Consider the following 115,343-nt stretch of genomic DNA (forward strand, 5'->3'; position numbering starts at 1 on the left):
CAAGAATGGTCACTAAACTATGCACAATCGCCAACCCCAGACCACTACCGCCATATTCTCGTGTTGTCGTTGACTCTGCTTGAACAAATGGTTCAAAGATATCGTCTAAGCGATTTTGCTCGATACCGATCCCCGAATCTTTCACCTCAATGCTTAAGTCGCACTGCTGCTGAGAGGTTTCAGCACTGATCATGACTTCAATCTTCCCTTGATGGGTAAATTTCACTGCATTACTAACCAAATTAAAAATAATTTGGTTAAGTCGAACTTGGTCACTATGCACATAAAGATCGGAAAGATTTTTATGGGCAACGATGAATTCGACTCTTTTGTCATGACACAGCGGCTGAAATATTTTTTCAACGGCAACCGTTAACTCTAACAACTTAAAGGTTGAATGTTCTATATGAAACTTACCTTGCTCAATCTTAGAAAAATCTAGGATGTCGTTGAGTACAGCCAGAAGATGCTCGCCACTGTTGCACAATACGTCCATATGCTCTTTGTCTTGAGCGTTAGTCATGCGGTTTTTAAGTAACTGCGAAACCCCCAAGATTCCGTTGAGTGGTGTTCTTAATTCATGACTCATCTTCGCTAAGAAATCTGCACGAACACGAGCGGTTTCTTCAGCTTGTAGGCGCGCTGCTTTACTCTGTTTTTGAGCCTCAACAAAGCTTGTTATATCTTGGCCCTGAGCCATCACCTGCTCGACCTTGCCATCACGGAGAATAGGAGAAATATTCCAACGGTAGGTAGATCCATTGATGGTAGTGTTAACACCAGTCAGGGTCGCCCCCTGAGAACATTTGTGGATGTGAGATTTAAGTTTAACGATAAGTTGCTCAGTGGCACATTCTGTGTGAAAACTACTTTCGCTCGCACGATTGAAACGTAATAATTCACCATTAATACTCCAAAGCGTAATTGGCGTAAGAGAATAATTAAACAGATCAGAGAATTGCTGCTCTTGCTCATTAAGTCGTTTAAGTGCGTGATGGAATGAGTGACCAAGTTGATCAAACTCTTTGATTTTTGCCCCATTAAAACGGGTAAGCTCACGCTGCTCGATAATCGAATCCGTGTATTCAATCAGCTTATTCAATTCATTAGAAATGCGTTTTGCCAGCCAAACTCGTGTTATGAAGGCGATCGCAAACAACAATAAAATTGTCGCAACCACCCATAAATAGTGACTTCGCACAAAATCAACCACATTGGTATTATCTTGAATGGTATAGATCGACAAAAATGTCGGAACACCATCAATCACGATATCAGTGCGAGAGACCATGTAACGACTTGCATTCAGCGAATTTGAGTATTGCTCCAACCATTCGATATGCTGCATGTCTTTATTTTTTGTGCTGGTGGCAATCACCTGAGTTCCGACCGCAAGTAGAATCGCATCGGCATTCCCTCCTTGAAGCAAGGAGTTGATCAGCGCAAAGTTATTGTTGAGTACAACACCAATAAATAACATGCCAACCACTTCACCACTTTGTTGATCGATGACAGGAGCACGACGCAGCATCAAGTAGCGCATTCCTTGACTTGATGATACCTGCGAGATGTACCAATCGGATCCTATTGCCATTCCGGTTGACAATGTATCGAGTGCTTGGGGCGAGATACCATAAAAACCAACATTAGCATCATCCCAAACCAATTCTGAATCGCGTACGACGAAACGAAAGTCAGGAGAAAGACCAGATGAGACCTGATCGATCCCATTAAAAAACCGATTCAGTGCAACATTCTCATCGTTGGTTAACGCTTTAAGTAGGTAAGTGTTACGACCATGGCTTTCTTGCTGGATCGCTAATGACTTTAAACGATGATTAAAGATTTCTTGAACTAGGCTTTGTGTCTGCTGTTTACTGCGCGCGATTTCTTGAGAGACAACTTCGCGATTGACCTGATAATTTTGCACCGCGATGACCACAATCAATACGGCAATAATAAGAAACACCGAACGTGTCAGTAATTCTGCTAAGTGGCGTTTTCGCTGGTGTCTATTAATCATGGTATACCGTTATTGATCCGAATAACGAAACGCACGTTGTTTCAACTGTTCTATCTTGCTATCACTGTCTTCGCTGGTGACTAACTCAAAATCTCCTGAATAGACTTGTGGAACATCTTTACCTTCGAGATCCCATTTTATCGCTTCAGCCATCGCAATCCCCGTATCATCGTTCATACGCATTGCAGTCACTTGTATGGCACCTGTTTTGATTGCGTCTAGCTCTGCCGTACCGCCTCCCCAACCGTTGAGTAGCACCTCTTCCCTGCCGAGTTCTTTTATTGCATCAACAGCGCCAAGCGCGACGTCAGTTGAGCAAGCGTAAAGAAAACTCAGTTCATCATCTTTGTTTAATGCTGACTTTGCGGCTTCATAACCGGACTGACGTGTTGCTTTAGTGTAGAACGAAGAAGATAGCTGATAGCGGTCGTCATGACTCATCGCTTCGATAAACGTATCACCACGTGCATCACTGACATACCCTTCAGAAAAATAGAGTACCGAATATTTGCTTCCCTCTGGCGCTACACTCTTATAATAATCGTACAGAAGTTTTGTTCCTATGACATGGTCAAAGCCAACGTACATAAATGGTTGGCGTCCTTCCCATGCTCTGACTGGCGTGGTGATATTTTGTAAAATTAGTTTAGTCTCGGTAGCGCTGAGCACATGTTCAACAAACTTACGGTGCCGAGTCGTGTCCAAAGTAAAGATAAGGTAGTCAGTGTTATTTTGAACCGCATCAAGTAACGACAGGCTTTGCTGTCTAACATCCATATTTGGACGGGTAAACACTTGATTAATACTATAACGGATGCCGAGCTTATCGAGGCGAAGCTCAAACGCTTTGATATTGCGAACCCAATAGTCGGAGACTTGCTGACCGGGGTAGACCACAGAAATAGTGATTGGTTTTTCCTGTTTGCCAATTAATGGTGTTGGCAGCTCACGAACTTCCTCGCCAAGACGCTCGGTTAAGGTTTTTTGCTTAGGATGAGCATTAAGATAATCATCATATTGCCAGTAACCATTAAGAATTTGAGTCGTATGGGCAAAAGAAGCAGAAGAACAGAAAACAAGCAGCGACAAGAGATATTTTTTAGACATATTGAATTCTCATTAACTAACCAAACCAACGTGAAATTTAACTATTTAGTATCATTATATGTTTAGTATAAAATGGACCGAGTTAATAGAATTACTGCATTAACACACTCATTTAACTCGGCTTTTTCATTATGCCGTATAGCGTTTAGAACGTAAAAGATAAATTACCAGAAAGACCAAATTGATTATCTCCTGCGTAGCTACCCGCAAGATCGATACTCACGAGGTCTCCTGGGCTGATGCCAAGACCAAGGGTAACTTCATCATCTAAGGTGTCTTGAATATCGGCTTGATATCCAGCACGTAACTGAACCCAACCAAAGATATTGCCTTCAACACCGAGACGTAGGAACTGAGTTTCATCCTTAAGGTCAGTGAATCGCTCTTGCTGCGTAACATCCCAATCAACCGTTGCGACAAAGTAATCCATTGCATAACTGCCCGAGAGTGTCACTTGAGTGTTGAGCTTATAACGACTTACTCCACCAATATTCAGGGTATCTATCTCTTGTGAGAACAGATCTTTAACCACAACACCAAGACGGTAATTGTAAATCATCCAAACGGCGCCGAGATCAAGGTTAAAAGCATTCTTGTTCGTTTCGCTCTGGTCATAATCATCAAGATCAAAGTCTTGGACAGAAAGGCTCTGTTTATAAGTACGCAGTTCCTGATATTTAGGCGTGATACCAAACGATACGTCTTGACCAGCGATAGCAAAACGCTTGGCCAAGGCAACTCCATATTCGGAATAACCAAACGCAATCATATCGACATTCGAATTTTCATAACGCGATTGTACCGCTAGAGGGGCATCGCCACCGTTCGCTGCAATTTCAGGAGACGCAACAATCTCGGCGTATCCACGCAGGAAGAAGTTTGCTGATAAGGTATTGATAGGTAGTGCAACCGCAAGCGCTGCGCCACCGGTCACCGCAAGTGCTTTGTTGTCTGACAATTGAGTAAGATAGCTATTGAGCAACGCCGCTTGGGCTGGATCTGTACTGCCGCCATTTTCGAATTGTTTGATGCTATCTTGGAGCGAATCGATGGTATCGAGAGACTCATCCGTATCTCGTAACGTTGCGCCAATCGCTGGCACCAAAATACCAAAGTCATCGCTATCACGGTAGATTGCGGTTAACGCAGGATTATAGAAAGGAGCTAACACGTAATCGGCGCTCGTCACCCCCGTATTCCCCATCCCGTTGCCACGACCATCCGGAACCACGCTGGCCGAATAGGTAACGCTAGAAAAAGCCAAAGCTCCGAACACCGCTGCTATTTTTTTGTATTGATTCATATCCGTATCAACCTTATTTTTATTTATTCATTCTCAAGGTTAATACAAAAACCGTCATCCTGACGGGTTATTAATCAATCAATACCATATCTAATGTGACCGGAGTTTCACTTTGGCAGGAAACTAAGCGCTCTTTTTTTGCTTTGGGGAGTTTTTTGATTCGAGACTCTAATTTAGATGCCTCACTACGACTATGCCCTGCTGGATGAGACCACGCCAAAATGAGCGGCGATTTCCCTTTTAAGGCCTTAGCGCCTCGCCCACTGCAATGCTCGGCAAAGCGTCGCTCTACGTTAGTGGTAATACCGCAGTAGAGCGCGTTATTAGGCATGCGAATCAGGTACACATACCAATTAGTTGTTAAACAACTCGGACTTAGCGACATTATGCTGTCAATTGTTCAACAAGTTCTTTTAATTCAGTAAGGTCTTGTTTAAGTTGAGCAACCTCTTGCTCGAGTATCTCAATACGTTCACTGCCCACAACCGCAGTACTCTCAGGGATATTGGGTATGTCGTTAATATCAACTTCACCACTAAATAGATGCATATAGCGTGATTCACGCTTACCAGGTTCGCGTGGCAGTTTAACCACGAGCGCACCTTCACTACGCACTGCCATGTGCTCTAACGCGGCTTCAACCTCTTTAACATCCGTAAAATCAGCCAGTCTATTTGTGCGGGTTCTTAATTCTCCCGGAGTCTGAGCGCCACGCAATAACAAACAACAGGCGATCGCCTTTTCCTGTTTAGTTAATTTGAGGTCGCCAAATTCCGTATTGCAAAAACGGTGGCGAAATTTGCTAGTGCGGCTGTTGAAGCCACTTTCATCACTTATGAGTCTTCTTGCAATCAAGTTGTCTACGGCTTGTTGAACGTCAATTTCACTTAAAGACATGACAGGCTCACGATTGCTTTTTTGGTTGCAAGCTGCAGTTAAGCTATTCAGTGACAGTGGGTAATAATCTGGCGTTGTGACTTCTTTTTCAATCAGCGCACCAATAACACGTGTCTCAACTTGGGTTAGTTCAATATTCATACCGTTTCCTTGTTATTCTTTGGTTATTTAGTGCTCAGAGATAATGACAACTTTTTTAATATTGCCATTTTCATCAATCATGACAATTTTACTACGATTTAACTCTACCTCGGTCACTTCTTGATGAGTTCGCTCATGTTTATAGGCTTTGATCAATCGAGGGGCGCGCTCAGGTTCACTCTCACTCATTGTAGGGACGATAATTTCAGACGTTTGGTGCATACAGGTTTGAACTTGTTTTAACAATAGTCGAATCATATATGGTTACTGAAATTCGCTCAATGACTAGACTCGAGATTGGCGATAAATACATCAAGCTAAAGTAATGATTGATCTAAAGACTGTTATCGCGCCAGATGATGTGATTTAATCATTGTAGTTAATCAAAATATTAGGAATGGGAACTATGAGTGGTGTCTTTGAAATCGTAGCTCAAGCACGTCGTAAGAATAAGTTAAAACGTGAACTTTTAGACAACGAGAAGAAAGTTCGTGACAACCGTAAACGTGTTGACTTGCTTGAAAACCTTCTTGATTACATCAAGCCAGAAATGACCAACGAAGAAATTGTGTCGATCATTAAAAATATGAAAGGCGACTACGAAGATCGTGTTGATGATCACATCATCAAGAGCGCTGAAATTTCAAAAGAGCGTCGCGATATCAGTCGTCGAATTCGTGAACTGACTGAAGAAGACAAAATCATTCAGGGCAAAAAGAAATAATACCTGATACACAACCCAAAAAGCCTACCTTGCGGTAGGCTTTTTTATGCATCAATGAGTGAAATGATACGCCAACATAATTGGTTATTACAATCTTATAAATAACGTAAAACGTTTGCGTAATCGCTAACCTTCTCCGTTCATATTTTTGGGGCTTTCATCACACATTTAGCCCTGTTATATTTCAAAAAAGTTAATCATTTAGACCATTCGAGGCACGGAGCTTCCTCAATTATCTCACGATGAGAAGAATTGGTACCGACCTAAGTCGGCAAAATTAAGAGGGTCAAATTATGGATATGGTTGAAATTCTAGGCTACGCAGCTTCTATTATGGTTGCAATCTCATTAACAATGAAAGATATCGTTAAACTGCGCGTGCTTAACTTTATCGGTTGTGCGCTGTTTACGGCCTACGGTCTGATGATCGATGCTTGGCCAGTAGTTGTCACCAATGGCTTCATTGCCTGTGTCAATGTCTACTTTCTTGCAAAAATGCAAATTGAAAAAAAAAGCGAGCAAGTAAAAAACGTCGCATAAGCAGTACAACAGCGAAGACAAGCCCTTGAGCTTTAAACTCAAGGGCTTTTTTATTGAAGAGTTTGATTGTTGAGCCTAGTTGTTGTCTATAATAACTAGTTGTTGTCTATAATAATCAGCTGGTTGTGGTGAAAACTCACTATTTTATTTGTGGCAACTATTAGTTATTTGCGACAATGAACAGCACTTCCACTCGACGGTTGCACGCTTTTCCTGCCTTAGTCTTATTACTACAAGCTGGGACGTACTCGCCATATCCGCGGGTAAAGATCGAATCCATCGCAACATTATTGCTCAGCAACTTCTGTTTGACGGCGCTCGCGCGTTTCATCGATAGGCTGTCATTTAATGTCGGGGCACCGGTACTATCGGCATGACCGTCAATCACGATATCAATGCCCGGCTGAGTCGCGAGATAGCTCCCCATCATATCAAGCCAATATGCTGAGTCTGTTGAAACACGAGACGATCCGCTATTAAATTTAATCGTGTCTTTAAGCTTAACCATCACGTGATTACCTGGCAGTAATTCGTAATCCACACCATTGTTAACCAAGAAACTCTGTAGATCGTTATAACTTTGAGTTCTTTGTTGTCCGAATGGGCCTTTCACGCCCGAGCTCGCTATGGTCGGCGTTGTTCCCCAGTCAGGGTAGCGCACATCAAAGTCAGACTGCGGCGCGGTATCTAGCAGGTCATCACCGAACATAGCCATCTGGTCTTTTAAGCCGCTACATCCAGAAAGTAACAAGATCAGGGGTAATACAAAGCGCTTCATTAGTTCACCGTTGGTTCCTTTTCGATACCATTTCTATATCGGCCGTAACGCCAAGACTTTAGCGTTTTTTGTACTGGTTTGACTTAGTTTTGTTAAAACAATATGGCAACAGACCACACAAACTCATTGAAATACATACTTTGTAATGTCATTTTTTAATTCGAGTGTTTCGCTTCGTTGCCTGAACAAGTAGAATCAAACCATTGTTAATTCACTGATTTAAAATATCTATATCCCATTGTTATCAGTGATGCTAAGAGAGTAAATGATGAAAAAAATAGCGACTCTGCTCTTTATCGCTTTGTCTTCGATTTTGGTCGGTTGTAGCGAAAGTGATGCGCCTAAGCAAGGCGAGCACTATCAGACCCTACCCGCTAATTTGGCAACGTTCAGGCTCCCTGCCGTCACGGAAGTGTTCTCGCTAAACTGTGGCCATTGCCGCAAGATGGAAGACCAGCTTGCCAAAATCGAGAAATTAACGGGGCAAGACATTGGTAAAGTACACGTTACCTTTAACGAAAGTGCTCAAATTGCTGCGATGATCTACTATGCTGCTGAAATGCAATTTGGTAAAAAGCCCGACCATCAAATGATGACGGAACTGTTTGCCGCAACGCAACTTAGCGATGGTTCAACCTCTGCCGATAAAAAGGCCGCAATTGACCTTGTTTTCCATAGCCGCAATTTTGTCAGTCCTTACGACTTCGATGACACCGAGCAAAAACGTCTATTTGCCGCGATGCAAATCGCTGATGACATTACAACTACAGGTCAAATCAACTCGGTACCTACCTTTATTGTTAATGGTAAATATCAAGTCATGACGAGTGGACACCGCGATGTTGAAAGCATCGCCGAAACAATCAACTATTTACTACAGCAACCATAATTTAACGGAAAGGATTTATGTCTAAGATTATTTTTCCAATCATTATCTTCGTACTAGCTGGCTTTTTCATCTATCGTACTTGGACAAATCATAAGGCGAGCGAAGAAAACTTTGCCGTAGGACAAGCATTTTTAATCGAAAACGGTAACAAAGAAGACGTCATCACGACAGAAAGTGGCTTACAGTATCAAATTCTGCATAAAGGCGAAGGCAATACTCATCCAACAGTAAGCAACACGGTTAAGGTTCATTACCACGGTATGCTTCTTGATGGCACTGTTTTTGATAGTTCTGTCGAACGCGGCGAGCCAATCAGCTTCAAACTCAATCAAGTCATTAAAGGTTGGCAAGAAGGCCTAACCTACATGTCTGAAGGAGATAAATTTCGCTTGTTTATTCCTAGTACGCTTGGTTATGGAAAAAATGGTACCGGCCCTATTCCACCAGCCGCAACACTGATTTTTGAAGTTGAATTGTTAGAGATTCAATAGAAAGAGTAAAGGCCAATCCGTTGATTGGCCTTTTAACTGTTCGTTAGTCGATAGCAGCCGTTTCTTTTTTGCTATAGCGACTTAGATGTTTATTTATGAAGTCAGTATCTGCTGCATAAAAGTCGTCGAGTGGCAAATCTTTGAACTTAACCCATTCAAATTGATCCGCTTTATCGCTAAGCAATGGCTGGTCTTCCGCGTTAAAGATAGCGTAGTAAATACGTCCACCAAAATCATTAATCCCGCTAAACGTTGCCACATGGCTATCAGCATCAATGCCAGAGATCTCTTGCAACTCTCTTTTTGCTGCATCCGTACCAGTTTCATTATTCTTAACTGCACCACCGGGAAATTCGCGCATTTCTCCTTGTGCAGAGCATCCGCGCTTTTTAAGTAACACCTTGCCATCATTTATCACTATCGCCATAGCTAAGTGCTTCATATTTGACTCCTTTTCTATTTATACTTTATTTCTGGACAGCTTTAGTAGGGTTCTGGCAACACACGAACGTGAGGCACTTATTAGAGAGCTGTACAGCAGACCGACTTGAGCGGACAAATAGTAACCTAGCCGCTTGAAGTTCGCAGATGAGAAAAGCAAAAATATGATCTAGGAGATAAAAAAGCCAGTAGCTTGTAGTGCTACTGGCTTAGTTTTGTGCGCTAAAACACTATTATTTGTGTTTATCTTGGATGTATTTCTGGCTTACATCGACAACGGCCACATCTTTAAAAAAGCTACGCCCAAGTAGTAATGGATAAGTTAAATGGCTTCTGTCAGCCAAAGTAAAGTCCGTTTTTTCTTTTAGATCACCAACCTGCAGCCACGCTTCAACAACTGCACGATCTTGTGTTCCTTCTGAACTCGATTGACGTATCTTGACCCAACGTTTAACGGGCAATGCAATCTCTTTACTTTTGATGTTATCGTGTTCAATTTTGAACTTAACCCAATCTTTACCGTCTCTTTCAAACGGCACAATGTCTACCGCACTGATTGATGATGTAGTCGCACCGGTGTCAACACGTGCACGAAAGTTTTGTTCAAGGCCAGGAATATAAACCCACTCTTCTTCACCAAGAAGTAGCTTTCCATCAGCGGTCTTTTGAGCCGGTTTTTTTGCCACAGGTGCGGTAGGTTTTACTTCAGGTGTTGGCGTTTTGGGTGCCTCAACCACAGGCTCTTCAGGTTTGACCGTTGGAGGGGTGATTTCAGGAGTGTCCACTTGCGAGTCTTGAGGTTGTTCTATTTTTTCTGATTGCTCTACTTCATCAGTTTGTTGCTTTGGTTCTGTTACTTGCTGGCCAGTCGTTGAACAGGCGACTAAACCACCACTCAACATTAATGGAACGAGTACTTTCCACGTTTTGTTCATTTGCTCACCTAATCATAATCAATCGGATCTAGATGAAACGGGGCTGATAACAACCCCGTTAGTATTAAGCGACGTTCACAATTGCTTGGGCGACGTACGGAATATCTCTTTCCGTCAATCCAGCAACGTTGATTCGACCATCCCCAACACCATAGATCCCGTATTCTTCGCGCAATCGCGCCATCTGGTCTTGGCTAAATCCTAGCACAGTAAACATTCCCTTGTGACTCTCGATAAAGTCGAATTGTGAAGTATTGTAGTTATTTCTCAACTCGTTACACAAGATTTTACGCAGGTTTAACAATCGTTGCTGCATTTCACTTAACTCTTGCTTCCAAACCGCTGTGAGCTCTTGATTTTGCAAGATCGTTTTTACTAGTGCAGCGCCATGATCAGGTGGCATCGTGTAGGTTGCACGTGCAAGGGTCATCAGTTTGCCTTTGGCATTATTAACATCATGCTGAGATTTACCCACCACAATCGCTGCCCCTGTACGCTCGCGATATAACCCAAAATTCTTTGAACATGAGGTAGTAATCAACATCTCTTCGACGTTGTCTGCCATATAACGAAGCCCTTGGGCATCTTGTTCAAGCCCGTCACCGAAGCCTTGATAAGCAATATCGACAAAGGGGGTAAAACCATTTTTCTGTGCCAGTTGCGTAATCACCTTCCACGCATCAAAATCGATGTCTGCCCCTGTTGGGTTATGACAGCAACCGTGCAGTAAGACGACATCGTCAGGACCAGCCGTTGATAAATCATCCAGCATACGAGCGACATCAACTTGCTTAGTTTCTGGACTAAAGTAGTGATAATGTTTCACTTTGAGCCCTGCCGCTTCCATTACTGGGCGATGATTAACGTAACTTGGGTTTGAAATCCAAATCGTTGTATTTGGCTGGGCCACCTTCATTAGGTCGCCAAGCATGCGCAATGCACCACTCGCCCCTGGCGTTTGAATACCAGCAACACGATCCATTGCCGAAGTCCCATCAAGCAGTAAGTTAACCATCGACTGGTTGAACTCTTCACAGCCTGCAAGGCCAACGTAGGATTTGGTTTTTTGCGTCGCAACGACGATATCTTGTGCTTGTGAAATCGCCTTCATGACGGGCGTTTCACCTGCGCTGTTTTTATAAACGCCGATGCCAAGGTCAACTTTTTCGCTGCGAGGATCGCTGCGGTAAGCAACAGATAGAGAAAGAATAGGATCCAATATTGGAGTCGGTAATTGAGAGAACATGAAAGTCACAACCCTTTGAAATTCAAGTAATGGGCATCAACTTACCATCTAATTTACAAATCTAGAAATAAAATTTCAGTTCTAAAGAGCAAAACAGGATAAAAGCCCACAAAAATTAACAATACGTTAACCTGACGAGCCGCCATCAGGACCATATCCTGCTATTGCACTAATTCACACTGTAAATGTGTGAATTATTTGGTTGGAACTTCCACGCCACTCAAGGTTGAGATCGCGTTTATCTTGTTCGTACTTCCCATCAATTAATGTATCGATGAGATTGACGACGTCACGCTGCTCTTGATTGAGTTCACTCAAACAATACCCTGTCCAGACCCAAATGTCTTTGTCCGGGCACTCTGCGCGAACTCGCTTAACCAGTTGAAGCACACTCGCGACATTAGCAGGATGGAGCGGATCGCCTCCAGACAACGACAGTCCACGTCTTTTAATTCGAGTATCATTAAGATCAGCGATAATGCGGTCTTCAGCCTGTTGAGTAAACGCAATGCCTGAATCAAGCCTTTGCGTTGATTGGTTGTAGCATCCTTTGCATTGATGCACACACCCTGATACAAACAAGGTACAACGTGTTCCGGGCCCGTTGACAACGTCAATTGGATAATATTGATGGTAATTCATCGATGAAGTCTCGAAATAACTCTTTGATGTATCGAAAGAAACAGAGCCCTAAACACAGGGCTCTGACCACACCGCGATTTCATTACAGGTGCTTGACACGTCGTTTAACTTCTTCTTGTTTGCCAAAATTAAACGGTCTCGCATCGGGACTGCCTAAATAGCCACAAACACGTCGTGTTACCGACACCTTAGTTGAATCATGATTGCCACAGCTTGGGCAAGTAAAACCCTTACTGGTGCAATCAAATTCGCCATTGTATCCACATTCGTAACATTCATCGATTGGCGTGTTAGTACCATAGTAAGGCACGCGACTGTAGCTATAATCCCAAACGTTTTCTAACGCTTCAATATTGCGCTGCATATTTGGGAATTCACCGTAACAAATAAACCCGCCACTCGATACTGGTGGGTATGGCATCTCAAAATCAATCTTATCGTACGGATTGACTTTTTTCTCAACGTCTAAGTGAAAGCTGTTGGTGTAATAACCTTTATCAGTTACGCCTTTAATGACACCATATTCTTTGGTATCAATTCGGCAAAAACGACTGCACAAGTTTTCACTCGGTGTACCATACAAGCTATAGCCATAACCAGACTCTTTCGTCCATTGATCAACCTTGCTTTTTAGGTACTTAACGATGTCGATCGCTTTTTGGCGTAATTCAGCATCATCGTAAACGTGCGACTCATTGCCAAACAATGCATTTATGGTTTCATGGATACCAATATAACCGAGCGAAATCGATGCACGTCCATTTTTAAAGATATTGGCGATCGACTCATCTTCTTTAAGCCGAACACCACACGCGCCTTCCATATACAAAATTGGGGCGACGCGAGCTTTGACGTTTTCTAATCTAGAAATCCGCGTTTCAAGGGCTCGACGTGCTAAGTCTAACTTTTCATCAAGCAGTGTATAAAATGCCTGTTCATCACGGTTAGCAGCCAACGCGATACGTGGCAAGTTGAGACTCACCACCCCTAGGTTATTTCGCCCCTCATGTATTAGCTCACCATTTTCTTCATAAGTACCTAAGAAACTGCGACATCCCATTGGGGTTTTAAATGATCCGGTGATCTCAACCACTTTGTCATAATTAAGAATGTCTGGGTACATACGTTTAGAAGCACACTCAAGCGCCAGCTGTTTGATGTCGTAATTGGGATCTTTTGGTTTATGATTTAAACCCGCTTTAATGCCAAAAACTAACTTAGGAAACACCGCTGTTTTGCGATTTTTACCTAATCCCGCAATACGGTTTTTCAAGATCGACTGTTGAATTAGACGCGATGCCCAACTGGTACCTAGGCCAAAACCAAAAGTGACAAAAGGCGTTTGCCCGTTCGCGGTATGCAGCGTATTCACTTCATATTCTAAGGATTGGAAAGCATCAAAACACTCTTTCTCGGTGCGAGCCTTTGCAAATGCTTGTGCATTGGGAATATCCCACTCTTGAGCAATACTAAGATGTTTCTCAAAGCTTGACTCTACATAAGGTTCAAGAACTTCATCAATCCGGTTGATGGTCGTTCCGCCATAGATATGGCTAGCAACTTGTGCAATGATTTGCGCCGTTACGGCCGTGGCGGTCGAAATTGATTTAGGTGTGTCAATTTCAGCGTTACCCATCTTAAAACCATGCGTTAGCATTCCCTTCAAATCAATAAGCATGCAGTTAAACATTGGGAAGAACGGCGCGTAGTCTAAATCGTGGTAGTGAATATCACCCAACTCATGCGCTTGGACGATATCACGCGGTAAAATGTGTGTTTTCGCGTAGTGCTTCGCAACGATACCAGCTAACAAGTCACGTTGAGTTGGGATCACTTTGCCATCTTTATTGGCATTTTCATTGATGAGGTCAACATTGCTCTCTTCAATCAAGCCTTCGATTTCGCGCGTCAAAGTACTTTGTTTTTCACGTGCAATATCTCTGTCATGACGGTATTCGATATATGAGCGTGCTAGTGACTTATACGGCCCTTGCATAAGCTCGTTTTCAACCAGAGTTTGGATTTCGATGATGTGTACTTCATCGTGATCTTTTAGCTGCAACTCCACCGCAAGCGCAACATTAAGCGCATAGATTGCGATTTCATTGTCGACGTGCTCAGCTGCAGATTCGACAGCAGCTTGAATGCGATCCCTGCTAAATGGCGCCCTAGAGCCATCACGCTTGATTACGATTGGTTTCACCTTTTCTCCTTACCCCAGCATACTCACAGAGTTATCCACAAACACACTATATAGGGCGATTTATAATTCAACTGACACTATATATTGTGGCGTATTAAACGAAATGACACACAGATTGGTATTGATTTCGATCAATAAAAGGAGAGCCTCGCTCAAGAACAAATCGATCTTAGTGGTACTGATCTCAGATAAAAAGAAATTGATGTAAATTAGAAAAATGCTGGCTATTCCACTTGATTTTTGTAGACATCTTATAAGATAAAGGCTTCAACTCTATTCACGGATTTACCTTATGTTGTGCGTTAGAAAATGGTCGTTCTACTTGGTCTTTTGCTTATTACTGCCTTTTAAAGCGATAGGTTTTAGTTCATTCAATTATTCAACTTGGAACCTAGAGTGGCTCAGTAGTACTCCCTCATCAAAGTTCACGGCTTCACAACGCAGTGATGCCGACTATCAGGCCTTGCGCCATCACTTTCAACGCACTGAAAGTGACATCATTGCTTTTCAAGAAGTTAACGACGCCGAGGCGCTGCGCAGAGTGATCGGTAACGACTATCGTTTATTCTTCTCAGATCGCTCTCATCCTGACAATCGTCACCGTCAGTTTACCGATATCAATCAATTTACTGGAATTGCGGTTCGCCATGGAATCAGTGTGAGTGATAAACCAGACCTAAAGCTCGACAAAGAATCCAACAGCCGTTTGCGCTTCGCGGCGTACGTTGTCGTGGCGCCTGAAAGTAACCAGCCGTTACACGTGCTCTCCGTCCATTTAAAGGCGCGTTGTTCGGGGGCTTATAAAGCCAATGCCGCGTGTCGAAAACTAAAGCAACAAGGCCAAGCACTCAATCGGTGGATCCAACAACGTGAAGTCGCCAATCAGCGCTATCTTATACTCGGCGACTTCAATCACAATCTCAGCTATCCAAGTGACTGGTTGTGGCAAGAGATAACGCAAGGCAGCTCTGCGCTATTGGCTACCAAGTCGACCCAAGCAGTATGTAAAGTTCGCTCACGCAAACAACCCAATAAGACACATCAATTTCGTTCACTCATCGATCATGTGATTACCAGTCATCAACTAACCACCAAGAATGTTAGCCAAGTGGCGTATCAAACCCCAGATCTGTTTAAGTATCAACTCAGCGATCACTGCCCGATCCGCTTTACTTTGTAAGCGGTTGGTTTAATAGTTAGGTCATTAATTTAATAGATAAGCAATTGAAAGCATGATTAAAAAGCCCCGTCTCGATTACGGGGCTTTTTATGATTGGCTACAACTCGAAACGCTTACGCATTGCGACATAGTAAAGAATGGGTATCACTAGCAACGTCAGTACGGTTGAGACAAAAATACCGAAGATCAAACTTATGGCTAAGCCATTGAAAATAGGATCATCGAGAATAAACCCTGCGCCAATCATTGCCGCCAGCGCAGTCAACATAATAGGTTTTGCCCGCACTGCGGCCGATTGAATAACCGCTTCAGCAAACTCAACACCCTCGGCAACCTGCTGGTTAATAAAATCTACCAACAAAATCGAGTTGCGCACAATAATACCCGCCAGCGCAATCATGCCGATCATTGATGTGGCGGTAAACTGCGCGCCGAGCAACGCATGCCCTGGCATAACGCCTATAATGGTCAACGGTATTGGCGCCATTATAATCAGTGGCACTAAGTAAGATTTAAATTGTGCGACGACCAACAGATAAATAAGTACCATACCCACTGCATAGGCGATGCCCATATCTCTGAAGGTATCGTAGGTAATGGTCCACTCCCCATCCCACAAGACCGAAACCCCTTCTAATCCATCGGGCTGATTGATGTAGTACTGCTCAACATCCATCTGACTATCAAGCGCACTGCCGATATTAAACATGCCATACAGTGGGCTATCCACCGAGCCAGACATATCACCAACCACCATGATCATTGGAACCATGTTTTTATGCACGATATAGTCATCCATGCGCGTTTGCCGTACGGTGACCAAGTCAGACAAAGGATAAGCTTGACCACTTTGGCTGCCTACTTTCATGTTTAAAATTTGCTCCAAACGGACTTTGGCACTCTCACTTGCTTGCAGTTGAATCGGTACTGGGTATTTGCTGTGTTCGCTGTGCAGGTAGCTGACAGGTTTACCACCGACTGCCGTCGCCAACGCGTCCACAACCGATGCGTACGAAACTTGTAGGTGCGCAGCTTTACTGCGGTCAATCAACACCTGCCATTTCTGATGAACCTCGGGCAAGTACATATCAACATCAACAATGTCATCAGTTGCTCGAAATATTTGCCGAATCTCGCGTGCAGCTTGGCTGCGAATCTCTGGGGTTGGGCCATACACTTCAGCTAAAATTGGCGACCACACAGGTGGCCCAGGGGGCACTTCAACCACTTTAACTTTGCCGGCAAACTTTTGTGCTACTTGATTGAGCACAGGTCTGATGGCAGCGGCAATCTCATGACTGTCACGCTCACGTTCTTTGCGACTCACAAGATTAACTTGAATATCACCTTGGTGAGATTGGTCACGAGTAAAATAGTGACGAACCAAGCCGTTGAAATTGATCGGTGCAGCAGTACCAGCGTAGATTTGATAGTTGGTCACTTCTGGTACTTGGTTTAGCTTAGTACCCATTTCAAATAACACTCGCTGAGTGCGCTCTAACGAGGTCCCTTCGGGCATATCAAGCACCACTTGGAACTCAGATTTATTATCAAATGGCAGCATTTTCAACACCACCGCTTGCATCACAGGCAACATGATCGAGCCTGCAATCAAAGCCAGAACCGCTAGCAGTAACATAAAACGGTTTCGTCCTTGAGCTTTCGCCGTAACAAAGGGCGCCATCATGGTATGAAAAACTGAATTCGCCTGAGTTTGTGGTTTGTGCGGTGATGGCTTCAACACGTGGCTTGCCAACCAAGGAGAGACGACAAATGCCACGATTAAGGAGATAAGCATCCCCATCGAGGCGTTAATTGGAATAGGACTCATATAAGGCCCCATCAAGCCGCTCACGAAAGCCATTGGTAATAGCGCAGCAATCACAGTGAATGTGGCTAAAATGGTTGGCCCACCCACCTCATCGACCGCGCTAGGAATTAATTCTTTGAGTTTTGCCTTACCAAGCGACATATGTCGGTGGATATTTTCCACCACGACAATCGCATCATCGACCAATATTCCTATAGAGAAGATAAGCGCGAACAACGAAACGCGGTTTAAAGTAAATCCCCATGCCCATGACGCGAAAAGCGTGATCATTAAGGTAACAACAATCGCAAAACCGACCACGAACGCCTCACGCCAGCCCATAGTCAGTATCACCAAAATCACCACCGCGGCAGTGGCAAACGCGAGCTTACCAATCAGCGTATTACTTTTATCGGCCGCTGTTTTACCGTAGTCACGGGTAATTTCAATATCGATACCATCAGGGATTAATTGATTTTCCAAATCAAGCAGGCGCGCTTCAATCGCCTTAGCAACATCTACCGCATTTTCGCCCGCCTTTTTGGCAATCGCAATCGTCACGGCGGGGTAGATGTTCTGTTTATCACTGGTCCAAACGTTTTGAGTAGGAGTGTTGGCGCCGAGCTTAACCTCAGCAACATCTTGCAAATAAACCGGGGCGTTATTATGCAGACCAACGACCAGCTGGTTGACTTCTGCCACCTGAGTTATAAATTGACCGACTTGCACTGGAAAGGTCTGATTGTCATGAGTAAGGCGCAACATAGGTGAACGGGTATTCGCCGCAGGAAGGTGTTGATTGAGTTGGTCTATAGTAATGCCAAAGCTGTTCATTTTGACCGGATCAAGCCTAACATCAACAATGGAATTATGACTTCCTATGGTATAGATATCACGCGTACCTTGAATACGTTTAAGTTCGGTTTCTAGCCCGTGAGCCACTTGAGTCAATTGTTGCTGGTCAAGTGCGCCGTTTCTGTCGCTTAAAGTGAGACTGACAATCGGCACATCTTCGATGCCTTTCGGTTTTATGATCGGCTCTCCAACCCCAACACCTTTAGGCATCCAGTCTTTATTTGAATAGAGTTTGTTGTAGATACGCACCACGGCATCGTTACGGCTAACACCCACCTCAAAGATAGCGACAATCATCGCACCGTCAGGCTGGGAGAAAGAGTACAGTTTATCGATACCTTGAATTTCTGAAATGATCTGCTCTGCAGGTGTGGTCACTAAACTTGCTACTTCTTGAGGTGAAGCACCAGGAAAGGGAATATACACATCGGCAAAAGTCACATCGATTTGAGGCTCTTCTTCTTTGGGTGTCACCATCACGGCAAATAAACCCATCAAAAGACCCACTAAGGCCAGTAAAGGCGTCATGGCTGAGTTTTGAAAGGCCGCTGCAATGCGACCCGAGATACCGAGTCGATTGTCCATAATTACTCTCCCTCAACAGTTAGAGCTAGCGTTGCAATAACATCGCCCTCTTCAAGGCCTGAAAGAACTTCGACATATTCGCCATACACCTGACCTAAGCGCACTGGATTCAAAACTTGTGCTTGGTTATCGATTCGATAAACCGAACTTAATTCGCCACGGCGCACCACCGCCGACTCCGGAATCACCAACGTCTGCTTCACACCATAACGAAAAGCCGTTTTCACCCACATGCCCGGTGCCAGTGACTCAATACTCTCGGGTAAAGACAAACGAATTTTAAAGGTATGCGATTGAGGATCGGCGTAACTAAATAGATTGAAATGGGTTGGGGATATTTCAATACCATCTGCAGAGACAACATCAAATTGATCAATGCTTTGCACTTTGCCTTGATAACGTTGAGGTATCTCGGTTTCGACTCGAAGTAAGTTAAGTCCAAAACCGCTTAATAATGGTGTCCCTGGCGCAACGGTTTCACCCAATTCAACGTGGCGCTTAGTGACAATGCCATCGTAAGGCGCGCTAATATTGGTATAGCCTAAAGACTCCTTCGCTTGAGCAACATTGGCCCCAGCAGATGTCACCGCCGCAGCTGCGCTGCGAGCACGCGCTTGCGCACTGTCCATTTGATCTTGGGAAATGGCCCCTTTAGGAAACAGCTGTTTATAACGCTTTAATTGTGCCTGCGCTTCGTTGTTTTGTGCAACAGCACTTAACAACTGCGCCTCGGCCGCGTCAAGGGACGCTGATTGTTGAACGGCGCTGATTTCTAGTAGTACCGCGCCTTGTTTAACATAGTCATTAACATCGACATACAGACCGACAACTCGGCCTGACGTTTGCGCCGCTACCGTGCCTTGATTCACTGGCTGAACAACACCGTCGAGATGAATAATCTGCGAAAGTGGCTCCAAACTGACGGTGTATCGCTGATCGGTTTGCTGAGCATTGACACTCATTGCCGTCGCACACGCAACGGCAACACTCCAACTTATCATGTTCATTACCACCACTCCCTGTTTCGATTCATTTCATCCATGATAGACACTACGCGGTTTGCGTTTGTGACTTGCGACTATCTTTCATACTAATCAATAAGTTTGTCACTCCGAGACCTACCATCATGCTAGCAAAGAAGATCCAAACCCCAATATTGCCTAGCGCCAAGCTTGACATTGCAGGTCCAGGACAAATGCCTGCTAATCCCCAACCTAAGCCAAAAATTGCGGCACCGCTGACTAAACGTGCGTCTATACGTGTTTTTTTAGCTAAACAAAACTCATCCGCGACTACTGGTGCTTGTAACGGCTTGATGAGAAGAAAATAGGCTGGCATATAGATCACTAACGCCCCGCCCATCACAAAGGCCAAGCTTGGGTCCCAGGCGCCTGCGACGTCTAAAAAGCCCAAGACTTTATTAGGGTCAGCCATGCCTGAAATAATCATCCCTAGACCAAACAAGAAACCGGTAAATAAAGCGGTTAAGCGGAAAATTAACTTGTTCATTTGATTTCTCACTACGGGTTAAACTAGGTGAAAACGGACAAATACCGTCATGGCGGCGACTATCATAAAGATCATGGTTGCGATGATGGAGCGACGCGATAAACGCCCTATTCCACAAATACCGTGGCCGCTTGTGCAGCCATTACCTAAACGGGTGCCAATACCAACCAGTAAACCTGCCGCACCGAGTACCCAGACACTGCTATCAAAGCTTGTAGGTATTTCACTAGCAAACACAGACACACCGATAACCCCACCAAGCACCATGCCGAGCGAAAACAATAAACGCCACGCAAAGTCTGAAGTTCTAGGCGTCAATAACCCAGTCATAATGCCGCTAATACCTGCGATCTTACCGTTTAGCAACAACAATAGGGTCGCTGAGACTCCTAATAACATGCCTCCTGCTAATGATTCCCAAGGAATGGTGAAAGCCATAACTACCTCTAACTGAACAAAAATTTAACCACAAAATGTGGACTGTAAATTGTGAATAAGCTGAACGACACGCTCATCGTCCAACGAATAGAAAACTTGCTGCGATTCTTTGCGCGATTTGATTAACCCATGCTTGCGCAGTACGGTAAGATGCTGAGAAAACGCCGACTGACTTAACACCGAACTGGTCTGTAAAGCGCCTACCCCAACTTCTCCTTCAGTCAACTGACACAACACCATCAATCGCTCTGGATGAGCCATTACTTTCAACAAATCAGCTGCTTCGACGGCTTTATTTTGCATCTCCGCAATATTAACTGCCTGATCTTTCATGACTCACCTCAGCTTAAATAGATACATTAGATAATACTAAACAAGAAATTTTAGTCAACTCTAATTTAGCATCAATGAAATTAGACAAATTAACATTAGACTTTTCTAATTTATAACCCTATAGTGATCAGCAGCAGAGGAAATAGAGACATAAGGAGAACGTTATGACGCTTGAAAATGCAATTCGAGTATTGGCTGGAAGTATGGTACTTATCTCAGTCATTTTGACATTTACCGTGCATAGTAACTTTGTGTGGTTGACTGTTTTTGTTGGCGTTAATCTGATTCAGAGTGCATTCACAGGGATTTGCCCGGCAGTCTATTTTCTTAAAAAGTTAGGTTTCCAATAACGGAGTTATAAATGACTAAGATTGTTATCGTTGGCGGCGTCGCAGGTGGCGCCTCAGCAGCAGCTCGTGCTCGTCGTTTAAGTGAAGACGCGCAAATTATCATGTTCGAACGTGGCCCGTTTGTTTCTTTTGCAAATTGCGGATTGCCCTATCACATAGGTGGCGACATTCAAGATCGCAGTAAATTATTGCTGCAAACACCAGAGAGCTTTTTGGCACGCTTTAACGTCGATGTGCGTGTCATGAACGAAGTGGTTAGCATTGATCGTCACAACAAATCGGTAACCATTAAAAACCTCCTTGATGGCAGTGAATACACTGAAAGCTATGATTTTTTGCTTCTTAGTCCAGGTGCAGGCCCTATCGTGCCACCAATCCCTGGCTTAGATAATCCGCTGACACACTCACTGCGTAACATTCCTGATATGGATCGCATCATCCAAACAATTCAAATCAATAAACCTGAGCATGCGACGGTTGTCGGCGGTGGTTTTATCGGTTTGGAGATGATGGAAGCTTTTCACCAGCTTGGGATTAAAACCACGTTATTAGAAATGGCTGACCAAGTAATGACACCTGTCGACCGCGAAATGGCAGGCTTTGCACACGCCGAGATTAAAGCAAAAGGCATTGATTTACGTCTATCTACTGCACTTAAGTCGGTTGAATTCAAACCAACAACATCAATTGCAAGTATGGATTCAGGGCAAGAAGATCATCAACATATCAACGGTGAGTTAGAGTTGACACTAAGCAGTGGTGATACATTAACCACTGATATCCTTATTATGGCCATTGGTGTCCGTCCTGAAACTAAACTCGCTAAAGAGGCTGGGTTACAAATCGGCGAACTCGGCGGTATTTGGACTAACGACTCTATGCAAACCAGCGACGCTTCAATTTATGCCGTCGGAGATGCAATTGAAGAAAAAGACTTTGTAACCAATAAGCAAACCCTTGTCCCGCTGGCTGGTCCTGCCAACCGTCAGGGTCGAATGGCCGCAGATAATATGTTTGGTCGCAACGAAAGCTATCAAGGAACGCAAGGGACGGCAATTTGTAAGATCTTCGACATCGCTGTTGCCTCGACAGGTAAGAACGAGAAACAACTCAAGCGTGATGGTGTTGAATTCGAAAAAGTCTACGTCCACACAGCCAGTCATGCAAGCTACTACCCTGGCGCAGAGATCGTATCGTTGAAAATGCTGTTCGATCCAAAAACAGGTAAGATTTTAGGAGCACAAGCTGTCGGTAAAGATGGAATCGATAAACGCATCGACGTGATGGCAGTGGCCCAACGAGCGGGCATGACAGTCGAGCAGCTTCAACACTTAGAGCTCACTTACGCGCCGCCGTATGGCAGTGCTAAAGATGTGATCAACCAAGCGGCGTTTGTTGCGAATAACATCATCAAAGGTGACGCTACACCAATTCATTTTGATGAAATGGATTCACTCACTGAAGAGCAAGTGCTGCTCGATGTACGTAACCCAGGCGAGCTTGAAAGCGTTGGTTTCATTAAGGATGCGATTAACATTCCGGTCGACCAGTTACGTCAGCGAATGGACGAACTGCCAAAAGACAAAGAGATTATTATCTACTGCCAGGTAGGTTTACGCGGTAACGTTGCTTACCGTCAATTGGTAAACAACGGCTTTAAGGCTCGTAATTTGATAGGCGGTTATCGTACTTACAAGTTTGCTAAGATGTAGTGAGTATTCGGTAATTTGCAATAGCCAGCATAATTTGTGCTGGCTATTTTAATTGATATGACTTGTGACTGATTTACCCCAGAAAGCAATATTGCCACAACGAGGGATTTTTACTGAAGACCGCCCTTACCCACTCAATGATTCGTCTAAAAACCACTTCCGACATTGAAGTAGATAGCATCCTCATCGCTACTTCTCGCGTAATCCATACCTATATGTAGACCATATCGTCGGGCAATTTGATAACGAAAACCCACACCGCCAGCTTGTACAGAATCACTGGTTGCATCATCATGATCATTGATCGCTTCGCCGATACCGTAAAAGGCAGAAACCTTCCAACGATGATCAATGCTGTAGGTAATTTGGCTTTGCACGGTGCTAATTTCATCACCTTGATAGCGAAAAGAAGAGACGCCACGTAACTTAACATAAGGTTTTGATGTTGGGGTCACTTGCGTATCTTTTTCTTTAAAATATTGGTAGTTACCCGCCAAACCTAAAGTCCACTTGGGCGCTAATGGAACAAAGCCTTGTCCATCAAAATTGAAATGATCGTAATTATAATCACTGCCCAACGCTTCGTCATAAATCATATAGTCAGCGCTTAATTGGAAGCCTTTGGTTGGGTAGAACATGTTATCTCGCGTATCGTAATCAACCAGTAAGCCTAACCCTGACGAAACCGCTTCATCACCAAGCGCATACTGCATTATTTTTGACACGATCTCGTTATCTGACTCGACGCTAGAAACTGCGGCAACCTGTTTAACGCCCAACATCAGTGGCGTATTCGCAACACGGAACTGCACCTGTTGCATTAAAGCGGCGACTTTAGTTTTGGTACCAAATGATAGTGTGGTATCAAAAGAGGGTAAAAATGGAGGCAGACCATCAAAAGAGAGGTTTTTGTAAATATCGATATTGGCTACGCCAAGGCCACCACCACCGGTATAACGAATAGAATCACCGTTCCAAGAACGACGGTGTCCACCAAAAGCAAACCAAGTACCATTTTCAGTACCGATCGCCCCAACTAGGCTCATTGCAGCAGGAACAAGCTGTGCACCGCCATCAATCGCGGACAATGCCGCTTGCTTGCGTTGTTGCTTTTCTTCTTCCGTTTCATGAAGGAACAGCCCTACGATACCACCGCCATAACCGACCGCTGGTTCAGTGATAATAACTGGAACGGGTAAAAATCCGACTGCTTTTTCGGCCATGTACTCACCAAGGTCAAAACGCTGGTCTACAGGATCCGTAAATGAAACATCACTAGCATAGGACGCAAAAGAACTTAACACTGTAAGCATGGCGATCGATTTGATTTTCACAGTTATCTCTCTAAAAAAGAGCCGGATGATTAATCCGGCGAAATATTGCATCCCTGCGTAGGACATAAAAATGTAAAACACTTTTGCTTGAGGCAATCGCCTGCAACAGGGACATAATAGTTTCTATCTATGAAATTCTATAATCGCTTATGAAGGATCAAAACCTCCGTTTTCGCATTTGCTCAACGTAATGATAAAGTACTTTAAGAACCGATTTTTTTATATCCATTAACTGTTTCGAATGCAATGACCACAATGACACGCCAAATTTAAACCCTTCGATTAACTCTGACACTTTGAGGATTTCAATTTTATCGGTAGCATAGTCAGATTCGGTTAGCATTTTTGGTAATAGCGACCAGCCCAAGTCCTCACCGACCAACTTAATCACCAGTGCAAGTTGATCGACTTCCTCATACTCAGAGCTGAGCAACACCTTTTGCTTCATACCTTCTTCGACGAAAGAGCGCAGGATAAACTGACGTGAATTGGCCATTGCAGCGCGTGTTTTATCTGTTGGTATCTCTGAATATTTGCCATTACGTTTCACAAAGGGCACAAATTCGATATGGCCGAGAAAAGTCGAGTCAAAACTATGCATGGCTTTACTATCATGGCTATTGACGATGCCAAAATGAATATTCCCCTCTTCCATGCCCTTTATAATTTCGGCTTTACCACGAACTAAAAAATTGACACGCATAAGGGGAAAGTCTTGTGCAAGTTGGGTTCTTAAGTCGGAGAGTACCTTATGTGGAACAAAGCTAGGATATGCAATGGTAACACTCTCTAGACCGCCATAAGAGAGGCTCAAGGCAACTTTATCTAAAGTACGGGCTTGCTCGATGGTCTGCTTGGCGTAATGGTACAACAGCTCTCCATCTTCTGTCGGTACAACAGAGCGTCCAATACGTTCAAACAAGGTTACGGCGAGTTGGTCTTCGAGGTTAGTCACTACTTGACCAATGGTCGTTCTGTGCTTATTCAGCTTGACTGCTGCTTTACTAAAAGAAAGTTCATCATAGACGGCAACGAAAGCGAGGAGTTGTTCTAAGCTAAAATTCATAATATTCAATACCGAGCAAATTATGGGGCCTACAAGTAGTTTAGCGTAAATTCTTCACCGCTAATAATCAATACGTTAGCGCGGAATCGTTACCAATACTAGTAGCAGGTGACCGATAAAAACAAACCCGCTGTCAATAAGCGGGTTTGTTTACTAAATTTACTTGCGATCAATGTTACTTGTATTCAATGACTCTCGCAACGTAGCGGAATGAACCTGAATCACCAAAGTAATCCTTATAAAGGTCTACTGAAAAGAAGGCCGGTTTATCTTGATCAATACGATTTGCAATTTCATCACTGAGTTTATCTAAGTTATTGTTCAGTGAGTATATATGGAATTTGTCGATTTTCTCTAACCCCAATTCCTTAGCTTTATGTCGACTGATATAAGTTTCTGCGTATACATCGATAACATAACCACTGTAAGTCACTTCTTCATAACTCGCATCGAAATCGACTTGGATAAAACCTTGTTCAGCGATGGGAGTTTGCAGCGTAGCCATCTCAGCGTCTAGCTGTGAACGATCTTGTTTAAGCGTACCTGCCACCACTGTGGTAGAAAGAATCGATAATAAAGAGAGCGTAATTATTATTTTTTTCATGATTTTACCTTTTAAAATGGGACTTCTTGCGTCCAAGGCGTTGAACCTTGAGCTTTGTTGTAACCGTAGTGATATAGCGAATTCATATAGTTTTGATCGAACATCTGTTTGGTCGTTTTTGTAGCTGATGCATCATCAGCGATGTAAGTAAACTGGAGATCGAAATCTTGTATTTCGCTGTAATACATCATGCGATACAAATCACCTCGACTTTGTAAGGTAGTCATTGACTTAAGAGTACGGCTAAGTAAGTTGACGCCTTTATCTTCAACAGTCTCATACGGCATTTTGAACACGCCATTTCTAACTACATGAACCTGAGGCTTTTTCTTGAGGCCTAATGCTTGGTTAATTTTCTTAAAGTCGATATCTGCAGCTTGAAGGAACATTTGAGCCGATAGACCTCCGTCCACATGTAATTCTTCTAAGTTTTGGCCTTTGTAATTGACATCAATAAACTGCGGTGGAAATACACCAGGAATGGACGAACTCGCCGCGAGTATTTGGTGGATTAATTCAACCTTGTGTTCAGAATCGCTTGCGGCTATCTGACCTAAGTTCCAGATCACTAATTCGTCAGAGTCAAATTGCGTCGTTCCAATCAAGATACGTCGACCCTTCTTATGCTCGATGGCAATCTTCTCGATTAGCTCCTCGTCATACACTTTTGCGATATATGACATAAAGCTGTCACCTTTGGAAAAAGCATCTTTAAAAATGGCATTTAAAAAGTTTTTCTTGCCGAGCAACATTTTGTCATCCAATCCCAAAATAGTATTTTTCAATTTAGGAATTTCTTCACCACCGACAAAGACAAATGGTGCCATCAGTGCCCCGGCACTAATACCGGTTACGATTGAGTAGTCATCCAATTTATCTTGCTCATACAAACCATTTATGAAACCCACACCAAAGGCACCATTGGCACCGCCTCCTGAAAGAACCATCACATTTAATTGATCGCCAGTAACACGGATTGGTGTAGTTTGTGTCTCTTCTGAATAAAGGTATTGAGTACCATCGCCCATCCAAGTTCTCATTGGTTCTGCGGTCGGGTTATGCGCTTCAATTGGCAGTGATACTTGGCGGTAGTTGTCTTCCGTCACCCGCGTTTCAATTTGGTGAGCAGTTGAAGTACAACCCGCAAGTACTGCAACAATAGAAAAAGTCGTCAAAATCGTCTGAATTTTTTTCATTGTGTCTTCTTAGTTCGTCACCAAAATGAGGTGAGTTGGTTACTGTATGCGCTTATTTTAAGCTGTAGTTGGCACAGACATAACTCACATATGTAGGGTTTCACCCTTCAATCATTATCCAAACCAATAACTTTCACTCGCTATGATTATTCAGGTAAAGGTAATGTCTTGATGACACACTGTGAGCATGGTTTAACTTTTATCGAAGTTAAAGTTGACCTTGATGGCGCTGTGCAGCGCTTATATAAGACGGTCGTCATGTTGATGAGTTACTAAAGCTGCGCCCAAAAGGTGAACAACAAGCAAAGGCGGTACTAAAAAATCGTCAACACAACAATATCAAGATCGTTGGTTTTCTACTGGTTATATTATTTCCGCTGATATTGAATTGTATTGAGTAATGATGGGGCCGCTAGGCGACTTTCTTAGGCTCAAAGTCATGTGTAGGTTCTACAAATTCCCCCTGACCAAGTACGGTTTGCAGTTCCCACTCATCGCAATCTTGAGTAATTTCTAATACACCGTAAACCGCATTATTGGTATGACGGAAAGCAGGTACTGGAGACATGCCTTTCACCAAACAAGCAGTAAATACCGAAGTGATTAAATCACCAACGCCAACAGGTGCTTTGTCAAACTCAAGTTCAGGACGTTGAACAAGATAACAGGCTTTTGGCGTAGCAAGTAGAGCACTGAAAACACCTTCAGCCAATGAGTGTAGATGCTTGACTAGAATCAGTTTTGGCCCCATTTCAATTGCCTGCTTGCAGGCGGTTATAACATCATAAATAGAGGTTATTTTTACACCTGTCAGCTCACTAAGTTCGAATTGATTGGGTACAATAACATCCGCTATAGGCAAGAGCTTCGTTTTGATTTCATCCGTCACACCTTGTGGCACGATACACCCTTTGTCTGGGTCGCCCATGACAGGATCACATACATAAATCGCAGAATGATTTTTTTCTTTCACTCTAAGTACGGCATCAGCCACAGCTTGACATTGCTGCGCGCTACCTAAGTAACCGGAAATAACCGCGTCACAATTACCTAGCTGGCCAATATTATCCAAACCATTTATTAAGGTATGAATATCATCAGCTGAAAAACGTTGTCCACTCCAACCTTGCTGATACTGAGTATGATTCGAATATTGCACCGTATTTATAGGCCAAGCCTCTAGGCCCATTCTTTGAATAGGAAATACAGCTGAACTGTTTCCTGCATGTCCATAAACGACATGACTTTGAATCGAAAGTATACCTTTCATAATTTTCTCAAATAATAATATTAACCTCAGCAATCATATCGGACTTTTTTTTTGTTAAGTACTCGCTAATGTAGGATAGCGTCATCAGTAGCCGTTTAACTGGTATTTTTCAACTGTTCATCGCTGTGCAATTAAACCAAATTAAAATACAAAGTGACGTCCACCCCATAAAAAAGTGACCATGATCACATGACATGACAAATTAACAGCAACTATACAAAGTGTATTAAAAAATATGCCATTAAGTGACTATAATGGTGTCGGTGCAGATGATTTGAACACAACTAATATGTGCATGTAATCGTTTGCGATAATAAGCAGTGGAAAGGAACAAATCATGAAAAAATCACACATCGCCATGGCAGTAGTCGTTGGTTTGACTTCTGGTGCAGCTTCAGCGGCGACCATATATAAATCAGATGACTCGGTTTTGAACTTTGGAGGTCGTGCCGAAGTTCGTGGGAATTTCTCTGATGCCAACAAAACCAATTCAAATAGCAGTACATACGATGATAAATCACGTGTAAGGATTAGCGTCGATGGTACCCAAGCATTAAACGATGACGTCGCATTTTTTGGTAAATACGAATTAGAACTCACAGAGGCAGAAGACAACAGCTCAGATGACGTTGGTGTCAATACCCGATTCTTATACGCGGGTGTCGAAACGAACCACGGTAACGTCTACTACGGCCACCAGAATAACGCCGTTACATATCTAACAGACTGGACCGATATGGCAGAGACATTCAGTGGTTATATCAATGAATATACTATTGCCAGTGCTGACCGCGCTAAAAATGTACTTCGCTATGAATTGACCACTGACAACGGTATTACTTTCCAAATTGATGGCAATTTTAACTCAGAAAGCGAAGCTGAAAAGAGCGACGGGTTTGGCGCAGTCATCGCTGGTGAACTACCAGCAGGCGTTGAGATCGGTGTCGGCTATGCAGTGAGTGACGAAACTTATGGCAATGGTAATGACACGGACAAATCTGATTCAATTATCGCTGCGATTAAATACACCAATGATCAAGGTATTTGGCTCGCTGCTATGTATCAATTTGGTAGTATTTCAGCAGAAGGTGTTAAAGATTCTGACTATAACTCAGCCGATGCGTACCTAGGTTATTCCTTCGGAGACAACACAGTAAACCTTACCTACAGCTATTATGATGCTGATAAAATTGATAGCTATGACATTAATTTTGTCGGTGTTGAATACGCGCGCTACATTAAAAACATCGCATTCTTTGGCAGTTATAAATTTAACCTGCTTGATGAAGGCGAAGGCGGCCAAGGTGACAACGATGAAAACGAGCTAATGCTGGGCATGCGTTACTCATTCTAGTTATTTAGATAACCAAAGCGAAATAAAGAGTCGTGCACAAACGTGCACGACTCTTTTTTTATGGGGTGATGGTTGACTTAATGAAGTCTTATGACGAGCATTCTCGTTCTACATTAGTGATTTGACCGCATCAGCAATACCTTCAATTAACATTTGACAGCCAATCATTGCCAATATTAATCCCATCATTTTAGTGATCATATCTAAACCACTTGGACCAAGGTGCTTGACTAAACGATCGCCAAAGATAAACACAAAATAGGTAATCGCACACATGGCCGCAAAGGCACACAAGGTAATGACGACTTCGATAAAACTACCTGCCATTGAGTAGTTCATCGCTGTGGAAATGGTTCCTGGCCCCGCAAGAATTGGCACTGCTAGAGGAGAAACAGCCACACCCAATGCGGCGCTTTTTTGCTCAATTGAAGTCGCTTTTTCTTTTGTTTTTGAATGGGTCGTATCACCTTGTAGCATTTTCAAACCAATTTGAAACACGATAATGCCCCCGGTAATTCTTAGGGCATAGACGGTAATTCCGAACATATCAAAGACAAGTTTACCCGCAATAGAAAAAAAGAATATCACGACAAACGCGAGTACCGTTGCTTTCAATGCGGTGGCTTTAATCGTGGAGTTACTTTCACCTGAAGTTAAACTTAAAAATATTGGCATATTCGCCAGTGGGTTCATTATGGCGAAAAAGCCCATAAATACGGTAATACCGTGAATCAAAATCTCTTGCACTTGACTGTCTCTTTATAATTAGCGAGTAAATCTATTGCGGCTATCCGTAACGTTAAAATCATCACTCGTTGTTAAGGTATAGGTACCATATATTGCAATGAGTATTTCTTTAACTGCTTTATGATGGATCCCGTCCATCATGTTCTGTCCCTCATTTAAGACGATCGTAGATAGCAAAGTGACAGTCGTGTTCTGACATAATAGAAAGTGAGACAAAGCATAGTCGATAGAGGAAGGAGACTTGGAGGCTGTTACTTGAACAAAAATACCCGAATAGCGGAATAATCTTTAGTGACTCCTCCACATCGTGCATTACTTGTGTTAATTGAGTTTGCAATTTAAATGTGAGCAAACCACCGATATAAATCGATGGTTTGCTTTTTTCGACAAGACTAAATGAAGTCTTTAGTGCCTTATCATTCATTACGCGCAATGAAAAGCGCTCACTGAAAAATGAATAAAATTAATCTTCTTTCAGACACAACACACAGTATGTGCCATCTTCAATTTCAGCACCTTCAACCTCATGTTCGAAACCAGGGAATCGACTGTCCCACTCACCCAGTTTAACTAGGTAGTTAATTTGTGGGCTGTCTTGCTCATCAAATTTCTCACCAGACATCATCATAGGAATGCCTGGTGGGTAAGGCATTACTGCGTTCGCCGCGATACGGCCATGCAGTTTATCTGCTGGGACAAGTTCCACTTGGTCTTTAACTAGACGTTGGAAAGTCTCACGTGGCGTTAATACTGGCTCTGGTAGTGACGAGTAAGCACGGTTTAGTGATGTACCTGGATCTTCATTCTTAATGAAATCAAACATTTGATCACCTAAGTCTTTAAGACCTAAACCTGCGTAACGCTCTGGGTTTTCTTTGACCAATTTAGGAATAGCTTGCTCTAGCGGCGTATTTTCGTCGTACATACGCTTAAAGTTAAGCATCGTATTCACCAACGTTGCCCATTTACCACGCGTAACACCAATGCTGAACAGGAACATTATCTGGAAGTCGGTGGTACGTGTTGGAACGATGCCGAATTGACCTGCATAAGCCGTAAACAGTTCCGCAGGAACCCCTGACTCTTGAAGGTTACCATCTTCATCCATACCCGGAGTAAGTAGACTCACTTTAACCGGATCAAGCATCACCCAGTTTTCTTCTAAATCAGTAAAACCATGCCACTTATCTTTAGGGTCTAGACGCCAGCACCCCTGCTCTGTTGACAGTAGATCTAGAGGCGCTTCTTCAAAATTAAACGTTTCGCCAGTGGCAGGATTAGTGACCACTTCTGCATTCCAAGGTTTAAAGAACCAGTCACCTTCTGCTGCGTGTTTTTTATGCACACGGCCGATCGCTTGACGGAAACCAATTGCTTCTTCAATCGCTTCATTAGTCAGTAGTTTACCGCCGTTTCCGTCCATCATTGCCGAGGCAATGTCGTTTGACGCGACAATTGAATACAGTGGAGAGGTCGTCGCATGCATCATGTATGACTGGTTGAAACGGTCGTGTGGGATTGAATCACGGCCTTCACGCATATGAATGTAAGACGCTTGTGATAGTGCCGCTAGCAGCTTATGCGTTGAGTGTGTCGCAAAAACGGTTGGTGCGTTTTCATCACCTTTTGCATCGTCACGCATCGCGAAGTGCTTGTCGTAAATAGGGTTAAAACGTGCATAACCATACCAAGCTTCATCCATATGTACACGTGGCGCGCTTTGACCCAGAAGATGCTCTGCTTTTTCTGCGTTGTAACATAGGCCGTCATAAGTACAGCTGGTTAATACAGAATACACCGCCTCTTTGTTGTCTAAGTCTTTGGTCAATGGGCTCGTATCGACTTTATTTTTAATACTTTCAGCAGACATGTCACTCGCCGGTACCGGACCGATAATGCCATACTGGTTACGTGTTGGGACTAAGTACACTGGGCGCGCACCAGTCAGCATCAGACCTTGTTCAACCGATTTATGACAGTTACGGTCACAGATCGCGACTTCATCTTCAACCATACACGCTTGCATAATGGTACGGTTTGATTCAGAGGTACCACCAACCACGTTATAAGAGCGATCAGCACCAAACACTTTCGCCGCGTATTTTTCACTTTCGGCGATAGGACCAGAGTGATCGAGCAATGAACCTAGCTCACCACGTTCGATACCCATATCCGTACGGAACAGGTTTTCGCCATAAAAATCAAAGAACGCACGGCCAACGGGTAGCTTAGTAAAAGCGATACCACCTTGGTGACCAGGTGCAGACCAAGAGTGCTCTTTACGCTGCGAATACTTCGCCAATGCCGCTGCAAATGGAGGAAGCAGTTGATCACGGTAACGCGTTACTGCTGCAATCATACGGCCTGCGATAAAATCTGCAGTGTCTTGCAGCATCCAAACGAATTCAGTGGTTTTTTTCATCACCTCTTCGTCGATCGATTTCACTTTATCGCTGTGCGTCGCCATAAGGAATACGGGAATATTAGCATGACGATTAGACAATTCATCTAGAATGAGCTTAGCGGCAGCATGGTCATCAACACCATTTTGCAGCTCCCAGTCCAAAAATACACCGTGGATAGAAGCATCTGAAGACGCTGTTGCGATCCCATCATCAAGAGACCTAGCATGCACAACAGTCACATCGCGCATTTCCAGCTCTTCAATCAGCGCTGAAACGTTACGAAACATGCTAGTGTTTGATTCACTATCATCAATCACTAAAACTTTACTTTTAACGGGTTTATAACCAGTAGAAATCATGAGTATTCCTCTATGCGCTATTTTTGTGGAGCGCGATTAAAATTTTGGGGGAAAATAGGTGAAGCGACATCTGCATCACCTTTTAAATGTATTACTTCAAACAATATAGACTGTAGTAGGTTTCACCCTGCTCGCTAGTTTCAATTTCGACACCGTGAGTATCATGTTCAAAACCAGGGAAACGGGCATCAAAACCTTGAAGAGCCAGTAAGTAGTCAATAACAGCCGTGTTGCCCTCTTCTACTTTTTCACCAGGCATCATTAATGGGATACCAGGTGGGTAAGGCACCACTTGCACGGCAACGATCCGACCGACCATATCTTTAACAGCCACTCGTTCAACATTGCCTTTCACTAACTGACCGTAAGTTTCACGTGGGCTCTTCACTACGTCAGGCAGTTGGGTAAATGCGTTATCCATATGCTCTAGCATGCCAGTCGTCGCTATCGCTTGGTGCATTTGCTCAGCAAGATCTTTAATCCCCATATCTGCATAACGCTCTGGATGTTGTTCAACCAAGTTAGGCAGCACAATGCTCAACGGGGCATTAGCATCATAGTGACGTTTAAATTCCACCAAACCAGAGATCAATGATCCCCATTTGCCTTTAGTCGCACCAATAGAGAATAGAACCAAGAATGAGTAAGGTTCGGTCTTCTCAACCACAATGCCACGGCTAGATAGGAATGAAGAAACTAATGTCGCGGGGATACCACTTTGTTCTAGTTCACCATCGATATTCATACCTGGAGTCAGTACCGTTGCTTTGATTGGGTCAAGCATGCAGTAATCATCACCTAGGTCACCAAAACCGTGCCATTTTTCATTCGGTTTCAAACACCAGCAACTTGGATCAGTTTTTAATTTATGGTCATCAACTTGAGCAAATGGCACGCCGTCAATCGTGTCAGGCTGCCACATGTCAAACCACCAATCGTTTTGATCACGTTGTTCAATTTGTTGCTTAATGTTGACGATAGACTTACGGAACGCAACCGCTTCGCTAATACACTCATCAGTCAGATACTCACCCGAGTCATCCATCATCTTCGCTGATACATCAGTCGAAGCAATGATGCTGTATTGTGGAGACGTTGATGTGTGCATCATAAACGCTTCGTTAAACAGTGCAGGTTCAATTGGCACTTTACCTGAACGCAGGTGAATCATTGATGCTTGAGAAAGTGCAGCAAGCAACTTGTGAGTCGAGTGAGTAACTGAAATCGTTGCGTCATCTGGATGACGTTCGCCACGGTGCATACCATAACGACCTTCATACAAATCATTGAAACGCGCATACGCATACCAAGCTTCATCGTAGTGAATGCGCGGCACTGATTCGCTTAATAGTCGCGTTGTAGTTTCAACGTTGTAGCACAAACCGTCATAAGTCGAGTTGGTTAATGCTGCAAGTACAGGCAGTGTCTCTTTGTCTGTAACGATTGGGCTTTGATCCATTTTCTGTTGGATCGCCTCTGGCGTCATTTGACTTGAAGGTACAGGGCCAATCACACCACGTGCATTACGCTTAGGGACCATGTAGATAGGCATTGCGCCCGACATATTCAGCGCATAGTTGAGAGATTTATGACAGTTACGGTCAACTAACACCGTATCGCCATCCGTCACTGCTGAATGGAGGATAATTTCATTACTTGATGAACTACCGCCGACAGAGAAATAAGTGTAATCGGCACCAAAAACACGCGCTGCATTTTTTTCTGCTTCTGCAACAGGGCCGTTATGATCATTCAGAGAGCCTAACTCTCCAACAGAGATCGATAGATCTGAGCGCAACATTTGCTCGCCGTAAAAGTCGACGAAGGCTTTACCTACCGGCGTTTTCATAAACGCTGTGCCACCAGTGTGACCAGGGGTATGCCATGAATACTCATGCGAGTCATCGAAGTTAACCATGGCGCCAAAAAATGGTGGCAAAATGGTATCTAAGTAACGCTTAGCTGCTGCTTTTATACGTCCAGCAATAAACTTAGGGCTGTCTTCGGGGACATAAATCACCCCATCCATCGCCTCAACGAACTCTAGCGTCAGTGATGAAGAGTAACTTTTAGACATACCTAATAAGATTGGAATACCCGCACATCGTGAGCGAATATTTTGAATTGTTTCAAGCGCTAGAGCCGGATCCATTTGACATAGTTGCCAACTAATAATCACAGTACTATACGCCGGACTTGAAGAAGCACACGTTGCAAATTGATCTAATGTTCTGCAATGCTCAATATTAATATTATCTTGCTTTAAATAGACAGAAATTGATTCAACACTTTTAACGTTTGCATTTTCATTACTTAAATCAGCCACTAATAATACTGGAAACTGACTAGCCAAGCGTTCTGGTAAACTATGGGTACTCATATTCACACTTGCTCCTAATTAGAAATTTATTTATCGAGGGGTAACCTGTTGAGCCGAATTATGTTGAACAAACCGTTGATACATAAATCTCATTTGAAGGATCGAATCATCACATAACAGTAATCGTATAAAAATACAGCATAAAATCCAAAACCAAAGCCCATTAGGGTTAAAGTGAGATGCGTCTATAAAATTGAATAGAAAAAGGAAATTACGTGACTCAGACCTCAAATTGTCAACTAAGTTCATAATGTATTTAGATAAAGTTAAATATCTCCAACACTCGCCCAGCTCAGTAAATAATCAAAAACACGTCATTTGATGGATCGCATCATCTAAACGAGATTATCAACTAGCAACTTAGCCCCCTAATATTGCGCCATCAAGTTTAGTCCACTTGTACTGAGTTATGGTCATAAGTAATGAAGATTGAGTGAACCTTTTATTTCCAAAAAATAAACATGTTCTTAAATGCACTCAATTTAATTTGTCTCACTGAGCTTAACAACGGACAGTCAAATACTTTCATAAAGAGTTTATTTAACTCTCTATTAGATATATGTGTTTTTTATTTCTTTTCCCATTGAGTTAATGACTAAGTGGGGATGCAATTTTTATTAATTTAAACTCTAGGAGCTTAAAATGGCTGATTCTAGTAATAAAAAGATGACGCTTACCGGGCTAACTACGTTAGTTGCGGTAAACATGATGGGTTCGGGCATTATCATGCTTCCATCTTCTATGGCACAAATTGGTGCGGTATCATTACTTTCATGGATCATTACGGCTGTGGGTTCGATGGCTATCGCCTACTCATTCGCTCAGCTTGGTGTATTTTGTAACCGCTCAGGTGGTATGTCAGCATATTCTGAAGAAGCTCATGGTAAGTCTAGCTTCTTCATGGCGTCATTCTTGTATTATCTCTCATTGGCTATCGGTAACGTTGCGATTGCTATTTCTGCGGTCGGTTACTTAACTCCGTTTATTCCTTGGCTAGGCACTGGTGCAACGCCTTTGTTTGTTGGTGTTGTCGGTCTAATTTGGCTAACTATCGTGGCGAACTTCGGCGGTGCGCGTTTAACGGGTAAAATAGGCGCTATCACGGTCTGGGGTGTGATCATTCCTGTTGCAGGTTTGGGTATTATTGGTTGGTTCTGGTTCTCAGCAGAGACCTTTGCACAAGCATGGAACCCACATAACCTTGAGTTCTCTGACGCTATTGCACAAAGTATCCCACTAACATTATGGGCATTCTTGGGTATGGAATCAGCCGCTCAAAACTCAGATGCTGTTGAAAATCCGAAGAAAAATGTCCCACTTGCATGTCTGTTCGGTACGCTCGGCGCTGCTGTTATTTACATTCTGTCAACAGCAGTAATCTTTGGTATCGTTCCAGATGCTGAGCTAGCAAATTCTAGCGCTCCATTTGCATTTGTTTATGCTCAAATGTTTAACCCATTTGTTGGTAACATCATCATGGCACTGGCTGTTATTGCTTGTGTTGGTTCGCTTCTGGGTTGGCAGTTCACACTGGCTGAAACTGCAAAATTCACTGCCGATTCCCGCATGTTCCCTAAAGTGTTTGCAAAACTAAACAAAGCAGGTGCACCTGTAATGGGTATGCTGATTGCAGGTGTCATCCAAACGGTCTTCGCCGTAACCACAATGTCTCCTGATGCTGCCGCGCAGTTCAGTAAACTGGTTGACCTTGCAGCCGTAACCAACATTGTTCCTTATATCACTGCGATTTCTGCACTCGTTATTGTGATGAAGAAAGCAAACGTCACTGGCAAAGCATATAAACTAAATATCGTTTGCATGCTGGTTGCCATTATCTACAGCGCATACGCACTCTATGCATCAGGTATGGAAGCGGTATTTGGTGGCATGGTAGTCATGATGCTTTCTTATCTTCTTTACGGCTTCATCGCTTACCGTTTTGAAAAAGACGAAACGGCTCAAGCGTCCGTCGAATCAAATAGTTAATCAGTGAAATCGAACGATACCACTTATGTTGATTAAAGAATTAGGAAAAATAGTTATGTTGAATAAGAAATCATTGGTACAGAGTGCATTGGCACTTTCCGTACTACTACCTGCGACCATGAATGTGGCTTTTGCCAATGAAAATAGCCTAACATTTGGTTACCTTGCTGATGAAGCACCATTCTCATCACTGAGCCAAGTGACAGGTCAGCCTTCAGGTTACGCCATTGATCTTTGTAAAGCTGTTGCCAACTCAATGGACGTAAAGAGCAGTAACATTAAGTTTGTCCCTGTTACTTTAGATTCAGGGCTACAAAAGCTTTCAAACAATGAAATCGACGCCTTATGTAGCGCAGTGACACCAACGGCAGAACGTCGTCAGCAAGCGAGCTTCTCATTGCCAATCTTCCAAGGTGGCGTTAGCGCGGTTTTAAATCAAGATGCCCAACAAGACTTAAAACGTGTACTTGAAGGAAAACCTGCACACCAAGGTCCTAAATGGCGTGCAACGGTAAACCGAGGCCTTGCTAATCACACTTACGTTGTTCACAAACAAACCGTGACAGAAGCATGGGTGAAAGAGCAAGTGAAACGCCTAGGTGTGATTGCTAATGTTGTGGCTGTAGATACCCACCAACAAGGTCTCGCCATGGTGAGCTCTGGCAAGGCAGACGCCTATTTTGCTGAAGTTGATTCTCTCAGCAGTGAAATGACCAAAGGCAACTATGACAATCTAGAACTGTCAGGTCGCGTTTACCAAACGGCACTACAGTCACTAGCATTGCCACGCAATAACGACGATTTCAGATTCGCTGTCGATAAAGCATTGAGTGATGCATATAACAGCAATGGTTTCGCTGAATTGTACCAAGGTTACTTTGGTCATCAGCATTCTGAAGGTCTGGAAGCGATCAAATATTTTTCTTTGAAATAAACCATCGCTAAATAACAAACCTACTGTCGGACCACCCAACAGTAGGTTTGTTACCTAGCCTAAATTGCAAAGCATTGATTGAGCGATTTGATATGTGATTTGCAATTCAGGTTGGCCAAAACCGTTAAGAGCATATGGCAGCAACAAAGCTATTGGCGAGTAATGCAATAACAACCATGCCTTGTCGAACCACGCATTCAAATAATTTTCGAGTAACGTTTAAGATGACATCAACAACACCGACTAAAACCAAATCATTAGGGCTATGGACCTGTACTGCCCTAATCATCGGCAACATGATTGGCTCAGGCTTTTTCATCGCACCTGCCGCACTTGCTCCTTATGGAACCGTAGCCATTATTGGCTGGGGTCTGATGGCACTTGCCGCGGTTTGTCTTGGAATGGTATTTGCGCGCCTGGCACGTATTGCCCCAACTACTGGTGGTCCTTATGCCTATACTCGACTAGGTTTTGGCCGCTTTACTGGGTTTTTAGTCGCTTGGGGTTATTGGATTTCTATTTGGGCCTCTTTACCAGCGATGGCCGCAGGCTTAGTCGGTTATCTCAACAGTTTATTTCCCGTGCTGCAAGAAATGCCCGCGGCCAATGTTTTGATCGGATTAGGTTCCATTTGGTTGATTGCAGGCATTAACATTAAAGGGGTCAAAGAAGCGGGGCTATTTCAAGCAGTTACTGTTTATACCAAGTTAATTCCTTTCATTGGTATTAGTGTGTTTGGTTTGTTTTGGGTCGATTGGAGCCACTTTGCTGTTCTTAACCCAAGCGATCAACCCTTCTTCAGCGCGCTGGCCGCCACCGCACCGCTGACTATGTTTGCCTTTTTAGGCATTGAGTCCGCAACGGTCCCTGCTGGTGATGTAGAAGATGCCGACAAAACCATTCCACGCGCCACCATTTTAGGCACGTTAGTCTCATCAATGGTGTACATCTTAGGTACCACGGTCGTGCTGGGCGTACTGCCAAGAGAAGTCTTGATTAACTCTAGCGCACCGTTTGCAGATGCCGCGGATGCGATGTGGGGCTCCACCGCTGCAACCATTATCTCTGTTGCCGCCATTATCTCATCCCTTGGAGCGATAAATGGCTGGACACTGCTGATGGGGCAAGTGCCAATGGCTGCGGCTCGCGATGGCGCTATGCCAACTGTATTTGCAAAAGTAAACAAGGCAGGTTCGCCTAAATATGGCATTTTAATTTCTGCTACCTTGGCGAGTCTGTTACTGATTTTTGACATATCAGGTGGCAAAGAGATGGCGACTTTTTATAACTTGATCGTCGATTTGTCCACCGATGCGGCAATGATCCCTTACGTATTCTGCTGCGCTGTAGAGGGAATTCTATACGTCAAAAAAGATAAGCTATCTAAGGTTCTCAATATAAAAAGCTATATTCCTGTGGGGACAGTTGCCTTTGTCTTTTCAGTTGCGACTATTTATGGCAGCGGGCCAACGGCAGGAATGTGGAGCTTACTATTGTTGATGTTGGCTGTGCCGGTTTGGTTACTGATTGAGAAAGAAAATTATGCCGCAAAAAATGCTGACTAATACGCAAAAAAAAGAGCGTCAGTTAATCCAGTTTTCGATAGCGATGGGGACAGTTTATACCATCGCTGGGATAACTTGGGGGATCCTCATTCAATCTGGGATCATCCTTTTTGATGCTATCTACTCAGGGGTGTCGATTTTACTGTCAATGCTGACTATGTATGCCCTGTTAGTGATTAATAAAGACAACAGCTTTGATGCTAACCAGTGTCATAACAGCAGCTTCCATATGGGACGAACCGCGGTAGAGCCCTTAGTGAACATGGTTAAATCTATAGTCATTATTTCTATCTGTTTGTATGGTTTCGTCAGTGCAGTGTTGGTATTGCATCAAGGTGGAGCTGAGAATAATAACGCTTCTTCTGGTATTTATTACGGTATCACCACAGCATTAATCTGTGTAGGCAGCTGGGGCTACCTTAAGTTTTTAGGCCAACAGCATAATGACCTTATTCAAGCCGAATGTGAGCAGTGGATGGTCGATGCCGTCTTTAGCTTGTTGGTGGTGGTCTCTTTTACCATCAGCTATCTATTCAACCAAACAGAATCGTTACAGCATCTCGCCGGTTATGTTGATCCGATGACAGTGATTGTAGCAACGCTGTATTTCATCAAAGTCCCGATCAACAGATTAATAAAAAGTACCAAGGAGCTTCTGGTTATGGCTCCAGACGAGACGATTCAGCAGCAAATAAAACAAGTATTGCAACCATTTTTAGCACAGTATGATTTCGATAACCAAATCACACGAGCAACGAAAACGGGGCGGCAGCTCTATGTAGATGTCACTTTTATCATCGATAAACCCGAGCGTACCTTTAGAATTGAGCAACTCGATAAAATACGCACAGAAATTGAGTCGCAACTCAAGTTAATCAACGATGACTTATGGTTGACCGTTTCCTTTACCAATGATCGTTACTGGGCCTAGTTACAGTCTGTCATTCTCCTCCTTAAGCAAATAAGAAGCTCTGAAATTATGCAAAACAAAACGTTAGGCATTCTCTATGCCATGTGTGGTGTCTTTATATTGAGCTTTGATAGCGTCTTGGTAAGAATGATTGACACCTCACCATGGACTCTGATTTTTTGGCGCGGTATTTTGTTATCGACAACCATTGCCATCCTCGCACTTTGTACTCGTAAAACGGCTCAACAACAAGCTGTGCCTTTCTCCATCGTCGATATCATTGGCGGCGTTGCCTTTGCCACATCCACGTTATTTTTTGTACTGTCTGTCAGCAATACCGATGCCGCCAGCACACTCGCTATTTTCAATACCGCTCCTTTTTTTGCCGCGGTTATTGCCTTTATCACTATGAAGGAAAAACTCGCTCTCCATACGCTGGTAGCAATGGGTGTTTCCATCTCAGGTATCGCAATCATTTTTGATCATGGCTTGGCTGTAGGTCAGGCGCTAGGTGACTATTATGCGCTCGTGGCAGCGATCGGATCAGCGTGTTACCTTGTGTCATTAAGAAAAAGTCGCGGCGTGAATAGTCATACAATTCTTATCATTGGTGGGCTAACCATGGCGGTCATTGCTCTAATCAATGGCGCGACGCCCTCCGAACTAAATCAGATACAATTTAGTTATATGGCGATATTAGGCATTATCGTCGTCCCTTTATCTGGTCTATGTATCGCAAAATCTTCACAGTATTTACCTGCAGCTCAAACCGCACTGATCCTATTATTAGAGCTACTGTTAGGGCCTCTTTGGGTGTTTTTGGCACTCAACGAACAACCCGCAACAGAAAATCTAATCGGCGGCAGCATTGTGCTCATTGCTCTGACTGTTCATAGTATTTGGGAGCACCTCTGTGAAAGTAAAGTCCCCCTTGCCACTTCCGTTGCTAAGTAAACAGCTCAATTTTCGCTGCTTTTATGTCCACAAACTTAAGCTCAAGCTAGATTTGACGGATTTAGCCCTTCAAAAGTGATTACCTCTCTCGTTTCACTCGAGTTAGATTAGCCATCATTAAAAATAATCGAGAGACAGATCATGATTGATATGCCACACGAACTTGTTTGGGGTGAAGTCTATCTACCACCGTTACTCGTTACCGTCGCCATTGCCTACGCACTTGCTATGTTGGTGAGTTCGGTAGCCGTCAAGACTGGCTTTCATAGACACGTAGCACTTCCTGCGGTGGTCGAAGTGTGCCTGGTGGTTATTTTCACCGGTATTATTGGCCAATTTATTGCCATATTCTAAGGAAAAAAGAGTGATTAAACGTTACTTCATCACATTACTATTTGTGTTAGGCGCTGGTTTTGTCGTCAATCACTACTATCAAGTTTTTACCGAAAACCCTTGGACTCGTGATGGCCAAGTGTCGGCTTATATTATTTCCGTCACACCTCGCGTAACAGGCCAGGTGACCAATGTCTATGTCGATGACAATACTCGTCTGAAAAAAGGCGACTTAATGTTTCAAATTGACGCCAGTGTTTATCAGGCCGCGCTAAATAAAGCCATTGCAGCAGAGAAGCAAGCCCGTGCCGCCGTCAATAAAGCGATCAATGAAGAAACTCGTGCTACGCGTCTAGAAAAACGCACGCCAGGTGCGGTATCAGTATTGTCGCTTAATAATTTAGATAATGCCGTTGAATCTGCACAGGCTAATCTTGAGCTCGCAAAAGCGAACGTCGAATCTGCGCAGCTGAACCTGCAATACACAAAAGTGTATGCACCAACTGATGGATTCATTACAAACTTTGATCTTCGTGTCGGCTCACAAGTCGTGGCGAACAATCCTGTTGTCGCACTGATTGATGAAAATAGCTTTTGGATCGAAGGTTACTTTAAAGAAACCGAATTAAAAGGCGTTGATGCTGGCGATCAGGCTTATGTGACATTGCTAACTCACGATGATACTACTCTAGAGGGCACAGTAAAAAGCATTGGTTACGGTATTTCTAAAACTGACGGTAGTACCGGTATTGATTTGCTACCAACCGTTAACCCGAACTTTCAGTGGATCCGCCTAGCACAACGTATTCCGGTCAAAATTCAGCTGTCTCAGGTTCCCGACGATCTGCAATTGCGCGTCGGTATGACTGCCTCAGTTAAAATTATTAAATAATCATAGGTAATACGCCAATGTTTAGTGCAACAACCAAAGATGCGATTAAAGTTTCCCTATCGATCGTGATTACCATCTGTTTATCACTTTGGATTGGTTGGGAAAAACCGTATTGGGCCGCAATTGCGACTGCGGTGGTTGCATTGACCGAAAATGTTGGCTCTTCCATCCATAAAGGCCGAAATCGCTTAATAGGTACTGCAATGGGGATAGCTTATGCGTTTTTTCTGATCGCTATGTTCCCTCAAGACCCGTTCTTATTTTTTACCTTTATGACGCTGTTTTTGGGCGTGTGTGTGTTTATGTCCACCGACCCAGAGTATGGCTATATTTTTCTTATGGCGTTTACCGTCTGTATGATTATTGCCGCGATGGGCGGTTTAGACAGCGCAACTACCTTCAATTTTGCCATTTTAAGAACTCAACAAACCATTCTAGGCCTGATTGTTTACTCTTTGGTCTCCAAATTGCTTTGGCCAATCAAAGTTGGCCATCAGTTTTACCCGATGGTGGAAGATATACGCAACCAACTGCTGACCGCACTAGAGACAAAAGACAACGCCACTCGCCAAAAAATGAGTGAAACATTGGCACCTCTGATCGCAAAACTGCAATCGCAACTGCGCATGCCACTTGGTGACAGTTATTCATTGTCACAACACAAACATGCCTGGAAAGTCAGATTGCAAGAATTTGAGATGCTTAACAGTTGGATAAGCATTGAAAGCGATGCCACGATCTTTAGCGAAGAGATGCAACAGCATAAAACACGATTAGCGGCGTTCGACGTTGATTATCCTCAACATTCACTATTGGTAAATGCCGAGCACAGAGCCCTTGCCTTCCAACATCGCAATTGGAAACCACAATACCGTTCATTTGCGCAGCATCTTCATGACGACTACCCAAAGGTTCTGCAAGGCGTTGTCATTTTCTGTACTGCGATTTTCTTATGGGTGTACATCCCTATTCCGGGTGGTGTGATATTTCCAATGCTCGGCGGTACGATCGCGGTAAACTTGCCTGTAATGCCAGCCACCGCTCTGCGAGATGTGATCTTATCGATCATCGGTTTCGGGACCGTTGTACTGGCAGAGTATGTGTTTATCATGCCGACCTTTACTCAAGTTTGGCAATTGGCCATATTCTATTTTGTGAATATCTTTGTTATTTGGAAGCTATTTGCAAAACCCAACCTGATGATATTTAGAATATTAGGTACTAACTTAGTGTTGGTACTCACCGCTGGCGCACTTCACTTAACGCCCGTTTACAGCATAGAAACGCCGTTATTAATGATTCTCAACTTATTGATTGTTTCGTTTTCAGGTAAGTTATTTTTCGACCTGTTTCACGCAACCACACGGGCGAGATAGACAATGCCGTCGATGATCTTGCACTTAAGAAGCCATCAATGAACCGTGTTCAGTATCGAAAAGAGGCGCTAAAAGCTGCCCTTTCCGTGGTGCTTTGTATTTATTTTGCCCTGCTATTTGGTTGGGAAAAAGCGTACTGGTCAGTGATTGTTATCGTGGTACTGTCCGGTAACGAGACATTTTCGCACTCCATTTTAAAGGGGCGCTTAAGATTGCTCGGTACCCTTATTGGCGCCTGTTCAGCCGTGGTTATTATCTCTGCTTTCCACCAGCAAAGAGTGCTGTTTTTAGCTAGCTTATGTTTATATTTAGCCGTCTGTGTTTACCTCTCGACACACCGCAAGACTGGTTACATGTGGTCAACGGCATTTATCGTTTGCGCGCTAACTGCGTCCGTCGGACATTTTGACGACGTCGCGACGTTTAATGTTATGACGCTCCGACTACAAGAAACGATGCTAGGTTTTATTGTTTATAGCTTCGTCAATCAATTTATTTGGCACGTAAATACACAAGATCATTTTTTCAATTTGCTTAATGAAGTGAAGCCCCATTTACTGGGCAATCCCTCTCAATCGGATGTAAATGATACTAATATATTGATTAAGCTTGATAAATTAAGTGAGATTTTACAGCTCCCGCTGCATGGTAGTTACCAATTAAAACAACAAAAGTCTTATTGGATCACGATCGTTTATGCACTAAAAACACTTTATCTACTGCAAAGTACATGCAACCTAACTCAGCACAGCTTGAGCGCTCACGGGCAAACTATTGTCCGCGAATCACTTAAACTGCAACAAATAACACATGACTTAAAAACTTGGCTTGAACAAGCCAATCAGATCGCCACTCCTGCGGCCACACTTGGCGCTTTTGAAGTTAATCACCAAGTACGGATGAAATATGCACTTCAAGCGGTCTCTATATTAGCAACATGTTTATTAATATGGATTTATCTGCCTGTACCGAGTGGGTTTTTATTGCCCATGATGGCTTCTATCTATTCAATCGTCCTAGTTCGCCAGCCAGTGAAAGGCGCAATGCAAACTGGGTTAGCGTTAATGGTGTGGGGAAGCCTATTCATCTTAGAGTACGCGGTTATTCTGCCAACACTGGATAACGTATTTGAGCTATTGGCGTTTTATTTTATCCATATAGTCGTTATTTGGGCTATTTATTCGAAACCTCAACACACCATTCTAAAAATATTAGCCAGTAATAACTTAGTCATTTTTACGATGGGAGCACTCCAGTTGGTGCCAAATTTTGACATGACTACGTCGTTTTCCATGATCACAGTCCTGTTTATTGTTTTAGCGGTAACCCAAATCATTGGTTCGTTGTTCAATCCGTCGCAAACGACGGGCTAACTCTTTATTATCTCAACACATTTCGTTTATCACTAACCTCATCTAAGTTTTGATGGATATTGTCCTCCATAACCGATTATTGGTTTTGCCCTTCCCTACCTAAAATACATCCATCAGCTAAGCCAATGTGAAATTCAAACTCACATTTAAATGCTAAATAGAAACTTATTCATTAATAAAAATGTGGGACAGGGTGTCCAGCGATAAATTAACAGCCGGGTTTTCATAGTATTGAAAATCTTATACTGGAAATGACTTAGACATGATTTTTACTAAAACACCTAGCCGCTCAAACAAAATGGCAACACTATCACTTATTGCTAGCTCAGTGTTGCTAGCAATATCACCTGTTGTTTCTGCCGAAGAGCAGCCTCAAACTCTAACCACGTATTCTGAAATCAGTACTCATGGTAAAAAAGTATTTGAGCAGTATGGTATTGATCATGATCTACCTAAACTTGCTCTGAGTTCGCTTATGCAAGGCGATCACCTCGTAGAGCACGCTTACCGAAAAGTAACTATCGGTGAAGACGTTAAAGAGTCATCCGTGTATCTGATTAAAAATACCGATACCAAAGGCAATATCGATCTGCATATAAAGTATGACCCGAATCATCTGGATAAACACGAAAATGTGATCGATCAGATTGAAACCTTCACCCGTAATGAATATCGCCTAAGAAATTATGCTGAGGCGTATGACTCATCAAGTGTTGAAGCCAAAGATGACGGAAAAGGCAATGTTGAGATCAGCTTTAACTATTCTAAGTATGGTTTGCCCCAAGACATTGCTTACTTCCGCTTTCTGACAGTCAAAATCTTTTTGGTCGACGGCGAACCTAAAAACATGCTGATCACCAACAAAAAGCCGTTCAATTTTGATGGCAATGATATTGAATCCTATAAGCAAGAGATCACCTTTAGCACCTTGGAATCAGGTAAGGTCATTATCGACACCAAACATACACAGCTGCTTGGCAAACATAAAAAGAAACCGCTTGAAATCATTACCAAAGTAGAGCCTGTGGCCTTTTACGATGAAGGTGTTGACGTACAAATTATAAACGAAGAGAAACTTAAAGAAGTCTCTGATCCGCGTATGCGTGAAGAAAGTGTCAAACTTAACCGCGTCTTCCCACTAATGGGTGACATGGTCCGACGCCAAGGTATTGATTTACCACTACCATTTGGCGTGTCTGTCGCATACCGCAACCAAGACATGAACATTCCATTTAACGACTTTACCATTCAGGGCGTGCGCTTAAATGACCTGTTTGACCCCGAAGATACGGTTGGTGTTGTCACTGCAGAAAGTATGAGTATTCGTGGTGATGTTAACATTCTGCCATTTTGGAATGTTTTCGGCTACGTCGGCAAGATCGATGTAAACGCGAATGTTGACGCAGGATATACCGGCGCTGCGGGAGAGTTCCTTCAAGACAAGTTAAACAATAAATTCCCTGGCTTAGGCGATGAATTCTGTAGTGGTGGCTTGTCGGCAGTGTGTAATCGTGGCCGCTTAAATGTGCCAATACATTTGGAATACGACTTACGCGGTGTAGGTACTACGCTATCGATTGGTTACAAAGAGTTCTTTGCATCGGTCACAGGTACATACTCGCAAACACGTATCAAAGGCGGTCAAGATTGGGGCGACGGCATCGTAACCGTACAGCCTATGTTGGGCTATCAGTTGGTTGATTACCGTGCACAAATCTTCGTCGGTGCAGAATACCAGGGCCTTGATGCTCGTATGGATGGTCATGTTATCGCTGGTGATGTTGAGTTTGATTACGATATCGGTGTAGATCTCAACCAATGGGCTTACTTAATCGGTTTTAACAAGCAAATTGGCAAAAACTACAATATCACTGGCATGTATAACACTGGTGAAACTCGAAGTGCCTTCACAATTAACTTCGGATATCGATTCTAATCCGTTTTGCTAGACAGACTCTCCTACAAGAATCGGCTACGGGCTGCTCTTGTAGGATAACGTCCTCTTTACGTGATTACATCAATTTAAAATATATCTCTAACATACATCCCATAAACAAAATCAATCTATCAAGCAACTCTTCAGGATGAACGTAGCGCATGGAACCGCGTGTTTGATGAAGACAAACAATTGTGGACATGACAATGAAAATAACCAAACGCTCAATACTTGCTCTTACTATCGCCGCTCTGCTTTCAGCTTGTGGCAGCGATGACGATTCTCAACCAGGTGCGCCTGCGAAGCCACAACCATTAAAGCCTCTTCCGTCTGAAACAATCAATGTTGCAGTCGGCAACGCAGACGTGACCGCAACGAAAGAATCTCTAGTTATCACAACCGTTGAAGGTGAAGAAAAGCTTGGCTCTGTTGAATCTTTTAAAGGTATTACCTTCGCTCAAGCGGCGCGTTTTGAACACAGTGACACAGCTAATCTTGAGGGCAGCATTAATGCCACTGAGTTCGGTAATGTATGCCCACAAATTAAAGCAACAGTTCTAGAACAAAGCGAAGACTGTTTGAACCTTAACATTTGGCGTCCAGAAGGCGCGGTTGAAGGTGACGACTTGCCAGTCTATGTGTTTATTCACGGTGGTGATTTTGAATACGGCTCTGGCTCTAACCCAATGATTCACGGTGACACCGTTGTCGCACAGGGTGCGGATGAAGGTAATCCATTTATTGCAGTGACGTTTAACTACCGTTTGGGCCTGTTAGGTACAAAATGGGTAGAAGGAAGCACTTCACCAAAACCAGAGAATAGCGGCAACTATGCAATTGGCGATCAGAAGAGCGCTTTGGAATGGATAAATAACAACATCAAATATTTTGGTGGTTCAAAAGGAAACGTGACCGTAATCGGTCAAGGGTCTGGTGCAATGTCTATCGGGATACTACAGCTAGAAGATACCGCAGCTCCCGTCTCTGGTGAGTATTTCCGAAGAGCCATAATGCAAAGTAATCCATATGGTTTTGAGTATTCAACTTATAAAAAAGCAGAAAGTATCGCTAAGAAATTAGACTCCACTAGCCTAGAGCTATTTAATAAACCTCTTGCTGAGCTTGACTTAAAAGAGCTAAAAGAAGTGCAAGCAGAGTTCAGTAATCCTCTTAATCGAGTCGTTAGCTGGCTTACGAACTCTTTGCCTCTAGTGTCAAAGGGCTCACCAATGTCACAATTGATGCCATTTTCTCCTTATATTGAAAGCAAAATTTTATACCCTGGGTACCACGTAACACAACAACCCGTATCATCTTCACTAACAGTGCCAACCGTTTTGGGAGTGAATGAAAATGAATCTAACACAATGAGCATTTTGCCTAACCTAACATCACTAATTGCTATAATCTGTGGTGATTGTTTAGAAGGAGATGATTCCGAACTAGCAGCTGAAGGCTTATTGAGTTGGTTAGACAATGAAGATAATAAGGCGCAAATAACCTCACGACTAGAGTCACTCGTTAAACAAGACGATTTTTCTGCACAACTAGAACTGCAAGAGCTTATCGATGCGTTGCCTAGCTCAGCTTATGAGACTATTACAAAACTATTTTTTGGGGCAAATAATAACACTGGGGAAAGCTTACTAAGCCTAACAGATTTTATCCCAAACAATGAGCACAGCTTGCTTGGTGCTATTGAAAATATGGGGCAATACCGTACCCTAATGAACGATATGCTGTTTACAGGACCTGCACGTATGAAAGCGGCTGAAAGTGACAATGCCACCTTCTATTACTTTAAGCATAAACCTAGCTTCAATGTTTGGACTTATCAAAATAGCCCAAACTTAGAAGACCCAACAAAGGTTAATATCGATTTCGGCGACCTACTAAAAACGATTAGTTGTGTCACTGGTACGTGTAACGCGTCTGAGCTACCGTTTGTGTTCAATAAGGCCGTGAAGCTCGATGGAACAAGCGTTAAGCCGAACTCAACAGATAAGCAGCTAATGAACGAGATGTCACGCTTGTGGTTTAGCGATAAGTTATTCAATGACTACCAATACTCAACTAAAGAAGAAGACAAAGTTCTAGTCATTGACCATGGTTCAATCGAATACTCAGATCATTGGGATAAGAACGAAAACCCAAGTAAAGACGCAGGTATGCCTGATGGTCGTCTAACTGGATTAGAAGAGAAGAATATTCTGCTGAATTACATCAACAACTAATCATTAAAGGCCAGTTCGCTGGCCTTTTTTATAACTACCCTTTTTTAATCCTACGAGAGTCTTATGTTTACTAAAACACTTCGTACCTTATGCGCCCTAGTGTGTGTCGCATTTGTCGCAGGATGCGCACAACCTTACCCTAAAGTCGAACCAGACTTTGAGTCAAACTGGCAACCTCAACGCTACCAGGCCGAAGTTGCACTGCTTGCCAGTGCCCCCGAGGCATTCGCCAAACGAATTCAATTGGTTCGCCAAGCTCAGTCAAGTATTGATATGACCTACTTCGATTGGGAGCAAGATACCTTAGGTGTTTTGCTGCTCAGCGAAATCAAATTCGCCGCCAACCGTGGGGTAAAAGTTCGCCTAACGCTGGATGATCTGATGGTGTTTGACGCTAAATGGCTCGCCGAGCTCGACAGCCACGACAATATTGAAATCCGTATTTTTAACCCTTTTGACTCACGTAAATCAGGTTGGTTAGGCCGAGCAATTGACTTTTCATCCCATCAAGATCGCTTAGACAATCGCCTGCATGAGAAATACTTTAACGTTGATCACACTCACATGATTTTGGGTGGACGTAATATTGGTAGTGACTATTTTGGTTATAACAAACACGCCAACTTCTTCGATCTCGATGTACTGTTTAAAGGTGAAGTGATCGTAGCCTTTGATGCCAACTATCAAAACCTGTGGAACAGTACACACGTAACGCCAATTCGAGAGCTGATCGAGGTCGAGGAGAACCATCAATACGTCGATTTCTACACCACGATGGCCAGAGTGAACAAAGACAATAAACAAGTGATTGAGAATGTATATACCCACGTCGCTAATCTCAAACAGCCTGACTTCATTCAAACAGAAGTGACGCCCGTTTTTGATTCACTGCAAAAACTAGAAAATAACAAACCTTATTTTCGTACTCGTGCCGAACGCTCTATCAACAAGGAGTTACGTAGCGCCAACAAAGTGGTTATCTCGACTCCGTATATCGTCCCTACGCAAGGAAAATTCACCGTTATTGAAAAGCTTAGAGAGCAAGGAACGGACGTCACTTTATTGACCAACTCTTCGGCTTCAAATGATTCCGGTTTTATTCCTGCTTATTATGAGCAGCATAGAATCACGCTGTTAGAAAAAGGGGTGAACCTTTATGAGTACAAGGATACCGCGCTCAATGAAGATCATTTTTATCATGGTGATACCTATTACCACAACAAAGCACTGATTATCGATGATAAGTTGAGCTTTATCGGATCATCTAACTTTGATCCACGTTCAGACTTCTTAAATTTAGAGTTTGGCCTGTTTATCCATAGTGAAGCGTTCGCCGCTCAACTAGAAGAGTACTTATTCGGCGACAAATCGCTATTTTGGGATGTAACGCTCGACGGCCAAGGCAACCCAATATGGTCATCGGGTAATGAATCCACAGCCGATAACCCAAACTATGGAGCCTGGCACGAAATTACCGACAGAATATTCAGAAAAATGGATGGCGAGTTTGAGCTTTAGCGAGTTGTAAAAGAGTAATAAAAAAGGGGCTTAACCATTGGTTAAGCCCCTTTTTTACAACCTTACCCGAGATATTAAAACTGAGTACCAATAGAGAAGTGAATACGAAACTCATCGCCCTCTGGAGCATCTAATCCATAAGCAAAGTCAACTTTCATTGGTACATATTTGGAATTCCAAATTAAGCTCAAGCCTGTACCACGTTTCAAATCAATCTCGTCGTTAAACGCATCACCAATATCATAGAACGCGCCCAACCAAACTTGTTGGTATACCTGATATTGATACTCAAACCCAGCGGTAAACATATAACGGGCCCCAGTTAACGCACCATTTTCATCTCGTGGTGAGATTGATTCATAATCATAGCCACGTAAATTCTCGTCACCACCAGCGAAAAAACGAAGCGATGAGGGAATATCTTCAAGTGAATTAACAATATTAATGCCGACATTTGAACGAAAATGAAATTTTTGCTTCTCGCTAATATCCCAAGATAGCACGCTGTTTCCTTCAACATGAAGCAAGCGAGAATCTGAAAGTAAGTATGGATCTGAGTATTCTAAAGAATAAATATGCCGATGACTCAATTCCAGTTGATCATTTTTGCGCTCAAGTTGAGAAAAAGTGATACCTGGCATCAGCAATTGTGACTGACTATCTTCTGACGCCTGTTGGTATTGCTCTCGTAAATATCTTACATGCATGGTACTTTGCCAGTCACTTTCTAACTGCCAGTGCTTTTCGAACGTAAGTTCGTTGGTAAAACTCGCTGTATCTCTATAATCGACACGCGTAGATTCAAACTGAATACCGTAGTAATCCGTTAGAACGTTCTTGGTCGGTATTTTGTAACCCATCAAAAGCGATTGTTCAGGTTGAGAGATCGATGCCTCCGCCTTCAAACTATGGCCACGACTGTTATACCAAGGCTTATTCCATTTAAGTGATGCTCTAGGACCTAAGTCTGTCCCATAACCTCCACCGACCTGGACAATGTTTCGCGAATTAGGGACTGTCGACACTTCGATAGGCACTTGGTTGTCTTCGGTTTTCTGGTCAAAATTGCCTTTTACCGCGACACTGCGAAACCAGTTGGTCTGTGAAAGGTTAGATTGGTATTCGCCCAGTTTAATGGAATTAAATCCGTCACCTTTATCAAATGGACTTAAAGATTTAATGCGATCGGTTTCGATTTCCGAGCTCGTCACAGAAATTTCGCCAAAGTGATAACGCACACCGCTATCAAAATGCAGCCTTACATTCGCTTGGTTCATGCTTGGGATCACTTCTATCACCGACTGCAAAAACTGACCTTCTAAATAGCCTTTTTGTTGTGCAAGTGATAATAAGTTTTGCTTCAATGAATCGTAGTCTGAGTGAGAAAGGGGCTGTCCTTGTTGAAGCTGACCGGCATCAATCAAATCAATAAAATCTTGATCTTGATCTGCTTCTCCCGTGATTAAGATGCTGGAGCTCGCGATGAGCGTTACTGGGCCAACATCCACATCAATGGTCACCTGTTCGTCTGCATTTTTAGAGACATTAAATTTTGGGTGATAATAGCCGTATGGGTTTAGCGCATCATTAACTAACTTTCTGAGCTGCCCTTTGGAAATATTTTTCGCAGGGGTTTCAGACAATGGCGAGAGATAATATTCGAGGTTTTTCTCTAATGGTTTAGTCAACCCTTGAATCGTAAACTCTGCCGCAAAAACATTGCAAACAGGGATCGACGCAAAGATTGATATACCCACTATTTTTTTTACCAAAGAAGCCATATATCTGTTTAAGTTAATCTTACACCTCAATAGTCTATTGCGATGATGGGAATCAAGTTAATCGTATATGCAGGACGCTACCCTACCTATGTGGCTCATCACTCTACATATTTACTCTCAATAATGGTTAAAACCATTTAAAAGCAATAGCGATAAGAACCGCACACTCTCATTAACTCGAAAACCATTCAGCCAACCAATGGATTGTTAATTGGAGGACTTAATCCTTCAAATGAGATTGGTTGCGTACAAAAATATCGCATAAATTAATCACATCGAAGAGAGATGGCCGCAAAGATAAGTACCTCCTCCATCATGAAGAGGACGCAACCATACACTGACTTCTCTCTTCTGAATCGAGCAAGAATAGAAATTAAAATACGAATTCACATCGTGTTTGTGCAATCTAAGCAATTTGTCTTAATTTCTAGTCAGGTTCATTCAATCAGTAGCTTGAGTTGGTTATGTGACCAACATCGAATCATTCATCAAGTTGCATTGATAAATTAATTAAACCATCACGATTAATCACTATGTTTAGTTTATTAATGCGTAGGTTTTAGAAGATTTAACTCACATCAGGAGAGTCCACAATGGCTGGAATTTTAGAAGGTATCCGAGTAATTGAAGTTGCATCAATGGCAGCTGCACCCACTGCAACCGTAATGCTTGCCGATCACGGTGCAGAAGTGATCAAGATTGAACCTCTAGCAGGTGACCCTTGGCGCTATGGTCATATGGTTGCGGGTATGCCAAAAAGTAAAATTGCGTACACCACCTATACACAGAACCGCACTAAAAAGTCTGTGGCGCTTGATTTGAAAAAACCAGAAGCTCAAGAAGCACTGCATAAGTTAGTGGCGACGGCAGACGTATTTTTAACCAACTCGCCACTCAACGTGCAAAAACACCTTAAGCACACTTACGAAGATATCAAAGCGGTAAACCCGAAAATCGTTTACGCGTGGATTAATGGTTTCGGCCTGGAAGGTCCAGACAAAGACGCCCCTGGTTTTGACATGACCGCTTGGTATGCACGTACGGGCATTATGGAAGAACTGCGTCCAAAAGATGGTGGCCCAGTTCCACTACCCGTTGGCACAGGCGACTTGAACACCGCAACAGCATTGTTCAGTGCGGTAATGACGGGGCTTTATCACAAAGAACGCACTGGTGAAGGTTCTAAAGTCTCTACGTCTTTGATGAATAATGGCTTGTGGGCTAACTCAAGCATGATGCAGGCGGCCCTAGTTGGCGCACCAGCAATGAAGAAATACCATCGCGAAGAGTGGCCAAACCCAGTGACTGGCGGTGTGTACAAAACTCAAGATAACCGTTATGTCATCATTGTGGAACTGAATCCAAATAACGTTGATAACTTACGTGATGCGTTCGGCGCTGACCACTTGAAAGGTGATGAACGTTTCGCAACACCTGAATTGCGCGCGGTAAACCATCAAGAATTGTTTAATGAAATGCAAGCCATTGTTGGTCAGCATGATCTCGCCACAGTAAAAACACGCTTAAAAGAGTTTGGCGTTAACTTCAGCGTGGTTCAAACCACCGAAGAGTGTACTCGCGACGAGCACATGATTGCCAATGGTTGTTTCCCTGAGGTGGAAGGCACTGACGGCATCCGTACTATTGATAGCCCAATTCAGGTTGAAGGTAACGGTATTAACAAGATCAAGCCTCAAAACCCACCTAAAGTTGGTGAGCATACAATGTCTGAGCTGACAGATCTTGGCTATAGCGATGAAGAAGTACAAGCGCTAGTCGCTGCTAAAGCGATTGGTCTCTCACGTTAATCACATTAAACGAAAAGTTATCATACCAACCTGGTTGTATCTACAAACCTATAGCCAGGTTGAGTTTCTAAAATTAATTAAGTAGGTAAATATTATGTCAGAACATAAGTTTTTTGAAGATTTTGAAATTGGCGAAAGTTTTGTAACAAGCGCACGCACCATCACCGAAACCGATATCGTCATGCACGCAATGCACAGTGGTGACTGGCAGCCGCATCATACCAATGAAGAATTCGCAAAAACACAACCGTTTAGAACGCGTCTTGCGCACGGCAACCTGACTTTTTGTATCAGTACTGGCCTGATTTTCCAATCATCGTCAGAAAACCCAAACATTATGGCTTATGGCTTTAATAAGGTTCGTTATCCAGCACCAGTATTCCCAGGTGACACGATCAAAGTTGAAGTCACTGTGACCGAGAAAAAAGATCACCCTAAACAGAAAACACATGGGTTGATGACACAAACTGAAGTCACAACCAACCAACGTGGTGAAACAGTTGCTTATGTTGAGCATGAGTTGTTTGTAACTAAGCGCACTCCAACAGAATAAATCCATACAGCTGAGCCTGCCTTGTCGATTAATTTGCAAGGTAGGCAACTCACCAAGATGGCATCGTTCAGTTGATGTTCGATGCCAAACAAAGTTTGATTAATTTCTACACGAGTAGAATTTAAAAAAGAGAATAACGCTATGACTGAAGTTGCAAAATATAAAGAAGTTGCCAAGTTTTTTGAAGATTTTGAAATCGGAGAAACCCGTACTACGGCAGGTCGAACTATTACAGAAGCTGATTTTGTTATGCACGCGATGCATTCGGGTGACTGGATGCCGCACCATACCGATAAAGAATGGTGTAAGACACAACCGTTCAAAAAACCAATCATTCATGGTAATGCGACATTCAGTATCAGTACTGGTTTGTGTATTCAAGGTGAGCCGTTAAATCCACACGGCATGTCTTACGGTTACGATAAAATTCGTTATCCAAACCCAGTGTTTGAAGGTGACACCATTCAAGTCACGATGACAGTGATTGATAAAAAAGATCACCCAAAAAATCCAACTCACGGTTTGATTACTGAAGAAAAAGTTACCACCAATCAAAATGGTCAAGTTGTGTGCGTCGCTCATCACGTTATCTACGTAGAAAAACGTAACGCTTAACCTCTGGCACTACCCTGCTCATTATCATTTAAAGGAGAATACTGTCGATGAAACTAAACGAAAATAAAGCCTCTAAGTTGGAGCAGTTTCGTTGCATGGATGTTGTTTGGCTGCTCAATCAATGGGTTGAGCGTCAACCAAACAAGCCGTTTATCGTATGGTCTCCTTTTGATGATAGTCCAAGCCAATCTTGGACCTATGCGGAGTTAGCTACAGCGGCCAAACAGGTTGCAGCTGGGCTCTACAAACGTGGGGTAGGCAAAGGGGACTTTGTTTTAATGCACTTTGACAATTCCCCTGACTTTTTTATCGCTTGGTTTGCATGTGCCTATCTTGGCGCGACTCCAGTAACGACCAATACTCGTTCAGTGACAGATAACGTTAAGTATTTTGCCGAAACAATGAACCCAGTTTGTGCGATTACGTCTGCAGACTACGCGGCTGTCGTGCGTGAAGCATGCGGCGATTCAACGCCAGTGATTATTTCCGGAGAAATAGCAGCCGATGTTGCCGCTAAACTAAACACAGAGTCTTTTGCACATCTCGCGATCGATGAACCCATTCCAGTACTAACTAGCGATCCTGAGCGTAATTTCGCGGTTCAGTTTACCTCTGGCACCACTTCGCGCCCTAAGCCGACGATGTGGAATAATGCTAACGCCTTGTGGGCGGGTAAATCGATGTCGACCAACCTGCGCTTGAACAACAACGACACAACGTTACTTTTTCTGCCTCTATTTCATGCCAATGCACAAATCTCTTTGTTGAGCACTTTGTGGGTTGGCGGTACGGTTGTCGTTCAGCCTAAGTTTTCAGTGTCGCGCTTTTGGGGGGCTTGTGTTGCCCATGATATCACTTGGGTATCAATGATTCCTTTCGCTTTTAAAGCGCTGAAAGGTAAACCCGTACCTTCAAAACACAAGGTGCGTGTGATGATGGGGCTTGAACTCATGCCCGAGCTTGAAAAAGAGTTTAACGTTCAAATTATGGCGATGTGGGGAATGACAGAAACTCTCTCTTCTTGCATTGTTTCCGACCCGTTTCACCCAGGTCCAGCGGGGAGTATTGGTCGCCCTTCTCCCTTCTATGATATCGAGATTCGTAAAGAAGACGATGGTCGATTAGCTCAACCAGGCGAACAAGGCTTATTGTTCGTACGCGGCGAACGCGGTGTTACTCTGTTTAAAGAATATTACCAACAACCTGAACATACCAAGGAAGCGTTCGATGACAGTGGCGCACTCGATACGGGTGACATTATTCGTATTGACGAGCAAGGTTGGCTGCATTATGTCGCGCGTTATAAAGACATGTTGCGTGTCGGCGGAGAAAACGTGGCAGCATTAGAAATCGAAACAGCCATTGATCAAACTGGCTTAGTGATGGAGTGCGCCGTGGTTGGCCAACAGCACTATATGTTGGGTGAAGTCCCCGTCGCTTTTGTCTCGTTAAGTGATAAAGGTATCAAGCTCAAACATGAGCAAGTGAGAGAAAGAATTATTGCTCATTGTCGTGAAAAGTTGGCTGACTTCAAAGTGCCTAGAAGTGTGATGATTGTGGCGAGTTTTCCACGTTCAACACTCGACCGAATCTCCAAAAAAGTCCTTCGAGAACGATTACCTCCTATCGAATCGTAGCAACCAACGAGAGATTCCACACTTAACTTCAACATCTAACGTAACAATGAGGGTATGTAGCGATTATGGGACCAACTGAGATTTTAATTCTTCTTTTAGCAACAGCAGGGCCGACCAAAGCGGCCATTGTTTACCTAGGCTTAACCAAGAACACAGATGCGCAGTTTAAACGTCAACTCGCTTTGCGCTCAGCTGGCATTGCCGCGGTGTTATGTGTCCTATTTGCTCTACTTGGAGCGGGTATTTTATCAACACTAAAAATCAGTGTTGAAGCCTTACTCATTGCTGGTGGCGCTATCTTATTTGTATTTGCTCTCGATATGGTGATTGGTGAAGATAAAGAGCAAGCCGACAGCAGCGAACCACCAGCTCCCACCTTAGATTGGGCAGCCTTTCCACTCGCTATGCCATTAATGGCTTCTCCTCAAGGGCTAGTCGCCATTGTGGCCATTGAAGCGACTAGTCAAACCTTTGCCGACTCATTAATGCTGGTTGGGCTGATTTTAGTCGTCGCGGTGGTTAACGTGGTATTTATGCTCGGTGCAGATAGAATTTTCTCTAAGATTCCGCCAGCATTTTTAAAAGTCATCATGCGCATTGCAGGCTTATTACTTTGCGGTCTAGCAGTACAAATTATGATTTACGGTTTTGACGGCTTAGGTTTAATACCTAATCAAGCTGTGGAACTACATAGTTAAAAGCGCTCTAGTTCTAATCCACTTTATAACAACCCTATTATTTAACTTGTAGAGATAAACTTAATGAAAGAATTTAAATACGTACTCACTGAGAAAAAAGGCAATGTAGGCATTGTTACTTTTAACCGTCCGGAAGCAATGAATGCACTCAACGAGCAAGTTGTAGAAGATGTTACTGACGCATTAAAAGCGTTTGATGCGGATGATTCTGTCGGTTGTATGATTCTAGCCGGAGGTGAAAAAGCCTTTTGTGCCGGCGCTGATCTTAAGTGGATTGCGGATGTCGATTTTGAAGAAGCCTACCAAAAAGACTACGCCGCCTATATGGACCAAATAGCGGAACTGCGTAAGCCAGTGATTGCCGCAGTTAAAGGCTTTGCGTTCGGTGGCGGTACAGAAATTTCATTAATGTGTGACATCATTCTTGCTGATAAAACTGCATTATTTGGTTTAACTGAGGTAACACTCGGTGTGATCCCTGGTGGGGGTGGTACTCAGCGTATGGCTCACCGCATCGGTAAGTATAAAGCGATGCGTTACATTTTAACTGGCGACTGGATCAAAGCCGATGAAGCCGAGCGCATTGGTTTGATAACTGAAGTAGTAGAGGACGACGTCCTTCAACATGCAGTCGAGCTTGCGACCAAAATAGCGAATAATCCACGTCTAGCAGTATTGGCAGGTAAAGAATCCGTCAATCAACAAGCAGAAATGCCAATTGCTGAAGGCCGTAAAGTTGAACGCCGTCTGTTCCATGCACTATTTGGTACAGAAGACAAAAAAGAAGGCATGACTGCATTTGCTGAAAAGCGTAAACCTAATTACAAAAAATATTAACCATTGCAGATATATACTGAGGAAAAATGATGAGTAAAGTAATCGTAGAAAAAAACAACGGTATTGTGCACGTAAAAATCAACCGTCCTGAAGTAATGAACGCCTGTGATGGTGAAACTTACAACGCTATTGCGGATGCATGGGATGAATTAGAAAACGATCCAACGCTACGTGTTGGGATCATCAGTGGCGAAGGTCGTTCATTCTGTGTTGGTACAGATATTAAATGGGTAAACTCTCCAGCAGCTGATGGGTTTGTTGACCGCCTATACCCACGCCTAATGTCGATGACAAAACCAGTAATTGCCGCCATTCACGGCCACTGTAATGGAGGTGGTCTAGAGCAAGCGCTAGGTGCCGACATTCGCGTCTGTGCTGACAACGCACACTTCGGCTTTGGTGAAATTCGTCTCGGTTGGATTCCAGGTGGTCACGGCACTCAACGTTTACCTCGCGTGATTCCGCTAGGCAACGCACTAGAATTACTTTACACAGGTAACCGTATCGATGCGCCAGAAGCATTACGTCTTGGCCTAGTCAATCACATGGTCCCTGCTGAAGAGCTAATGGCTAAGTGTGTGCAAATCGCGCAAGACATTGTCAGCTCAGCGCCACTTGCCGTGCAAAAAATGAAATCTACCGTCATGAATGGCTTAGATCTGCCATTACCTGAAGCGGTAAAACTAGAGAAAGCTGCGTTTGAATGGTTAATGGCAACCGAAGATGCCAATGAAGGTGCAACGGCATTTGCCGAAAAACGTGCACCAAACTGGAAAGCGAAATAAGCCGCCCTTTTTCTTGGTTAGTAACGAAATGCCAGACAGTGACACTGTCTGGCATTTTTATTGTCGGTAAGCTATCTGTTGATGGACGTCACCCTTCAAACGCGATTGGTTTAGAGGTGAAAATTAACTTAATTTACTGTTATTGAAGATAAATATTTAGGAAATCACAATGTCAAAGAATCAATCGAATACCACAGAAAGCTCACAAACTAACGTAATGGCTACCAAAACACCCCTTATAGAATTTAAAAATGGTTTTCCCGCAGAACTAGAAGCCAAAACTCGTCAGGCTAACTATGGTGAACTGTTCCTCGGTGGGGATATTTCTGCCTACTTCAACGTTCGTGCATGTGAATTTATGCCTACCGCCGTTTTACCAGCGCGTCAGCCTGTCATGCCACTGGCCACCAACTTGATGCCAGAAGTGGGACAAGTAAAAGCGGAAATGACATCCGAAAGTCTGCTTAAAGGCCCGTTAACACTTGACCAGTTCCTAGAGCAGTCTGACAGCGCGCAAGGTTACCTTGTCGTCCATAAAGGCGAGATCGTTTATGAACAGTATCCTCGTATGCGCCAAGAAGACGTTCACCTATGGATGTCCTCTGCCAAACCAATGGCTGGTCTATTGATTGATATGCTGATCAGTGAGGGTAAAATTGATGAAAATGCGCCGATTACTGATTACATAACCGACTTCAAGGGTACTGATTGGGATGGTATTACCACACGTGATGTGCTGGACATGGCAACTGGTATGGATCTTGAAGATACTACTGAATCGCGTTTTGACCCAGAAAATGTTGCTCGACGTGTTTACGAAGCCGAATTTGCTTTCCCGAATGAAAAGCATGGTTTAGAAACCTTGACCGACGTACTAAAAAGTACCAAGAAAAAAGAACAACCTGGCTTGTCATTCCAATACGCATCTGGCCTAACTCAAATGTTAGTCATTCTGGCTGAAGCAGTTGAAGGCGAACGTTGGCCTCAACAATTTGACCGCAGAGTGTGGTCAAAAGTCGGCGCAGAAGGCAGCCTACAATTACACTTAACACCTGAAGGCATTGCCGCTGCGCACGGTTTAGTGTCTAGTAACCTCAGAGATTTTGCTCGCTTCGGTATGCTCTACACACCAAGTTGGAACAAAATCGCTTCTGAGCAAGTGGTGACTGATGAAATCCTGCAACGTATTCACAGTGAAGTGCGCACCCATGACTTTATGATGAAAGGCTTTGATGGTGCTGTATTTGCCGACTATCTTGGTTCAAATGATTTCATTTCCAACAGTCGTCAATGGGATATGGTATGGCCTGATGGTGACATCTGGAAAGGTGGTTTAATGACGCAAGGCTTGTACGTCTCACATGAGCGCGATTTGGTTATCGTCTACTTCAACGTCAACAATGATGACCACTCAGGGCATCGTTTTGCACGTACAATTGCAACGTCTGGTCTATTTGACCGTGACTAAGTGATCGTTTTACTTACTAAAAAAGCGGGTTATGTTTTCTAAACATAACCCGCTTTTTTATAACGTGACGTACAGCGGTACTTAAAATATCTAGCTTAATGAGAAACTGGAGCTTGAGATTTATAACAGCCGGACACTCGACTAACCTGATAGACAGATTATCGGTGTACTCGTACATCAAATGGCGGCGAATTAATCGCCGCCAAATCATCAAACATTAAAAAGCAAAACGCGCTTTAAGTCCAAACACCACATCCGTTTTGTCTTTAATAAAGATATTCGCTAAATCCTGCGATTCAATCGCGTTAACATTAATCGCGGTATGGTTTAGAACTTGCACACTTGGCGACAGTTGCAACCAAGGTGTTACCTGCGCACGGTAGTAGATCTCGGCAGTGTATTGATCATCAAAATCAATATTTCCAAACGTACTGGCCATCGGACTTGCCCAGTTAAGCGCTAAGCCAAACATGTCTTGGTTGCGCTGAGTTGGCATGTAACCGAAACCAGCACTGACCGATGCGTCATAAATGGCACCAGCGTCTTTTGCCCAACCAGCGCGTAAAAACGGCAACCATTGTTGTGCGATGAGACCAGAAAAGTTGACATTAATACCATGACCTTCTTTGTCGCTGCCAACCGCATCTCTCTGCCAGAATGTTACATGGGCATTTTCAATAAACAACATATCACGCGAAGGTGTATAACCGATTTCAAAACTCTTCCAAGTTGCACCCGAATCAAAAAGATCTTCTGCGCCTTGAATCAAGTCTGAGGCATTACCTTTTGCGTCCATAATACTTGCTGAGCTGTAGACACTATCGGTAATAAATCCGCCTAACATTACCCCAAGGCCACCATCAGGAAGACCGCCTATAGTGCCACTCCCTGAGCTAAACACACTATTGTTGAAATCGTTCCAAGGACTGGCTAACGGGTAAAAGTCAGTATAATCGGTCATATCAAGGAAACCGGCATAAGCAACCATGCGGTCATTAAGCATAGATTGGCGCCAGAACAGATGAGTCGTACGAAAACCTTGGTCGCCATAAAGTGGATGAACAAAACCGATATAACCAAGATCTTTGAGGCCGAAATCTTTCGGAGAAGAATCGGTATACTTGTGGCGATGCTCAACTTTAAAGACAATGCCACCAGTAGACCCCGAGTCAGTATGCACCATGTCCCACTGACCGTAGACACGTAATGCGCCTGACGCAGCACTTGATTCACCTAACGCATCGCTTGCAGTTAAACCAAGCATGTTATAGTCCATGCCCAGTTGCAGACCGTGCTCTTCTTGCCAGCGCTTTTTGGTCTCATTCCATAGTTCAAAGTGAGAGGATGGCGCAGAGGTTGGCTCTGGCATCACCGCAACATCTTCAAACTGTGTTTTGGTTTCTTCACTCGCAGCAAACACGGGACAAGCCATCAAGGGTGTTAATGCGATCGCTAGCGTTGAAAATTTCAGTGATTTTTCCATTCCATTCCTCGCTGTAATTTAAGCTTCAACGGCTATTTTTCCTGCCATTGATCAAAAAATTGAATAGCACCCAAGGGAACTATTCAATTCGAATTTTTACTGATTACCTACAATACTAACGTATTGCTATCTTAGTGTCGTTTAGAAATAAGCTTTAAAGTTGAACCAAGCGACGGTATCGTCTGTGTCAATTGTCTTAGACGCCGTTTCTAATGTGTTCACGTTATTTTCTAAACGAAGCTCACCCCAATGCGTTTTTTTATCATTGAGCGGAGTACCTAAACGAATCGTCGTTTTTAATGCACTCGTTTCGACATCACCATCTACGTAAGTGTACTCAGGCGCGACCATAAAATATGTGCCATCATTGCCTGTTTTGACAGTAAAGTAACCTGCAGCCATCACACCGTTGGCAGAGTTATCCGCAACATTAAATTGCTGTGTCACTTCGTCGCTGTACTGACCTGTTAACGCACCAACGCGTATGTACATCGCGAAGCGCTCGACAGGAGTAATCGCGACCACCGCACCGACTGCAGCTGTAGACATTAAGTCATTATCAACCATGTCTAATGATGCTGCTACTTTAGGTGCAACCGGGTTACCGAGATCAAACACATGGAAGTATTGCAAACGAGAGTCTTTGTACTTGCCGTGGTCATTCATCGTCCCTTCAAGGGCAACCATACCTTGTTGTGACTCATTCACATTAAAAGAATAAGTAATCTGACCTTTTACATCACCGCCATTGTTTAAACTGGCGGTAAAAGAAGTTACTGCACTCGCCACGTCTGATGGGTCTTCGGTATTTTCAGCGAAAGCATTCGTCCCAGTCAGTGCAAGAGACGCAATTAATGATAATAGGATTTTATTGTTTTTAAACATAATTTATAGAGGTACGTTATCAAAGGATAAGTTGATATTAACAGTAAACCAATGTGCGACTAAATTACATTTGTATGACTGAACCAGACAAAGTAACGTATACTCTTGGTTATTACTTGACACTTCGAACTCTCCAGCTTTGATAACATTAACGGCTACTTTGGAGTATTGTTGAGACATTGAAAACACAATGATTATTGAGAAAACCCATCATGAACTTTAGCCTCGAACAATTGACCACTTTTGTTGCGGTCTATGAGAAAAACTCCTTTAGCAAAGGTGCAGAGGTACTAAATCGACACCGAAGCACTGTGGGGCAAGTCATCGTTAACCTAGAAGAAATATTAATGATCCCTCTCTTCCACCGAGTTGGTCGCTCGGTAACCCCCACCGAAGAGGCGGATCTACTCTATCGTTACGCCAAGCAAGCGGTCGAACAAGTCAAAGCGTTTGACAAGTTGGCCACTAATTTAGCAGACGGAGAGTTAGAATCGATCAATATTGGCTATTGCAGTTTTCTTCCTCAATTGGCGATTGCCGATCTTCGAATACAATTAGCTAAAGACTTTCCAGATTTGAGAGTCAACCTATTCGTTAGAAACACCAGCGAAATAAAAGCGCAACTAGAATCTGGTCAACTTCACTTTGGACTTGTTAATGTTCATCATGCGAAAGCCATGAACAGTATTCACACGACCTATCTAGAAACGCTGTCTATGGTACCTTTTGGTAACAAAGGAGGAGAGTTAGCCAAAACACCACCTAGTGAGATGTTTGCCAAGTTAAAAAATTCTAAGCAGTTGATTTTACAATCTCTGATTGATGAAGGCATGGCAGACAAAGTAACGCTTTCCGCTAATTTTGAACTGGTAGACCAACTTTCAGTAATGATTAAATTGGTCCAATTAGGTCATGGTTGGGCCCTACTCCCTCGCTCGGTTATTTATTCTGAATATGTAAAACAGAACTTGGTTCAATTACAAGTTGATGAATTCAAAAAAAGCTTAGAAATTCCAATTTCTTTGTGGAGCTTACATTCGGTTCAAATCAGCAAGATACGCCAATCTATCATCACCGCTCTTGAAGAATATATTAGTCATATTCTTGATGAGTACAACTTGCTAAGTTAGGAGTGATGTGATGGAAGTGATGAAAAAACGGCCATCTGATCTTCAGATGGCCGAGTCTAATTAAATTAAAGATCAATGGGTTAATGATGCGCCCAATCGACGTTGTAACTGCACCAATTTTGTCCGCTCCCAGAGGCTATTACCACTCATGGTAATTTCTATCCCCTGGTGTTCATCACAAAATGACCACGATGGCTTATCAGCAAAATCCGCCGCTATTTCTGAACGCTGCTCTGTGGTGAGCTTTGATACATCAAAGCCAACCTTGTAAGCAAATTGCGTTAAAGAGCTAGTTGCCACATCGGTACTCATATCTGGCCGATGATTCGCCTCTAGAGTTGGTAAAGGACTAACGTCGTTTGCTAACTCATCTAATGTTACTGCATTTGCTCCAGCTACAAGCAACAAATAAATTGAGAAATGTATCGCTGTGCGCATCATAAAGCCTCACCATTAATTTTTATAAGTCGGGTTGCCGTCTGCACCTGGTTGCGAAATTGAAATCGTTGGTACAGTGATATTCTTCAACCATTGCGCTTTATCAATACCGTTGAAACGACTATTTTCTTCAGGGTTATAACGTATCGGTTGACCTGCCCACACTTTTTTGAACTCGCCATTATCGACAACTTTTTTACCATTAACAATGACATAAGAAATGCCCGTGGTTGGCAGGCCTTGCTCACCCGATTTATAAGTCGCATTATCAGTAACATTTTCTGGGTCGAAAATTGTAATATCGGCCACCATGCCTTCTTGTAGGCGTCCACGTTGTTGCATCGCCTCTAGACCAGCATCTCCCAAATGTTTTGCAGGCCAATAAGACATTTGCGCCAGTGTAAACATCAGTGGAACACCATGCTCGCGAGCCATCGCAAACACTTTACCGCGAGTACCAGCCGTACGAGGATGACCTTTATACTCTGATGGGCTTGCATCCCATGAATCCACACCCAATCCTGAGTAAATTGAATCCGCAGCAACCGTCATATGAGGAATTTGTAGGAAGTACTTCAACCAATCCTTACGTGGTGGGCTAAAGATAACCACAAGATGGCCAGGATCTTTGGCGGCCAATGCAAGATACTCTTCTTTGTTTAAGAATTTGTCTTGCTCTGGGTCGTACATAATATCTTCATATTTGTACTTAAACATGCCTTCAATACTTTCAGGAACTAAGAATGATGAACCGATAGCAGTAGAAGCCGCATCATATGGGTAGTATTCCGACCACATGTTCATGCCCTGTTCACGCGCCTTCTTGAGCTTCTCTTCTACTTCCCACCAGCCAAACTCGTTGTTGTGGAGCATCAAGAGAGGTGCATCAAGAGCAACCGCATTAGCAAAGACTTCATCAAAGCCTAGCTGACCTTCAGGGTTGACCGGGTTACCGTGGTAACGTGTATGAGAGGCAGTGAAACGCCCCCAGTTAGCCGCCACTTTTTGAGACTCGTACATTTCAAATGAGGTTAGACCATTGCGCATATACGCAGTCGTCGACGCTAAGTTGATCGCTCCATCTTTAAAGCCTTGATCTAAAATAGCCAAAATTTGGTTCATCTGCTCTTGATTAGCCTTTGAATCAGACCAACCACTCACGCCATCCTTCGCCGCTTCAGTACGCAGCTTACTCAAGATATCAGGTGCATCGTAAGCTCGATCGATTTTGACTTCAGGATCAAGTACTTCTAGACGAGCAGCTTCGTGACTTATGCCAGTACCATAGTTCAATGGCCACGCATCTTTTTTTGCGTCATACCATTTCGCCACTTGTGTGGCACCGATTTCTAAGTCCATACCTGTCGTCACTCCATCGAGTGCCGCAAGCTTAATCGAAAGACCATCAAGAGAGTGGAAATGGGTATCAATAAAGCCAGGAGCCACCACTTGATCTTTAGCATCAATGACGTGTTCACCGTCAAGTTTGTCGGCTGTGATTGTGATAATTTTACCGTCTTTGACACCCACATTCAGGACCGCATCTAACATGGTTTCTGGGTCCATGACACGACCATTTTCAATAACCAAATCGTAATCTGCGGCGTATAGCGCGCCCGCTTGAACCGATAGGGCTAATCCTATCAAAGCGCTAATATGACGTTTTTTAAATATTTTCATGCTTGCTCTCTTAGATTGACATTACACGACTTTGTAGTGATGTAGATGCGACCAAAAATTCTTCTCAAGGCGATCACTATCATCATTATTTTAAACTTTGGTAGATAGTACCTCTAAACGCAACTTAAAACATTTTCATTTCGTCTGATCTGATCCGACAAAGTTAGATGATTAATGTGAAAGTATTGAAAAGATTTATTTGAAAATTTTCATTTTCCGTCTATGAGTCTAACGTCAAGAACTTCCATTACAAAGTAATGTTACGTGGTAACTCTCGCATCATAAAACATCGGCCATTAATAAGTTTAGAGTTTGGTCAGCGAGTAATCTGTAACATTGCTCACGAACTGTTCAGTCAGTTCGATTTATTTTGCTTTATTAGCGCATTGTTATATACAATCTCATCACTTAAGCTCATAACAAATATCGATTAGTTGAACAAACTCTATGCTCACCACTTTCACGCTTTTACTTATCGCTGCACTGGTTACTGCTCTGCTAGGCTACTATTATCAAAAGCTCGCTCTGGCAAAGAAAACCACACACCAAGCTAAGCAAGCTTTGCTCTCTCGCTCTGCTCAAATAAAGCGCAATTTTAAAAGTAATATCGAGCGATTCGCAGCCGAAGGTACGCTGTCCAAATCAAGCGAAACCGCGATTTACCGTTTAGCTAACTATTACTTCGTCTTCCAACCCGTCACATCAGAAACCGTCGAGCAGTACGCTCAGCTAGTTAAAGATATCACCAACGTCATTGATGGCATACATACCACCAGTGAAGAGCAAACATTGACAGCCTCTCACGAGCAAATTGATCGCTTTGCTGCTTCGCTTCCTACCCATGCCAGTGGCTACACCGCAAGCTTCTACAAAAATGAAATGCCGCTGCTGATGTTCCACCTTAGTGAAGCACCGCAATCAATCAGTGATGAGTTAACAATCGAAAAAGCGCAAGACAACGCTTTAGCGAGTTAAACAGACCGACGTTATACAACTGCTCAACAAACCCCGCTCACCTTTCCTTACAGCCTGGTTCAACATGATGGCTTCGATAAGCTGTGTTAGCCATTTGGATAAGTATTTCCATTTTGCTCAAGTGAACATTATTTTAATTGACAATGACTTACCTCTAACTTTTCCAAATTAATTAACACGAAACCTATCAGTAATAAGTATTTATTATACTATTTGCTAAATAAATAAAACCTAATTTATAAGGTATTATTTAAAGGCTTAAGTTTGTACGGTATAAATTTAAAATACAATACTGACAACTATCTATTCAACAAAAGCGCATGAATAACTTATTTATTCATAAATAAGTTATTTTGTTTATGTTAACTAATTTTATTGAAACCTCTACTCCCATCCACTAGAAGGTAATTTGACGGTTACACAAGCGTTAATTTCCATATATTTTGTTACAAATCGACGGATACTCTCCACTAAAACAAAATGTAAATATTATAATGAAGACAGTCAGTACTCTATTAATCCTTCTTAGCGCCTCTTCGGTTGCAAATCAGAATATCGATGATGAGCGTCTACTCGCATCGCTTGTTAAGCAAGGCATTATTTGTGAAGACCAAACTGAATTAGAAAAGCAGGCGTCTTTACAGATATACCTGTCTAAAAAGTTTTCCAATCCATCGGATAAAAAACTTAACACTTCTACACCCAAGTCCACTGACTGTATTTCTGCAAAGAATAACGAATAGTCACCAATTAAGTTGTGTGCTTTACCAATTGACGCAATTTATTGAGGCCTAACAACGACGTTATATCCCGCTGACGCGGGTAGTTGGCAATAAATAAAAATAAGGATATACAATGAAAAACATGAGTAAATCACTGCTCACATCCGCAGTGCTCACATCCGCAGTGCTCACTCTGCTGAGCACAAGTGCCTATGCGCAAACGCCAATCGACTTAGGTGTTATTAATGAAGATAAAGTCATTGAAATGTTAATCGCGCAGGGAAAGCTTGACAATAATGCCTCTATCGAAGAGCGACAAGATGCGCTCGATAATTACCTAGCGGCTAAACTAAACCGTGGATTTAAAGGCGATGCTCAATTTGGTAAAAAAGCATTAGAACAACGCGCCAAAATCCTTAAGACAATTGCTTCTGACAAAGGTCAGCATAAAGCTCACGTATTCACATTCGATAGCAATGACAAACGTACAGACAAGGTTTTAGCCGTTCTGGTCGACTTCCCAGATCTCCCTTGGGATGATAATCGACTAACCAAAGAGCACACAGAAATGCTCTACGAGCGCTACGAGCCAAATCATTACCAAGAGCTACTCTTCTCTGCTTCGGGTTATGCAGGTCCAAACGACGAAAACCTGATTTCGATGCGTCAATATTACGAGAAAGAATCAGGTGACAGTTACAGTGTTGCTGGTCAAGCGGCAGGTTGGTACCGCGCCGCAAATAACGCCGCCTATTATGGTGGTAACTCGCCGACCACCGACAACGATATCAACGCGCAAGAACTGGTGCGTGAAGCGTTAAACCAACTCGCGCAAGATCCGTCAATTAACTTAGCCGATTATGATATTGAAGATCGCTACGACTATGATGGTGACGGTAACTTCCGTGAGCCAGATGGTGTTATCGATCATCTCATGGTCTTTCATGCTTCTGTCGGTGAAGAAGCTGGTGGTGGCGTACTAGGCGCCGATGCAATTTGGTCACACCGCTACAATTTAGGTCAGTATCATGTCCTTGACGGTACAACAAGCACAGTGCCGGGCCGCTTTAATGGACAATATGCCGCCTATGATTACACCATTCAGCCCATCGATGCAGCGGCTGGTGTTTGCGCCCACGAATACGGTCACGACCTTGGGCTGCCTGATGAGTACGATACCCAATACACCGGCAAAGGTGAGCCTGTTTCTTACTGGTCAATCATGTCCTCAGGCAGTTGGGCTGGCAAAATTGGCGGTACACAACCTACCGCATTCAGTTCATGGGCAAAGCAGTTCTTACAAACCTCAATCGGTGGGCGTTGGATCGTTAACAATGTTGTAAGCCTTGACGAACTGGGTGATAAACCTCTTGAGCTGACGCTGCACCAAACGATCGATAACGACCAACAGAACATGGTTCGCATCGATTTACCAGTCAAACGCACTGAAGGCTTAGCTCCGTATGCGGGTAAGTTTAACTTCCACAGCGGTAAAGGCGACGATCTCGATAACCGCATGGAGCGTACCATTAACATTCCACAAGGTTCAGAGATAAAGCTGACCTTCAAAGCGTGGTATCAAATCGAAAAAGATTATGACTTCGCTCGGGTACTGATTAATGGTCAAGCTATTGCAGGTAACATCACCACCCTAGACGACCCAAATAATACAGGTTTAGTGCCCGCTATCGCTGGTGACTCTGAAGGTTGGGTAGACGCTGAATTTGATTTATCGCCATGGGCTGGTCAGGAGATTGTTCTTGGCTTTGACTATAAAACTGACGGCGGTTTAGCGATGGAAGGCCTCCATCTTGATGACATTGCCCTGATCATTGATGGCACAGCGAAACCCGTTGATGATGCTGAATCAGCATCAAGCTTCACTCTAAGCGGCTATCGTGTTAATGATGGATTTAATCAAGCACCCCATTACTACCTACTGCAATGGCGCAGTCATAATGACGTTGATGAAGGACTCAATAACATTAAACGCTTTGGCCAAATGATGTCATTTGAGCCAGGTTTGATTGTTTGGTATGTCGATGAATCAATGACCGACAATTGGGTAGGAAATCACCCTGGTGAAGGTTGGTTAGGTGTGGTGGATGCAGACCAAAATACGATGATCTGGGCAAATTCCGCTACCGCAGCACAAACGCGATATCAGGTTCGTGATGCTGCTTTCTCATTGCAAGATCAAGCCAGTATGCGTTTGGTTAATGCTGATGGCGATGTTCTAGAGGATGTCAGCTTAATTGGTAATAGCCTCTTCTCTGATGAGCAAGATTACACTAACCCAGGAGCGCAAGATTCTGGTCGCTTACTTACTGAGTTTGGTTTGTCAGTTGAAGTGACTGAACAAGCAGCAAATAATGAATATGGTGTTATCAAGCTATCGAAAACTGAGCGACCAAATGCTAACCCGGTAGCCAGTTTTGATCTGGAGATCAACGGTCTCAATGTTATCGCAACTAACCAAAGCTACGATACAGATGGCAGTATTGACGCTTACTTATGGGAGTTTGGTAATGGTGAGACGAGCACTGACGCTGCTCCAAGCTGGCAATATGCTGACTCAGGTTCATTTACGGTAACACTGACCGTGACCGATGATCGTGGCGCAACTCAAACCACTTCACAACAAGTCTCGGTTGTGGCACCAAATGAAACACCAGTCGCTAAAGCGCATTATATTCACCTTGGTCGCTGGGTCACGATGTGGTCAACCAGTTACGACCCTGATGGGCGCATCGTTGATACTGAATGGGTTCTACCGAACGGCAAAATTAAACGCGGTCGTATCTTTACTAAGGTCTTCCCAAGCTACGGTACTCATCAAGTAAAATTGACCGTCATGGACGATGACGGTGTAAAAACCACTCGCATCATTACGGTTGAACTATAACCTTTTCTTTTCTCTGTACCCATACTTCCATGTGAAGCTTTGCGCGGCGTTAACGCCGCGCTTTTTTTGTCTAGAGCTTAGGCATGGCAACCACTTCAACCGTGAAGTTTTTGATGCCGTGTGCATCCAACTCTTCATCAGTCAAAGAATAGTCACTAGAGCGTTTGACTCGTCCTCCCAAAGGAATCGTTTTTCCAAAACGAACGTCTGAACCAAATGAGGCATTAGCAAAAAACTCCCCGGTAATTTTGGTTTGAATCGGTCGTAGTACTTCACCAAGCAAACCCCTGACGTTTTCCGCCCCATACTCACGTAGTAACCAAGGCCAGTCCCATTCATTTGATGTTGCTGGAATATTTCGGTGTTCATATTGATATTTGAGACTCTTATCGTTCCCGCCATTACGGCCAATAACCCATCGCGCCGTGTAATTTGGTCGATTGTCCGGATGATTGCTCAATGCATTACCCGACCAACGTAAAAATCCACTCATGGCAACTTCGTAGCTCAACTCAGCATTAAAAGAGTATGGGTAACTTATTGATGAACGGAACACTTCCATAAACACTTCTTGCTTAGTGTTAGGGGCGACATTGACTACAATGGTGTTCGAGATGCCTTTGGTTTCGGAGTCACCATTGGTTGACGCCCATGATTGTGATCCACCAATTTCAATAGATAACTCCGTTTCACCCACAAGCGGCCATTTAAATTTATTCTTGGTCGATACTTTTTGACTTAAACCATAGGTATCTGTTTTCGACCAATTGGTTGCCTTCTCATATTTGAACGTGACTCGGTATTGCTGTTCAAGATCAGATTCATTCGTCACCACTTCCGAACGACGACCAATCAGTTCTTTATCGGACTGAGTAATATCACCTGCATTGAAGGTTTCTGGATCAATGTGATACTCAAAACCGGTGATATCCATTTTTAGGCGCTCTTTACAACGATAACCGTCACAAGACCCCGAGTTATTTGCGTCAATATCATAATGACCCAGACCATCGGTCGAAGTGAACATATCATCACCTACGTATTGACTATTAGTACCGCCAGTCCAGCCAAATCCTAAGTAATGAGCGAGCAATGCTAGCGGCTTGTAGAATTCTTTTTTATTGATTAGGTGCCACTCAGTATAAGCTTCATCGTTCTCTGGCAACGTCAAGGAAGCATAGTTTGGAATACTGCGATCGGGCGGCGTGATATAGGTACACCAAGTGGTTGCCGCTAAATTGTCTTGTTTTATCGTACCTTGATAACCTGGCCCCATTAATACGTAACCATCTGTAAGATTGGTAATCTGCCAATTCCCCATTTGGCCAAGTAAATCAAATTTAATCAATGCCACGTCATTTCGTGTGATCGGTCTAAAGCCTGTTTCACAATGTTGACCTTGTAATTTGACATCCAATATATCTACCGCCGCGCTAGTGTTAAAAGATGAGATAACCAGTAATATTGAGCTAGAAATAAGCGTTTTATTAAATATTTTATATTTATCCATTTTATTATCTCCTGATTAATTATCATACAAACCACGTTCGAGGTTAATCACCGTGCTTAACTTTTGTACTTCTATTAAGCTCAAGAGATAAAGAACAAATATTATAATATTGACAAAAAGTCACATTGACATAATAAATAATTTTCATATCTTGTTAAAAAACGATTAACTTTATATTTCTGTAATCATCGTGAAAATACATTGGCGTTTATTGAATTATTGTGATTTTTTGTTATTACCAATCTAGTAAATAACGATTAGTATGTTAATTCATTAATTAACAATAAAGATTGTTAATATTTGATCCCGGTTCATCTAATTCGCATTAGTCATATTTATTTTTTGACTCATAACTAAGGTTTATGCAATAGATAAAGAGCATAAACTCTACCCTGTGGAAATATATAGTTATGAAAAATACACTTCTCATCTTAGCCAGTATCGGGTTGATAAATAGCGCGAGTATTTCGGCGAATGAACCACCTAGTACACCTGAGAAGATAACAGCATTTGATACAACCTTAGAACAAAACCATCAAACCTATACCTTTGTTCGCTGCTGGTATCGCCCAGCACAAACTCATGACGATTCTGCCACTAGTTGGAAATGGGCATTGGATGAGCATGGTGACTATTTGACTATCGAAGGTTACTGGTGGTCTTCGGTATCATTTAAAAATATGTTCTATACCAATACCTCACAACAAGAGATCATGCAGCGTTGCCAAGCGACACTCGATGTCGATCACGATACGGCAGATATTCTCTATTACGCCGGAGACAACCGCTTTTCATACAACCACTCTATTTGGACCAACGATGCCCACTCTTCCAATAAAATCAATCGCTTGGTCAGCTTTGGCGACAGTTTGTCTGATACCGGTAATTTGTTTAATGGATCTCAGTGGGTATTTCCAAACTCAAATTCATGGTTCTTAGGCCACTTTTCTAACGGATTAGTATGGACTGAATATCTGGCGAAAAGTCAGCAACTGCCCGTTTATAACTGGGCGGTGGGTGGTGCAGCAGGTACCAACCAATACGTTGCATTAACCGGAATTTATGACCAAGTCACTTCATACCTAACCTATATGGAGAGGGCCAAAAACTACGATCCTGCCAATGTCTTATTTACGCTTGCTTTTGGACTTAATGACTTTATGAACTACAACCGTGAAGTTCGTGATGTGAAAGCCGATCTGAGTAGCGCACTGATTAGACTGACCGATGCTGGCGCCCATCACTTGATCTTATTGACACTTCCCGATGCGACTAAAGCGCCACAATATAAGTACTCAACGCAGCAAGAAGCAGACAAAGTTCAAGCAAAAATTGTTGAGTTTAACCAGTTTATTGAAGAACAAGCTCAATTGTATACAGACAAAGGGATCAACGTCCTGCTGTACGATGCGTATACACTATTTGATGAAATTACTAGTAACCCGCAACAGCATGGTTTCGAAAACGCCACCGATGCGTGTTTAAATATCAACCGTAGTTCAGCTAAGGATTATTTATTGAGTCATAGCTTTACTAATGACTGTGCGTATCATGGATCAGATAAGTACGTGTTTTGGGGAGTTACCCACCCGACCACCGCAGTACACAAGTACATCGCAGACAACATCATCGCCAATGATTTGAGTCAGTTTCCTTTTTAAGCTCTCTAGTTAACTTACAAGGCGAGCACATGACTGGCTCGCCTTGGTTATAAGGTTTAACTTGATAAATTTCGTTCTTTTGGGTTATCACTTAAATATTCAACGAACTCAACCTCAAAACCTGCAGGATCAAGGTAGTAGACGTTCTTGCGATAAGCTTCGATAGAGCCTCCTTTGGCGATTTGATAACCCGCTTGGGCTAATCTCGCCTTCATTGCGTCAAGGTTATTCGTCACGAAAGCAAAATGGGCAAGACCAACTTGATGTCCTGACAGCTCTCGGTTTTCACCTTCGCCATGATCACTCAAGGCTATATATTGGTATTCGTCACCAAAATGGAGCCAGTTTCTCGACTTGCCATACCATTCACCTTGACCTTCGTCACGCACAAACCAATGTGGAAAAGCCGCTTGATAAAAAGCCAAAGTTGTTGGGATATCCCTTACCACCAAATTAATGTGTTCAAGTTGAAGCATACTGTCTCCTTAACATTTACTCGTCTCAACACCACTGATGTTAAAACCTCAAGTTAGGTTTAGGTAAAGCAATAAATTCAACTTATTTAAATTTTTTGTACCAGTGTCTGTAAGGGGCCAAAAAACAACAAAGCGAACCAAATGGTTCGCTTTAATTTGTAGCGCTAGCGGACTACTTTCGCAATGCGTTAAGCTTAGCCTGAGCAATGCCGAACACGGTATCAATCGGGTAGCTTCCCTCATCACTGGCTACGCCTGCTGCTTTACCAGTGAACAATTCTATCGCCTCGGTAACATGGTCAATCGCCCAGATATGGAATTCACCTTTGTCGACGGCTTTCACCACGTCAGCACGCAACATTAAGTTATGCATGTTAGAGCGCGGAATAATAACCCCTTGTTCAGAACTGCGACCTTTGATGCCACAGACATCAAAGAACCCTTCGATCTTCTCGTTAACCCCACCAATAGGTTGCGCTTCACCGAACTGGTTCATCGAACCGGTTATCGCAATATCTTGACGATTGGGTTGCTTTGAAAATGCCGACACTACTGCACAAAATTCGGCCATACTGGCACTATCGCCATCGACGCCACCATACGATTGCTCGAAAGTAATGGTCGTACTTAAAGGAACTTTGGCCGTTTTGCCAAACACCGAAGACAAGTACGCACTTAAGATCATCACCCCTTTAGAGTGAATACTACCACCCAAATCGACACTGCGTTCAATATCAATCACCTCTCCGTCACCATAGCAGGTGGTGGCGGTAATTCGATTTGGTGCACCAAACATATATTCACTGGTACTCAGTACCGACAGCGCGTTGACCTGACCGATGGCTTCTCCGTGGGTGTGAATCAAAGTCGTACCGTTAACAAAACTCTCCATTACGCTGTCTTTTAAACGGCTAATTCTGAGCTCTTGATTACCTAGCGCCTCTTCAACGTGGCTGGAACGAATCATGTTCGAGTTAGCTTGCTTGGCCACATAGTTTGACTCACGTAGGAGGTTGGCAATATTGGCTGAGTGCAGTGAAATTTTCTTCTGATCTCCTGCCAAGCGAGAGCTATGTTCGATGATGCGCGCAATCGCCTTTCTATCACAGTGCAACATGCCATTGTCATTAACGACACTCGAAATGAAACGTGCATATTGAAGCTCTGAGTCAGCATCACGCTTCATCTCGTCTTCAAAATCAGCCGTGACTCTAAACAGTTCACTGAATTCCGGATCGTAATGTTGCAACAACTGATAAGTACGGTAGTCACCAAACAGAATAATTTTCACATCGAGTGGAATAGGCTCGGGATCTAAAGAGACGGTCCCTGTTAGCGTCACCTCTTTTTCAAGCGAAGTTAAACTAAGTTGGCGCGCCCTTAACGCTCGCTTAAGCCCATCCCATACATAGGGTTGTTCAAGTACTTTTTGAGCGTCCATCAGTAGCACACCGCCATTGGCTTTGTGTAGACTGCCCGGACGAATCAATGAAAAGTCGGTGAATACCGTGCCTTTAAAGGTTGCTGTCTCAATGTAACCAAACAAAGTGTGATAATTGGGGTTTTCTTCCACTACAATCGGCAGTACTTGATCTTTACGGCTTACCAACACGTTAATCTTGTATCGACGAGGTAATTTTTTATCCAATGATGCCGTCGCCACTTCTCCCTGCTCGGCACTTTGATCAAGAAAAATATCCGCATTTTCAACAATATCTTGTTGTAATTCAGTCAGGTATGATTTTATTGCAGGGTAACGAGCATAATCTTTTTTCAGCTGTTTGATAAAGTGTGTGATGACATCAAGCGTCACTTCATCGTTAAGCTTTTTAATTTTCTCACTGTAGGTTTCTTCCCATTCAGTGAGTTGGCGGACCATGTTTCTTAGTTGAATTTCAAGTTCATCAATGGTGGTGCCAAATTCCTCTTGTTTCTTTTTGCTTAATGCATCGAAAGATTCTTCACTGTGCATCTCTTCACCATCCATAGCAACAAACTGATAGTCGCCTTGGGTGGTAATGGTCAAACTGATCCCTTTTGCTTTCGCCTCCTTGCTTATTTGCTCTAGCTCCGCTTCTTGTTTAGCTGCCAGCTGGTTTTTGAGCTTATCGGCTCGGCTATAGTAAAGTTCGTTATCAAACGCGAGTGGCATCGCGTTGTTAAGCTTAGCCATGAGTTTTTCAATATCTTGACGAAACTTACTCCCAACTCCGCATGGAAGCTTGAGCACTCTTGGGGTACGAATATCATCAAAGTTCGCCACGTAACACCAATCATAAAGAGCGTTGGCATCGTGTTGATGGCGATTCAAATAGCGTAAAATCATTGTCCGCTTGCCCAGTCCATTTTGGCCGATGGCGTAAATGTTGTACCCTTTTTCTTTGATAGACATGGCGAATTCAACCGCCTTCTGAGCTCGCTCTTGCCCAACGATTTCATCGATAGGTGCCAACTCTTTTGTCGACTTGCTTTGTAACTTTTCAAGTTCAGCAGACCGATATAACTGGCTTGTTTCAAGTCTTTGAATAGTCATCACTCTATCCTTGTTGTTATTATTCTCTAACCAATAGTTTAGGTCAGTTTTTATTATATTTTAGTGACTTACAGCTAATTCATGTTCAACCGGTCACTTTTCATCCAACCACACTATATTCCACTCACTCGTCAAGAGGTTGGTTTATACCACCTAAGTTTATTTGACTCAGGGGATCTTTCTATCGATAACCTTGTTCTACTCTGTTTATGGTTTTAACATCAAAAATAGCCTGTAAAAATAACAAAGCGTATTTTCCTTGTTGAATAATTTCCACCTAAATAACTGAAATATATTAGCATTATACTTCAACGGACGACAAATGAACGGTAGGTTAAAAGTAATGAGAAATCGCTAAATATCGCGTGCGAATATGCTCAATGAGTAATTTGACTTTGTTCGGTGGTTGTCGAGTAAAAGGATAGACCGCATATATCCCAAGTCGCTTACCCACTTGCTCTGGAAACAAATCCACCAATTGCCCATTACGTAGATCATGATAGACCAAGCACCTTGGAACATAGGCGATACCATGCCCGCCCAGTGCCGCCTTCCTTAACGCAGTCGCGTTATCTGTCGAGAACGACCCCGAGACCCTGACAATATAGTTGTCTTCTTTAGCTTTAAACTCCCATTCGCATGCGCCTGTGGTTTGATAAGCGTATTGCAAACAATTATGTTGAGTTAAATCTTGCGGTTCGTAGGGTTTTCCATTTCGGGCGATATAAGAGGGAGAAGCGCACACCACCCATTGTGAATCGAGGATATGGCGAGCAATTAAGCTCGAGTCTTCAAGGTATCCGGTACGAATGACCAAATCGTAGCCACCTTCAACTAAATCGACAAAACGATTGTCGAGTGACATATCGACTGATAAGCCAGGGTGAAGATTGCAAAATTCTGCCACGGCGTCTGCCAAGATTAGGTCCCCCGAAATCGAAGGAACAGACATTTTGATATGACCGCTGACGTTTTCGCCAAAGCCTGACACGGCATCCATCGCCTCTTGAGCGGCTAACTTCACATTTTTTGCACCATGTGTTAACGCTTTACCTGCTTCTGTTAACGTTAATTTACGTGTGGTTCGATATAGTAACTGAACACCAATTTCTTGTTCTAAACGGGCGATCCTCTTGCTAACTACTGAATTTGTAAGATTATTTATTTCAGCAACCTTGCTAAAATTGCCAAGCTCTACCACTTGGGAGAAAAGAATTAAGTCATCTGCACGCATTGATTATGTCATTTTTGGAATTAATTATTTTCATTATTTCCCTATATCAATAAAAAATAAAGGGGTAAATTCACCTCCAATTAACAAACCCATCACAAATATAAAATCCAAGAGACTCTCCAGAGTCCTAACTGAAGAATGTAAAGGACATACCAATGAGTGAAACCCTGCTAGCCCTCGTGGCCTTCTCACCGATAGTGGTGGCTGCCATACTTCTCGTCGGACTGAATTGGCCGGCAAAACGGGCGATGCCGATCGCCTTCGGCCTGACTGTTGTCATCGCGTTGTTCGCGTGGGACATGTCGACAACTCGTGTACTTGCCTCGGTATTTCAAGGACTCGGTATTACCATTTCCGTTCTATGGATCGTATTTGGTGCCATTTTCTTGCTCAACACGCTCAAGCATACTGGCGCAATTTCGACCATTCGTAATGGATTCACCAATATTTCCCCTGATAGACGAGTTCAAGCCATCATTATTGCTTGGTGTTTTGGCTCTTTTATTGAAGGCGCTTCTGGCTTTGGTACTCCCGCCGCCATCGCCGCACCGCTATTGGTCGCTATCGGCTTCCCTGCAATGGCCGCCGTGCTAATGGGTATGATGATTCAATCAACGCCGGTATCATTTGGCGCCGTGGGCACGCCGATTATTGTCGGTGTAAACAAAGGTCTTGATACGCACAATATTAGTCAAGCCTTGTTAGCCAATGGTTCAACATGGGATGCCTACCTACAACAAATCACCTCAAGCGTTGCACTGATCCACGCCTGTGTCGGTACGATGATTCCTGTTCTCATGGCGATGATGCTTACTCGTTTCTTTGGCAAAAATAAGAGTTGGACAGAAGGCATCGATATTCTGCCGTTTGCGATTTTTGCAGGCCTAGCCTTTACTATCCCCTACGCACTGACGGGAGTCTTCCTTGGTGCAGAATTTCCATCACTAATCGGTGGTTTGGTTGGTCTGTCTGTTGTTGTCTCAGCAGCCAAACGTGGCTTCCTTGTGCCAAAAACGACTTGGGATTTTGAAGATGAAAAGAAATGGCCAGCAGAATGGCTTGGTTCACTCAAAATTGAACTTGATGACGTAAAAGGCAAGCCAATGGCGATGGCACTGGCGTGGCTTCCTTACGTTTTACTTGCTGTCGTGCTGGTTGCAAGCCGAGTTAGCGCCGATTTCAAAGCGATGTTGACAAGTGTAAGCCTCTCTTTTAGCAACATTTTAGGTGAAACGGGTATTAGTACCGCCATCCAACCTTTGTATTTACCTGGTGGTATCTTAGTGTTCGTAGCACTGGTTGCCGTTGTACTGCAGTCGCGCAGTGCCACTCCATTAATCAAAGCGTTTGGTGAATCGAGTAAGACCCTAATTGGCGCAGGGTTTGTCTTAGTGTTCACTATTCCAATGGTGCGGATTTTTATTAATTCAGGTATTAATGGTGCCGATTTGGCCAGTATGCCTGTCACTACAGCAAACTTCGCCGCCGGATTAGTTGGTGATGCCTTCCCTACACTCAGTGCCACTGTCGGGGCGTTAGGAGCCTTCATCGCGGGTTCAAACACCGTGTCTAATATGATGTTTAGTCAGTTCCAGTTCGAGGTTGCGCAAACGTTGACTATCTCAAGTGCCGTCGTGGTTGCCCTCCAAGCGGTTGGTGCAGCAGCGGGCAATATGATAGCCATTCATAACGTGGTTGCAGCGTCAGCGACGGTGGGTCTACTTGGCCGTGAAGGCGCTACATTACGTAAAACCATCATCCCAACTATTTATTATTTGTTTGTCACTGGTCTTATCGGTCTGTTCGCTATCTACGGCCTACATATTACCGACGCACTTATGTAATGACTTATGGCGTTAATACTCTTCTCCCCTGACAAGAGCCTGCGAATGTGAAAACGCTAGCAAAATCGTGAGTATTAGCGCCACCCCTTTTAGATGTCGACCATACTAAGCCTTCAACAGAAAGGTGCCGTATAACCCATTAATAGGATTGAATTATGATCATCTCTGCTTCTACTGATTACCGTGCTGCAGCCAAAGCAAAACTGCCTCCTTTTCTCTTTCACTATATTGATGGCGGCTCTTATGGCGAGCACACGCTAAGAAGGAATACCGAAGATCTTGCCGAAATTGCGCTAAAACAACGTGTACTGAAGGACATGCAAGACCTTAGTCTTGAGACAGAGATTTTTGGTGAAAAGTTTGCGATGCCGATCGCGCTTGCCCCAGTTGGCTTGACAGGTATGTATGCAAGGCGTGGTGAAGTTCAAGCAGCCAAAGCCGCCGAAAATAAAGGCATCCCATTTACCATGTCTACGGTATCAGTATGCCCGATTGAAGAAGTCGCACCTGCTATCGAGCGTCCGATGTGGTTCCAACTGTACGTACTTAAAGATCGCGGCTTTATGAAAAACGTTCTTGAGCGCGCTAAAGCTGCTGGCGTGACAACTCTTGTGTTTACCGTCGATATGCCAGTGCCTGGCGCTCGTTATCGCGATATGCATTCAGGAATGAGCGGGCCAAACGCGGCAATGCGACGAGTCTTCCAAGCCATGCGTCACCCTAGCTGGGCAGTCGATGTTGGCTTGCTTGGTAAGCCACACGACTTGGGTAATATTTCTACTTACCGCGGTGAGCCGACCAAACTTGAAGACTATATTGGCTGGCTAGGCAATAATTTCGATCCTTCGATCTCTTGGCAAGATCTTGAGTGGATTCGTGAGTTCTGGGACGGTCCTATGGTAATTAAAGGCATATTGGATGAGCAAGACGCTAAAGATGCTGTCACCTTTGGCGCTGATGGTATTGTGGTCTCCAACCACGGTGGTCGTCAGTTAGACGGTGTGCTTTCAACCGCTAAGGCACTACCTAACATTGCAGATGCGGTAAAGGGCGATCTGAAGATATTTGTCGACTCAGGGATCCGAACAGGACTAGATGTGGTACGGATGCTAGCACTTGGCGCTGATTGTACCTTACTGGGACGATCGTTTATTTATGCGCTTGCCGCTCAAGGCCAAGCTGGCGTCGAAAACTTACTCGACCTGTATGAAAAAGAGATGCGCGTTGCCATGACGCTAACTGGTGCGAAAAGTATTCACGATCTAAATCGCCAGTCACTGGTCAACATTTAATAAATCAACAAGGTGTCACAGAAAATCTAACTACGCTGTGACACTTTTTTACTACTGACAGCAAAAAAAATATAACGTCAGTAGCAAGCACAAGGAAGCCAACATGTCGCAGCACATTAACGATAATACCTACCAACAACTTGAGTCACTGTTCGCCGTCGAGATTGAAGCTAAACGCATCATCACCGAACAAGCAAAACGTTTAGCTTATGGTACTGACGCCAGCTTCTATCGTTTGGTTCCAAAGATTGTGCTGCGGTTAAACAGTCTCGATGAGGTGACTTACGCTATCCAATGTTGCCGCGAGATGAACGTTCACTTTACCTTTCGCGCCGCAGGTACCAGTTTGTCTGGTCAGGCGGTGTCGGACTCTGTGCTCATCACATTAACCGATGACTGGCGCGGTCATAAAATTCTTGATAACGGTAATAAAATCGTTTTGCAACCGGGCGTGATTGGCGCTGACGCCAATAAGTACCTTGCCCCATTCAAACGCAAAATTGGCCCCGATCCGGCATCGATTAACACTTGCAAAATTGGTGGTATCGCGGCTAATAACGCCAGCGGCATGTGCTGTGGCACGGCGCAAAACTCCTACCGAACCCTCGACAGTATCAAAGTGGTATTTAGCGACGGAACTCTGCTTGATACTGGCTGCTCTGACAGCATTGCCGCCTTCCGAGTTGCACGTCCAGACATCATTGAAGGATTAACCGAACTGGTGGAACAAACTCAAGCGAATACTGAGCTCAGTGACCGCATTCACCACAAGTATCGTCTTAAAAATACCACCGGCTATGCACTTAATGCGTTGGTTGATTTTAACGATCCAATTGAAGTCCTTGAACACCTAATGATCGGATCTGAAGGGACGTTAGGCTTTATTGCTGAAATCACTTATAACACCGTAATCGAACACAATTACAAAGCCTCTTCACTTCTGGTTTTTGCCAACATTGAAGAAGCATGTCGAGCGGTCACCACACTCTCAAAAACGCCTGTCGCAGCGGTCGAGTTAATGGATGGGCGTGCGCTGCGCTCCGTTGCCGATAAACCCGGCATGCCAGAGTTTATTCAACACCTTGACCTTGAAGCTGCCGCACTTTTGGTTGAAACCCACGCCAGCGAACAAGCTAGTATTGATGTCCAGTGTGAGCAAATTCTCGCGGCATTGTCGCCATACACCATCATCGAGTCCGTGCCTTTCACCTTAGATGCCAACATGGTTGCGACGCTTTGGGGAATTCGCAAAGGCATGTTCCCAGCGGTGGGCGCCGTTCGTGAAGTTGGCACGACAGTGATCATTGAAGATGTTGCATTTCCAGTTGAAAACCTCGCCAATGGCGTGCGCGATCTGCAAGCACTATTTGACAAGTACCACTACAGCGAAGCGATCATTTTTGGTCACGCCCTTGAGGGCAACTTACACTTTGTCTTTACTCAAGGCTTTGATTCGCAGCAAGAGATAAATCGCTACGGTCAGTTCATGGATGATGTCGCCGAGTTAGTTGCGGTTAAGTATCAAGGTTCACTAAAAGCCGAACACGGAACGGGTCGCAATATGGCGCCTTATGTCGAGCTCGAATGGGGACAAGATGGTTATCAGCTAATGCAGAGAATCAAGGCCCTGTTTGATCCACAAGGTTTACTTAATCCAGGCGTGATTATAAATGACAATCCACACTCGCATATTGAAAATTTGAAACCGATGCCCGCCGCTGATGATCTGGTTGACCGTTGTATCGAATGTGGCTTCTGTGAACCAGTTTGCCCGTCTCGAACGCTCACACTATCACCACGTCAGCGAATTGTTTTATACCGAGAATTACAGCGCCGCCGAGCGGCTGGTGAACAGACAGCAGCAACAGAACTTGAACAGATTTTCGAGTACCAAGGTATCGATACCTGCGCCGCAACTGGCCTATGTGCAGAGCGCTGCCCAGTTGGGATTAACACTGGCGATTTAATTAAACAGCTGCGCACCGCTAAGTATCAAAAATTCACCCCGATCGCTAAATGGACAGCGGATCATTTCTCTACCACGACTTCACTCACTCGTGCTTCTCTCAAAGCTAACCAGATTGCCGTTAATGTGATCGGCGAGCGTGCTGTGGCGGGCCTGACCAACGGTATTCGCAAGCTCAGCGGCAACAAAACCCCTATTTGGCTCCCAGAAACACCGCAAGCCAACAGCCATAAACTTGAAAAGTCGATGGAGTTGCTGGTTCGCTCCGATAAAAAGGTGGTCTACCTGCCCTCTTGTGCTTCTCGTACCATGAGCCAACAATCCGATGCACAAGATCAACGTAGTCTGACTGAAGTAACGTTGTCATTAATTAAAAAGGCGGGATTTGAAGTGATCATTCCCGACAAGCTCAATGACCAGTGCTGTGGTATGCCGTACGACAGCAAAGGAATGCAGGACATCGCCACATCAAAAGCCCAACAACTCGAGAATGCTTTATGGCAAGCTAGCTACGAAGGCGAATACCCTGTACTGATCGACACCAGTCCATGTGCCAAGCGAAGCATCGAGACCTTCAGCAAACCGATGGAAATCCTCGAACCAACAGGTTTTGTCTCTAAATATCTTTTGCAGCATTTGGCCATTTCACCTAAAGATGAAACCGTTATGCTCCATGTCACCTGCAGCTCTCGTCGTATGGGATTAGAAAACGATATGTTAGTCCTTGCAAAAGCATGTGTTACTGACGTTGTTGTTCCTGAGCACATCTCTTGTTGCGGCTGGGCGGGGGACAAAGGCTTCACCACACCAGAGCTCAATGAAGCGGCGGTAGACACATTAAAACAACAAGTTCCGTCAGGTTGTTCACGTGGTTTTAGTAACAGTCGAACCTGTGAAATTGGGCTCTCTCACCATAGCGGCATCCCCTATCAATCGTTGTTATATTTGGTTGATGAAGTCAGCACACCGTTATAATCAGGTCTTTTAATCTCTTCGGGCGACGCCATACGGCTAGCCCGATAAAAAGTTGCATCCAGCGCAACGGTTTTTAATGCTTTTCGCCTGTGAAAGTGATTAGATACTGCTATGAGGTTATCGGGAGAGTCGCATGAAAATCATTATCTTACACGGTCTGTATATGCACGGAATGGTAATGAAGCCACTTAGTTATAAACTCAGTGGTATGGGCTATCAAACTCAAGTGTTAACCTACAATAGCTTGGCCATTGATGAGCAACGCGTGTTCAGTGACATTGACCAAGCACTGAGTCTAAAAGGGCCCAATGTACTGGTAGGCCACAGTCTTGGCGGCCTGATTATCAAACACTATCTCAAGGCACGACGTCCATCGGTTCGCAAAATTTCACATGTGGTCGCGATAGGCTCTCCTTTGCAAGGCGCTTCCATCGCATCACGCATCGAAGAGTTAGGAATGGGCGTTATTCTTGGTAATGCCCCTGATTTTGGCTTAACCGAGCACGAAGAAGAGTGGGATTTTGTCCAGAAACTCGGCAGTATTGCGGGCACCCTACCAATCGGGGCGCGTTCAATACTGCTTCAGGGCGATCAAAAACGTTCTGATGGCACCGTCACCGTCGAAGAAACTAAAATTCCTGGCATGACTGACCATATAGAGATCAACAATAGTCACACGAGCTTAATCTATGGATCTGCTACTCTAGAGCAAATCCATCACTTCATTCAGCGCAGTCATTTTAAACATTAAATCAGTCATTCTAAGCATTAAAAAAGCAGCGACTGGTCGCTGCTTTTAGGGTTGGATTACGCTTAAGGCGTGAGCGTGTATTTAGTTATCAAGCTCTCGCGCCCAAATGACTCTTCAATCCGCTCTCGCACCTCATCAAGCGTTATTGACTGTGTCATCATGTCAACATCTTGCAATGCCTCTACGCCATAGTCATGAACCAAATACCGTGCATAAAACCAAGCGCGTTGAACAGGATCATCCGCTAAAGGATGAAGCGCCACAGCAAGTTGTTTGGCAACCAGATCAACATCTTGTTGCGTTACGTTATCTAGAAGTCCTTGCATCACTTTAGCGACAGCCTTATCGATCTTGTCGATATCTTGTGGTGCGACTTGAGCTTCGATGAACCAATCGGTGCTGGCCTCTCCATCAAGTGAGGCACTGTAAGCATCAGGCGCATAGTCTAGGCCAAGTTCTTCACGCACATAATCATTCAGGCGCTTGGCAAGTAAGCGCTGAATCATATCGTCAATAAATGCAAGACGTGCCGTTGTTATCGATGCATTAGGATTGGTTGAACGTAGCAGATAGAAACTGTTCTCTTCATTGTAGATCGGCATATCAACACGAGCTTTCGGACTACGCTGATAATCAGCCAGCAGTTTAGCTGCCTGGCCCTGTTGCAGTGGAATTGCTCCGACATAATACTTGATCAAAGGTTCAAGCTCTTGCTCGGTCATATCAGCAATCACCACCAGCTTGTTGTTGCGGTTAACCGAAAACAGTTGTTGGTACACTTGGTTAATTTGCTCGTCATTGACCATCGCCACTTCAGGCGCAGTGGTCATACGGTGGAAACTTGATGGCAGGTAACTGTTTTGGTTAATCGCTTTATTCCACTGACCGATAGGGGTTTCTAGGTCGCTTTGTAGCTCTTCAATCACCTCACGCTTAACCACCTCAAGCTGTCGAGTATCAACCTTCGCGTTAGTCACCGCGTTGAAGATAACATTAAGTGAATCTGCGAGTTTTTTCTTCGTGGTGCCGACCTCAAGGCCATGATGACTCAGCCCGACAAATGGATACACCTCAATCGACTGACGCGTCAGATACGCATCAAATTCGCTGCCAGAGAACTCACCGATACCACTTCGACTAATCACGCCCGGAGCTAACCCATGAGCTGCATACAGTTCACTATCTAACGCCGCTTTGCCACCTTGGCTAATGTAAACCATATGGACGAAATCGCCTGCGGTTTTATCACGTTCAAACCATACTTCTACCCCATTGGAGAGTGTCCACACCGTAAAACCTGGCAGTTGCTCTTTACTGACAATATCCCCGCCACTTAAGGGATTACTCAACTGATCGACTTGAGCGGTTAACATCACGGGTTTCACCCCAGCAATATCAAAGCTCGCACGTAGTTGAGGTAGCTGTTTGGTCAATGTGGCAACCGCTTGGTCATTCTCTGCTGCCAGAAGCAGTACTTTCTCTTGAGTCAGCAGGGTTTGAATGCGTTGATTGATCCGTTCAGGCGTCGCAAGCGTTAAAAATTCATCTAAACTGCGTTGATAGTCGGCTTTGGATTGGTTTACGCTCGACTGCGTTATTGAAGCGACCATGCTTTGTACCGCGTCAATGGTGCTTTGCTGTTGCCAATTGTAATCAAGGTTCTCTGCCTGTTGAACATAACCTGCTAAACCAGTTTGATACTCTTGTTTACTGACACCAAAATCGCGCAGCGCTGCAAGTGTAGAGACAATCAATTGTTGAGCTTGTTGACGCTCTTGTTCTGCAAAAGCCGCTGACAAATAGGTGTAACGGCGGTAGTTAATATAATCACTACTGACGACAAGACCTTGCAGGGGGATCGCAGCATCATTGAATTCTCTGTCAAGACGATTGAAAATCAGCGACTGAGCAAGTTCATCAAGCCACAATTGATGCTGTTGACCACGTAACTTAACGATTGACGTTCCTCTATCAATCAAAACACTGATGCTTGGCGAGTCATATTGGCCGACTTCAGCGACATAATCGTCAACCTTGAGTACTACATCTTGATTACGTTTGTTTGATGCCTGATTGTTTGCCGACCAACTGGCGAACTTCGCTTCAATTAACGCCTTCGCCTCCTCACTAGTTATGTCTCCACTAATCACAATTTGTGCATATTGTGGCTGATACCAAGTTTGGTAAAAGTCACGAATCGAATCAGCGCTGGCATTTTGAACCGACTCTTTTGTCCCTACAGGGTCCCACAGAGCTAAGGGTGTGTCAGCAATGATATGATCATAGTATTTCTCTAAGAAAGAGCGATTTTCAGGTCGATTACGGCGAATTTCACCTTGAATCACCCCCTTTTCTTTTTCAATTTCTTGCTCTTCAAGTGTAAGGCCATCAGCGATATCACGCATCCAAACGAGCGCGGTATCCAGTCGAGAGCGATCGGGTAAATCGAGTTCGTAGACGGTTTCATAATATGAGGTATAAGCATTAACATCAGAACCCGTTACGCCCGCCTGTTCAAACATCGCGATAACATTGTCATTACCTAAGCTTTTTGAGCCGTTAAACGCCATATGTTCGAGAAAGTGAGCATAACCACGCTGGGCGTCTGTTTCTTGCGCAGAACCGACGTGGAAGAATAATCGTAAAGAAACTTCTTCGGTATCTTCCATTGGATAGAGGTGAAAACGGACACCGTTTTCAAGTTGGCCAGATACCCAATCAGGATCCGGTTCAATCGGAGCTTCAACGTTTGGTTGAACACAACCAGACAAAATAAACAATAGTGAAAAGAATAATTTACGCATAGCCATACTGCATTGTTATTGGTATTAAGAGAAATATACCTTAAAGCAATCAATTGGCAGAATGATTTTTGGGGCTTAATCGATTATTCGGGCAGGTGTTGCATAAATGATATTATCTGCTGCCAACGAACGTGTATAAACGAACGTTGGCGCAGCAATGAAGTGACGATAACAGTGACCTTCACTGCATAATCAGCTGGCTAACGGCGTTGGAAAACGTTGCTCATACAGCGCCATAAAATCAGAGCGTATTTCTTGTTCGAGGTGCACGGCTTTATCGGTTGGGCAAAATAACATGATATGAACAAATTGCTCCCCTGTAATACCACTCGTAATATGAATGTGCGCTTCAGCCCCCGGCAGATCGACGCCTGCATGCTTTTCAATCATGGTGTTATATCTTGTAGCCACATCGTGGAAATAGTTGGTGTGATGCTCAATTTTTTCGTGCAGAGTTGGTAACAGTGGATACAAATTGACGAAATCTCTCACCACGATAGAGAAGTTGTGAAAGACATAACGCTTCATAAAGTTAAGGTTTTTCACCGGATAAGTAAAAAACATACTGTTAGGCAATGTGATGGTTTTTCCCGTGTAGTGATATTGACCATGGTGAAGGTCGATTTCTTGGATCACTGTCGCCATAATGTTGTGTTCAATCACCTCACCACATGTTTTGCCAACTTCTATCCAGTCTCCGATACGAAAAGAGCGCGAGCTTGCACGTTGGATAGACCCAGTAAAACACAAGATAATCTCTTTTGATGCCACAACAATCGCAACAGCGATCGCCGCCACCGAGAAGGCAAACTCACTGATCTCTGATTGCCATAAAATAAACAGCGTCAATACCGTAAAAATGAAGGTGCCGTTTTTAGTACGAGACATCCAATTACGCTGTTTTTCCGACACAAAGGCAACATCACCACGGATCTTCGACAGTACAAGTCGCCTTACTAGTGAGATAACGATAATAATCAGCGCACTAAACACCAACTTATGAGCCAGAAGAAAATCAATAACTAGCTGTACTTTCTCCACTCGGTACTCCTAATATTTTGTAATAAAAAGAGCGGCTATGCCCCTCTATGTAACCATGTCACATTCAATCGAGCCCGAATCTTATCATCGAGCACTCAGTCTTTGCTATTGGTAACGAGCAGACGTTATAAATTGACCAAACGTTTCACACCAGATCACCACAGTGTTGTAGTCATTGATGGGGAAACCTTCAGGCAACATCATTGTAAAACGATCAAAGTTTTTCACTTCACCGACTTCAATCATCGTGTGCTTTTGAGCAATAAAGTCTTGCTCCGTTTCGATAAACGTAGGGGAAAAAAACAGTCGATAATCGGGGCCAGGAGCGAGTTCACCAATAAAAGCGACTTGTTCTTCATTAATAGAAAGTGAGCCAGCACCCCAATGCAGTAAGTCGCTGTCTTTCCGCGCACGCTGAAAGGTGCCAGTATAGACAGCGTGATCAGAAACATGCTGGACATCATTGACACTAGGAGGCAGGGGCTGAATAAGAATGGGCAGCGCATAAATCCCAATCGCGAAACCCAAACCTAAACAAACTGTATGCGATAACAGCAATAAAAACCTTTTCATTTTGAAACTCGTTGCTAACCCTTACTGCTAAAGGTATATGAATTTCAATGAAATATCAGCGTAGCAATGGTGACTTATTGGTATTTTAACGCCGTTTTTTCTGCCAAGGTCACAATTACCTTAACCGCTTGCTCCATCGACTCGATAGAGACAAACTCGTGAATGCCGTGGAAATTATATCCACCAGTAAATATATTCGGACATGGGAGGCCCATAAATGATAAACGCGCCCCATCCGTGCCGCCACGAATAGGTTTAATCACGGGCTCGACATCACAGGCAATCATCGCCTGCTTAGCAAGCTCGATCACATGTGGATAAGGTTCAACTTGCTCTTTCATATTGTAGTAACTGTCGGTGAGCACTAACTCGACGCGTCCCTTGTCTAAACTCGCATTCAATTGAGCAACTTTGTCACGCATAAACTGTTTACGCTGTTCTAGACCTTGACGCTCAAAGTCACGAATAATGTAGCCTAACTCACTGCGCGCAACCGTCATTTCGGCCGACTTCAAATGGTAGAAACCTTGATACCCCTCAGTGCATTCAGGCGTTTCGTCCGCGGGCATCAGTAGCTGAAACTGGGCGGCGATGTTCATTGCGTTGACCATCTTACCTTTTGCTGTGCCCGGGTGAACATTAACGCCATAACAGATAACATCTGCACTGGTCGCGTTAAAGTTTTCATACTCAAGTTCCCCCAAAGGACCACCATCAACGGTATACGCCCACTCAGCGCCAAACTTCTCGACATTAAACAGATCCGCGCCGCGGCCAATCTCTTCATCGGGCGTGAAGGCAATACAAATATCGCCATGAGGGATCTCTGGATGAGCAATCAACTCAGCAACCGCAGAAATGATTTCTGCAATGCCGGCTTTGTTATCTGCGCCAAGTAATGTCGTTCCATCAGTAGTAATTAAATTGTGGCCATGAAGCGTATGCAGATCTGGATATTGGATGGGAGACAGCACTTCATCTCCCTTTCCTAGCGCGATGTCCCCTCCTTGGTAGTTTTCAACAATTTGTGCTTTGACCCCTTTACCTGAGGCATCTGGCGCTGTGTCCATATGGGCGATAAAACCGATCGCTGGTACTGGGTAATTAAGGTTACTTGGCAAGCGTGCCATCAAATAGCCGTTATTGTCTAAACGGACATCACTTAAACCAAGCTCATGCAACTCTTGTTGGAGAAATTGCGCAAAAACACCTTGTCCTGGACTACTTGGGCATTGGGTATTGGTCGGGTTAGATTGGGTATCAAAAGCCACATAGCGCAGAAAGCGTGCAATCAATTCGTTCATAGTAACATCTCATTGTTATTTGTTTTTTCAGCATGCAGACATCCTACGCCGACCAAACAAAATGGTGTTGCTATAAATCAGGTTTTCGCTAATTAGCGCAATACCATGCATAACCATCACGTCATTGGTTAAACAAAAAAACCGAGCGTTCCCGGCTCGGTTTTTGATAGTAAACTTAGCTTGGGCTAGAGCAAGATAAAGATGCCCGCTAAGCAGGCACTCATTAGATTCGCTAACGTACCTGCTAATACCGCTTTAATCCCAAGGTTTGCCACTTCAGATCGGCGTTCTGGTGCAATGACGCCAATCGAACCTAGTTGAATCGCAATAGAACCAATATTGGCAAAACCACATAGAGCAAAGGTAATGATGACTTGAGTGTGCTCTGAAAGTAGTGCTTTATGTTCAACAAAGTCGATAAAGGCAACAAATTCGTTCATCACGACCTTCTGACCGATATATGAACCTGCCATCAAGACTTCGTTAGCTGGAACACCAATCACCCAAGCAAGCGGTGAGAACAAATAGCCAAACAGTGCTTGTAATGTAATGCCGCTAAAGCCAATCAATTCGCCTAAACTTTCTAGACCAGTATTGACCATCGCAATCACACTGACAAAAGCGATTAACATCGTACCTACGGCAACGGCGACTTTCATGCCGTTCATCGCGCCACTTGCCAACGCATCTATCACGTTACTTTCTTTGGCTTTATCCATCTCGATATCGCACTGTTCTATGGGAGTGTCGCGCTCAGGAACAATGATTTTAGCCATCATTAAACTGCCCGGCGCCGCCATGAAGCTTGCCGCAATCAGATACTTAAGCTCAACACCTAAACCTGCATAGCCACCTAAAACGCTACCAGCCACCGACGCCATACCACCAGCCATGACCGCGAATAATTCCGAGCGGGTCATTTTAGAAAGAAACGGACGAACTAGAAGCGGGGACTCACCTTGGGAAAGAAAGATATTACCAGTAGCAACAAGAGACTCCGCTTTGCTGGTGCCGAGAAATTTCTGGATTCCCCCACCGATAAACTTGATGACTTTTTGCATAACCCCTAAGTAATAAAGTGCAGAGATAAGAGCACTGAAGAAAATGATGATAGGAAGAACGCGAACCGCAAAAATGAAGCCAGTGTTGGCAAGATCGCCAAATAAAAAACGGATGCCTTCATCAGCAAAACCGAGCAAACTTGACACGCCACTACTTAAACTGGTGAGTGCGGCTTGCCCCAACGGGAAATAAAGCACCAATGCGGCGAAGCTCACTTGAAGCAATAAAGCGCGCGACACGGTTTTCCAATTAATTGACCGACGGCTTTCTGATAATAATACGGCACATAAGAGCAGGGCCGAAATTCCGATTAAGCCAAATAAAACATTCATTAAAAATTACCTCTACAAGCATTCAATTGGTAGCTGGTCCGGTCCGTGGGGTCATTCACTAATCCCTGTGACGGCTTGTATTGGTAGAGCTGTTATTCTCAACCGGGCGGAAAGTATAGCGGCATAAATGAGAGTTTCATCACATATTTTCACGCAAACGGTCACGCGCTTAATTAATAGTCATTTTCATCGTGATGGACGAAAAAAGAGCTCAATGACCGCGTCGAATGGCACAAATTAACAATAATAAATATTGAACTAAGATCACAATAGAGAGATAAACAACCAAAAATGGTAGCAAAATTACTGGCTTAATTATCAATAACACCTACTGTTAGAAAGTGATACTTAACGTGCTTTATCAAAACAAAAAGATACACTAATAACGTCAAGGCTTTACTGTCTACAAGCCCCGCCAATTTGCGGGGCTTGTTTATTTAGTTTTCTGGCAATTTCATTTTTTATCGATAAAATACCAGGCCTCTTTCTTGTCTGAGATTGTCTATGCAACTTGATTATACCTATAACAGCCTCTCGAACATGGCGCGCGATGAACTTGAAACACTGAGCTTGCGCATGATTCATCGCTTGGTACCTGAGGATTCCATGTCCGAACTGTTTACTTTCGATGGAGATGAGATGAGCTGTGCAGAAAAGCATCAAGAAGCACAATTTGATGCCATGCTAAGAATGAATGCCATCGCGCTAAGTGAGCTACCTGCATTGTTTTCTGAGTCTGACAATAAGCAGCAAAACATTCAACGCATGCAACGTCTGTTACTGTGGCACTTTTATAGCGTCTCCTTCCATTTGGAACGGGCGATTCCCCTAGAAACACATTGCAATCATGTTGAAGTTATCGTTGAGCAACCACCACAAAATGCTCTCGAGTGGGTCACTACCCTAACCGACTTGCTGCGTCAGTATGCGCAAATCGCGCACAAGCAACAATAGACAAAACGCCAGTAGATACTGGCGTTTATTTTTATTAGTCGTTTTCTACCACTAAGCGAGCATTTTTCGCTTGAACAGGGCGGTTATTTTTGCCCATCACCTGCTCCATTGCCGCCACTTGATCAGTACTTAAACGATGTGGTGATTTCAGTACAAACCAGCGCACCCCTTCACTGCACGGTGGCGTCGTCAACGAACCATTAAAGCGATAGTAATCGTCAGACTTAGGGATAAAGTCGCTGATACTGATCGGCTCAGAGAGCGCAACACTCTCGCCTTTTGTCGGCATCTTAGCCAATAATGTCGCCATGGCATGATTGCTTTTCTCAACGGTATCGAACATCACCGCAACAACCGCTAAGTTCCCTTTGTCGTCGGCATTAACAAAATGAGCCTCAAGCGGGAACTGGCGACTGTCTATCAAGTTTTCTGATGGCGTGTGGAAGTGAAACTGCGCCAAGGTAAACACCTTGCCATCAACCTTAAACTGGTTATTGCCTTCTACCACCGCTTGCAACGTGTGACCGTTATTGGTTAAACCCGTCACCTTACCAAGGTAGTCGATGTTTAGCTTTTCAATGTCAGCCTCTACCACATCTCGAATATCTATCGGGCTTTGGTTTTTTCCTTGTGCGCATTCAATAAAATGCTCCCCCCAATGTTCAGGGCCATGCTGCCCCTCGTATCCCCAATCAGAAGCCTGAGTAACCCCAGAAATCGCAGCTAACATGCCTAATGCAACTATGGTTTTTTTCATCATTATATATCCTTGCTAATTGTTCTCGTAACCGGACACATCATATAGACATGAGAATATTGAGCTGAGTAGTCAGCAAACTATGATTACACTGTTTTTTTGGAATCCGATGCAAAATAATTGCAAACGAGAGAATGGCAACCTTACTAAGGTGTAATTGAGATATAAAAAACGCCGAGCTGGGATGCTCGGCCTTTGTAATAAGAATTTTTTATTCCCAATCGAGGATAACTTTACCCGATTGGCCACTTCGCATAACGTCGAAGCCTTGTTGGAAGTCATCAATCTTGTAGTGATGAGTGATGATTGGTGTCAGATCTAAGCCTGATTGAATCAAACTCGCCATCTTGTACCAAGTTTCAAACATTTCGCGGCCATAGATACCTTTAATCACCAAGCCTTTGAAGATCACTTGGTTCCAATCAATCCCCATATCAGACGGTGGAATACCCAGTAGTGCAATGCGACCACCATGATTCATGGTTTGTAGCATCGAGTTGAATGCCGACGGATTGCCTGACATTTCAAGCCCCACATCAAAGCCTTCGGTCATGCCAAGTTCTGCCATTACATCTTCAAGCTTTTGCTCAGCAACGTTGACTGCACGAGTCACACCCATCTCACGTGCAAGATCGAGACGGTACTCGTTAACGTCCGTGATAACAACGTGGCGTGCGCCAACATGTTTTGCAACGGCAGCAGCCATAATACCGATAGGACCTGCGCCAGTAATCAACACATCTTCACCGACAAGGTCAAAAGATAGCGCGGTATGCACAGCATTACCAAACGGGTCAAAGATAGAGGCTAAATCATCAGAGATACCTTCAGGAATCTTAAAAGCGTTGAATGCAGGGATCACTAAAAATTCAGCAAATGCGCCTTCACGGTTTACGCCTACACCAACCGTGTTACGACAAAGGTGAGTACGGCCACCACGACAGTTACGACAATGACCACAGGTAATATGACCTTCACCAGAAACACGGTCACCAAGCTCAAAACCACGGACTTCTTGGCCAATACCAACCACTTCACCGACGTACTCATGACCGACAACCATGGGAACTGGAATGGTTTTTTGTGACCAGTCATCCCAGTTGTAGATGTGGACGTCTGTGCCACAGATCGCGGTTTTCTTAATCCGAATAAGAAGATCATTGTGACCAAGCTTAGGCTTGTCGACTTCTGTCATCCAAATTCCTTCTTCAGGCTTTAGTTTTGCAAGTGCTTTAATTTTCATTATTTGATGATCTCCATGTCGCGGCCTACTTCGATAAAGGCATCGATAGCGCGATCAAGTTGCTCACGAGAATGAGCGGCTGACATTTGTGTACGAATACGAGCTTGGCCTTTTGGTACCACAGGAAACGAGAAGCCAACCACGTAAATGCCTTTTTCAAGAGCGCGCTCTGCGAACTCGGCTGCGACTTTTGCATCACCAAGCATGATCGGAATGATCGCATGGTCAGCGCCACCCATAGTAAAACCAGCCGCTTCCATACGAGCGCGGAAGTGAGCTGAATTTTCCCACAAGCGATCGCGAAGCTCGCCACTCTCTTTCAGAAGGTCAAGAACACGGATAGAAGCATTAACAATCGCAGGTGCTACCGAGTTCGAGAATAAGTAAGGGCGCGAGCGTTGACGTAGCCAATCGATCACTTCCGCTTTACCCGAGGTATAACCGCCTGAAGCGCCACCCATTGCTTTGCCTAGCGTGCCAGTAATGATATCAATACGGTCAACAACGTTGTGGAACTCATGAGTACCCGCGCCGTTTTCGCCCATGAAACCCACCGCGTGAGAATCATCGACCATAGTTAATGCGCCATATTTGTCGGCTAAGTCACAAATAGCAGGAAGGTTTGCAACCACGCCATCCATTGAGAACACGCCATCAGTGACGATAAGAATATGGCGCGCACCAGCTTCTTTAGCTGCAATCAACTGTTGTTCTAACTCTTGCATGTTATTGTTTGCGTAACGGAATCGCATCGCTTTACACAGACGAACACCATCAATGATAGAAGCGTGGTTTAACGCATCTGAAATGATCGCATCTTCTTTACCAAGAATGGTTTCAAATAGACCCGCATTTGCATCAAAGCATGACGTGTAAAGAATCGTATCTTCTTTACCTAAGAATGTAGACAGTTTTTGCTCAAGCTCTTTGTGAATATCTTGAGTACCACAGATAAAGCGAACAGACGCCATGCCGAAACCATGCTGATCCATACCTGACTTACCTGCTTCGATAAGCGCGGGGTGGTTAGCAAGACCAAGATAGTTATTGGCACAGAAGTTCAAGACTTCTTGACCACTTGAAATTTTAACCGCTGCTTGCTGCTGTGACGTAATCACTCGCTCTGATTTGTAAAGACCTTCAGTCTTCACTTGCTCAATTTGTTGCTTTATCTGGTCGTAGAATGTAGCAGACATGTCTGATTCCTTGCTCGTTATTATTGTCAGTGCTTCACGTACTGATTGTCTTCAGCGTTGGTGAAGACAGAAATCTTATTGCTTAAGTGTAATTCAATCGAAAGGTTTGCATTATCCTGTCGGACGGAAAAACATTAGTGAATGACAGGCACAAATATTCAACTTTAATGATGACGGTCACATTGTTGGCCGCTACACTAACGGTTACTTTGGTTTTGAACAGTCGCTATTCGATGAAAAATACTCAACTGATTGCCCTGCTCCCCGATTTGGCGAGTTTTATTCTTATTGTCGACGAAGGTAGTTTTACCGCCGCTGCAAAGCAACTCAGTGTCACGCCGTCGGCGTTAAGTAAGTTAGTCACTCGACTAGAGGCCTCTTTGTCTGTGAAGCTATTTGAACGCACGACTCGAAAACTGCTCATTACCCGCGCAGGGCAACAAGTGTACGACCAAGCCATCGTAATGGTGAATGCAGCAAAGCAAGCTGTTGAGATCTCAACATCGCAGCACCAAGAGATGAGCGGTGCATTAACCGTTGCCGCGCCTGAAGCTTTTCTCAACTCGGTTTTACAACCCCACGTGGTGCCGTTCTTGCAAAAATACCCCCACATTCAACTCAAACTGCGGGTTGCCGACGGTGAGATTGATCTGATTCGTGATGGGATTGATGTGGCCTTCAAGCTTACCGATAAACCGGATGAGAATTTAGTGTTGAAAGAAGTCAATAAAACCAACCTAGTGCTGTGTGCCAGCCCTAAATACATTCAGCAGCGCGGCATGCCAACTCATCCAACACAGTTGCTCGAACATGACTGTCTATATTTGGCCGAAAATGACAGCGACCATATTTGGGACTTCTTCAAAGACGATGAGTTTCACTCAGTGGCTGTCAATGGCCGTTACGCGGTCAATCACTCACAAATGCGACTGACTGGGGTAAAAAATGCGCTTGGGATAGGTATTTTCCACGACTTTGTTATCGCCGATGCAATTGCTCAACATCAGGTCGTGGCGGTGTTGTCTGACTGGACAATCAAAAGTAACTACCATGGGGCGATTGCAATGCAATTTCCGCAAACCAAATACATGCCCGCCCGACTGCGAGGATTCATAGACTATATGAGCGAACAACTCGGCTCCGCAGAACCATCGACTTAGCATAAACATAGGATGAGCATAAACAACAGCCCCGCACATGGCGGGGCTCATAATCAAGAGAGATAAGCCTTAAGCGCTTTGCTGCGCTGCACCAGTAAAGCATCCATTATTAAGGTCACAATGATGCCAACACCTGCCATAGGAAAGCACACCGCAATAAGTACCACACTGATTACACCCAGTTTCCATATGCCATCATGTTCAAAATGAGCGGGGACACCAAGTCGACGTTGTTTGGCTGGACGACGCATCCACCACATTAACGCTCCTGTTATTGATATCACAATAAAAGCAAGACAGAACAGGGCATTAAGCACTTTGTTAACCATACTAAGATCGCCTTGATGCAGTGACACTCCCGTTGCCATTAACTTTGCAATCCAGCTATAGTCATCCCAAGTCACGTCCATTAACACTTGTCCGCTATATTGATCGAAATGAGTGGTTCGATCTTGTCTTGGATCAGTGACCTCACCGGCCATCGAGTTTGCTGATACGGTGTAAACCCCCATGTCTGACTGAGGAAAATAAAGACTAAATCGCTCAAAACCTAACTGTTTTGCCTGATTAACAATGCTATCCGCATCAACCGCACTCTTAGCACGGTATTGAGTGCTAAGTTGATGCTCACCACTATGATGAGATTGTGGAACCTCTGCCAGTTCTAAGTTCCACGGCATTTCTTCTTCGCTGCCATGGTTTAGGTCAGCATGGGTCAGAGTCGATTGTGGTTTTTCGCCCCATGTGTAATAAGTGGGAAACGTATTCCACGCTTGAACCATTTTCGCCCCCCAAACGCCAGCCCAAGCGAGACCTGAAAGCAAAAATAGACACAAAACAACCGAAAGCACACCGCCAAGATTCGCGTGAAGATCACGTAATAAAATTCGGCGACCGCTTACCATTCTTAACTTTAGGAAACCCGCTTTTGAACTGTTGTCCGTAGGTAGCCACAGATAAATACCGCTAATCAATAGCAAGAGGCTCAAACTGGTCGCTATCTCAATAAGATAATCACCGGCTTTTCCGATCAGTAACGTCCCGTGAATATCATTAGCCAGTTCATACCAACTGTCACTTCTATCGATTTCACCCAATACTTTTGCAGAATAAGGATCAACAGTGACGACCTTGTTGCCCCCCTCAGCTAAGTGAATGTTAAATCGATTAGCCAGATCTGCCTTCTTAGGGTAAACGAGCTGGGTGACATTCGATTTAGGGTATTGGTTGTTAATCGCTTCAAGTTGCTTAGAGATAGGTGCAACGGTGTCCTGCGGGATGACATTAAGTATTTCGCCATAACGAAATTGCTCTATTTCATCATCAAACAACATCGTTAGCCCAGTAAGGCTTAGCATCAACATAAACGGGATAACAAATAGCCCCGCGTAGAAGTGCCAGCGCCACGCCATAAAATAACGGACCTTGGCTTTACTATTTAGCGATTGATTTTTAGGACGAGTGCGTCCCTTAGGTTGAGCCTGTGGATGACTACCCAACATAAAACTTTCCTTTTATGAGCGCACAACAACAGCCACAAACATTCGCAGCAAGTGCTGAGCATAAACTTTACTTTCGGCTTATAGCCAGATTGTTAACAGATTTTTATTTGAGGAAAAATTCACCAAGGAGGCGCTCTGGGGATAGCCAACTGAAAGCGTTCGCTGAGAGACCAAAAGGCGTACGTTCTGACCAAGGCTAGCGTTAACGCGGCGCTGTAAAGAGGGCTAGAAAACGAATCTTGATGGAAACTAGAGAAATGAGTAAACGGACAAGCCTTGTTGTGCTGGGGCTCAAGTTCTCCGGGTTTAACTTGAACCAGCTCAAAACCATTTATCGTACAGAGCGTTGCCCAAAGGCCTGCTGCCGCACCGTGAGCATTGATTATTGGCATCAATGCAACAAGCACCCAACTTAAGGTGCTTGCTATGAGCATATTTCGCTTAAAGTAGGACGTTTTGATCATTATCGCTCTCAGTTAACTGAGCGCAAATATATAACCTCTTGGTTACGAAGTCAGTATGTTACGAGGTAACAGCGTGTTCACCTAAGCGGATATGATGACGCCATTAACTAAACAACTTACTCCAAATGCTTGGATTGCGTTTGTCATGGTACTCTTCACGCAGCGCGTCAACTCGCTTCAATGCTGCTTTAGCGGCAAGCAAATCGCCGTCAGCCAACTTATCTTCTACTGTATCTAACGCCACGGATAACTTATTAAACCCCTCTAAGTACAGTTCGGTCTTTTCCGGTGGGTATTCGCCTAACTTCGATTGTTCAACTAACTGTGACAAATTCGCCACAGCTGCTTGCATTTCGGTTATTTGTTCAGCTTGAGCGGCATGATTAAACTCGACTTTAATCTGTTTCATGGTCGCTTTAAGGTCAAAATCGCTGGCGTATACTTGAGCTGAAAGTGCAAAGACTAAAACGGGAAGTAACTTTCTCATTGTTGTTATTCTTAATTTGGGTTTATCAAGTCGCTCAGTTTACTGGAATTTAAGCCAATAAATTAAACGATTTTTGTATCAAGTTATAAATCTTGATACTCACGGATAGCGTCTCTGCCTCTTAAAGCAAGAAAAGCTAAAAACTGAGCAGTAGAGTGAGTTATGACTTGGTGGCTCTCAACCCCGACTTGATCAAGCAGCTCAGACACTAGCGACAAGTTGCCGACATCTTGGCAAAAATGGGCATCGCTACCTGTGGTAAAAAAGACACCAAGCTCTTTGCCGATCGCCGCAATTTCGTAGCATCGTTCCACGCTACCAACTCGGCTATTGCCTTTTAAAGTGGTGTTATTTATTTCTATCGCCACATGATACTGCTGAGCGCAGCGCAATACAGATTCAAAGTCGAAATCAAAATTAGGATTACCTAGATGCCCCAGCGCATCGACATTGCCACTTTTAATGGTGTTAATCAGCGCTTTAGTGTGCGAGTTTTTATCACTCGGCCTAAACACCGGCTCATGAAAACTGGCAATGACCCAATCCAAACTTTTATAAGACGAAAGGTGAACATCAATCTCACCCTGGGTGTTTAAAATATTCGATTCGACACCTCGAATAACCGCGACGTCATCAATAAAGCGAGGCAACACCCGTTGATTAGAAAAAAACCAATAGTGAGGTGCGCCCGGCATAGATTCAGCGTGATCAGTAGTACAAAACATCTTTAGGCCATTGTGTTTGGCCAAACGTGCATTCTCGACCAAAGTGCTATAAGCATGACCACTGGCATAGGTGTGAGTATGGGTATCAACAACTAAATTCATTCTTCAACACAAGTTATCTCTATGGTGGCTATCATGTTAACAGCCTATCCTTCTCGTTGCTCGCAATTGTTTTAATCATCACCAAGTGCCACTCTCAATCACGATTAAGCATTACAAACCAAATGTTGGCCTTTGGTGCTATCGAAGTAAAAAATATTGAGATAACAAAAATTTGCTTAACTTTTTTTGCAGGTTGTTAAGTTTGTTCGATACTTAATAGGTACTTTATTAGTGGTGTCTCTATGAGAAAGCAACGCTATTCGCTCAGCATTCATATCATTAGTCTCTTTTTATTCCTGACAACACTTGTTGGCACGGTACTTATTGTCATTAGCTATCAACACGCTCAACAGCTTCTCACTGGCAGTGCGCAAGAGCTTAGCCGTGAAAATAGCCGTAAGCTTGAATCAACCTTCCAAGTTAAAGCAGGGCCGATCCTCACCACACTCGACTTTATGGCGATGAATGAAACGATAGAAGATCACACAACCCCAACTAAACACGCCAATTTCTGGACTTCGTTAAAACTCATTTTTGACCGAAACCCTGGAGTGGTTGCTTTATACTACGCCAATGACTCTGGTGACTTCACTCTCGCAAGAGCACTCAGAAATGAGGCAGACAAAGTACGTTTTAACGCCCCCAAAGACGCGAATTTAATGATCAATAGCACCAACATAAAAGGGCAAAATCGTGTTTTCTTTTTAGACCGTAAACTACACCATGTGGGATACACACAAAGCCAAGACAACAACTTTGATCCTCGTGTACGGCCGTGGTTTCAAAACGCCAATGATGACGGTCAAATTCGCTTAACCGACCCCTACTTTTTTTATTTTCTTAAAACTACTGGAGTAACCTTGTCACGTCGCGCCGCCGACGGAAACAGTGTGGTAGGCGCTGACTTCACATTAACTTCACTGTCTCAACAAATCAGCAAAATGGGCTATTCTGACAACACCCAACTGATTCTGTTTGATCACAAGTTTAACTCTCTAGCGCATCACAACACTGGCCATACAAACCCCCTTGAATATGACAAAGTAAACTTGGACGACACCGTTTTCAGTTCGGTTATCAATCGTATTTCAAGCCAAATCATTTACGAAACCCCTGAGTTTAACAATAAGTTGTGGTCAGTGACGCTCACTCCAGTGCAACTGAACAGTTCGACGCGACTATTGCTCGCTGAAGCAACGCCACAGCAAGACTTACTCGCGCCGCTACTTTCGCTGCGCGATAAACAGGTCACCGTTGCGCTCGCTATGCTTTCAGTGAGTTTTATTTTGGTCTGGCTCGTCGCCCAACGTTTAGCTCAACCGCTGCGCGCGTTAATGGAACAAACCGACAATATCGCGCGCTTTGATTTTAAGAAAACACGTTACTCGCGTAGCATGATCGCAGAGGTGGCCAATCTCACCAATTCAATCGAGTTGATGGAACACACTCTATATGACTTGCTAAGACTATTGCGTGAAACGGCGAGTAATCAAGACTTTTCAGTACTGGCAAAAACCATTGCACATCAAAGCTTTCTGGTCACTCGTGCTGAGACCATTGTGCTGCACGTCAAAGAGGATATACAGGCAGATTTCAATTGCGCAGCCAATCACGCCATTATTCCTTTTAAGATAGACATCAATACTCTCGTCAATTCAATTGCTTGGGTAAAAACCGAGTTGAATAAAGGCGAAATTGTCCATCTTAATCGAGATGATACCAACTTAGCGAAATTCCGTGATCAGCTTTATAACTCAGATATTTATCTATTCCCATTACATAGTCGTGACAAGCATCTGGTCGGCATACTCTTGCTTGGTTACGAACGCGCTATTACGTCGGAACAATCCGACAAACATGCTTTCCTTAAAGAGCTACTCAGTTTCGGTGAAATAGCCAAAGAGAATATCGATCGCATGGAGCAACAAAAAGAGATGCTTAATGCCTTTGTCGAACTGATTGCTTCGGCGATTGATACTAAGTCGCCTTACACAGGCAGTCATTGTCAACGTGTACCCGAATTAACCAAAATGCTCGTCACTGCCGCCAATTCTGATGAAAGTTACTTTCCGCATTTTTCGATGTCAAAAGATCAATGGGAAGCATTACATCTTGCCTCGTGGTTGCATGACTGCGGTAAAGTGACCACCCCTGAATATGTCATTGACAAGGCAACCAAACTAGAAACGATCTATGACCGAATTCATGAAGTACGCATGCGTTTTGAGTTATTAAAAGCGCAAGCCGAGACTGAATACTGGAAAGCAATTTCACAAGGGGGTGATACCGACAGGCTCAAGCAAGAATTGGACATAAAACATCAACAACTTGACGATGATTTTGCCTTTATCGGTCAATGTAATCTCGGCGGCGAATCGATGAGCGATGAAGCGTTAGAAAGGCTTGGTCGTATCAGCCAAGTAACTTGGACTCGCACACTAGACGACCAAATTGGCGTCTCTTGGATTGAACAACAGCGCGCTGGCAATAAGGTCCCACTTCCGACACAAGAACCACTATTGAGCGACAAGCAAGTTCATCAAATCGATTGGCCTGCAGTCGCAAACCCACAAGATCCATGGCAAGAGGAGTTTGTCCTTAAACCCGGTCAGCTGAAATACAATCGAGGCGAGCTTTATAACTTGTCGATTTACCGTGGCACACTCAATGATGAAGAACGATTTATCATCAATGATCACATTATTCAGACTATCACTATGCTCAAGCGCCTTCCCTACCCACAACATTTAAAAGAAGTGCCTGAGTATGCGGGTGGACACCATGAACGCGTGGACGGCAAAGGTTACCCTAAAGGTTTAAACGAAGAACAGCTATCTATCCCTGCACGCGTCATGGCAATAGCCGATGTGTTTGAAGCGCTAACATCAAGTGATAGACCGTACAAGAAAGCCAAAACCTTAGCAGCATCGATTGAGATCATGACAGCGATGGCAACCACAGGTCACATCGATGCTAAACTGTATCTTCTTTTCTTAGAAAAAGAGATAGATCAAACCTATGCCAAACAATTTTTATCTTTAGATCAACAAGTTGAATTCGATCGAGCCGCCCATATCAAACGCGTAAAAATGTTTTTAAGGGGCGATTTCTAACCACTAACTGCTTGATCAAATTAGAGCAAACACTTTATTGTGCAGATTTTAGGCAGTGACTACCTAAAGTCTAAATATCAATACCTTAGCTTGATAGCTAGTCATTATTTAATCGATTGCCCTGCCAAAGGTTGATGTATGTCAAAGAGTCATAGACAATACGCTGCCAACTGAACTTTCAGCTCTGATTTTTTCACTCCTTTTTAGTGATGCATCGAGATTTGGCGTATTTATTCTGTTTTACCTATTGGTTTGATAGGTAAGACCGATTTTATACTTTTAGGTGTCGTTGATAGGGTTGGTTATCTATTCATGCCAGCCAATGAGGCACATGACACTACCTCGTTTTTAAGGGAAAGATGATGGTAATACCAGAAAACAGCAGCATCGTTATTTTTGGTGCTTCGGGTGACTTAACGTATCGTAAGTTGATCCCAGCTCTATATCACCTTTACTCAAATAAACAGCTGCCTGAAAACTTTGCCATTCTTGGTGTAAGTCGTACAGAATACAGCGATGAGTCTTACCGCGAAAAGCTCAAGCGCTCGCTGCTAGAGATGGAAAAAACCGAACCAACAACGCTCGATGCTTTTATCAACCATCTTCACTACCAAGCCATCAACACTTCGGACAGTGCCGACTACTCGAAACTGACCGCCCGACTCGACCAGCTCGGTGAGCAGTACCAATTTGAACAACGTAATACGCTGTTCTATCTTGCGACACCGCCTAGCTTGTACAGCGTTATTCCATCTAGCCTCGCCGCGCACGGTCTTAACTGCGAAGACGATGGTTGGAAACGGCTGATCATCGAAAAGCCATTCGGTTACGATCTCGAGTCAGCAAAAACGCTCGATAAAGAGATTCACGAACACTTCAAAGAACACCAAATCTACCGTATCGACCACTATTTAGGTAAAGAGACTGTTCAAAACCTGCTTGTCTTCCGTTTTTCTAACGCGATGTTCGAGCCACTATGGAACCGTAACTATATCGAATACGTTGAAATCACGGGAGCGGAATTCCTTGGTGTTGAAGAGCGCGGGGGTTACTACGACGGCTCTGGCGCAGTGCGCGATATGTTCCAAAATCACCTATTGCAAGTATTAGCAATGGTCGGTATGGAACCACCAGCACAAATCAACGCAGACTCAATGCGCGACGAAGTGGTCAAAGTATTACAATGTCTTAAGCCGCTTGAGGAAGACGACCTGCGTAACAATCTTGTGCTTGGCCAATACACCGAATCAGACGTGCGCGGCGAGTTTTTACCAAGCTACCGTGATGAGCCAGGCGTGGCGACTGACTCACGAACCGAGACCTATGTCGGCCTTAAAGCGTACATCAATAACTGGCGCTGGAATGGCGTGCCGTTTTATGTCCGCAGTGGTAAACGACTGCCGACTCGCGTCACTGAAGTGGTTATCCATTTCAAACAAACGCCGCACCCGGTATTTGGTCAAAATGCACCAGAGAACAAGTTGATCATTCGTATTCAACCAGATGAAGGCATTCAAATGAGCTTTGGCTTGAAAGAGCCAGGGGCTGGTTTTAATGCAAAAGAAGTAAAAATGAACTTCCACTATGCTTCTTTGCAAGAGACCCAGATGTTGACCGCGTACGAGCGCTTATTACTCGATGCGCTAAATGGTGATGCGACACTGTTCGCACGTAGTGATGCAGTAGAAGCCTGCTGGCAATACGTCCAACCTATTCTCGACTTCAAGCAGGACCCACAAGCCCTGTTTGGTTACGCCTGTGGCACATGGGGACCAAAAGAGTCAGACGACCTACTTCAGCGCGATCATCGTGCGTGGCGTTTCCCATGCAAGAACCTAACTGACACGGACTACTGTGAATTATGATTAACCACAAGATTTTTCAAACCGCTCAACAAGTTGTCGAAAGCTTAGCCAATGACATGCAAGCGTTGAGTGAACTTGGTCGCCCTGTGCACATCTCACTATCTGGTGGCAGCACGCCCAAAATGCTATTCAAGCTTTTAGCACAAGCGCCTTACACTGAAAGCATTCAATGGCACAACCTCCATTTTTGGTGGGGCGATGAGCGCTGCGTGGCCCCTGATGATGCACAGAGCAACTATGGCGAAGCCAACACGCTACTGTTCAGCCAAGTAAATATCCCAGCTGAGAACATTCATCGTATCCTTGGTGAGAACGATCCTGAGGGCGAAGTTGAACGCTTTGCACAAGAAATGGTTGACGTTATCCCGTGTGAATACGGTACACCAGTATTTGACTGGATTTTGCTTGGCGTTGGTGCGGATGGTCATACCGCATCGCTGTTCCCAGGGCAAACCAACTATCAAGATGAAAGCCTTTCGTTATTGGCCGCTCACCCAGAGTCTGGCCAAATCCGCGTATCAAAAACAGCCAAAGTACTTGAAGCTGCCAAGCGTATTAGCTACCTAGTCCTTGGTGCGGGCAAAGTTGACATCGTACACGAAATTCATACCACCCCGGCAAGTGAGCTGCCTTATCCTGCAGCCAAAATCCAGTCTAAAACTGGTGAGACGGAGTGGTACTTAGATTCAGACGCAGCAGCAAAAATTGCGTAATGCGCGTCAAAATAGATCAATTGGAGAGCAAAAATGAAAGGTGATATCGGTGTAATTGGCCTAGCCGTAATGGGTCAAAACCTTATCTTAAACATGAACGATCACGGCTTCAAAGTGGTTGCTCATAACCGTACTGCAGCAAAAGTAGACGAGTTTATTGAAGGCCCAGCAAAAGGCACAAACATTGTTGGTGCCTACTCGCTAGAAGAGCTCGTAGAGAAACTAGAAACACCGCGTAAAATCATGCTTATGGTTCGCGCTGGTGATGTCGTTGATAAATTTATCGAGTCACTTGTTCCACTTCTAGACAAAGGTGACATCATCATCGACGGTGGTAATACTAACTATCCAGACACTAACCGTCGTGTTGCTGCACTGCGTGAAAAAGGCATTCACTTTATCGGAACTGGTGTTTCTGGTGGTGAAGAAGGTGCACGTTTTGGCCCTTCAATCATGCCTGGTGGTTCTCCTGAAGCTTGGCAAGCGGTGAAACCTATTTTCCAAGGTATTTCTGCAAAAACAGATGCTGGCGAGCCTTGCTGTGACTGGGTTGGTAACGATGGCGCTGGCCACTTCGTTAAGATGGTTCACAACGGCATCGAATACGGCGACATGCAGCTCATCACTGAAGCTTACCAGTTTATGAAAGATGGTCTGGGTATGTCTGCAGATGAGATGCAAGCTGTATTTGCTGACTGGAACAAAACTGAACTAGACAGCTACCTAGTAGAAATCACCGCTGATATCCTTGGCTACAAAGATGAAGATGGTGAGCCGCTAGTTGAGAAGATTCTAGACACTGCTGGCCAAAAAGGTACGGGTAAATGGACAGGTATCAACGCACTAGACTTAGGTATTCCACTGACGCTTATCTCTGAGTCAGTATTCTCTCGTTGTCTGTCAGCTCTAAAAGATCAGCGTGTTGAAGCAGAATCTCTATTTGGCAAGACAATCACTCCGGTTGAAGGTGATAAGCAAGAGTGGGTTGACGCACTACGTCAGGCTCTTCTCGCATCGAAAATTATCTCTTACGCTCAAGGCTTCATGCTAATGCGTGAAGCGTCAAATGAAAATGGCTGGGATCTCAACTACGGCAACGTAGCGCTTATGTGGCGTGGTGGTTGTATCATCCGCTCGGCGTTCCTAAGCAACATCCGTGATGCATACGAAGCGAACCCAGACATTGCATTCCTAGGCTCAGATGACTACTTCAAAGGCATTCTGAAGAACAGCCTAAGCGCATGGCGTAAAGTTGCGGCTAAGTCGCTAGAAGCGGGTATCCCAATGCCTTGTACTATCTCTGCGCTTTCGTTCCTAGACGGTTACACAACAGCGCGTTTGCCAGCAAACCTACTGCAAGCTCAACGTGACTACTTCGGTGCTCACACCTATGAGCGTATTGACCGTGAACGTGGTGAATTCTTCCACACCAACTGGACAGGTACTGGCGGTAATACGGCGTCTACGACTTACGACGTTTAATAAAAGGATGAGTTTAGTCTTTATTCATACCTAAGACTCATACTATAATTATTGCTTCATGGAGGATGTTAACCTAGTTAACATCCTCTATTTTTTGAAACCTACAACAAGGAGTTTTACATCTTAACGATGTAGACCATGGTGATTAACTTAACCTGGAAGGTTATCACTCTTAATTGAGGTTCTTAACATGACTATTAATAAATACTTTGTCTTTGCTCCACAAGCAGAGAAATCTCAGCGTGCAAACGACAATGATCAATTGTTAGAGAAGGAAACTCAACGTCAGGCTTTAGTAAAACAGGCGCAGCAACAAGGCGGCTTGTAGGCTAGGTTTCAAGGAAAAGGAGTCCATCGTGGACTCCTTTTTATTTTTATACTTTAAATTCAGATACTTGCAGATTTAACATTTGGCTCTCATTCTCAGAGTCGTTTGGTAATACATTATCAATAGCTGTCGCTACAATTACGCCTAGCCAATCCCTATAGCCTTTAATTTACGATAGATGGTGTTGCGGCTAATCCCAAGAACACGTGACATTTTGCTGATGTTGCCATTGTGGGCGTGATAAGTATCGACTAACGTTGAATTAACCGTGGCTTTCAAGTCTGTTGGCTCTTGTACACTGTTGTCACTCAGATTCTGAGTAATATGGGTCGCCAAGTGAGCAGGAACATGTTCAAGGCGCAGCTCTTCTTCATCGCTCGCAATCAGACAAGTCACCTTAAATAGGTTATCTAATTCACGCAAATTGCCAGGCCAACCGTAGTGCTTCAATTGCTCCAATAACGCCTTTGATATGTTCTGATGCTGAGGTTTGTATTTAGCATGAATGACATCAATCAATTGCATCCTATCGCGCCGAGTACGTAGACAAGGCAGTTCGATAACCAATCCATTCAAGCGATAATAGAGATCTTCTCTGAAAAGCCCCTGTTCTACTAACGACCGGAGATCTTGATGAGTGGCAGCAATGATTTGAATATCAACTTGATACGCTCGGCTAGCACCAATCGGCATGACGATTTTATCTTGTAGTACGGTGAGTAACCGGCACTGCGCCTCCAATGGCATTTCGCCAATTTCATCTAAAAATAGGATGCCTTTGTCTGCTTGGCGAATTCGGCCTAGATAGCCTTTCGTACTGGCTCCAGTAAACGCCCCAGAGGCATAACCAAATAACTCAGACTCAATCAAATCCTTGGCCAACGCTCCACAGTTGACTGTAACCAAGGGCGCGATATTCCGCGTACTATGTTTATGCAGCGCTTTAACAAATTCACCTTTTCCGACCCCAGTTTCCCCTAGGATAAGTAAACTGATGTCTTTACCGATAACTTTATTGGCTTGCTGCCAAGCGGTTTCAACTTGAGGCTCTCCGTAATGAAGTTCACTAGACACACTAACGGCGCTTTTGACTTTGGACGCGCCGTTAAGCAAGCGCTTTTCAAACACTAAAGGCATTTGTTGCTTAGAGCGTTCAAGCAGTGCTTCGATTTTTTCACCAACAATATTCGATTGCCGAGTAAGCTGACACGCAACATGGTTATGAGCAACCACTCGACCTCCCTCATCAGCAATAACAATACCTTGCCACCCAGTATGCAAAACCGACTCATTCAACGCCAAATCGACTTGGTACGCCGCTCCTGGGATTTGGCATAACAGCCGATTTTCAACCAATTGAATCATATTTTGCACTAACAACTGAGTGGTTACATCATGTTGTTCTTGTTCACTGGTGATATCTAATATCCCGACCAGTTCGCCTTTATGATTAAACAGTGGGCTGGCCGAACAACTGATAAAACGGTGTTGTTTGATAAAGTGCTGCTCGCCAATAATCGAAACCGCACGTTGCTCAAATAAAGCGGTGCCTATTGCATTGGTTCCTTTTAAACGCTCTTGCCAGCAATTTCCAGACTCTAAAGCTATCTCAAGCAACTTTTCTCTAAATCGCTCTTGGCCCCAACTGGCTAAGATCACCCCTTCTCCATCGGTGAGAATTAAACGACTATCACTACGCCCAAGCACTTGATTAAACAGGGGCAAGGCCGCTTGTTCAACCGCTTCTATAACGCCTTTATTGTCATAACGACGCTCTTTCATCACTGCATTAGACAGCACTGCATCACTTGGCCGTTTGATTTCTTTTAAGCCTGCATCACTACTTCGTCGCCATGACGAACTCAACCAATCGCTGTTTTGTTGTCGCTGTAATTCCATCGTTGTACCATTTTTGAGCAAACTGACTGTGTCACTTTGGAACAGGTGAACATTTCATTAACATTCAGCCCTGTTGTCTTGGCTTTTATAAAACAAGCGCAAAGCCTCATTAACTCTAGCGCCAACCCACAAATGCAACAAGTTATTAACACTTGGTCTGTGATTTGCGTTTGTTGAAAACGATAAAAAAACATTCCGCATGCGAATGACATAAACACAACAACGAGAAATCAATAAGGAAATTGTATGATCTACGCACAACCAGGTAACACAGACTCAGTCGTTTCATTTAAAACACACTATGACAATTATATCGGTGGCGAATGGGTCAAACCGGTCAATGGTGAATACTTTGACAATACCTCGCCAGTCAATGGTCAAGCGTATTGTAAAGTGGCGCGTTCAGGGGAAGCCGATATCGCGCTTGCCTTAGATGCGGCCCATAACGTGCGTGCATCGTGGGCCAAAACTAGTGTCACTGAACGCGCCAACATCATGCTAAAAATAGCCGATCGCATTGAGCAACATATCGAAGAACTTGCGGTGGCTGAATCATGGGAAAACGGCAAGCCCGTTAGGGAAACGCTGGCCGCTGATTTACCTTTGGTAGTCGACCACTTCCGCTATTTCGCTGGTTGTATCCGTGCCCAAGAAGGCAGCGCAGCCGAGCTTGATGAAACAACAGCAAGCTATCACTTTCCTGAACCAATTGGGGTTGTCGGCCAGATCATCCCTTGGAACTTTCCTATGCTAATGGCTGCGTGGAAACTCGCTCCAGCAATGGCGGCAGGGTGTTGTGTGGTACTTAAACCCGCCGAGCAAACGCCAACCTCTATTTTGCTTTTGATGGAAAAGATCGGCGACCTTATCCCTGCAGGTGTGATCAATGTGGTCAATGGTTTTGGTAATGAGGCAGGTCAAGCACTCGCAACCAGTGATCGGATCGCCAAGTTGGCCTTTACTGGATCGACGCAAGTGGGTAACCATATCCTCAAATGCGCCGCCGACAACCTGATCCCTTCTACGGTAGAGCTAGGTGGTAAATCACCCAATATCTATTTCCCCGACATTTTTAATCACGAAGACGAATACCTAGATAAATGTATCGAGGGCACATTACTTGGATTCTTTAATCAAGGGGAAGTGTGTACCTGCCCTTCTCGCGTTTTGGTTCATGAGTCCATCTACGATGAATTTGTGGCCAAACTTTCCGAGCGAGCCAAGACGATTAAACAAGGCAATCCGCTTGATACAGATACTCAAGTTGGTGCGCAAGCGTCACAAGAACAGTTCGATAAAATTTTGAGTTACTTAGAGATAGGTCGTCAAGAAGGCGCCAAAGTGGTCTTTGGCGGAGGCGTATCACAGCAGCCAGACAGCATTAACCAAGGCTACTACATCCAACCGACAATGTTGGAAGGCCATAATAAAATGCGTATTTTCCAAGAAGAGATTTTTGGGCCCGTGATTGCTATCACTAAATTTAAAGATGAAGCCGAAGCGTTGGCCATTGCTAACGATACTGAGTACGGCTTAGGGGCTGGGGTATGGACGCGTGATGCTAACCTTGCCTATCGAATGGGTCGCAACATTGAGGCCGGACGAATTTGGATCAACTGTTACCATGCTTATCCTGCCCACGCCGCGTTTGGCGGATATAAAAAATCCGGTATCGGGCGTGAAACCCATAAAATGATGCTTGATCACTACCAAAACACCAAAAATCTATTGATTAGCTATGACGTCAACCCGCTTGGGTTCTTCTAAAACACGCAAATGGGTTCATTCATAGAGCGCCATCAGGCGCTCTTTTTCAGTTTAGATTTGCGATACTTGTCGTTGATATACAATGCCGCACTCACTACTAACGCAGCGATAGATACGGTAAGAAGCACTGGCATCTTAAACACCCACGCAAAAACTGCACACAGAAATGCGACGAAGGTAATCATGCGGCTGCTCGACATGACTCTGCCTAGTTTTCTACTCATAACGCCTCCTTAAACAACAGTCCATCCTGTTGTTTGATAGCGTTATTATGCCGATAGGCGAGCTAAATAAACCTAAAATGACCTCAAATCGGGGCAGAACGTGATCAACAACACTTACCGCTATGAGAGCGATAAAATACGTTTACAAATATACATCGGCGAAAAAATATAACGTCATGGCGATGCTTGATAATGCCACAAAGCCTTTCACATATTTTTGCTCGACTTTTCTTGAGACTCGCGCCGCCACGTAACCACCTAACAGTGATCCCATCATTACCGCAAAACCTTTTTGCCAATCAATCACCCCATCCACCATGAACACCACAATCGCAATCACAGAGACACACGATGAAACCAGTAATTTTAACCCGTTCATTTGATTGATGTTGGTGTAGCCTGCTAAAACAAGGTAGCTCAGTACAATCACTCCTAGGCCAGCATTAAAAAAGCCGCCATAAGCCGAGACCAGTAATAACAACAAACTGATTGAGACCGTTGGCCATATCGGATTAAGAGAGACGCGTTGTGCCCCTTTTGAAAGCCAAGCACTTAAATGATGGCCGAACAAAAATAGTAAGGTGGCAAAAAGAAGCAACCAAGGAATAGCAATTAAAAACTGCTGCTCTGAGACATTGAGCAGTAAATACGCACCAAGTGCACCACCCAATAAGCTGATCAAAATTAATGAAGGTAATCGCTGGGCCGAATGTGCAATGTCTTGGCGAAAACCATAAGCACCACTAATATAACCGGCACAAACGGCGAAGGTGTTGGTCGCGTTCGCAGCAACCGCAGGCAAACCAAAAAACATCAGCGCGGGAAAGGTAATAAAGCTACCGCCACCGGCAATACTATTTAAAATACCACCTACCACGCCCGCTGCAAAAAGTAGAATCCATTCCATATGCAAATTTCGTTATTTTCAAGATGATATACATTAACGTGCGGTGTCAGAAGAAAAAACCACCGATGGCTAAAACTGTGCTCATCCTACTGAATATCCAATGCCAGCTCTTTCCAATCTTCTAGCTCATCACGAAAATGCTGCGTCTGTTTTAACGACATGGTATTGATAATTTGTGTTAAGTAAGTTCTTGCCACCTCCCGGTTATACTCAATTTTGCCTGCAAGCTGAGGCGAATAAAAACTATCAGGGTTGAACATGAGATCTTGAAAATCGGGTTTAAATAATGCTTCGTTAAGCCTCTCTACCAGCAGTGCGTTGATTTCAACACGCATTTTAGTTTGATGGGTCACCCAATCGCGCGAAGTAATTTGCAACTCATTGGTCCAACGGGTGAGAAGTTGCTGCTGTTTTTCCGTTAAGTCGCCCAGCCAATTTTCAAGATTTTTCTCAATTCGCTGGTGATAACGTTGCTTGATCTCTTCATCAGTGAGTGACTGGTATTTCTTTTTGTATTTAGTATGACGTACACGTAGATTATCCATAAACTCATTGACTTGATCGTCAGACAACTGTGTCGTAATTTGATACAGGTCTGGAGCAACTCGTGCGACTAGCCGTTGCGAATGGGCACGTATTTGTTGTTCGTGAACTCGCATATCATCAATAGTAAATTGACTTGGTTCAATCGCGATAAGTTGATCAAGTTGCTCGATATAATTGGGAATTTCTTCCTTTCGATGCCACTCACTCAGTTGCGAAATTTTATCGCTAACAAAGTCTTCTTGCTGTTCATCAAGTTCTACGTAATCTTCAACAAACTCAAGCACCAACCAATCG

The 115,343-nt window shown here is 43.9% G+C and carries 95 protein-coding genes (2 of these 95 only partly in view); 45 read left to right on the forward strand and 50 right to left on the reverse strand.

Features of this window, described 5'->3' with window-relative positions:
* From luxQ to BS19_RS16010, 6 genes are all read right to left on the reverse strand, one after another.
* Positions 1-2,023, reverse strand: partial view of a quorum-sensing autoinducer 2 sensor kinase/phosphatase LuxQ gene (gene luxQ / locus BS19_RS15985; protein ID WP_038176632.1) — the 5' portion only. Its footprint begins 524 nt before the window's first position; 2,023 of the gene's 2,547 nt are visible here — the first part of the coding sequence; it begins with the start codon at positions 2,021-2,023; its stop codon lies beyond the left edge, outside the window.
* Between the two features lie 9 nt (positions 2,024-2,032).
* A complete protein-coding gene (locus tag BS19_RS15990; RefSeq protein ID WP_038176634.1) occupies positions 2,033-3,130 on the reverse strand; it encodes an autoinducer 2-binding periplasmic protein LuxP in 1,098 nt (365 codons plus the stop codon).
* A gap of 145 nt (positions 3,131-3,275) precedes the next feature.
* Positions 3,276-4,433: a conjugal transfer protein TraF gene (locus tag BS19_RS15995; RefSeq protein ID WP_038176635.1), complete on the reverse strand. Its 1,158-nt coding sequence runs from the start codon at positions 4,431-4,433 to the stop codon at positions 3,276-3,278.
* A gap of 70 nt (positions 4,434-4,503) precedes the next feature.
* Entirely contained in the window at positions 4,504-4,818 is a 315-nt protein-coding gene (locus BS19_RS16000; RefSeq protein WP_038176638.1) for a GIY-YIG nuclease family protein, read from the reverse strand.
* Positions 4,818-5,471 (reverse strand): YceH family protein, encoded by a 654-nt coding sequence (locus BS19_RS16005; RefSeq protein WP_038176639.1) that lies wholly within the window; start codon positions 5,469-5,471, stop codon positions 4,818-4,820. Before BS19_RS16005 ends, BS19_RS16000 begins: the two co-directional genes overlap by 1 nt.
* Positions 5,472-5,498: 27 nt before the next feature.
* Complete coding sequence (locus BS19_RS16010) at positions 5,499-5,729, reverse strand: hypothetical protein (RefSeq protein ID WP_245609298.1); 231 nt, start codon at positions 5,727-5,729, stop codon at positions 5,499-5,501.
* 148 nt (positions 5,730-5,877) lie between these two features.
* Between BS19_RS16010 and BS19_RS16015 the strand changes: the two genes are divergently transcribed.
* Both BS19_RS16015 and BS19_RS16020 read left to right on the forward strand, forming a co-directional pair.
* Positions 5,878-6,195, forward strand: coding sequence for a DUF496 family protein (locus tag BS19_RS16015; RefSeq protein WP_038176640.1), 318 nt, complete (start codon positions 5,878-5,880; stop codon positions 6,193-6,195).
* Positions 6,196-6,488: 293 nt separating this feature from the next.
* Entirely contained in the window at positions 6,489-6,734 is a 246-nt protein-coding gene (locus tag BS19_RS16020; protein ID WP_038176642.1) for a YgjV family protein, read from the forward strand.
* A gap of 160 nt (positions 6,735-6,894) precedes the next feature.
* Here BS19_RS16020 and BS19_RS16025 read toward each other — a convergent pair whose 3' ends face one another.
* Entirely contained in the window at positions 6,895-7,512 is a 618-nt protein-coding gene (locus BS19_RS16025) for an OmpA family protein (RefSeq protein WP_038176644.1), read from the reverse strand.
* A gap of 268 nt (positions 7,513-7,780) precedes the next feature.
* Between BS19_RS16025 and BS19_RS16030 the strand changes: the two genes are divergently transcribed.
* Together BS19_RS16030 and bamJ are read left to right on the forward strand one after the other, a co-directional pair.
* On the forward strand, positions 7,781-8,401 hold the full coding sequence (locus tag BS19_RS16030) for a thiol:disulfide interchange protein DsbA/DsbL (RefSeq protein ID WP_038176811.1): 621 nt from the start codon (positions 7,781-7,783) through the stop codon (positions 8,399-8,401).
* 17 nt (positions 8,402-8,418) lie between these two features.
* Positions 8,419-8,892: a BamJ family beta-barrel-assembly machinery protein gene (gene bamJ, locus BS19_RS16035; RefSeq protein WP_038176645.1), complete on the forward strand. Its 474-nt coding sequence runs from the start codon at positions 8,419-8,421 to the stop codon at positions 8,890-8,892.
* Positions 8,893-8,935: 43 nt separating this feature from the next.
* On the opposite strand, the gene BS19_RS16040 is transcribed toward bamJ, so the two are convergent.
* From BS19_RS16040 to nrdD, 5 genes are all read right to left on the reverse strand, one after another.
* Positions 8,936-9,334 (reverse strand): NUDIX hydrolase, encoded by a 399-nt coding sequence (locus BS19_RS16040; protein WP_038176646.1) that lies wholly within the window; start codon positions 9,332-9,334, stop codon positions 8,936-8,938.
* Between the two features lie 232 nt (positions 9,335-9,566).
* Entirely contained in the window at positions 9,567-10,268 is a 702-nt protein-coding gene (locus BS19_RS16045) for an ATP-dependent zinc protease family protein (protein WP_038176647.1), read from the reverse strand.
* Positions 10,269-10,332: 64 nt separating this feature from the next.
* Positions 10,333-11,514 carry an amino acid aminotransferase gene (locus BS19_RS16050; protein ID WP_038176648.1) on the reverse strand — a complete coding sequence of 394 codons (1,182 nt, stop codon included), beginning with the start codon at positions 11,512-11,514 and terminating at the stop codon, positions 10,333-10,335.
* Positions 11,515-11,688: 174 nt separating this feature from the next.
* Positions 11,689-12,156 (reverse strand): anaerobic ribonucleoside-triphosphate reductase-activating protein, encoded by a 468-nt coding sequence (nrdG, locus tag BS19_RS16055; RefSeq protein WP_038176650.1) that lies wholly within the window; start codon positions 12,154-12,156, stop codon positions 11,689-11,691.
* A gap of 82 nt (positions 12,157-12,238) precedes the next feature.
* Positions 12,239-14,359: an anaerobic ribonucleoside-triphosphate reductase gene (gene nrdD, locus BS19_RS16060; protein ID WP_038176651.1), complete on the reverse strand. Its 2,121-nt coding sequence runs from the start codon at positions 14,357-14,359 to the stop codon at positions 12,239-12,241.
* 292 nt (positions 14,360-14,651) lie between these two features.
* On the opposite strand from nrdD, the gene BS19_RS16065 reads away from it, so the two are divergent.
* Positions 14,652-15,539: an endonuclease/exonuclease/phosphatase family protein gene (locus BS19_RS16065; protein WP_038176653.1), complete on the forward strand. Its 888-nt coding sequence runs from the start codon at positions 14,652-14,654 to the stop codon at positions 15,537-15,539.
* Between the two features lie 97 nt (positions 15,540-15,636).
* Here the strand turns inward: BS19_RS16065 and BS19_RS16070 are convergent, their stop codons facing one another.
* From BS19_RS16070 to BS19_RS16090, 5 genes are read right to left on the reverse strand one after another with little or no spacing between them, the layout of a single operon-like run.
* Positions 15,637-18,789 carry an efflux RND transporter permease subunit gene (locus BS19_RS16070; RefSeq protein WP_038176655.1) on the reverse strand — a complete coding sequence of 1,051 codons (3,153 nt, stop codon included), beginning with the start codon at positions 18,787-18,789 and terminating at the stop codon, positions 15,637-15,639.
* 2 nt (positions 18,790-18,791) lie between these two features.
* Positions 18,792-19,796 carry an efflux RND transporter periplasmic adaptor subunit gene (locus BS19_RS16075; protein WP_038176657.1) on the reverse strand — a complete coding sequence of 335 codons (1,005 nt, stop codon included), beginning with the start codon at positions 19,794-19,796 and terminating at the stop codon, positions 18,792-18,794.
* A gap of 43 nt (positions 19,797-19,839) precedes the next feature.
* Entirely contained in the window at positions 19,840-20,298 is a 459-nt protein-coding gene (locus BS19_RS16080) for a YeeE/YedE family protein (RefSeq protein ID WP_038176659.1), read from the reverse strand.
* 18 nt (positions 20,299-20,316) lie between these two features.
* Entirely contained in the window at positions 20,317-20,736 is a 420-nt protein-coding gene (locus BS19_RS16085; protein WP_038176660.1) for a YeeE/YedE family protein, read from the reverse strand.
* Between the two features lie 24 nt (positions 20,737-20,760).
* Positions 20,761-21,069, reverse strand: coding sequence for an ArsR/SmtB family transcription factor (locus BS19_RS16090; protein ID WP_038176661.1), 309 nt, complete (start codon positions 21,067-21,069; stop codon positions 20,761-20,763).
* 164 nt (positions 21,070-21,233) lie between these two features.
* Here BS19_RS16090 and BS19_RS16095 point away from each other — a divergent pair, with 164 nt between their 5' ends.
* Together BS19_RS16095 and BS19_RS16100 are read left to right on the forward strand one after the other, a co-directional pair.
* Entirely contained in the window at positions 21,234-21,419 is a 186-nt protein-coding gene (locus BS19_RS16095; RefSeq protein WP_038176663.1) for a YgaP family membrane protein, read from the forward strand.
* A gap of 11 nt (positions 21,420-21,430) precedes the next feature.
* Entirely contained in the window at positions 21,431-23,131 is a 1,701-nt protein-coding gene (locus BS19_RS16100) for an FAD-dependent oxidoreductase (RefSeq protein WP_038176665.1), read from the forward strand.
* Between the two features lie 146 nt (positions 23,132-23,277).
* Here the strand turns inward: BS19_RS16100 and BS19_RS16105 are convergent, their stop codons facing one another.
* From BS19_RS16105 to pdxY, 5 genes are all read right to left on the reverse strand, one after another.
* Positions 23,278-24,444 (reverse strand): BamA/TamA family outer membrane protein, encoded by a 1,167-nt coding sequence (locus BS19_RS16105; protein ID WP_051686569.1) that lies wholly within the window; start codon positions 24,442-24,444, stop codon positions 23,278-23,280.
* Between the two features lie 178 nt (positions 24,445-24,622).
* Positions 24,623-25,531 (reverse strand): LysR family transcriptional regulator, encoded by a 909-nt coding sequence (locus BS19_RS16110; RefSeq protein ID WP_038176666.1) that lies wholly within the window; start codon positions 25,529-25,531, stop codon positions 24,623-24,625.
* Positions 25,532-25,706: 175 nt separating this feature from the next.
* On the reverse strand, positions 25,707-26,135 hold the full coding sequence (locus BS19_RS16115) for a hypothetical protein (protein ID WP_038176668.1): 429 nt from the start codon (positions 26,133-26,135) through the stop codon (positions 25,707-25,709).
* Between the two features lie 11 nt (positions 26,136-26,146).
* Positions 26,147-27,331: a patatin-like phospholipase family protein gene (locus BS19_RS16120; protein WP_038176669.1), complete on the reverse strand. Its 1,185-nt coding sequence runs from the start codon at positions 27,329-27,331 to the stop codon at positions 26,147-26,149.
* A 412-nt stretch (positions 27,332-27,743) separates the two neighbouring features.
* On the reverse strand, positions 27,744-28,601 hold the full coding sequence (pdxY, locus tag BS19_RS16125) for a pyridoxal kinase PdxY (protein ID WP_038176671.1): 858 nt from the start codon (positions 28,599-28,601) through the stop codon (positions 27,744-27,746).
* A 337-nt stretch (positions 28,602-28,938) separates the two neighbouring features.
* On the opposite strand from pdxY, the gene BS19_RS16130 reads away from it, so the two are divergent.
* Entirely contained in the window at positions 28,939-29,955 is a 1,017-nt protein-coding gene (locus tag BS19_RS16130; RefSeq protein WP_038176673.1) for a porin, read from the forward strand.
* A 108-nt stretch (positions 29,956-30,063) separates the two neighbouring features.
* Here the strand turns inward: BS19_RS16130 and BS19_RS16135 are convergent, their stop codons facing one another.
* The 3 genes from BS19_RS16135 to BS19_RS16145 form a co-directional block, all read right to left on the reverse strand.
* On the reverse strand, positions 30,064-30,702 hold the full coding sequence (locus tag BS19_RS16135) for a MarC family protein (protein WP_038176674.1): 639 nt from the start codon (positions 30,700-30,702) through the stop codon (positions 30,064-30,066).
* Between the two features lie 463 nt (positions 30,703-31,165).
* The gene (gene adiA, locus BS19_RS16140; protein WP_038176675.1) at positions 31,166-33,466 is read right to left on the reverse strand and encodes an arginine decarboxylase; all 2,301 of its coding nucleotides are present in this window, start codon (positions 33,464-33,466) and stop codon (positions 31,166-31,168) included.
* Between the two features lie 91 nt (positions 33,467-33,557).
* Positions 33,558-35,846 (reverse strand): Orn/Lys/Arg family decarboxylase, encoded by a 2,289-nt coding sequence (locus tag BS19_RS16145; RefSeq protein WP_169739023.1) that lies wholly within the window; start codon positions 35,844-35,846, stop codon positions 33,558-33,560.
* Between the two features lie 642 nt (positions 35,847-36,488).
* On the opposite strand from BS19_RS16145, the gene potE reads away from it, so the two are divergent.
* The 12 genes from potE (at position 36,489) to BS19_RS16205 (ending at position 51,857) form a co-directional block, all read left to right on the forward strand.
* Positions 36,489-37,832, forward strand: a complete 1,344-nt coding sequence (gene potE, locus BS19_RS16150; protein ID WP_038176677.1) for a putrescine-ornithine antiporter — start codon at positions 36,489-36,491, stop codon at positions 37,830-37,832.
* A 55-nt stretch (positions 37,833-37,887) separates the two neighbouring features.
* The gene (locus BS19_RS16155) at positions 37,888-38,766 is read left to right on the forward strand and encodes a transporter substrate-binding domain-containing protein (RefSeq protein ID WP_051686558.1); all 879 of its coding nucleotides are present in this window, start codon (positions 37,888-37,890) and stop codon (positions 38,764-38,766) included.
* Between the two features lie 224 nt (positions 38,767-38,990).
* Positions 38,991-40,331 (forward strand): amino acid permease, encoded by a 1,341-nt coding sequence (locus tag BS19_RS16160; protein WP_038176816.1) that lies wholly within the window; start codon positions 38,991-38,993, stop codon positions 40,329-40,331.
* A complete protein-coding gene (locus BS19_RS16165) occupies positions 40,309-41,262 on the forward strand; it encodes a cation diffusion facilitator family transporter (RefSeq protein WP_038176679.1) in 954 nt (317 codons plus the stop codon). Before BS19_RS16160 ends, BS19_RS16165 begins: the two co-directional genes overlap by 23 nt.
* A gap of 48 nt (positions 41,263-41,310) precedes the next feature.
* Positions 41,311-42,195: a DMT family transporter gene (locus BS19_RS16170; protein ID WP_051686559.1), complete on the forward strand. Its 885-nt coding sequence runs from the start codon at positions 41,311-41,313 to the stop codon at positions 42,193-42,195.
* Positions 42,196-42,336: 141 nt separating this feature from the next.
* Positions 42,337-42,549 carry a DUF1656 domain-containing protein gene (locus tag BS19_RS16175; protein ID WP_038176680.1) on the forward strand — a complete coding sequence of 71 codons (213 nt, stop codon included), beginning with the start codon at positions 42,337-42,339 and terminating at the stop codon, positions 42,547-42,549.
* 10 nt (positions 42,550-42,559) lie between these two features.
* Positions 42,560-43,420 carry an HlyD family secretion protein gene (locus tag BS19_RS16180; RefSeq protein WP_038176681.1) on the forward strand — a complete coding sequence of 287 codons (861 nt, stop codon included), beginning with the start codon at positions 42,560-42,562 and terminating at the stop codon, positions 43,418-43,420.
* Between the two features lie 17 nt (positions 43,421-43,437).
* Positions 43,438-44,796, forward strand: coding sequence for an FUSC family protein (locus BS19_RS16185; RefSeq protein ID WP_038176682.1), 1,359 nt, complete (start codon positions 43,438-43,440; stop codon positions 44,794-44,796).
* Positions 44,797-44,834: 38 nt separating this feature from the next.
* Entirely contained in the window at positions 44,835-46,169 is a 1,335-nt protein-coding gene (locus BS19_RS16190) for an FUSC family protein (protein ID WP_038176684.1), read from the forward strand.
* Between the two features lie 262 nt (positions 46,170-46,431).
* A complete protein-coding gene (locus BS19_RS16195) occupies positions 46,432-48,105 on the forward strand; it encodes a hypothetical protein (RefSeq protein ID WP_038176685.1) in 1,674 nt (557 codons plus the stop codon).
* Between the two features lie 206 nt (positions 48,106-48,311).
* Complete coding sequence (locus BS19_RS16200) at positions 48,312-50,339, forward strand: carboxylesterase family protein (protein WP_038176819.1); 2,028 nt, start codon at positions 48,312-48,314, stop codon at positions 50,337-50,339.
* Positions 50,340-50,402: 63 nt separating this feature from the next.
* Positions 50,403-51,857: a phospholipase D-like domain-containing protein gene (locus BS19_RS16205; RefSeq protein ID WP_038176687.1), complete on the forward strand. Its 1,455-nt coding sequence runs from the start codon at positions 50,403-50,405 to the stop codon at positions 51,855-51,857.
* A 74-nt stretch (positions 51,858-51,931) separates the two neighbouring features.
* Here BS19_RS16205 and BS19_RS16210 read toward each other — a convergent pair whose 3' ends face one another.
* The gene (locus BS19_RS16210; RefSeq protein WP_038176690.1) at positions 51,932-53,638 is read right to left on the reverse strand and encodes an autotransporter assembly complex protein TamA; all 1,707 of its coding nucleotides are present in this window, start codon (positions 53,636-53,638) and stop codon (positions 51,932-51,934) included.
* 593 nt (positions 53,639-54,231) lie between these two features.
* Here BS19_RS16210 and BS19_RS16215 point away from each other — a divergent pair.
* The 8 genes from BS19_RS16215 (at position 54,232) to BS19_RS16250 (ending at position 62,039) form a co-directional block, all read left to right on the forward strand.
* Positions 54,232-55,446, forward strand: coding sequence for a CaiB/BaiF CoA transferase family protein (locus BS19_RS16215; RefSeq protein ID WP_038176691.1), 1,215 nt, complete (start codon positions 54,232-54,234; stop codon positions 55,444-55,446).
* 94 nt (positions 55,447-55,540) lie between these two features.
* A complete protein-coding gene (locus tag BS19_RS16220; protein WP_038176692.1) occupies positions 55,541-55,999 on the forward strand; it encodes a MaoC family dehydratase in 459 nt (152 codons plus the stop codon).
* Between the two features lie 141 nt (positions 56,000-56,140).
* Complete coding sequence (locus BS19_RS16225; RefSeq protein WP_038176693.1) at positions 56,141-56,614, forward strand: MaoC family dehydratase; 474 nt, start codon at positions 56,141-56,143, stop codon at positions 56,612-56,614.
* A 47-nt stretch (positions 56,615-56,661) separates the two neighbouring features.
* On the forward strand, positions 56,662-58,251 hold the full coding sequence (locus tag BS19_RS16230; RefSeq protein ID WP_051686560.1) for an AMP-binding protein: 1,590 nt from the start codon (positions 56,662-56,664) through the stop codon (positions 58,249-58,251).
* A gap of 65 nt (positions 58,252-58,316) precedes the next feature.
* Positions 58,317-58,949 carry a MarC family protein gene (locus BS19_RS16235; protein ID WP_038176695.1) on the forward strand — a complete coding sequence of 211 codons (633 nt, stop codon included), beginning with the start codon at positions 58,317-58,319 and terminating at the stop codon, positions 58,947-58,949.
* Between the two features lie 63 nt (positions 58,950-59,012).
* Positions 59,013-59,786, forward strand: a complete 774-nt coding sequence (locus BS19_RS16240) for an enoyl-CoA hydratase-related protein (RefSeq protein ID WP_038176696.1) — start codon at positions 59,013-59,015, stop codon at positions 59,784-59,786.
* A gap of 29 nt (positions 59,787-59,815) precedes the next feature.
* Positions 59,816-60,571, forward strand: a complete 756-nt coding sequence (locus BS19_RS16245; protein ID WP_038176697.1) for an enoyl-CoA hydratase/isomerase family protein — start codon at positions 59,816-59,818, stop codon at positions 60,569-60,571.
* A 169-nt stretch (positions 60,572-60,740) separates the two neighbouring features.
* The gene (locus BS19_RS16250) at positions 60,741-62,039 is read left to right on the forward strand and encodes a serine hydrolase domain-containing protein (RefSeq protein ID WP_051686561.1); all 1,299 of its coding nucleotides are present in this window, start codon (positions 60,741-60,743) and stop codon (positions 62,037-62,039) included.
* A 217-nt stretch (positions 62,040-62,256) separates the two neighbouring features.
* Here the strand turns inward: BS19_RS16250 and BS19_RS16255 are convergent, their stop codons facing one another.
* Positions 62,257-63,522: a carbohydrate porin gene (locus BS19_RS16255; RefSeq protein WP_245609299.1), complete on the reverse strand. Its 1,266-nt coding sequence runs from the start codon at positions 63,520-63,522 to the stop codon at positions 62,257-62,259.
* A gap of 141 nt (positions 63,523-63,663) precedes the next feature.
* A complete protein-coding gene (locus tag BS19_RS16260; protein ID WP_051686562.1) occupies positions 63,664-64,407 on the reverse strand; it encodes a hypothetical protein in 744 nt (247 codons plus the stop codon).
* Between the two features lie 212 nt (positions 64,408-64,619).
* Here BS19_RS16260 and BS19_RS16265 point away from each other — a divergent pair, with 212 nt between their 5' ends.
* Entirely contained in the window at positions 64,620-65,537 is a 918-nt protein-coding gene (locus tag BS19_RS16265) for a LysR family transcriptional regulator (RefSeq protein ID WP_038176699.1), read from the forward strand.
* 72 nt (positions 65,538-65,609) lie between these two features.
* Here the strand turns inward: BS19_RS16265 and BS19_RS16270 are convergent, their stop codons facing one another.
* Together BS19_RS16270 and BS19_RS16275 are read right to left on the reverse strand one after the other, a co-directional pair.
* On the reverse strand, positions 65,610-65,978 hold the full coding sequence (locus BS19_RS16270; protein ID WP_038176700.1) for a hypothetical protein: 369 nt from the start codon (positions 65,976-65,978) through the stop codon (positions 65,610-65,612).
* Between the two features lie 12 nt (positions 65,979-65,990).
* A complete protein-coding gene (locus BS19_RS16275; RefSeq protein WP_038176703.1) occupies positions 65,991-67,655 on the reverse strand; it encodes an amidohydrolase family protein in 1,665 nt (554 codons plus the stop codon).
* Positions 67,656-68,102: 447 nt separating this feature from the next.
* Between BS19_RS16275 and BS19_RS16280 the strand changes: the two genes are divergently transcribed.
* The 3 genes from BS19_RS16280 (at position 68,103) to BS19_RS16290 (ending at position 72,257) form a co-directional block, all read left to right on the forward strand.
* Positions 68,103-68,630: a hypothetical protein gene (locus tag BS19_RS16280; RefSeq protein WP_038176705.1), complete on the forward strand. Its 528-nt coding sequence runs from the start codon at positions 68,103-68,105 to the stop codon at positions 68,628-68,630.
* Between the two features lie 494 nt (positions 68,631-69,124).
* Positions 69,125-69,373 (forward strand): hypothetical protein, encoded by a 249-nt coding sequence (locus BS19_RS16285; protein WP_038176706.1) that lies wholly within the window; start codon positions 69,125-69,127, stop codon positions 69,371-69,373.
* Positions 69,374-69,485: 112 nt separating this feature from the next.
* Positions 69,486-72,257 carry an immune inhibitor A domain-containing protein gene (locus BS19_RS16290; protein WP_038176707.1) on the forward strand — a complete coding sequence of 924 codons (2,772 nt, stop codon included), beginning with the start codon at positions 69,486-69,488 and terminating at the stop codon, positions 72,255-72,257.
* Positions 72,258-72,327: 70 nt separating this feature from the next.
* Here the strand turns inward: BS19_RS16290 and BS19_RS16295 are convergent, their stop codons facing one another.
* Positions 72,328-73,767 carry an aerolysin family beta-barrel pore-forming toxin gene (locus BS19_RS16295; protein WP_038176708.1) on the reverse strand — a complete coding sequence of 480 codons (1,440 nt, stop codon included), beginning with the start codon at positions 73,765-73,767 and terminating at the stop codon, positions 72,328-72,330.
* Between the two features lie 410 nt (positions 73,768-74,177).
* Between BS19_RS16295 and BS19_RS16300 the strand changes: the two genes are divergently transcribed.
* Entirely contained in the window at positions 74,178-75,428 is a 1,251-nt protein-coding gene (locus BS19_RS16300; RefSeq protein WP_038176710.1) for an SGNH/GDSL hydrolase family protein, read from the forward strand.
* Between the two features lie 56 nt (positions 75,429-75,484).
* Here BS19_RS16300 and BS19_RS16305 read toward each other — a convergent pair whose 3' ends face one another.
* From BS19_RS16305 to BS19_RS16315, 3 genes are all read right to left on the reverse strand, one after another.
* Complete coding sequence (locus tag BS19_RS16305) at positions 75,485-75,904, reverse strand: VOC family protein (RefSeq protein WP_038176712.1); 420 nt, start codon at positions 75,902-75,904, stop codon at positions 75,485-75,487.
* A 172-nt stretch (positions 75,905-76,076) separates the two neighbouring features.
* Positions 76,077-78,437 carry a Lon protease family protein gene (locus BS19_RS16310; RefSeq protein ID WP_038176714.1) on the reverse strand — a complete coding sequence of 787 codons (2,361 nt, stop codon included), beginning with the start codon at positions 78,435-78,437 and terminating at the stop codon, positions 76,077-76,079.
* A gap of 334 nt (positions 78,438-78,771) precedes the next feature.
* Positions 78,772-79,671 carry a LysR family transcriptional regulator gene (locus BS19_RS16315; protein WP_038176715.1) on the reverse strand — a complete coding sequence of 300 codons (900 nt, stop codon included), beginning with the start codon at positions 79,669-79,671 and terminating at the stop codon, positions 78,772-78,774.
* A 155-nt stretch (positions 79,672-79,826) separates the two neighbouring features.
* Between BS19_RS16315 and BS19_RS16320 the strand changes: the two genes are divergently transcribed.
* The 4 genes from BS19_RS16320 to BS19_RS16335 all read left to right on the forward strand — a co-directional run bounded on the left by BS19_RS16320 (position 79,827) and on the right by BS19_RS16335 (position 86,499).
* On the forward strand, positions 79,827-81,515 hold the full coding sequence (locus tag BS19_RS16320; protein WP_038176717.1) for an L-lactate permease: 1,689 nt from the start codon (positions 79,827-79,829) through the stop codon (positions 81,513-81,515).
* A gap of 155 nt (positions 81,516-81,670) precedes the next feature.
* Positions 81,671-82,807: an FMN-dependent L-lactate dehydrogenase LldD gene (gene lldD / locus BS19_RS16325; protein ID WP_038176720.1), complete on the forward strand. Its 1,137-nt coding sequence runs from the start codon at positions 81,671-81,673 to the stop codon at positions 82,805-82,807.
* 103 nt (positions 82,808-82,910) lie between these two features.
* Positions 82,911-85,748 carry an FAD-binding and (Fe-S)-binding domain-containing protein gene (locus BS19_RS16330; RefSeq protein WP_038176721.1) on the forward strand — a complete coding sequence of 946 codons (2,838 nt, stop codon included), beginning with the start codon at positions 82,911-82,913 and terminating at the stop codon, positions 85,746-85,748.
* 133 nt (positions 85,749-85,881) lie between these two features.
* Positions 85,882-86,499 (forward strand): lipase family protein, encoded by a 618-nt coding sequence (locus tag BS19_RS16335; protein ID WP_038176723.1) that lies wholly within the window; start codon positions 85,882-85,884, stop codon positions 86,497-86,499.
* A gap of 62 nt (positions 86,500-86,561) precedes the next feature.
* Here the strand turns inward: BS19_RS16335 and BS19_RS16340 are convergent, their stop codons facing one another.
* The 5 genes from BS19_RS16340 to BS19_RS16360 form a co-directional block, all read right to left on the reverse strand.
* Positions 86,562-89,309 (reverse strand): M16 family metallopeptidase, encoded by a 2,748-nt coding sequence (locus tag BS19_RS16340; protein ID WP_245609300.1) that lies wholly within the window; start codon positions 89,307-89,309, stop codon positions 86,562-86,564.
* A gap of 186 nt (positions 89,310-89,495) precedes the next feature.
* A complete protein-coding gene (locus tag BS19_RS16345) occupies positions 89,496-90,344 on the reverse strand; it encodes a mechanosensitive ion channel family protein (RefSeq protein ID WP_038176727.1) in 849 nt (282 codons plus the stop codon).
* A gap of 105 nt (positions 90,345-90,449) precedes the next feature.
* Positions 90,450-90,917, reverse strand: coding sequence for a DM13 domain-containing protein (locus tag BS19_RS16350; protein ID WP_038176728.1), 468 nt, complete (start codon positions 90,915-90,917; stop codon positions 90,450-90,452).
* A gap of 74 nt (positions 90,918-90,991) precedes the next feature.
* Positions 90,992-92,221: a peptidase T gene (gene pepT, locus BS19_RS16355; protein ID WP_038176730.1), complete on the reverse strand. Its 1,230-nt coding sequence runs from the start codon at positions 92,219-92,221 to the stop codon at positions 90,992-90,994.
* A 185-nt stretch (positions 92,222-92,406) separates the two neighbouring features.
* Complete coding sequence (locus tag BS19_RS16360; protein WP_038176731.1) at positions 92,407-93,615, reverse strand: NupC/NupG family nucleoside CNT transporter; 1,209 nt, start codon at positions 93,613-93,615, stop codon at positions 92,407-92,409.
* 504 nt (positions 93,616-94,119) lie between these two features.
* On the opposite strand from BS19_RS16360, the gene BS19_RS16365 reads away from it, so the two are divergent.
* A complete protein-coding gene (locus tag BS19_RS16365; protein ID WP_038176732.1) occupies positions 94,120-94,569 on the forward strand; it encodes a hypothetical protein in 450 nt (149 codons plus the stop codon).
* A 34-nt stretch (positions 94,570-94,603) separates the two neighbouring features.
* Here the strand turns inward: BS19_RS16365 and BS19_RS16370 are convergent, their stop codons facing one another.
* The 3 genes from BS19_RS16370 to BS19_RS16380 all read right to left on the reverse strand — a co-directional run bounded on the left by BS19_RS16370 (position 94,604) and on the right by BS19_RS16380 (position 97,765).
* Complete coding sequence (locus BS19_RS16370) at positions 94,604-95,326, reverse strand: carbonic anhydrase (RefSeq protein WP_038176825.1); 723 nt, start codon at positions 95,324-95,326, stop codon at positions 94,604-94,606.
* Between the two features lie 211 nt (positions 95,327-95,537).
* Positions 95,538-96,569, reverse strand: a complete 1,032-nt coding sequence (gene tdh, locus BS19_RS16375) for an L-threonine 3-dehydrogenase (protein WP_038176733.1) — start codon at positions 96,567-96,569, stop codon at positions 95,538-95,540.
* Entirely contained in the window at positions 96,569-97,765 is a 1,197-nt protein-coding gene (locus BS19_RS16380; protein WP_038176735.1) for a glycine C-acetyltransferase, read from the reverse strand. Before BS19_RS16380 ends, tdh begins: the two co-directional genes overlap by 1 nt.
* Positions 97,766-97,998: 233 nt before the next feature.
* On the opposite strand from BS19_RS16380, the gene BS19_RS16385 reads away from it, so the two are divergent.
* Positions 97,999-98,925, forward strand: a complete 927-nt coding sequence (locus tag BS19_RS16385) for a LysR family transcriptional regulator (protein WP_038176828.1) — start codon at positions 97,999-98,001, stop codon at positions 98,923-98,925.
* A 53-nt stretch (positions 98,926-98,978) separates the two neighbouring features.
* Here the strand turns inward: BS19_RS16385 and BS19_RS16390 are convergent, their stop codons facing one another.
* From BS19_RS16390 to BS19_RS16405, 4 genes are all read right to left on the reverse strand, one after another.
* Entirely contained in the window at positions 98,979-100,337 is a 1,359-nt protein-coding gene (locus BS19_RS16390; RefSeq protein WP_245609303.1) for a PepSY-associated TM helix domain-containing protein, read from the reverse strand.
* A gap of 209 nt (positions 100,338-100,546) precedes the next feature.
* A complete protein-coding gene (locus BS19_RS16395; RefSeq protein WP_038176739.1) occupies positions 100,547-100,891 on the reverse strand; it encodes a hypothetical protein in 345 nt (114 codons plus the stop codon).
* Between the two features lie 103 nt (positions 100,892-100,994).
* The gene (locus BS19_RS16400) at positions 100,995-101,378 is read right to left on the reverse strand and encodes a cytochrome b562 (RefSeq protein WP_038176741.1); all 384 of its coding nucleotides are present in this window, start codon (positions 101,376-101,378) and stop codon (positions 100,995-100,997) included.
* Positions 101,379-101,461: 83 nt separating this feature from the next.
* Positions 101,462-102,205, reverse strand: a complete 744-nt coding sequence (locus tag BS19_RS16405; protein ID WP_038176742.1) for a phosphatase — start codon at positions 102,203-102,205, stop codon at positions 101,462-101,464.
* A 242-nt stretch (positions 102,206-102,447) separates the two neighbouring features.
* Between BS19_RS16405 and BS19_RS16410 the strand changes: the two genes are divergently transcribed.
* From BS19_RS16410 to BS19_RS20450, 5 genes are all read left to right on the forward strand, one after another.
* A complete protein-coding gene (locus BS19_RS16410; protein ID WP_038176743.1) occupies positions 102,448-105,318 on the forward strand; it encodes an HD domain-containing phosphohydrolase in 2,871 nt (956 codons plus the stop codon).
* Between the two features lie 362 nt (positions 105,319-105,680).
* Complete coding sequence (gene zwf / locus BS19_RS16415) at positions 105,681-107,183, forward strand: glucose-6-phosphate dehydrogenase (RefSeq protein ID WP_038176744.1); 1,503 nt, start codon at positions 105,681-105,683, stop codon at positions 107,181-107,183.
* Complete coding sequence (gene pgl, locus BS19_RS16420; RefSeq protein WP_038176746.1) at positions 107,180-107,896, forward strand: 6-phosphogluconolactonase; 717 nt, start codon at positions 107,180-107,182, stop codon at positions 107,894-107,896. Before zwf ends, pgl begins: the two co-directional genes overlap by 4 nt.
* 33 nt (positions 107,897-107,929) lie before the next feature.
* The gene (gnd, locus tag BS19_RS16425) at positions 107,930-109,378 is read left to right on the forward strand and encodes a decarboxylating NADP(+)-dependent phosphogluconate dehydrogenase (RefSeq protein WP_038176747.1); all 1,449 of its coding nucleotides are present in this window, start codon (positions 107,930-107,932) and stop codon (positions 109,376-109,378) included.
* A 190-nt stretch (positions 109,379-109,568) separates the two neighbouring features.
* Complete coding sequence (locus tag BS19_RS20450; protein ID WP_169739024.1) at positions 109,569-109,706, forward strand: hypothetical protein; 138 nt, start codon at positions 109,569-109,571, stop codon at positions 109,704-109,706.
* Positions 109,707-109,850: 144 nt separating this feature from the next.
* Here the strand turns inward: BS19_RS20450 and BS19_RS16430 are convergent, their stop codons facing one another.
* A complete protein-coding gene (locus BS19_RS16430; protein WP_038176749.1) occupies positions 109,851-111,605 on the reverse strand; it encodes a sigma-54-dependent Fis family transcriptional regulator in 1,755 nt (584 codons plus the stop codon).
* A 246-nt stretch (positions 111,606-111,851) separates the two neighbouring features.
* On the opposite strand from BS19_RS16430, the gene exaC reads away from it, so the two are divergent.
* Entirely contained in the window at positions 111,852-113,372 is a 1,521-nt protein-coding gene (gene exaC, locus BS19_RS16435) for an acetaldehyde dehydrogenase ExaC (protein ID WP_038176750.1), read from the forward strand.
* Positions 113,373-113,404: 32 nt separating this feature from the next.
* On the opposite strand, the gene BS19_RS16440 is transcribed toward exaC, so the two are convergent.
* From BS19_RS16440 to BS19_RS16450, 3 genes are all read right to left on the reverse strand, one after another.
* Entirely contained in the window at positions 113,405-113,596 is a 192-nt protein-coding gene (locus BS19_RS16440) for a hypothetical protein (protein ID WP_038176752.1), read from the reverse strand.
* A gap of 142 nt (positions 113,597-113,738) precedes the next feature.
* The gene (locus tag BS19_RS16445; RefSeq protein WP_038176754.1) at positions 113,739-114,503 is read right to left on the reverse strand and encodes a sulfite exporter TauE/SafE family protein; all 765 of its coding nucleotides are present in this window, start codon (positions 114,501-114,503) and stop codon (positions 113,739-113,741) included.
* 86 nt (positions 114,504-114,589) lie between these two features.
* On the reverse strand, positions 114,590-115,343 hold the 3' portion of the coding sequence (locus BS19_RS16450; protein WP_038176756.1) for a DUF6279 family lipoprotein. Its footprint extends 77 nt past the window's final position; only the last 754 of its 831 coding nucleotides appear in the window; its start codon lies beyond the right edge, outside the window; the stop codon is at positions 114,590-114,592.

The organism is Vibrio pacinii DSM 19139 (genome assembly GCF_000711795.1).
GTDB classification, from domain to species: domain Bacteria; phylum Pseudomonadota; class Gammaproteobacteria; order Enterobacterales; family Vibrionaceae; genus Vibrio; species Vibrio pacinii.

Coding starts and splice junctions, on each gene's coding strand:
- pgl (WP_038176746.1), top strand. CDS start 107,180: ATGATTAACCACAAGATTTTTCAAACCGCTCAACAAGTTGTCGAAAGC.
- BS19_RS16430 (WP_038176749.1), bottom strand. CDS start 111,605: ATGGAATTACAGCGACAACAAAACAGCGATTGGTTGAGTTCGTCATGG.
- BS19_RS16205 (WP_038176687.1), top strand. CDS start 50,403: ATGTTTACTAAAACACTTCGTACCTTATGCGCCCTAGTGTGTGTCGCA.
- BS19_RS16265 (WP_038176699.1), top strand. CDS start 64,620: ATGAACTTTAGCCTCGAACAATTGACCACTTTTGTTGCGGTCTATGAG.
- BS19_RS16235 (WP_038176695.1), top strand. CDS start 58,317: ATGGGACCAACTGAGATTTTAATTCTTCTTTTAGCAACAGCAGGGCCG.
- BS19_RS16185 (WP_038176682.1), top strand. CDS start 43,438: ATGTTTAGTGCAACAACCAAAGATGCGATTAAAGTTTCCCTATCGATC.
- BS19_RS16385 (WP_038176828.1), top strand. CDS start 97,999: ATGAAAAATACTCAACTGATTGCCCTGCTCCCCGATTTGGCGAGTTTT.
- BS19_RS16030 (WP_038176811.1), top strand. CDS start 7,781: ATGAAAAAAATAGCGACTCTGCTCTTTATCGCTTTGTCTTCGATTTTG.
- BS19_RS16095 (WP_038176663.1), top strand. CDS start 21,234: ATGACGCTTGAAAATGCAATTCGAGTATTGGCTGGAAGTATGGTACTT.
- BS19_RS16315 (WP_038176715.1), bottom strand. CDS start 79,671: ATGCGTGCAGATGACTTAATTCTTTTCTCCCAAGTGGTAGAGCTTGGC.
- adiA (WP_038176675.1), bottom strand. CDS start 33,466: ATGATTTCTACTGGTTATAAACCCGTTAAAAGTAAAGTTTTAGTGATT.
- BS19_RS16220 (WP_038176692.1), top strand. CDS start 55,541: ATGTCAGAACATAAGTTTTTTGAAGATTTTGAAATTGGCGAAAGTTTT.
- BS19_RS16400 (WP_038176741.1), bottom strand. CDS start 101,378: ATGAGAAAGTTACTTCCCGTTTTAGTCTTTGCACTTTCAGCTCAAGTA.
- BS19_RS16155 (WP_051686558.1), top strand. CDS start 37,888: ATGTTGAATAAGAAATCATTGGTACAGAGTGCATTGGCACTTTCCGTA.
- zwf (WP_038176744.1), top strand. CDS start 105,681: ATGGTAATACCAGAAAACAGCAGCATCGTTATTTTTGGTGCTTCGGGT.
- BS19_RS16045 (WP_038176647.1), bottom strand. CDS start 10,268: ATGAACAAAACGTGGAAAGTACTCGTTCCATTAATGTTGAGTGGTGGT.
- pepT (WP_038176730.1), bottom strand. CDS start 92,221: ATGAACGAATTGATTGCACGCTTTCTGCGCTATGTGGCTTTTGATACC.
- BS19_RS16210 (WP_038176690.1), bottom strand. CDS start 53,638: ATGGCTTCTTTGGTAAAAAAAATAGTGGGTATATCAATCTTTGCGTCG.
- BS19_RS16335 (WP_038176723.1), top strand. CDS start 85,882: ATGAAAATCATTATCTTACACGGTCTGTATATGCACGGAATGGTAATG.
- BS19_RS16120 (WP_038176669.1), bottom strand. CDS start 27,331: ATGAAAAAAATTCAGACGATTTTGACGACTTTTTCTATTGTTGCAGTA.
- BS19_RS16380 (WP_038176735.1), bottom strand. CDS start 97,765: ATGTCTGCTACATTCTACGACCAGATAAAGCAACAAATTGAGCAAGTG.
- BS19_RS16240 (WP_038176696.1), top strand. CDS start 59,013: ATGAAAGAATTTAAATACGTACTCACTGAGAAAAAAGGCAATGTAGGC.
- BS19_RS16395 (WP_038176739.1), bottom strand. CDS start 100,891: ATGATCAAAACGTCCTACTTTAAGCGAAATATGCTCATAGCAAGCACC.
- BS19_RS16360 (WP_038176731.1), bottom strand. CDS start 93,615: ATGAATGTTTTATTTGGCTTAATCGGAATTTCGGCCCTGCTCTTATGT.
- BS19_RS16195 (WP_038176685.1), top strand. CDS start 46,432: ATGATTTTTACTAAAACACCTAGCCGCTCAAACAAAATGGCAACACTA.
- BS19_RS16040 (WP_038176646.1), bottom strand. CDS start 9,334: ATGAAGCACTTAGCTATGGCGATAGTGATAAATGATGGCAAGGTGTTA.
- BS19_RS16110 (WP_038176666.1), bottom strand. CDS start 25,531: ATGAATTTTAGCTTAGAACAACTCCTCGCTTTCGTTGCCGTCTATGAT.
- exaC (WP_038176750.1), top strand. CDS start 111,852: ATGATCTACGCACAACCAGGTAACACAGACTCAGTCGTTTCATTTAAA.
- BS19_RS16000 (WP_038176638.1), bottom strand. CDS start 4,818: ATGTCGCTAAGTCCGAGTTGTTTAACAACTAATTGGTATGTGTACCTG.
- BS19_RS16320 (WP_038176717.1), top strand. CDS start 79,827: ATGAGTGAAACCCTGCTAGCCCTCGTGGCCTTCTCACCGATAGTGGTG.
- bamJ (WP_038176645.1), top strand. CDS start 8,419: ATGTCTAAGATTATTTTTCCAATCATTATCTTCGTACTAGCTGGCTTT.
- BS19_RS16075 (WP_038176657.1), bottom strand. CDS start 19,796: ATGAACATGATAAGTTGGAGTGTTGCCGTTGCGTGTGCGACGGCAATG.
- BS19_RS16365 (WP_038176732.1), top strand. CDS start 94,120: ATGCAACTTGATTATACCTATAACAGCCTCTCGAACATGGCGCGCGAT.
- BS19_RS16015 (WP_038176640.1), top strand. CDS start 5,878: ATGAGTGGTGTCTTTGAAATCGTAGCTCAAGCACGTCGTAAGAATAAG.
- BS19_RS16165 (WP_038176679.1), top strand. CDS start 40,309: ATGCCGCAAAAAATGCTGACTAATACGCAAAAAAAAGAGCGTCAGTTA.
- BS19_RS16290 (WP_038176707.1), top strand. CDS start 69,486: ATGAAAAACATGAGTAAATCACTGCTCACATCCGCAGTGCTCACATCC.
- BS19_RS16200 (WP_038176819.1), top strand. CDS start 48,312: ATGAAAATAACCAAACGCTCAATACTTGCTCTTACTATCGCCGCTCTG.
- BS19_RS16255 (WP_245609299.1), bottom strand. CDS start 63,522: ATGGAAAAATCACTGAAATTTTCAACGCTAGCGATCGCATTAACACCC.
- BS19_RS16090 (WP_038176661.1), bottom strand. CDS start 21,069: ATGAAAGATCAGGCAGTTAATATTGCGGAGATGCAAAATAAAGCCGTC.
- lldD (WP_038176720.1), top strand. CDS start 81,671: ATGATCATCTCTGCTTCTACTGATTACCGTGCTGCAGCCAAAGCAAAA.
- BS19_RS16390 (WP_245609303.1), bottom strand. CDS start 100,337: ATGGCGTGGCGCTGGCACTTCTACGCGGGGCTATTTGTTATCCCGTTT.
- BS19_RS16370 (WP_038176825.1), bottom strand. CDS start 95,326: ATGAAAAAAACCATAGTTGCATTAGGCATGTTAGCTGCGATTTCTGGG.
- potE (WP_038176677.1), top strand. CDS start 36,489: ATGGCTGATTCTAGTAATAAAAAGATGACGCTTACCGGGCTAACTACG.
- BS19_RS16245 (WP_038176697.1), top strand. CDS start 59,816: ATGAGTAAAGTAATCGTAGAAAAAAACAACGGTATTGTGCACGTAAAA.
- nrdG (WP_038176650.1), bottom strand. CDS start 12,156: ATGAATTACCATCAATATTATCCAATTGACGTTGTCAACGGGCCCGGA.
- BS19_RS16070 (WP_038176655.1), bottom strand. CDS start 18,789: ATGGACAATCGACTCGGTATCTCGGGTCGCATTGCAGCGGCCTTTCAA.
- BS19_RS15990 (WP_038176634.1), bottom strand. CDS start 3,130: ATGTCTAAAAAATATCTCTTGTCGCTGCTTGTTTTCTGTTCTTCTGCT.
- BS19_RS15995 (WP_038176635.1), bottom strand. CDS start 4,433: ATGAATCAATACAAAAAAATAGCAGCGGTGTTCGGAGCTTTGGCTTTT.
- BS19_RS16330 (WP_038176721.1), top strand. CDS start 82,911: ATGTCGCAGCACATTAACGATAATACCTACCAACAACTTGAGTCACTG.
- BS19_RS16340 (WP_245609300.1), bottom strand. CDS start 89,309: ATGGCTATGCGTAAATTATTCTTTTCACTATTGTTTATTTTGTCTGGT.
- BS19_RS16215 (WP_038176691.1), top strand. CDS start 54,232: ATGGCTGGAATTTTAGAAGGTATCCGAGTAATTGAAGTTGCATCAATG.
- BS19_RS16130 (WP_038176673.1), top strand. CDS start 28,939: ATGAAAAAATCACACATCGCCATGGCAGTAGTCGTTGGTTTGACTTCT.
- BS19_RS16005 (WP_038176639.1), bottom strand. CDS start 5,471: ATGAATATTGAACTAACCCAAGTTGAGACACGTGTTATTGGTGCGCTG.
- BS19_RS16065 (WP_038176653.1), top strand. CDS start 14,652: ATGTTGTGCGTTAGAAAATGGTCGTTCTACTTGGTCTTTTGCTTATTA.
- BS19_RS16050 (WP_038176648.1), bottom strand. CDS start 11,514: ATGTTCTCTCAATTACCGACTCCAATATTGGATCCTATTCTTTCTCTA.
- BS19_RS16010 (WP_245609298.1), bottom strand. CDS start 5,729: ATGATTCGACTATTGTTAAAACAAGTTCAAACCTGTATGCACCAAACG.
- BS19_RS16285 (WP_038176706.1), top strand. CDS start 69,125: ATGAAGACAGTCAGTACTCTATTAATCCTTCTTAGCGCCTCTTCGGTT.
- BS19_RS16440 (WP_038176752.1), bottom strand. CDS start 113,596: ATGAGTAGAAAACTAGGCAGAGTCATGTCGAGCAGCCGCATGATTACC.
- BS19_RS16080 (WP_038176659.1), bottom strand. CDS start 20,298: ATGAACAAGTTAATTTTCCGCTTAACCGCTTTATTTACCGGTTTCTTG.
- BS19_RS16275 (WP_038176703.1), bottom strand. CDS start 67,655: ATGAAAATATTTAAAAAACGTCATATTAGCGCTTTGATAGGATTAGCC.
- BS19_RS16175 (WP_038176680.1), top strand. CDS start 42,337: ATGATTGATATGCCACACGAACTTGTTTGGGGTGAAGTCTATCTACCA.
- BS19_RS16085 (WP_038176660.1), bottom strand. CDS start 20,736: ATGGCTTTCACCATTCCTTGGGAATCATTAGCAGGAGGCATGTTATTA.
- BS19_RS16300 (WP_038176710.1), top strand. CDS start 74,178: ATGAAAAATACACTTCTCATCTTAGCCAGTATCGGGTTGATAAATAGC.
- BS19_RS16020 (WP_038176642.1), top strand. CDS start 6,489: ATGGATATGGTTGAAATTCTAGGCTACGCAGCTTCTATTATGGTTGCA.
- BS19_RS16295 (WP_038176708.1), bottom strand. CDS start 73,767: ATGGATAAATATAAAATATTTAATAAAACGCTTATTTCTAGCTCAATA.
- BS19_RS16025 (WP_038176644.1), bottom strand. CDS start 7,512: ATGAAGCGCTTTGTATTACCCCTGATCTTGTTACTTTCTGGATGTAGC.
- BS19_RS16160 (WP_038176816.1), top strand. CDS start 38,991: ATGACATCAACAACACCGACTAAAACCAAATCATTAGGGCTATGGACC.
- BS19_RS16250 (WP_051686561.1), top strand. CDS start 60,741: ATGTCAAAGAATCAATCGAATACCACAGAAAGCTCACAAACTAACGTA.
- BS19_RS16445 (WP_038176754.1), bottom strand. CDS start 114,503: ATGGAATGGATTCTACTTTTTGCAGCGGGCGTGGTAGGTGGTATTTTA.
- BS19_RS16405 (WP_038176742.1), bottom strand. CDS start 102,205: ATGAATTTAGTTGTTGATACCCATACTCACACCTATGCCAGTGGTCAT.
- BS19_RS16260 (WP_051686562.1), bottom strand. CDS start 64,407: ATGTTTAAAAACAATAAAATCCTATTATCATTAATTGCGTCTCTTGCA.
- BS19_RS16225 (WP_038176693.1), top strand. CDS start 56,141: ATGACTGAAGTTGCAAAATATAAAGAAGTTGCCAAGTTTTTTGAAGAT.
- BS19_RS16270 (WP_038176700.1), bottom strand. CDS start 65,978: ATGATGCGCACAGCGATACATTTCTCAATTTATTTGTTGCTTGTAGCT.
- BS19_RS16410 (WP_038176743.1), top strand. CDS start 102,448: ATGAGAAAGCAACGCTATTCGCTCAGCATTCATATCATTAGTCTCTTT.
- gnd (WP_038176747.1), top strand. CDS start 107,930: ATGAAAGGTGATATCGGTGTAATTGGCCTAGCCGTAATGGGTCAAAAC.
- BS19_RS16100 (WP_038176665.1), top strand. CDS start 21,431: ATGACTAAGATTGTTATCGTTGGCGGCGTCGCAGGTGGCGCCTCAGCA.
- BS19_RS16310 (WP_038176714.1), bottom strand. CDS start 78,437: ATGACTATTCAAAGACTTGAAACAAGCCAGTTATATCGGTCTGCTGAA.
- BS19_RS16145 (WP_169739023.1), bottom strand. CDS start 35,846: ATGAGTACCCATAGTTTACCAGAACGCTTGGCTAGTCAGTTTCCAGTA.
- BS19_RS16170 (WP_051686559.1), top strand. CDS start 41,311: ATGCAAAACAAAACGTTAGGCATTCTCTATGCCATGTGTGGTGTCTTT.
- BS19_RS16305 (WP_038176712.1), bottom strand. CDS start 75,904: ATGCTTCAACTTGAACACATTAATTTGGTGGTAAGGGATATCCCAACA.
- BS19_RS16230 (WP_051686560.1), top strand. CDS start 56,662: ATGAAACTAAACGAAAATAAAGCCTCTAAGTTGGAGCAGTTTCGTTGC.
- tdh (WP_038176733.1), bottom strand. CDS start 96,569: ATGAAAATTAAAGCACTTGCAAAACTAAAGCCTGAAGAAGGAATTTGG.
- BS19_RS16350 (WP_038176728.1), bottom strand. CDS start 90,917: ATGAAAAGGTTTTTATTGCTGTTATCGCATACAGTTTGTTTAGGTTTG.
- BS19_RS16115 (WP_038176668.1), bottom strand. CDS start 26,135: ATGAAAAAAATAATAATTACGCTCTCTTTATTATCGATTCTTTCTACC.
- BS19_RS16190 (WP_038176684.1), top strand. CDS start 44,835: ATGAACCGTGTTCAGTATCGAAAAGAGGCGCTAAAAGCTGCCCTTTCC.
- BS19_RS16105 (WP_051686569.1), bottom strand. CDS start 24,444: ATGCTTACAGTGTTAAGTTCTTTTGCGTCCTATGCTAGTGATGTTTCA.
- BS19_RS20450 (WP_169739024.1), top strand. CDS start 109,569: ATGACTATTAATAAATACTTTGTCTTTGCTCCACAAGCAGAGAAATCT.
- pdxY (WP_038176671.1), bottom strand. CDS start 28,601: ATGAAAGGTATACTTTCGATTCAAAGTCATGTCGTTTATGGACATGCA.
- BS19_RS16280 (WP_038176705.1), top strand. CDS start 68,103: ATGCTCACCACTTTCACGCTTTTACTTATCGCTGCACTGGTTACTGCT.